Raw genomic sequence first — 110,267 nt, 5'->3', positions numbered from 1 at the left:
GGTGCTGCTGACCCTGCGCGACCGCTGGCTGCCCGGGGTGCGCGGATGAGCGGGGGCGTGGGCGGCGCGCTCACAGCGGACCTCGTGGTGCACCGCGGTGACACCGTCATCCGCGCGGCCTTCGAGGCGGAGGCGGGCCGGCCGCTCGCGCTGGTGGGGCCGAACGGCGCGGGCAAGTCCAGCATCCTGAGCGCGATCGCGGGACTGCTGCCGGCGCACGGGACGATCGAGGTCGGGGGCACGACCTCGTACCGCTGCCGCCGGAGCGCCGGGGGTCGGGCTGCTGTTCCAGGACCTCGTGCTGTTCCGCCACCTGACCGTGCGCGACAACGTCGCCTTCGCGAGACGGCTCGAGCTCGGACGGCGCCGGGGCCGCGCGGCCGCCGAGGCCTGGCTCGACCGCTACGACCTCGCCGGCCTCGCCGACCGCTACCCGCGCGAGCTCTCGGGCGGTCAGGCGCAGCGCGTCGCGCTCGCCCGCGCGCTCGCCGCCGAACCGGCGGTCCTGCTGCTCGACGAGCCGATGGCCGCCCTCGACGTGGAGTTGCGGGCCGGGTTGCGCGCCGAGCTGGCCGGGCGGCTGCGGGGCTCGGCATCCCGGTCGTCGTCGTCACGCACAGCGTCGCCGACGTGGCGGCGCTCGCCGACGACGTCGTCGTGCTGGAGCGCGGCGCCGTCACCCAGCGCGGCGCGCTCGCCGAGCTGCGCGCCGCCCCCGCGACCCCGTACGTCGAGCGCCTCGTCGCCGAAGGCGGTCAGCGGCGATGAACGCATCCGATCGATGGTTCGCCATCCGATGCAGCCCGCGCGCACCCGGACGGATGGCGAAGTGCCGATCGGATCCGGAGGAGGGCGCGCCGGCGCCGGCGAGCGATCAGTCGTAGTGGCGGTGGATGAGGTGGGACAGCACGATCGCGCTGCGCGTGTGGTCGACGCTGGGCGCGATCCGCACCCGTTCGAGCGCGTCCTCCAGGCTCGGGATGTCGCGCGAGCGGATGTGCACGACCGCGTCGGCCGAACCGGTCACCGTGTACGCGTCGACGACCTCCGGCACGCCGGTCAGGATCCGCTTCAGCTCGTCGGGCGCGACGGTGCCGCGGCAGAACAGCTCGACATACGCCTCGGTGGTGTTGCCGTCGACGGCGGGGTCGACCTGCACCGTGAACGAGCGGATGACTCCTCCGCCACGAGCCGGTCCACCCGGCGTTTGACGGCGGACGCCGACAGCCCCACGCGATCGCCGATGTCGGCGTATCCGGCGCGGGAGTTCTGCCGAAGGAGGTCGATGATCCCGTAGTCGAGGCTGTCCACGACGTCGAGCGTACGCGGGTTCCTTGCGTCTGACCCCGGAACCACGCGCGAGCATTGCGCCGTCTGCCGGGAATCGCCGGATGGGTGCGTGCGAGCATCGAACCATGACGATGACGTCCCCGGCCTCCACGCGCCACGAGCGCATCGCGACCCGGCGCACCGTGCTCATGTGCCGCCCCGAGTTCTACACGGTGAGCTACCGGATCAACCCGTGGATGCATCCCGAGGACCCGACCGACACGAGCCTCGCGCTCACCCAGTGGCAGACGCTCCACGACCTGTACGCGTCGCTCGGCTACCGGATCGAGCTCATCGATCCGCTGCCCGGCCTGCCCGACATGGTCTACGCGGCCAACGGCGGCTTCACGCTCGACGGCATGGCCTACGGCGCCCGGTTCCAGTACCCGGAGCGCGGGCCGGAGGGGCCGGCGTACATGGACTGGTTCCGCGAGCACGGCTTCGAGGTCGCGGAGCCCGTGTCGGTCAACGAGGGGAGGGCGACTTCCTGCTCGTCGGCGACGCGATCCTGGCGGGCACCGGCTTCCGCTCCGACGCCGGCAGCCACGACGAGCTGCGGCGCATCTTCGGCCGCGAGGTCGTGACGTTGAGGCTCGTGAACCCGTCGTTCTACCACCTCGACACCGCGCTCTCGGTGCTGGACCCCGACCCCGAGCACCCCGGCATCGCCTATCTGCCGTCCGCGTTCGATCGCGCATCGCTCGAGATCCTCGAGGAGCGCTACCCCGACTCGGTGCTGGTCGGCGACGACGATGCCGCGGTGCTCGGACTCAACTCGTTCAGCGACGGCCGCAACGTCGTCATCGCGTCCCGGGCGGCGGGGTTCGAGGCGTCGCTGCGCGAGCGCGGTTACGTGCCGCACGGCATCGACCTCAGCGAGCTGCTGCTCGGCGGCGGCGGGGTGAAGTGCTGCACGCTCGAGTTGCGCTGGTGAGGGTGCGCTGGTGAGGCGGCGCGGCTGACGCCGTGCTGGTGGGCCGCACCCGGCGCCCGCTAGCGTCGATCGCGTGAGCGCCGGCCTCCCCTGGGACTTCGAGCCCCTCCGCACGGACCGCCTGCGACTGCGCACCATGACGCCGGCCGACCTGGATGACGTGCTCGACTACCAGGGCAGGGACGACGTGAGTGAGTTCCTGCTGCACCCCGCGCGCACCCGCGAGCAGGTCGCCGAGGCGATCACGCTGTGCACGGCGCATACCCGGCTCGAGCAGGACGGCGACTGGATCGAGCCGGCGGTCGAGCTCGACGGTCGCGTCGTGGGGCACATGTACCTGCACCTGCACAGTGTCGAGAACCTCGGCGCGGAGATCGGATGGACGCTGCATCCGGATGCGCAGGGGCGCGGCTACGCACGGGAGGCGGCGACGGCCCTGCTCGATCTCGCCTTCGGCCGGCTCGGGATGCACCGCGTGCGCGCCGAGCTCGATCCCCGCAACGACGCGTCCATCGCGCTCTGCCGACGTCTCGGCATGCGCGAGGAGGCGCGCTTCGTGCGCGACCTGCGCGAGCCGCGCGCACCCGGAGGCTGGGCCGACACGGGCGTGTGGGCGATCCTCGACGACGAGTGGGCAGCGCGTCGGGCCGACGAGAAGGGGCTCGGGAGCGCCCGTAGGCTGCCGGCATGACCGCCCCCGCCATCCCCGCCGCATCGTCGGCCCGGGCTCCGTTCGGGATCCTGTCGATCGTGCTCGCCGGCATCGTGCTGCTCGCTGGCCGGCCGGATCGTCGCCGTCGCGCTGCCGACCCTGGCGCAGACGGCGCACCTGTCACCCGCCTCGATCGCGGGCGCGCTCAACGCGATGGACGTCGTCGGACTCGTGCTGGCCCTCGCCGCGGCCGCGATCGGCATCATCGGGGTCACGCGGCCGGGATCGCCGCACGGCCTCGCCGCGGCCGGCATGGCGGTCGGCATCACCTCGGCCGCGACCACCGTGCTCGTCTTCGCGCTCGATTCGAGCGTCGCGAATGCGCTGGTGCCGCGATGAGCGAGGTGGCCGCGCTGGCGGCACCGCGACCGGCATCCAACACCCTGGGCGTCGTGGCGCTCGTCCTGGCGATCGTGGCCGCGGTCGCCGGCGTGGCCGCCGCTCCGATCCAGCTCCTGATGCAGGTGCGGGGCGGCACGCCGTTCGCCGCCGTCGTCATCGGGGTGGCCGTGCCCATCGGGCTGCTGTCGATCGCGGCGCTCGTCATCGGCGTCGTCGCCGCGCTGCGCCCGGGCGTCTCGAAGGCGTCGCCGGGCGCGGCGATCGGGATCGCCGTGTTCCTGCTCGCCGGCCAGCTGACCGGTCTGATCGCGACGATCGTGGCCGTGGCGCTCTGAGCTCTAGGCTCACCGCATGATCCGGCGCGGGCCCGTGCACATCCGGATGCGGGCGCGCGACACGACCGAGGCGTTCCGGGCATCCAGCCCCTCGAGGCCCTCTACGACCTCGTCTTCGTCGTCGCGGTCGGCTCGCTCGTCGCCGTGCTCGCTCCGTCGATCGAGCACGGCACGGTGGCGCCGCGGATCATCCCGTTCCTGCTCGTGTTCTTCGCGATCTGGTGGGCCTGGATCAATTTCACCTGGTTCGCCTCGGCGTACGACACCGACGACGTCGTGTACCGCCTGCTCGCGGTGCTGCAGATGGCCGGCGTGCTCGTGCTCGCGGCCGGCGTGCCGAACGCGTTCGCGCACGACGACTTCGCGGTCGTCACACTCGGCTACGTCATCATGCGCCTGGGTCAGATCGCGCTCTGGGTGCGGGCGGCGATCGAGCATCCCGAGGGGCGGCCGGTCGCCCTCCGCTACGGCGGCGGCGTTCTCGTGGTGCAGATCCTGTGGTGCGCTCGGCTGCTGCTGCCGGACGTCGGGTGGCTGTTCCTGCCGACGTTCCTCGTGCTCGTCGTGCTCGAGTTCGCGACGCCGCTGTGGGCGGAGCGGGGGCGCGGGCTGGCGTGGCATCCGCACCACATCGCCGAGCGGTACGCACTGTTCGTGCTGATCCTGCTCGGCGAGACCGTGCTCGCCGCGGTCAACGGATTGCATGCGGCGCTCGCCGCCCACGGCGTCACCGCGCCGCTCGTCACGATCGCGATCGCCGGATTCGTGCTGCTCGTCGCGCTCTGGTGGGCCTACTTCCTGCAGCCCGCCGGGGAGGGGCTCGCGCGTCGGCGGCAGCGTTCGTTCGTCTGGGGCTACGGCCACTACCTGCTGTTCGCCGCGCTCGCGGCGGTGGGTGCGGCGCTCGATGCCGCCGTGCAGGTGGGGGCGCGGCCCGCCCCGGGCGAGCAGCTCGTGGTCGGCCTGTCGCTCGCCGTGCCGGCGGGAGCCGCCCTCCTGCTGATCTGGGCGCTGCACGCGCCGCTGCTGGATCGCCCGGGGTTCCCGGCGGCGGTCGCGATCCCGGCCGCCGTGCTCGTGCTCGGGGGCGGCGCGCTGGCCCCCGTGCTCGGGATCGCCGGCTCGGTCGTCGCGATCGCCCTGGTGGCCGCCGCGTCGGTCGCCACCGCGATCGCGGCCGGAACCCGCGCGGCACCGGCGCCCGTTGACTAGCCTGGGCGCGTGGCGACCCAGGAATCCCGCGCGCTGACCCCGGAGCTGCTCGACGGCATCCGGTCGCGCGCCGCCGGCTACGACCGCGACAACGCGTTCTTCACCGAGGATCTCGATGCGCTCCGGGAGGCCGGCTATCTCGCGCCGCGCCCGCTGCTGGAGACCGCGCGCGACCAGCGGCTGCTCGCCGCGTACGCTCCGGCGACCGCGCTCGGCATCAACATGCACCTGGTCTGGACCGGGGTCGCGCGGGTGCTGCACGAGCGCGGCGACGGCTCCCTGGACTGGGTGCTGCGGGATGCCGAGGCCGGCGAGCTGTTCGCGTTCGGCAACAGCGAGCCGGGCAACGACCTCGTGCTGTGGGACTCGCGCACCCGCGTCGACGCGGTCGAGGGCGGCTTCGCGTTCACGGGCACCAAGATCTTCACCTCGCTCGCCCCGGCGTGGACCCGCCTCGGCGTGTTCGGGCGGCAGGAGGACGGCCCGGACGGGCCGCGGCTCGTGCACGGGTTCCTGACCCGCGACGCGGCGGGGTCCGACGCCCCCGGCGTCACGACGCTCGACGACTGGGACACCCTCGGCATGCGCGCGACGCAGTCGAACACGACGCGGCTCGAGGGGGCGTTCGTCCCCGACGAGCGGATCTCGCGGTTCCTGCCGATCGGACCGAACGCCGACCCGTTCGTGTTCGCGATCTTCGCGAACTTCCTCCTGCTGATCGGATCGGTCTACGCCGGGATCGCCGACCGGGCGCTCGTGCTCGGCGTCGAGGCGACGAGGCGGCGCACCTCGATGCGCACCGGGCTCTCCTACGCGCAGGACCCCGACCTGCGCTGGCGGGTCGCGGATGCCGCGCTCGCCCTCGACGCGCTCGCCCCCGACCTCGAGACCCTCGCCGCCGACGTCGACGGCCTCGTGAACCACGGCGGGGACTGGTTCCGCAAGCTCACCGGCGCCAAGCACCGCGCGACCGAGACGGCGCGCTACGTCGTCGACCAGGCGATGCGGCTCGCGGGCGGCGGCGGGTACGGCGCCGGCAGCGAGCTCGCCCGCCTGCAGCGCGACGTGCTCGCGGGCATCTACCACCCCTCCGACACGGAGTCGGTGCACTCCACCGTCGCGACGAACCTCCTCGGCGCGCTGGAGCTATGAGCGGAGGCCATTTCTGGCCTCCGCCGCGACGCCAGCGCCGACGGCCGTCTCGGCCGTCGGTCGATCAGATCTAGCGCGGCGTCAGGTGGAAGATCGGGAACGCCCGGTCGGTCTTCTCCTCGTACGACGCGAACCCGGGTGACGCGGCCAGGAACCGCTTCCACAGCTCGGAGCGCTCGGGCTCCGCCACCTCGGTCGCATGCACGGCGTGCTTCTCGATCCCGGCGTCGGGCAGGGCGACCTCGACGTCGATATCCGGGTGCGCCCGCAGGTTGTGCGCCCAGGCCGGATCCACCGGCTGGCCCGCGAAGGTGGCGGCCACGATCCAGCCGTCGCCCTCCGGCAGCCCCATCACCGGGTTCTCCCGCGGCGCGCCCGACCTCGCCCCGATCGTGTGCAGTACGACGAGCCGGCGGCCGAACCGCTCGACGAACCCGCCGTTGTCGTGGAACTGCTGCAGCACGGTGTCGTTCCAGTTGCTCATGTGACCCATCCTCCGCGCTCGAGCCAGTCGGCGCAGAGCCGCGGCCACGCGTTCGCTCCGGGCACATCCGCGCCGAACCCGATGCCGTGCACCCCGTCGGGGAACACGTGCAGTTCATGCGGCACCCCGGCCGCCGCGAGGGCCGAGCCGAGCAGGTACGAATGCTCGACCGGCACCGCCCGATCGGCGACGGTGTGCCACACGAAGAACGGCGGCGCCTGCGGCGTGACGAGCCGGTCGAGCGAGGTCGCGGCGCGCTCGGAGTCCGTCGGGGCGTCCCCCAGCAGGTTCTGGCGCGACCCCGCGTGGGTGGCCAGCTGCATCGACACGACCGGGTAGCACAGGATCGCGGCGTCGACGCGCTCGTCGGGCGCCGCCGTGGGGGCGAGGGCCGCCATCCCGGCCGCATGTCCGCCCGCCGAGAACCCGAGCAGCGCCACTCGCGTCGCGCCGGCTGCTCGTGCCCGGCGCACCTCGGCGCGCACCGCGTTCAGCGGACCCGGGTGCCGGGTCGCGACCGGGTAGCGGAACACGCTCGCCGCGACGCCCAGGCCCTCCAACCACTCGGCGACCGGCTCGGCCTCGTGCGGCGCGTGCGTGCCGTAGCCCCCGCCCGGCAGCACGATGACGAGGTCGCCGGCGCTCATCCGGCGGCCTGCGTCGCCTCGACGAGCAGCTCGAGCTGCTCGAGATCGGTGGGGTCGAGCAGCTGCAGGTAGACGCGTCCGGCGCCGAGCCCGGCCAGGTCGGCGATACGGTCGGCGACCTGCGCGGGCGTGCCGTGCAGGCCGTGCGTGCGCTGCCGGGCCGGGTCGAGCCCGATCGCGCGGGCCCGCGCATCCGCGTCGGCGGGGGTCGCGCCGATCGTGGCCGTGAGGGCGACCGACAGGCCGAGCGTCTCCGGGTCGCGGTCGGCCGCCTCGCACGCGGCGACGACGCGGGCGAAGCGCTCGGCGATCACGGCATCCGGCTCCCATCCGGTGTTGTACTCGGTCGCGAACCGGGCGGTCAGCGCCGGGGTGCGGGTGGCGCCGCCCCCGCCGATGATGAGCGGGATCGCGTCCTGCACGGGGCGCTGCACCCCGAGGGCGCGGTCGAGGCGGAGGTGCTCGCCCTCGAACGAGAACGTCTCGCCGGGCGCGGTCGCCCACAGCCCGGTCATGACCTCGAGCGCCTCCGTGAGCAGGCCGAAGCGCTTGCCGGGGAACGGGATGCCGTAGGCCGCGTGCTCCGGAGCGTTCCAGCCCGCGCCGAACCCGAGCTCCACGCGCCCGCCCGACATGGCATCCACGTTCGCCACCTGCACCGCGAGCGCGCCCGGATGCCGGAAGGTCACCGGCGTCACGAGCGTGCCGAGCCGCACGCGCTCCGTCGCGACCGCGAGGCCGGCCAGCGTCGTCCAGGCGTCGGAGATCGCGGGGGCGCCGCGCAGCGCGCGATCGGGGGCGATGTAGTGGTCGGAGCGGAAGAAGCCGTCGAAACCGAGGCGCTCCGTCTCCCGCGCGATCGTGGCGAGCTGCTCCCAGGTCAGCCCCTCCTGCGGCTCGACGAAGATGCAGAATTCCACGGGTCCATCCTCGCCTGCCCCGCGACCTAGGCTGACCACATGGCGCGGCCCCTGGTGTTCATCGGCGACAGCATCACCGACGCGGGGCGCCGCGAGGATCCCGAGGGTCTCGGCCACGGCTGGGTGCGGATGGTCGCGACCGAGCTCGCCCAGCGCGGCGACGAGCGGCCGATCGTCAACACCGGGATCGGCGGCAACCGGGTGCGCGACCTGCGGGCGCGCTGGAAGGCGGACGCGCTCGACCACGATCCCGAGATCCTGACCGTGTACGTCGGCATCAACGACACCTGGCGCCGCTACGACAGCGGCGACCCCACGACGGCCGAGGCGTTCGAGGACGACTACCGCACCATCCTGAAGCGCGCGCACGAGACGATCGCGCCGCGGGTCATCCTGGTCGAGCCGTTCGTCGCGCCGGTCACGTCGGCCCAGAAGCACTGGGCCGAGGAGGACCTGGATGCCAAGCGCGCCGTGGTCCGCCGGCTGGCCGACGAGTTCGGCGCCGGCTTCGTGCCGCTCGCCCAGGTGATGGCGGATGCCGCCCGGCAGTACGGCGAGGAGGCGCTCGCCGCCGACGGCGTGCACCCCACCGAGCTCGGCGCGACGCTCATCGCGGGCGCGTGGCTCGGGGCGGAGTCGCAGGCGTCGTCCTAGCGCGGGATGGCGACGCGTGCCGGTGTGCGACCGGGCGGCGGCGACCACCACAGCGCCGCCGCCCGGAGGTCGGGGTGCAGCGGTCAGGGCGCGGCGACCGGCACCAGGCGCTGCAGCTGGGTCACCATCGCGGGCGTCAGCTCGTCGAGCGAGGCGGCGCCCAGCAGCTTCATCGTGCGTCGCAGCTGGTCGGCGAGGATCGCGATCGTGCGGTCGACGCCGGCGCGGCCGCCGGCCATGAGGCCGTAGAGGTAGGCGCGGCCGATCATCGTGAAGTCGGCGCCGAGCGCGATCGCCGCGACGATGTCGGCGCCCGACATGATGCCGGTGTCGACGCCGATCTCGACGTCGTCGCCGACCTCGCGCACGACGTGCGGCAGCAGCCGGAACGGGATCGGCGCCCGGTCGAGCTGGCGGCCGCCGTGGTTCGACAGGATGATCGCGTCGACCCCGAGGTCGGCGAGCTTCTTCGCGTCCTCGAGCGACTGCACGCCCTTGATCGCGATCTTGCCCGACCACATGCCCCGGATGACGTCGAGGTCGGCGAACGAGATCGACGGGTCCATGGCGGCGTCGAGCAGCTCGCCCACCGTGCCGCCGGTGGAGGAGAGCGACGCGAACTCGAGCTTGGGGGTCGTCAGGAAGTCGACCCACCACCATGGGCGCGGGATCGCGTTGACGATCGTGCCGAGCGTGAGCTGAGGCGGGATCGAGAACCCGTTGCGCTTGTCGCGCAGCCGCGCGCCGGCGACCGGGGTGTCGACGGTGAACTGCAGGGTGTCGAAGCCGGCCTTCGCCGCGCGCTCGACGAGGCCGTACGAGATCTCGCGCTGGCGCATGACGTAGAGCTGGAACCAGTTGCGGCCGCCGGGGTTGGCGGCCTTGACGTTCTCGATCGACGTCGTGCCGAGCGTCGACAGCGTGAACGGGATGCCGGCCGCCCCCGCCGCTGCGGCCCCCGCGGTCTCTCCTCGGTCTGCATGAGGCGCGTGAAGCCGGTCGGCGCGATCGCGAACGGGAGAGCGGAGGGGCCCCCGAGGATCGTGCGGGTCGTGTCGACGTCGTCCGACATCCCGCGCAGGATGCCGGGCGTGAACTCGATGTCCTGGAAGGCCTGGCGCGCACGGGTGAGCGAGATCTCGTCGTCGGCGGAGCCGTCGGTGTAGTCGAACGCGGCCCTCGGTGTGCGCCGCTTCGCGATCAGGCGGAGGTCGTCGATCGTGAGCGCGGCGCTGAGCCGGCGCTCCTTCGCGCTCCAGACCGGCTTCTTGAACTTCATGAGCTCGAAGACCTGGGCGGGCTTCGGGAACTGGCGCTGGACCATGGATCAGTCCTCCGGTCGGTGGGTGGTGTCGAAGTGGGCGAGGAGCGCGTCCCGGGCGCTCATCACGTGCTCGCGGGCGAGGCGTTCCGCGCGTTCGCCGTCGCCGGCGATGACCGCGGCGAGCACGTACTCGTGCTGCTCGGCGATCGTCATCGCCGACATCAGGCCGTGCGCCTGCACCTGCCCGATGCCGAGCTCGATCTCGCCCATGAGCTGGTCGTGCACGCGGGCGAGCCGCGGGGAACGCTGGCCGGCGACCAGCGCGCGGTGGAAGGCGATGTCCTGGGCCGCGAACGCGCCGCCGTCCTTCGCGGCCGCCCGGATGCCGCGGTGCGCCGCGAGGGCGTCCGCCGGAACGGCGCCCTGCTCGGCCAGCCAGCGCATGGCGGCGCCCTCCACGACCGCGCGCGTCGCGTACAGGTCGACGATGTCGTCGCGTGAGAGCTCGGGCACCCGCGCGGCGTGATGCACCTCGCGGCGCAGCATCCCCTCGGCCACGAGCTTCTCGATCGCGATCCTCGCGGTCGAGCGGGCGACGCCGAATCGCAGCGCGACGGCCGCCTCGGTCACGGTCTCGCCGGGGGCGAGGCGCGTCTCGACGACGTCGGCGCGCAGGGCGTCGGCGATCGTGCCGGGCAGCACGCTGGCGGGAGCGGACATTGCTCGACAAGGTAGCAGATTGTCGAACAATGTCGCGCGGCGCCGAGGCCTCGATACGCGCCGACGGCGCTACCCGACCGGCGGGTGGGGCACGGTGAGTTCCTCCAGCGCGGCGAGTGTCATCGCGAAGCTCGGATCGGCGGGGTCGATGACGACGTCGTGGTCGCCCGCGACGGCGTCGAGCCGCGCGTCCTGACCGGCCGCGGTCGCCTCGGCGACGTACGCGTGCGCCTGCGAAATCGGCACCACGTCGTCGGTGTCGCCGTGCACGATCCGCACCCGGGCGTCCGGCACGATGCGCGCGGCCGGGTCCGCCGCGGCGTAGCGCTCCGGATGCTCGGCCGATGTGCCGCCGAGGAACCCCACGACCGCCCCGGTGCCGATGCCCTCGCGCTCGCCGAGCGCCAGGTCGAGCACCCCCGCGAGACTGATCGCGGCGCGCACCGGTACGCGCGGCTCGTCGCGGGTGGTCGCCCAGACGGCGAGATGGCCCCCGCGCTGTGGCCGACCGTGACGGGTGCGTCGGCGGCGATGCCGTGCGACGCGTGCAGCTCGGCGAGGTGGTCGATCGCGGCCGCCACGTCGTCGAGGGTGGCGGGCCAGCCGCCGCCGGCGCCGAGGGCGCGGTACTCGGGCTCCCAGACATCCCAGCCGCGCTCGGCGAACGCCGCGCCGAGCGGCACGGGGCCGTCCATGTATTCGGGCCGGAACCGCCAGAATCCGCCGTGGATCAGCACCACGGTGCCCCGGGAGGGGCCGGTCGCGCGATGGAGGAGCCCGTAGTTCAGCTCGAGGGGTCCGTAGGCGATGCGCTCTGGGTCGGTCACGCTCGCCAGGCTAGTGAGACGACCGCGGGCGATAGGTCGTCACGGGGAAGGCGCGCACGACGAGCGCGCGCAGCGCCTCCAGATCACCGGACGCGAAGCCGAGCGCGCGCGCCTGCACGAGCACGTTGCCGATCGCCGTCGCCTCGACCGGTCCCGCGAGCACCGGGAGCCCGGTCGCGTCGGCGGTGAGCTGGCAGAGCAGTGCGTTCTGCGATCCGCCGCCGACGATGTGCACGACGCCCACGTCACGGCCGCTCAGCCGGGCGGCGCTGCGCACCGCGCCGGCGTAGGCGTTCGCGAGGCTCTGCAGGATCGAGCGCACGAGCTCGGCGCGGGATGCCGGCACCGGCCGGTCGTGCGCCGTGAGCCACGCGGCGATCCGGGCCGGCATGTCTCCCGGCGCGAGGAAGGCCTCGTCGTCGGCGTCGAAGACCGGCACGTCCGCGGTCACCGCGCCGGCCTGCTCGAGCAGGGCCGCGAGCGAGACCGTCTCCCCCGACCGCTCCCAGTCGCGGATGCACTCGGTCAGCAGCCACAGGCCCATGACGTTGTGCAGGTAGCGCACTCGCCCGTCGACGCCGCCCTCGTTGGTGAAGCCGGCCTCCCGCGACGCGTCGCTCAGCACCGGGCGCTCCAGCTCGACGCCGACGAGCGACCAGGTGCCGCTCGAGATGTAGGCGAAGTCGGGTCCGGTCGCCGGGATCGCGACCACGGCCGAGGCGGTGTCGTGCGATCCGACGGCGCTCACCCGCGCACGCGTCGCGCCCACCCCGCGCACCGCGGTCGGCGCGAGCCCGCCGAGGTCGGTCCCCGCGTCGACGAGCGGGCGGAAGATCTCCGGTCGCAGCGCCAGCCGCTCGATGAGGTCGGCGTCCCACGCGCCGCTCTCGACGCCGACGAGCCCGGTCGTCGAGGCGTTGGTGCGCTCGGCGACGCTGCTCCCGGTGAGCCAGTAGCCGAGCAGGTCGGGCAGCAGCAGGAACGCGTCGGCGAGGTCGAGCACGCCGGCGGTCCGGTCGGCGGTGAGCTGGAAGAGCGAGTTGAAGGGCAGGTGCTGCAGGCCGTTGCGCCGATAGAGCTCGTCGGCGCCGATCGTCCCGTGCACGATGTCGACGGCGGCGGCGTTGCGCTCGTCGCGGTAGGCGTAGGGATCGCCGAGCAGCCGCCCTCCGCGCAGCAGGCCGTAGTCGACGGCCCAGGAGTCGATGCCGATGCTCGCGAGCTGCGGCTCCTGGCGCGTGGCCGCCGCGAGCCCCTCGACGACGTCGCGGTAGAGCTCGAGCACGCTCCAGTGCAGGCCGTCGAGCGTGCGCACGGGCTGGTTCGCGAACCGGGCGACGTCGGTCAGCCGCAGCTCCCCGCCGCCGACGTGGCCGAGCACCACCCGGCCGCTCGTCGCGCCGAGGTCGACCGCGGCGACGCTGCCGGAGAGGCGGGCGGGGGTCATCGAGCACCGCTTCTCGGCTCGTAGCGGCGCAGCGACGTGGACCGCGCGACCGTCGCGCGCAGCGTGTCGAGACCGCCGGTGACGAGTCCCGCCGTGCGGGCCTGCGACATGACGTTGCCGAGCGCGGTCGCCTCGACGGGTCCCGCGACGACGGGGAGTCCGCTGCGGTCGGCCGTCAACCGGCAGAGCAGGGCGTTCTGCGAGCCGCCACCGACCACGTGGATCACCTTCACATCCTTGCCCGACAGGTCGGCCGCCGTGCGCACCGCCACCGCGAACGCCTCGGCGAGGCTCTGGTTGATCGCCCGCACGAACTCCGCGGGGTTCTGCGGCACCGGTTGCCCGGCCTCGCGGCAGCACTGCGCGATCCGGGCGGGCATGTCGCCCGGCGGAAGCAAGCGCGGGTCGTTCGCATCGAACAGCGATCCCGTGCCGAGCGCCTCGGCGGCCTCGAGGAGCGCGGTCAGGTCGATGTCGCGGCCGTCGCGCTCCCAGGTGCGGATGCTCTCGGACTGCAGCCAGAGGCCGGTGATGTTCTGCAGGAACCGGATGCGGCCGTCGAGGCCCGCCTCGTTCGTGAAGTTGGCGACACGAGCCGCGTCGTCGAGCACCGGGCCGTCGAGCTCGACCCCCACGAGGGCCCACGTGCCGCACGAGATGTAGGCGTAGTCGTCGTCGAGGGCGGGAACGCCGACGACCGCGGAGGCCGTGTCGTGCGAGCCCACCGTGACGACGGGCACCGAGGCCCCGACCTCGACCTCGACGGGCCGGAGCAGGGTCCCGACCTCCGTGCCAGGGTCGACGATCGGAGGCAGCAGGCCGGCGGAGAGCCCGAGGCGGTCGGCCAGGCTCGCCGACCAGGTGCGCGCGCGCACGTCGAGCAGCCCGGTGGTCGATGCGTTGGTCCGCTCGGCGATCACCTCGCCGGTGAGCCAGTACCCGATCAGATCGGGGATGAGGAGGGCCGTGTCACCGGGCTGGAGGCGACCGGCGAGACGGTCGGCGGTGAACTGGTAGATCGAGTTGATCGGCATGAACTGGAGCCCGCTGATCGCGTACAGCTCCTCGGGCGCGATCAGCTCGTGCGTCGCCCGCACGCCGCCGGCGGTGCGCTCGTCGCGGTAGGAGTACGGGTTGCCGAGCAGGGCCCCGTCGCGCAGGATGCCGTAGTCGAGCCCCCACGAATCGATGCCGATGCTGCGCAGCCCGGGCTCGGCGGCGACCGCCCGGCGAAGCCCCTGCAGGATCGGCCGGTACAGCTCGAGCAGGTTCCAGTGCAGTCCGGAGCCCGAGCCCTCCCACACGCGCACCGGCGTGTTCGCGAAGCGCTCCAGGATGTCCAGCCGCACGATGCCGTCGTCGATCCGCCCCAGCACCACGCGCCCGCTGCTCGCGCCGAGGTCGATGGCGGCGACGGCCCCTCCGGTCACGGGGCGCTCAGCGAAGGAAGGCGGCGGCGACGCCGGAGTCGACCGGGATGTGCAGCCCGGTGGTGCGGCTCAGCTCGGGACCGGTCAGCACGTACACGGCGTCGGCCACGTTCTCCGGCACGACCTCGCGCTTGAGGATGGTGCGGTTGGCGTAGAACTGCCCCAGGTCCTCCTCCTTGACCCCGTAGGTCTTCGCGCGGTTGGCTCCCCAGCCGGACGCGAAGATCCCCGAGCCGCGCACGACGCCGTCGGGGTTGATCCCGTTGACCCGGATGCCGTGGCCGCCGAGCTCCGCGGCCAGCAGGCGCACCTGGTGCGACTGGTCGGCCTTGGTCGCCGAGTACGCCAGGTTGTCGGGTCCGGCGAAGACGGAGTTCTTCGACGAGATGTAGACGATGTCGCCGCCCATCCCCTGCTCGATGAGCGGGGTCGCCGCGGCCTGCGACACCAGGAACGATCCCTTCGACATGACGTCGTGGAGCAGGTCCCACTCCGCCTCGCTCGTCTGCAGGAGGGAGCGGGCGATGGACAGCCCCGCGTTGTTCACGACCAGGTCCAGCCCCCGAAGGCCAGCAGCGCCGCGTCGACGGCCGCCTTCACGGCCGCCGCGTCCGAGACGTCGACGGCGACACCGACGGCCACGTCGGTCGAGCCGAGCTCCGCGGCGGCGGCGCTCGCCTTCGCGGCGTCGAGGTCCGCCACGACGACGCACGCGCCCTCCGCGGCGAGGCGGGTGGCGATGGCCTTGCCGATGCCGGATGCGGCGCCGGTGACCAGCGCGATCCTGCCCTGATGCGAGCGCGGCTTCGGCATCCGCTGCAGCTTCGCCTCCTCGAGCGCCCAGTACTCGATCCGGAACTTCTCCTCATCCGAGATCGGCGTGTAGGTCGAGAGCGCCTCGGCGCCGCGCATCACGTTGATCGCGTTGAGGTAGAACTCGCCGGCCACCCGAGCGGTCTGCTTGGTGGCGCCGTAGCTGAACATCCCGACGCCGGGCACGAGCACGATCGCCGGGTCGGCGCCGCGCATCGCGGGGCTGTCGGGTGCGGCGTACGCCTCGTAGTAGGAGGTGTAGTCGGCCCGGTACGCGTCGTGCAGCTCCGTGAGCCGCGCGATCGACTGGTCGACGGGGGCACCGGCCGGGAGGTCGAGCAGCATCGGCTTGATCTTGGTGCGGAGGAAGTGGTCGGGGCAGCTGGTGCCCGCCTCGGCCAGCTGCGCCGCCTTGGCGCCGGCGAGGAACTCGAGGACGCGCGGGTCGTCGGTGAAGTGACCGACCATCGGCCGGTCCTGGGATGCGATGCCGCGGATCGTGGCGGCGAGGGCGGCGGCCTTGGCGCGGCGCTCCGGCTCCGGCAGCGGGGCGTTGTCGGGGACGGCGTCGCCGAAGGGGTTCGCCGAGCCGTGCGCGTCGATGTACGCCTGCGCGGTGTCGATGATCCAGCGGCTGTTCGCCTCGCACTGCTCGGAGCTGTCGCCCCACGCGGTGATGCCGTGGCCGCCGAGGATGCAGCCCACGGCATCCGGGTTCTGCTCCTTGATGGCGGCGATGTCGAGCCCGAGCTGGAAGCCGGGGCGGCGCCAGGGCACCCAGACGACCCGGCCGCCGTAGATCGTCGCCGTGAGCTCCTCGCCGTCGGCGGAGGTCGCGATCGCGATGCCGGCGTCCGGATGCAGATGGTCGACGTGCGCGGCGTCGACGAGGGCGTGCATCGCGGTGTCGATCGAGGGCGTGGCGCCGCCCTTGCCGTGGAGGCAGTAGTCGAAGGCGGCCACCATCTCGTCCTCGCGGTCGACGCCCGGGTAGACGTCGCGCAGTCCGCGGAAGCGGTCCAGGCGCAGCACCGACAGCCCGGCGGGGGTCAGCGTGCCGAGGTCGCCGCCGGACCCCTTGACCCACAGCAGCTCGACGGGCTCGCCCGTGACGGGGTCGATCTCGGTCCCCTTGGCCGACGTGTTGCCGCCCGCGTAGTTGGTGATCCGGGGGTCGCTGCCGAGCCGGTTGCTGCGTGCGACCAGCTCGGCCGCCGTGGGGTTGGTCATGGTGCTGGTGCTCCTGCATCCGTGGAGGGTCTGACCGCGATGATAGGGCGGAATGTGCGCAGGTGTGAAATGTAACAAGACTTCACACGAAAAGTCACACGGCGCCCGGCCCGGGTCAGCGCAGCTCGACCAGGTCGCGGAACTCCTCGAGCCGCTGGTCGTCCGGGGCGAGCTCGGTGATGAGCACGGCCACCTTGGAGAGCTCGAGACCGGCGGCGATGGACTCCTGGCGCAGCTTCGAGGAGTCCATGCAGAGCACGACCTCCTTCGAGACCTGCGCGAACGCCTGCTTCATCTGCGCCTCGGCGAGCGAGACCTCGGTGGTGCCGAACGAGGCGTCGACGGCGCTCGCCGAGGCGAAGAACCGCACGTAGCGCAGCGACTGCGCCGCCTGCACCGCGAGCGGGCCGACGAAGGTGTCGGTCGCCTCCTCGGTCTCGCCGCCGACGAGGATCGGTGTCACTCCCACGGTGCCCTTGAGCATCGCGTAGGTCGGATGCGAGTTCGTGGTGACCATGAGCCCCGACCGCGGTCCCAGCCTGCTCGCCATCGTGCCGACGGTGGTGGAGGCGTCGAGGGCGATCGAGCCGAATCGCGGCACGAGCCCCATCGCCTTCTCGGCGATGACCTCCTTCGCGCGGGACCGGACGGCCCGTCGCTCCTCGAACGGCCGCGGGCCGATGACGGAGATCGCGCCGCCGCGCACCCGCCTCAGGAGGCCCTCGCTCTCGAGGTCGTCGAGGTCGCGGCGGATGGTCATCGCCGAGACGCCGAGCGTGTCGGCGGCCTCGGTCAGCCGGATGACGTTCTCGCGTTCCAGCGAGGCGAGCAGCAGCTTGCGGCGGGCCTCCGACTCCGTGCTGCCGGTGGTGGCCATGGTTGCCCCTTCGCGTGTGAGTCTGATGTTAACTTCACCTCCAATTGTAACAGGAGAGGGCCCCGATGCCTGATTCTGGCGGGGAACGAACGTGTGTCGATCCGGAATATTGACGCAGCCGGGACGCGGTGTTACTGTCCCCGGACGTGGTTCATTGAACCCAATCGATCGGCAGCGTCGCCACGACGGCGACGCCTGAACCAGGAAGAGCGTCATCGATGAGCTCAGAGGCCTACGACAACGTCGTGACATCCGCCAGTGCCTACGACCGCGCACTGGAGGCCGGCGACGGCATCGTCCGTCTCGCTCCGGCCTGGGTGCCGCGCGCGTTCTGCACGCCGGGCAAGCGCATCCGCCTGCACCCCGACGACTACTTCCCGCTGGGTCAGGGGCGCGGCGGCATCGACGAGCGCTGGCTCGCCTCCGCGATCCGCGCCGACAACGGACCGCTGACCGGTGCTCATGAGGGGCTCAGCCTCGTCGTCGACCCCGACGGCGGCCTGCTCCCGTTCGACGAGTTCGTCGCGCACCACCGCGCCGACGTGATCGGCTCCCGGCTCTGGGACGCCTTCGGCGCCTGGACGATGTACTCGAAGTTCTTCGACAACCTGATGCCGCTGCCGCTGCACGTGCACCACACGGACGAGATGGCGGCGCAGCTCGGCAAGGTCGGCAAGCCCGAGGCGTATTACTACTCGCCGCATATGAACGACAACCTCGGCACTCAGCCGATCTCGTTCCTCGGCCTGCAGCCGGGCGTCACGCGCGAGCAGTTCATCGAGCGCCTGCGCCGCTTCGCCGACGGCGGCGACAACCGGATCACCGACCTCTCGCTCGGATACCGCACGCAACTTGGCACGGGGTGGGACATCCCGGCCGGCGTGCTGCACGCGCCCGCGAGCATCTGCACCTACGAGCCGCAGGCCGCGAACGACCTGTTCGCGATGTGCGAATCGTGGAGCAACAACCAGGAGGTGCCGGAGGCACTGCTCTGGAAGGACGTTCCCGAGGATCACCACGGCGACTACGAGTTCGTGACCGACCTGCTCGACTGGGACAAGAACGTCGACGTGGATTTCGTGCCCAACCGCTTCATGCGGCCGTACGCCACCGCGACCTCGGAGGCCGACGGCGGCAGCGCGTACGTGGAGAACTGGATCGTCTTCCGCTCGAACTCGTTCAGCGCGAAGGAGCTCACGGTGCGCCCCGGCCAGACCGTGACCGTCACCGACCAGGACGCGTACGGCGCCCTCCTCGTGCAGGGCTCCGGCACCTTCGGCGTGCACGACGCGCAGGCCGCCACCCTGATCCGCTACGGCCAGCTCAGCCAGGACGAGTTCTTCGTCTCGGAGGCGGCAGCGCGCGCCGGCGTGACGATCAGCAATCGCAGCGCGACCGACGACATCGTCATCCTCAAGCACTTCGGTCCCGGCAACCGGGAGCTTGGTCCCGTTGGCTGACATCTTCGGTGCCCCGGTCGAGTCGGCCCTCCTCCGGGTCGGTTCGCTCGATCAGGTCGCCCGCGTCGATCGATTCGTGGAGGATGACGGTCCGGCGCGCGGCGCCCGCCGCCTCCGGGTCGTCAACGGCGGCGGCCTCGAGTTCGACGTGCACCCGGACCGGGCGCTCGACATCGGGGCGGCCACGATCAACGGCCTGCCGCTCGCATGGCTCTCCGCGTCGGGCATCACCCGCCCCGACGCCTACGAGCCGGAGGGCCGCGGCTGGTTGCGCACCTTCGGCGGCGGACTCGTCACGACCTGCGGGCTGGACAGCTTCGGCCCGCCCGCCGACGACGAGGACGGCGTCGCCGGGATGCACGGCCGCATCGGCCACGTGCCCGCCCGCGTCACGGAGGTCGTCGCCACCCGCGAGCTGATCACGGTCGCCGGCGAGGTGCGCCAGACCGGCGTCTTCCAGGAGAACCTGCTGCTGCGACGCCGGATCACCTCCCGCGTGGGCTCCACCTCGTTCCGGATCGACGACACCGTGACCAATGAGGGCGAGCGCTCCCATCCGCACATGGTCCTGTACCACGTGAACCTCGGGTGGCCGCTGCTCGACGCCGGGACCGTCGTCGACATCCCCGCCCGATCGGTCGCCCCGCGCGACCCCGACGCCGCCGCGGGGTTCGATCGCCGGGCCGAGATCGGCGAGCCGGTGGTCGGCACCCGCGAGCAGGTGTACGTCCACGTCGCCGGCGACGACCGCGTCGCCCGCGTGACGAACGAGGCCCGCGGGCTGACGTTGACGCTGCGGTATTCGGAGGCCCTCCCGGCGATCTTCCAGTGGAAGCTCACCGCGACCAAGCACTACGTGCTCGGCCTGGAGCCCGCCAACACCGCGCAGATCCAGGGCCGGGCGGCCGCTCGGGCCGCCGGCGAGCTGCCGCGGCTCGAGCCCGGCGAGAGCAGGTCGTACGCGATCGAGATCGAGGTGGAAGCCGCATGACCGACACACCGCTGCTTCAACTGCACGGCGTCACCAAGTCGTTCGGCGCGGTGGCCGCGCTGGCCGGCGCGGACCTGACGCTGCGGGCGGGCTCCATCCACGCCCTCATCGGCGAGAACGGCGCCGGCAAGTCGACGCTGGTCAAGATCATCGGCGGCCTGTACCGCCGCGACGCCGGCGAGTTCCTGCTCGACGGCGAGAGCGTCGACTTCCACAACACCCGCGAGGCGAAGGATGCCGGCATCGCGGTCATCTATCAGGAGCCGACGCTCTTCCCCGACCTGACGGTCGCCGAGAACCTGTTCGTCGGGCGCCAGCCGTACACGCGCTTCGGCACCCTCGACCGGGCCCGGATGCGGCGCGAGACCCGCGAGCTGACCCAGCGACTCGGCGTGCCGATCGACCCGGACCGCGACGCGCGCGGACTCTCGATCGCCGACCAGCAGGTCGTCGAGATCGCCAAGTCGATCTCGGTCGGCGCGAGGGTCATCATCATGGACGAGCCGACCGCCGCGTTGTCCGGCGTCGAGGTCGAGCGCCTGATGGGCATCGCCCGTCAGCTGCGCGACGAGGGCCGCGGCATCATCTTCATCTCGCACCGCTTCGACGAGGTGTTCGCCCTGTGCGACGTCGTGACGGTCATGCGCGATGGCAGCTACGTGGCGACCAACGAGACGTCGACCACCACGGAGGACGAGATCATCCGGCAGATGGTCGGCCGCAGCGTCGACAACCTCTTCCCGAAGCAGGAGGCGCAGATCGGCGACCCGGTGCTCGAGGTGGAGCACCTCACGAGCGCCGGCGTGTTCGACGACGTCAGCTTCACGGTGCGCTCCGGCGAGATCGTGTGCCTGGCGGGGCTCGTCGGCGCCGGCCGCAGCGAGATCGCCCGCGCCGTCTTCGGCGTCGACCCGTACGACTCCGGATCGGTGCGGATCGCCGGCAGGGCGGTGCCGGGCAGGAACCCGGCGGTCGCGATGCGGCTGGGCATCGGCTTCGTGCCCGAGGACCGGCGCAAGCAGGGCCTGGCCATGACCGCCGGCGTGCAGAGCAACATCACGCTCGCCATCCGCGACAAGCTCGCGCGGCTCGGCTTCATCACCTCCGCGCGCGAGGAGCCGAGCGCCCGAACCTGGGCCGCACGCCTGCAGGTGAAGACCTTCGCACTCGACGCCGAGGCGCAGATGCTCTCCGGCGGCAATCAGCAGAAGGTCGTGCTCGGCAAATGGCTGGCCACCCAGCCGAAGCTGCTGATCGTCGACGAGCCGACGCGCGGCATCGACGTGGGCACCAAGGCGGAGGTGCACCGCCTCCTCTCGGAGCTGGCGGGCACCGGCGTCGCGGTGCTGATGATCTCGTCCGAGCTGCCGGAGGTGCTGGGCATGGCGGATCGCGTGCTCGTCGTGCGCGAGGGCCGGATCACCGCGGAGCTGACCCGGGAGGCGGCGACGCCGGAGAAGGTCATGTTCGCCGCCACGCACGCAGCGGAGGCCGCAGCATGAGCGTCGCGCACACCCTCCCGCCGGTCGGCGGCCAGCGGTCGTTCCTCGGCAAGCTGGTCCGTGCCCGCGAGCTCGGCCTGGTCGTCCTCATCGTCGCGCTCGTGGCGCTGACCAGCATCTCGCAGCCGGGCTTCCTCTTCAGCGACGGCGGCTGGCGCGAGCTCCTGCGCCAGCCGACCATCCTGATCCTCATCAGCCTGGGTGAGGCGATCGTCATCATCACCCGGAACATCGACCTGTCGGTCGGGTCGGTGCTGTGCCTGTCGACCTACACGGCGGGCACCCTCTTCGCCAACGTGCCCGGCATCCCGATCGTGCTGGTGATCCTCATCGGGATCGCGCTCGGGGCGGTGCTCGGACTCGTCAACGGCCTGCTGGTCGCCTTCCTGCGGGTGCCGTCCCTGGTGATCACGCTGGGCACGCTGTACGCCTACCGCGGCATCGCGATCCTGTGGATCGGGCCGCACTTCATCCGCTCCAGCTGGCTTCCCGCGCAGTACCGCTCGTTCGGCACGCTGCAGTTCTTCGGCATCCCGGTGCTGCTGCTCGTCGTGCTCGTGGTCGTGCTGCTGATCGGATGGTTCATGACCAGCCGGCGGTCGGGGCGCGACCTGTACGCGCTCGGCTCCAACCCGGAGGCCGCCACCCTGTTCGGTCTCGGGGAGCGCCGGCTGACCCTGGCGGCGTTCGTCACGAGCGGCGCCCTGGCCGGCCTCGGCGGGCTCGTCTATCTCGCGATCTTCGCCACCGGCGACGCGCAGGTGGGCACCGGGTATGAGCTGCAGGCCGTCGCCGCCGCCGTCGTGGGCGGCGTCGCGATCGTCGGCGGCTCGGGCACCATCTGGGGCGTCGCGCTGGGCGGCTTCTTCCTCGCGACCATCAGCAACGCGCTCCCCGTGCTCGGTGTGCCGAGCCTCTGGCAGCAGGCCATCGTCGGCATCCTCATCGTCGGCGCGATCCTGCTCGACCGCATCCTGTTCATCACCCGAACCCGCCGGGCCAAGAGAAGGGGAGTGCGGCATGAGCGACACCACCGCCGCCACCGCGACGGCCGCCGTGGACTCGGCCGCCGTCGAGAAGGCCGCCGCCTCGTACCGGACGCACGGCCGGCCGCTCTGGCGCCGCCTCCTGCTGCGCACCGAGGCGGCCATCATCGCCGCCATCGTGCTGCTGCTGATCGTCGCGACCACGACCGTGCCGTACTTCGCGCAGCCGTACACGTACCTGACGATGATCCTGAACTCGGCGCCGATCCTGCTCATGCTCCTGCCGGTGACGCTGATCATCATCACCGGCGACATCGACCTGTCGGTGGGCAGCATCCTCGGGTTCTCGAGCGCGATCTTCGGCCTGATGTTCCAGGCGGGCGTGCCCTGCCCCTCGCCGGCATCGTCTCCGTCGTCGCCGGGGGACTCGTCGGGGCGCTGAACGGCGTCCTCGTCACCTTCGTCGGGCTGCCGAGCCTCGCCGTCACGATCGGCACGCTGGCGCTGTTCCGCGGCATCGCCGTCGGCCTGCTGGGCACCACGGCGATCACGAAGTTCCCGATCGACGTCACCTCGTTCGTCGGCTCGCCGCTGTTCACCGGGGCGCCGATCCCGATCATCACCGTCGCGGTCGTGGTGCTCGCCATCGCCTTCGCGGTGCTCCTGCACTTCACTCCGTTCGGGCGCGGCGTCTTCGCGATCGGGCTGAGCCCCGAGACCGCCGCCTTCTCGGGCGTGCGGGTCAACCGCACCCGACTGACCCTGTTCATCCTGAGCGGGCTCGTCGCGTCGGCGACGGGCGTGTACTACACGCTGCAGTACAGCAACGCGATCGGCACCAACGGTCTCGGCCTCGAGCTGCAGGTGGTCACGGCCATCGTGCTCGGCGGCGTCTCGATCTGGGGCGGCCGCGGCACCCTGCTCGGAGCGATCGCCGGCGGCGTGCTCATCGCGGCGCTGAACAAAACGCTGCAGCTCGCCGGCGTCGGCTCCGACACCATCAGCGTCGTCACCGGCGCCGCCCTCATCTTCTCCGTCGTCGTCGCCAGTGTCGCGGGGTTCATCTCGCGACGGCGCCGGGCGAAGGCCTCCGTCATCACGGCAGGCGCATGACCGCACCATCTCGACCCCGACTGCACCAAGTGACCTATAGGAAGGCAGGACAATGAGGTTCACGTTCAGAACGACCTCGACCCGGCGCATCGCGCTGGGAGCGGTCGCCATCGCTGCCGCGGCGGCGCTCCTCTCCGGATGCGCGGCGGCCACCGGCGGCTCCGGCGGCGGCGGAGGCGACTCCTCCGGCGGCAGCATCACCGTCATCCCGAAGAGCCTCGGCAACAAGTACTTCGAGGCGTCGGACAAGGGCGCCAAGACGGCGGCCGACGCCCTCGGCCTGAAGTTCAAGGAGGTCGGACCGACCGCCACCGGGTCGGCCGACCAGGTGCCGTTCATCCAGACCGCGATCCAGACCGGGCAGAAGGCGATCGCCATCGCGGCGAACGACCCGAGCGCGGTCTGCAACGACCTGAAGGCCGCCCAGAAGGCCGGCGTGAAGGTCGTCGCCTTCGACACCGACACCGACTGCCGCGACGTCTTCATCAACCAGGCGACCGTCGACGGCATCGCCAAGGGTCTCGTCGACCTCATGGCGAAGCACCTCGGCCCGGCCGGCGGCACGATCGCGATCGAGTCCGGCGGCGCCAACGCCGCGAACCTGAACGCGTGGGTGGACGCCATGACGGCCCTCATCAAGAAGGACCACCCGGAGATCAAGATCGCCAAGGTCGCGTATGGCGAGGACGACGACCAGAAGTCGTACCAGGCGGCGCAGGGCCTCATGCAGAGCATCCCCGACCTCAAGGGCATCATCGCGCCCGACACGGTCGCGGTGAAGGAGGCCGCGCACTACCTCTCCGACACCCCGCAGTTCCAGGGCAAGGTGTGGGTCACGGGCCTCGGGCTGCCGAGCGAGATGGCGACCTACGTGAACAGCGGCGTCGTCGAGCAGTTCGGCCTCTGGAACCCCGAGGACCTCGGATACCTCGCCTCGTACGCGGCGGACGCCCTGATCAAGGGCACCATCACGGGCAAGGAGGGCGACACCTTCAAGGCGGGCAAGCTCGGCAAGTTCACGGTCGGCAAGGGCGGTGAGGTCGTTCTCGGACCCATGTTCGTGTTCGACAAGTCGAACGTCGGCAAGTTCTCCTTCTAGCAGGACACCATGCCGGGGCCTGCGGCGTTCTGCGTCGCGGGCCCCGGCCATCCGGGCTGAGCGAAGGACGGACATGGCCACGATCCACGATGTCGCCCGCCACGCGGGCGTCTCGGCCGGCACCGTCAGCAACGTGCTGAACCGCCCCGGATACGTCTCCGCTCCCACGCGGGAGCGGGTGCTCGCGGCGATCGCCGAGCTCGGCTTCACGCCCATCCAGCACGCCCGCAAGTTCCCCGCCGGCCGCCAGCGCACCCTCGGGCTCGCCCTGGCGGATCTGGCCAACCCGTTCTTCGTCGACGTCGCACTGGGCGCCGAGGCCGAGGCCAAGGAGCTCGGCGTCGGCGTCGTCATGATCCACAACGGCGACGACGCGGAGCGTGAGCAGGACAACCTCGAGGTGCTCGTGCGCCAGCGGGTGCACGGCATCATGATCGCCCCGGTGCGCGCGTCGGCGGAGGACCTGGAGCGCCTCGACTCGCGCGGCATCCCGCTCGTCTACGTCGACCGCGTCGACGACAGCTCCACCCGCTGCTGGGTCAAGACCGACGACGTCGCCGGCGGGCGGCTCGCCGGCGAGCACCTCATCGCGCTCGGCCATCGCCGGATCGCGTTCGTCGGCAACCTCGGCAGCAGCCTGCAGGTCGATCGGCGGTTCGCGGGATTCGCGGGGGCGCTGGCCGAGGCGGGCATCGTCGCGGAGCGGATCGTCACCGACTCGTGGCGGATCACCGACGGCCGGGCGGCGGGCGCGCAGCTCGCGGCGCGGGCATCCGGCGACCTGCCCACCGCGATCATGTGCGGCAACGACCTCATCGCGCTCGGCCTGCTGCTCGAGTTCGCGGGTGCCGGCATCCGGGTGCCCGACGACGTCTCGATCGTCGGCTTCGACGACCTCTCGTGGTCGGAGGCCGCGACCGTGCCGCTGACCACCGTGCGGCAGCCCCGCGAGCGGCTCGGCCGCCGAGCCGTGCGTCTGCTCCTCGATGAGATCGATCGCGGTGCCGTGCACGTGCACCGCCACGAGCTGCTCATCCCCGAGCTGGTGGTCCGCGCGTCGAGCGGCCGCCCCGATCCCGCGCGCGCTCGCCCGAGCGCACGACGCCCGACCCTGAAGGAAGAACCATGGCCACCGCCTGGCAGCCCGGCCTCGTGCCCGACGAGCTCCTCGCCCTCACGCACCGCCTCGGCGATCCCGCCAAGGACTTCGTGGTCCTCGCGGAGGGCAACACCTCGATGCGCCTGGACGACGGCCGCATGCTCGTGAAGGCCTCCGGATCGTTCATGGCGGGAGCCGCCCGCGAGGACTTCGTCGTCACCGAGGTGCCGCCGCTGGTCGATCTCATGGAGGACGCGTCCGCCACGCAGGAGGACCTCACCGCGATGCTCGACGCCGGCGAGCACGACGGCATCCGGCGCCGCGGCTCGATCGAGACGCTCGTGCACGCCGCTGTGCAGTCGGTGCGGCCGACCGCGTATGTGGCGCACACCCATCCGACGGCGGTGCTCGGGCTCCTGGCGAGCGTGCACGCGGAGACGGCCTTCGCCCAATGGGTGTACTCGGATGAGGCCGTGGTCATCGGCGTGCCGCTCTTCGTGCCGTACGCGGCACCCGGCATCGCCCTCGGCCGTCTGTTCCTCGATCGCCTGCGCGGCTACGCGGCGGAGCACGGCGAGCTGCCGTCGGTCGTGCTGCTGGGCAATCACGGGATCGTCGCGATCGGCGGGAGCGCGGATGCCATCGAGGCGATCACGCTCATGACCGTCAAGGGGGCCAGGGCCCGGGTGCAGGCGCTGTCGATCGGCGGGATCAGCGGCCTGGGCGAGGACGCCGTGTCGCACTACTTCGAGCGCACCGACATGGCCGAGCGGCGCAAGAACCTCGCGGGCACGGCCTGATGGCGGGGCTCGCCGCCGTCTTCTGCGATGTCGGGGGCCGATCTACGACGACGAGAACTTCGTGGTCGCGGTTCTCACGGCCCTCGACGAGCTCCGCGCCGCCGACGGCGTCGCGCCGGCCGATCGCGACCGCTTCCGCGAGCTGTACGACGCGCAGCGCGCGGCGCAGGCCGGGTCGTTGCGCGCGACGCTCGCGGAGGAGTTCCTCGGCGGCCGGGAGCGCCGCGCGGAGCTGCACGAGCGCACCCGGGCGCACTGGGTGCATCCGGCGGGCACCATGTACGACGACGTGCTGCCGTTCCTGCGCGCCCTCGATCGCCGCGTGCGGTTCGGCGTCCTCGCCAACCAGGAGGAGGACGTCGTCCGGGCGCTCGAGCGCGACGGCGTCGCGCCGTTCGTCGATGTCTGGGGCGTCTCGGCGATCGTCGGGTTCGAGAAGCCGTCGCCCGAGCTGTTCGCGTGGTGTCTCGACCAGGCCGGGGTGCGGCCGGAGCAGGCCGTCCACATCGGCAACCGGCTCGACACCGACGTGCGCCCGGCCCGCGCGCTCGGCCTGCGCACCGTGTGGCTGCTGCGGGGCGAGGCGCCCGACCACCCCACCGCCGAGCAGCTCGCCGAGCCCGACATCGTGGTGCGCAGCCTCGAGGGCCTCGCCACCCGGCTTCTCGACCGGATCGGGTCGCCCGGGTGAGCATCGTCCTCGGGATCGACCTCGCGACCGCCGGTGCCCGCGTCCGCGCGGTGGATGCCGCATCCGGCCACACCCTCGGCGAACGTCGCGCCCCGATGGCGGTCACGGGTGCGCACGGGGAGCGCACCCAGCCCGCCGTCTACGCGGGCGTCGTGCGCGACCTGGTCCGCGGCGTGGCGGCGGACCTCGGCGGGCGGGCGGGCGAGGTGCGCGCGCTCAGCATCACGGGCACCTCGGGCACGGTGGTGCCGGTCGACGCCCACGGGGTGCCGGTCGGCGACGCCGTGCTGTACGACGACCCGCGCGGTGCCGGGCACCTGCGCGCCCTCGCCGAGGCGGGTCTCGGTGCGAGGCCGTCCGCCGCCCTGGCCCGAGCCGCGTGGATGCACGGCGCGGCAGCCGGTGGGGTGGCGCGCTACGTGTTCTCTCCCGACGTCGTGATCGCGGCACTGGCCGGGCGGCTGCTGCCCTCCGACACCTCGCACGCGCTGAAGAGCGGGATCGATCCGGTCACCGCCGCCTGGGACGCCGCGGCGCTCGCCGTCGTGGGGATGCCCCGCGACCACCTGCCCGACCTGGTCGGACCGGGACGCGTGATCGGGGAGGTGTCGCGCCCCGCTGACTGGGGCCTGCCCACCGGCGTCGTGATCGTGTCCGGGATGACCGACGGGGCGACCGGGCAGATCGCGACCGGCGCCGTCCGCGAGGGCGACACGGTCGGCGTGCTCGGAACCACGCTCGTGATCAAGGCGGTGGCGCCCCGCGACGTCGTCGACGCGGCGACGGGCGTGTACTCGCACGTCGCCCCCGATGGCCTGTTCTGGCCGGGAGGCGCCTCCAACAGCGGCGCCGGCGTCCTGGCGAGCGGCATCACCGCCGGCCTCGATCCGGCGGGTCACGCCGAACGGATCGCCGCGGTCGGGCCGTCGGCCGTCGTCGCGTATCCGCTCGCGCGGATCGGCGAGCGCTTCCCGATCGCCGATCCGCGATTCGCCGGGTTCTCGGTGAGCGTGCCGGGCGCGGCCGCTCCCGCCGACGACCCCGCGGCTCGGTTCCGCACGGTCTACGAGGGCGTCGCCTTCGTCGAGCGGTTCGGCCTGGAACGCCTGGCCGGGCTCGGCGTCGAGCGGCGACGCCACCATCTCGCCGGCGGGGCGGCGGCGAGCGGGGTGTGGAACCGCATCCGGGCGACGGTGCTCGCGCGCACGGTGATCGTCTCGGAGGGGCGGGCAGCGCCGCGGGCGCGGCGGTGCTGGCGGCGGCGGCCCTGGGCGGGGAGACGATCGGCGTCGTCGCCGAGCGTTTCGCGGGGCGTCGATCGACCGTCGACCCCGACGAGGCCCTGCGCGATCCCCTCGAGGAGCGCTACCACCTCTTCTGCGCGGCCCTCGGTCGCGACGGAGGCGAGAACCCGGTCTGAGCGCCGCTCAGGCGCCCCAGCCGGCCTGGTTGCCGCCGACCCGGTCGGCGACGATGCTCGCGCCGTACCCGGATGCCGCATAGGCCGCCATCGGATCCTCCGGCAGCCCGCGCGCGGCGCGCCACTCGGCGAGCGCCGGCCGCACGTCGGTGTAGAAGGCGTCCATCAGGATGCCGTTGGCGCTCAGCACGTCGCCCGCCGCCTGCGCGGTCGCGAGCGCCGCGGTGTCGACGAGCAGCGCCCGCGCCGTCATCTCCTGCACGTTGAGCACGCTGCGGATCTGGCCGGGGATCTTGTCCTCGATGTTGTGGCACTGGTCGAGCATGAAGGCCGTGTCGCCGTCGTCGCCGTAGCCGCCGCCGCGCACGACCTCGACGAGGATCCGGAACAGCTGGAACGGGTCGGCCGCCCCGACGATCAGGTCGTCGTCGGCGTAGAAGCGCGAGTTGAAGTCGAACGAGCCGAGCTTGCCGAGGCGCAGCAGCTGCATGACGATGAACTCGATGTTGGTGCCTGGCGCGTGGTGGCCGGTGTCGAGGCACACCACGGCGCGCTCGCCGAGGGCGCTGACCTGGGCGTAGCTGGTGCCCCAGTCCGGCACGTCGGTGTGGTAGAACGCCGGCTCGAAGAACTTGTACTCGAGCACGAGGCGCTGGTTCTCGCCGATCCGCTCGTAGATCTTCGACAGCGAGTCGTGCAGCCGGTCCTGGCGGCCGCGCATGTCGTCCTGTCCCGGATAGTTGGTGCCGTCGGCGAGCCAGATCTTGAGGTCGCGCGACCCGGTCTGGTTCATGACGTCGATGCACGCGAAGTGGTGGTCGATCGCCTTCTGGCGGATGCGGTCGTCGCGGTGCGTGACGGAGCCGAGCTTGTAGTCGTCGTCCTGGAACGTGTTCGAGTTGACGGTGCCGAGTGCGACACCGTTGTCCTCGGCGTGCTTCGCGAGGTCGTCGTAGCTGTCGACCTTGTCCCACGGGATGTGCAGGGCGACGGTCGGCGCGAGGCCGGTGTGCTTGTGCACCTGGGCGGCGTCGGAGATCTTCTCGAACGGATCGCGCGGCACACCGGGCTGGGCGAACACCTTGAAGCGCGTGCCCGAGTTGCCGAACGCCCACGAGGGCAGTTCGATCCGCTGCTCGGCGAGACGGGACGAGATGGGCGCGAGATCGACCATGGGCGGCTCTTTCATCCGGGCGGCGACGGCCGCGATTGAATCGTTTTAACGATACGGCATCCCGACCTGTCGCGAAACGGTCAGCCCGTCGACGGCGGTGAGGTTCACCACGCGGGGTCGGGATCGAGGAGCGCGCGGCTGAGAGAGCCGGCAGGGTCGAGCGCGGCGATGAGCTGCTCGACCGCCGGGTCGAATGCCGCATCCCGCGTACTCGAGAGGACGCGTGCGAGGCGCTCGGGCGTGCGGCTCGCGACGATCGGCACGATGCTGCGGGTGCGCGTCGCCGTCCACCGGGCGAGCAGGTCGTCCGAACGCACACCCGCGGCCGCGGCCACTCGGTCGAGCACCCCCGGCGGCGCACGTTCTCGCGACCGTCGAAGAGCGATCTCTCGCGGCCGACGAAATAGCCGCCCGACTGCGACGACCAGGCGAGGTTCGGGATGCGGTGCGCCTGCGCCCACGCGAGCGTCGCCGCGTCGAGGCTGCGCACGCCCGCGAGCTCCGGCGTGCCGCTGGCAGCCGCGAGTCCCGCGTAGTTGCTGAGGGCCGCCAACCGGAGTCCGCGCTCGCGCAGGGCATCATCGAGTGCGCGGGTCCGATCGAGCGCCCAGTTCGAGACCCCGACCTCCGAGGCCAGACCCTCGTCGACCACGACCCGCAGTGTGTCGGCCAGGTCCTCGACGGGAGCCGCCGGGTCGTCGCGGTGCAACAGGTAGAGATCGACAGGCCTCCCCAGCTTGTCCGCGCTCGTGCGCGCGTCGGCGAGCACCGCGTGGCGCGACAGGCGCGGAAGCCAGTCGGTGAGATCCGGGTGGCCCCCTTCGTGACGAGTCGCACCCCCGGCACGTCGCCGTGCGCGCGGAACCAGTCGCCGATCGCGTCCTCGCTGCGACCGTAGACGCGTCCGGTGTCGAGCACCCGTCCACCGGCGTCCAGGTAGGTCGCGATGGAGGCGTCCACGGCACCGGCGACGTCGGGGTCGAACCAGCCCGTCCCGAGGACCACCGGAAGGGAGAGGTCGAGCGCGCTCACCCTCAGATTGTGCCGGGTGCGTCGTGAATGGATTCATTCCGGGCGCGCGCTGGCAGGATCGGGCCATGGCGTCGATCGGCATCCGCGGCGTCGCCGAGCGGGCGGGGGTCTCGGTCGGCACGGTGTCGAACGCCCTCAACCATCCGGAGAAGGTGTCGGCGGCGTCGCTCGGTCGCATCCGGGAGGCCATCGCCGAGCTCGGCTACGTGCGCAACGACGCCGCACGGATGCTGAGGGCCGGCCAGAGTCAGACCATCGGCCTCGTCGTGCTCGATGTGCGCAACCCGTTCTTCACCGATCTCGCCCGCGGGGCCGAGGACGAGGCGGTGCGGCACGGGATGTCGGTGATCCTCGGCAACAGCGCCGAGGACTCCGCGCGCGAGGCCGGCTACCTCGACCTGTTCGAGGAGCAGCGGGTGCGCGGCGTGCTGATCTCGCCGTACGGCCGCATCGACGAGCGGCTGCGACTTCTGCGCGAGCGCGGGATTCCGGCCGTGCTGGTCGACCGGGCGAGCAGCGACCGGCGCGTCAGCTCGGTGTCGGTCGACGACGTCGCAGGCGGCCGGATGGCGGCGGCGCACCTGCTGCAGATCGGCCGGCGTCGGATCGCGTTCGTCGGCGGCCCGGTCGGCATCCGGCAGGTCGCGGATCGGCTCACCGGCGCGCGGGAGGCGGTCGCCTCGATCGACGGCGCGACGCTCGAGGTCGTGCCGACGGCGGCGCTCACGGTGACCGAGGGCCGGCGCGCCGGACGCGCTCTCCTCGCATCGGCGCGAATGCCGGATGCCGTGCTCGCCGCGAACGACCTGGTCGCCCTCGGCGTGCTCGAGACGCTCGTGGTCGAGGGATCGGTCCGTGTGCCGGGCGACGTCGCGCTGATCGGCTACGACGACATCGACGTCGCGAGCGCGGCGATGGTGCCGCTCAGCTCGGTGCGGCAGCCGACCGAGCTCATCGGGCGCACGGCGGTCGGCATCCTGCTCGAGGAGGCCGCCGCCGCGCAGCCGCGGCCGCGGCAGGTCGTCTTCCAGCCCGAGCTCGTCGTGCGGGCGTCGTCCGGAGGGTGATCGAGCGCGAGAGCGAGAGCGAGAAAGCGCTTTCTTGCTAAGGTGGCCGGGTGTCCGCCGTCGACTGTGCACCGCCCCGGCGACGCTGGTTCCTCGATGTGGCGCCCCTTCGCGAGAGCCCCGCGTACCGCCGGTTCTGGATGAGCGGGGTGGCCGGGGGCATCGGGACTCAGTTGACCGCGGTCGCCATCGGCATCCAGGTGTACGACCTGAGCGGAACGACCGCCGCCGTGGCTCTCGTGGGTGGATTCGCGCTCGCGCCCATGATCGTCATGGGGATCTTCGGCGGCGCCATCGTCGACGCGTTCGACCGGCGCAAGGTGCTCATCGTCGCCTCGTCGATCTCGTTCGTGGCCCCTCTCGGGATCGCCGGCCTCTCCTGGCTGTCGGTGACCGAGCTCTGGCCCTACTACGTCTTCACGACGCTGTCGTCGACCGTCGGCGCCCTCGTCGGCGCCGCCCGCTTCGCCATCCATCCGCGCCTCGTCGAGCGCCGGCTGCTGCCGGCGGTCGCGGCCCTGAGCGGGATCAGCGCCGGCCTCCAGTCGGCGGTCGGCCCCGCCCTCGGCGGACTGCTGGTCGCCGCCGTCGGATTCGCCTGGACCTACACGATCGACCTCGGGCTGTTCCTCGTCGGGTTCTGGGGCATCGCGTCGCTGCCGGCCATCGTGCCGGCCGTGCGCGCGCGTGTCGGCCCGGCGGCGATCGCCGAGGGACTGCGCTTCCTGCGGTCGGCCCGCAACCTGCGGACGGCGATCGGCATCCAGATCGCCACCTTCGCGTTCGGTCGGGCGTACGCGTTGCTGCCCGCCGTCGGCGCGGTCCTGCTCGGGGGCGGCGCGACCACCGTCGGCATCCTCGTCGCCGCGAGCGCGGTCGGCGTGATCGTGAGCGGCGTGCTCTCCGGACCCCTCGGACGGGTGCGGCGGCAGGGGCGCGCGATGCTCATCGCGGCCGGCTGCATGGCGAGCGGCGTCGCGGTCTTCGGTGCACTCGTGCTCACCCTGTCGCTCCTGCCGCATGACGCGGACGCGCACCACGTCGACCTGCCCTGGCTGATCGGGCTGGCCACGGCCCTGGTGCTGGTCGGGGCCGCGGACAACATCGCGGGCATCTTCCGCACGACGATGATGCAGTCCGCCGCGCCGGACGAGATGCGCGGCCGACTGCAGGGCTTGTACACGCTCGTGCTGACCGCGGGGCCGCGGGTGGGCGACGTCTTCGCGGGCTTCGTGGCCGCGGCGGGCGCGCTGTGGTGGCCTCCGCTGCTGGGTGCCGTGGTCATCGGGATCGTCCTCGTCGCGATCGCGCGGCTGCGGCCCGCCTTCCGGCAGTACGACGCGCGGGAGCCGGTGCCGTGAACCGGCCGACCGATCGGGTCCGGAAGCTCGCGCGACTGCGCGCGATCATCGACGCGCGCGGAGCCGAGGGCCTGCTGCTCACGAGTGCGGAGTCCCTCGCCTGGCTCTTCGACGGAGCCCGCGTCTCGGTCCCGCTCGGCGGACCGGCGGTGCTCACCGCGGCCGTCGACGCGGACGGATCGATCTTCGTGCACGCGCCGGCCAACGAGGTCGATCGCCTGCGCGAGGAGGAGTTGGGAGGCGGGGTCCGGATCCAGGAGTTGCCGTGGTTCGAACCGCTCCCCGTCGCCGCGGACGGGTGGCTCACGGAGGGCGACGTCGTGCCGGAGCTCCGGGCGGCGCGGGCTTCCTCCTGCCCGCCGAGCTCGAGCGCTATCGCGCGCTCGGCACCGAGGTGGCCGCGCTGACGACCGACGTGCTCGCCGCGACCCGCCCCGACCGCACGGAGCGAGCGGTGGCCGCAGATCTCGCGGCCCGCCTCGTCGCCGCGGGCGCCGAGCCCGTCGTGCTGCTCGTCGCAGGCGAGGCGCGCACCGGCGTGCCGCATCCGCTCCCGACCGCGGCGCGGCTCGGGGCGCGGGCGATGGCCGTCGTCGGCGCCCGGCGCGACGGTCTTATCGTCAACCTCACCCGGTGGGTCGGGGCGGATCCGGGCGACGGGACGCGGGAAGCGGCGCTGCGCGAGGTGGAGGCGGATGCCCTCGCCGCCACCGAGCCCGGGCGCGTGCTCTCGGACGTGCTCGGCGACATCGCCCGGTCGTACGAGCGGCACGGCTTCGGCGCCGACGCCTGGCTGCGTCATCATCAGGGCGGCCCGACCGGATATCTGGGGCGCGACCCGAAGGCGACCCCGGCGGCCGCGGACCGGATCGTCGCCGGACAGGCGTTCGCCTGGAACCCCTGGGCGCCCGGTCTCAAGCTCGAGGACACCGTGGTCGTGCACGCCGACGGGATCGAGGAACTGACCACCGACCCCCGCTGGCCGGTCGTGGACGCACGGGGGCGGCAGCGGCCGCGCACCCTCGGCTACGGAGAGGAACTGCCATGACACGACTCGACTGGCTGGCGGTGCGGGGGCCGATCTCGTCGACGAGGGCGAGCGGCCCGTGCACCTGCACGGGGTGAGCCTCGGCGGGTGGATGAACATGGAGAACTTCATCTCCGGCTACCCCGGCAACGAGGAGGGCATCCGCCGCATCCTGCTCGACCGCATGGGACGCGAGGCCTACGACGCGTTCTTCGACGCCTACCTCGGCGACTTCATCCAGGATGAGGATGCGGCCTATCTCGCCGCCATCGGCATCGACTCGATGCGCATCGCCGTGAACTACCGGCATTTCGAGGACGACGCGCGGCCGTTCGAGCTCAAGGAGTCGGGCTTCGCGCAGCTCGATCGCGCGGTCACCGTGCTCGCCCGGCACGGCATCCGGTCGATCATCGACCTGCACGCCCTGCCCGGGCGGCAGAACCAGCACTGGCACAGCGACAACCCGACCCACATCGCCGAGTTCTGGCAGCACCGGCACTTCCAGGACCGCGTCGTGCATCTGTGGGAGGCGCTCGCCGACCGCTTCAAGGACCGGCCGGAGGTCGCCGGTTACAACCCGATCAACGAACCGTCGGACGCGAGCGGCGAGGTGCTGCCGGCGTTCTACGAGCGGCTGGAGCGGGCGATCCGGGCGATCGATCGGCGCCACGTGCTCTTCCTCGACGGCAACAAGTACTCCACCGACTTCTCGTTCCTCGACGGCCGCGCGGAGCCGATGGAGAACACGGTCTACACGGCGCATGACTACGCGCTGCCCGGCATCACGAGCGCCACCGAGTACCCCGGTACCACTCGCGGCGAATTCTTCGACCGGACGGTGGTCGAGCAGACATTCCTCCGCCGCACCGAGTACATGCGCCGCACCGGCACGCCGATCTGGATCGGCGAGTTCGGCCCGATGTACCCGCCGGGGCGCGGCGTCGAGGAGTGGCGCTACCGGCTGCTGCGCGATCAGCTCGAGATCTACCGGGAGCACGGCGCGAGCTGGGCGCTCTGGACGTACAAGGACATCAGGCTGCAGGGGCTGCGCACGGTCGCGCCCGACAGCGAGTACCTGCAGCTCATCGGCGCGCTCGTCGAGAAGAAGCGCCGGCTCGGCATCGACTCGTGGGGCGGGTCGGATGCCGGAGTGCGCGACATCCTCGATCCCCTCGATGCGCTGTTCGACCGGGAGTTCCCGGGCTACGCGCCGTGGCCGTGGGGACGGCAGCCGCATATCGCCGTGCTCGTGCGGCACATCCTGCTCGCCGAGCCCCTCGCCGAGCAGTTCGGCGACCTCTTCCGCGGCGTGACGCCCGACCAGGCGCGCGAGCTCGCGTCGGGGTTCCGCTTCGACCGCACCCGGGAGCGGTCGCCCCTCGTCGAACTCCTCCGGGAGCACCTCGCGCGCGACTGACCAAAATCGACCAGTACGTCGCTCCCGCACTGGGATTAATCGGTCATTCGCGAGTTACGAGTGCGGCGGGATGAAGCCGATCGAGGTGCGGGCGCCGTCGGCCAGGGCGAGGCGCTCGTTCGGGGCGAGTGCCAGGTCGAGCGCGCCGCCCGGCCACGTGAACGTGCCCGCGACGGGGCCGCCCGCGACGCCGACGACCGCGACGGGCGCGCCCGCGGCATCCGCCTCGACGTGCCAGCCCCGCGCGAACTCGAGGTGCGGGGAGCCGTCGCGCCGAACGACGACCCGTTCGTCGTCGCCCGCGAGCTCGTATCGGATCCCGCCGATCGTGCGCGCGTAGGCGGTGGCCGTCGCGGCGGCGCCGTGCTCGAGCCGGGTCGGCACGAGACCGCCGAAGTCGATGCCGCCGTCGTGCCGGGTCCGGATGCCCGCGGCGCGCTCCACGGCATCCAGGAACCACAGGATCGCCGGGGAGTACACCGACGTGAATCCCGGGGTGCCGCTCCACGGATCGAGGCACTGCGGAAACCGGTCGGCGATCGTCAGGGCCGCGAGCACCGGCTGCTCGATCACCGCGAGCTCGGCGAGCCGGCCGTGCGGCTCGAACGCGTCGGGGGCGCGGATCATGCTCAGGAAGTTGCTCGGGCCGCCCCAGGAGTTGCGGCTCGCGTCGTGATCGAAGCGCGGATCGTCGAGCGCGAGCGACGTCAGCCCGTAGTGGCCGAGGAAGCGGCGGGTGCTCAGGAGGTGGCGCTCGAGCGCCACGGCGGCGAACGCGTCGTCGCCGACGCCGCACGCGAGCACCCGAAGCAGCACGTCGGAGTCGACGCGCACGAACCCGCCGGAGGCGTCCCGGTCGTAGAACATGCCCGCGTTCTCGTCGAAGCACTGCTCCCACAGGGCTGCGAGCGACACGGCCGCCCGTTCGCGCCAGGGGTCCGCGTCGTCGCCGAGCTCGGCCGCGATGTCGGCGAGTGCGAGCCGTTGTGCGACGACGTTGGCCGTGAGGTCGGGGGCGATGAACGGGAGCCCCGGCGAGGCCGGATCGAAGCGCGCCGCGTCGCCGTGGAAGCAGCGGTCGGGCACGTGCCAGAAGCGGGGCGAGAGGTCGTGGCCGGTGTCGAAGGTGCAGAACGCCTCGACCGCGCCCGTCCGACGGGTGTCGCGGTGCGCGGCGAGCCAGGCGTCGTTCGCGGTGAGCACGCCGAGCATCCGGCGAAGGTGCGCGAGGTCGCGGCGGCCGGTGGCAAGGTGGTGCCGCCACACCGACCGGGCGAACGGCGTGACGATCTGGATCTGCGAGAAGGCCGGACCGTCTGCGGTCACCTTGTAGGGGATCAGCCCGTCGGCTCGGGCATGGTCGGCGAAGAGGAGATGGGTCGACCGCGTGACCGCGGGCGCGAAGCGGTCGAGCACCTCGGCGTTGATCGTGCCCGTGCTCTCGATCCACGCGCCGTGGTAGACCCCGCCCTCGCTGAGCACGGGGTCCTCGCCCGGGGCGAGCGGCCCGACGCAGGCGTCGAGCTCGCGCAGCGCCTGGATCCACCGGTCGCCGAGCGGGCCGCCGATCGAGGCGAACCGGATGCCGGCCTCGGCGATCCCCTCCGCGAGGGCCCCCGAGAGCCCGGCCTCGCGCACGGGGTCGGACCTGCGCAGCCGCGCGAGCGCGTCGTCGATCCCCGTCATGCCGACATCCTTCCCCGAGACGACGGTGGGCGGTCCCCGATCGGAGACCGCCCACCGAAGGTGATGCGACTACTGGGCCGTGGCCAGCGCCGCCGTCAACTGCTGGACGAACGACGTGCCGCCGTCGGCCGCCGAGGTCTTGCCGAACAGCACGTCGGACTCGATGCGCTGCGACAGGTCGTTCATGACGGAGCCGCCGTTGGGCTGCGGCGGCGCCTCGACGCCGACCTTGAGCACCTTCTGCAGGTATCCCGCGGCCTCCGCGTCCGCCGGGGCGAGAAGCGGCTGCACGACCTTGAGCGTGTTCGGGTTGAAGGGCAGACCGCGGTCGGCCAGGATCACCTTCGCCGCCTGGGGCTGGTTGAGCAGCCAGTCGACGAGCAGCGCCGACGCCGCCGGCTGGGCGGTGTGCGCGTTGATCGCCCAGAACTGCGAGGGCAGCACCGAGAGGCCGGAGAGCTTCGTCGAGGTGGGCGGGGTGACGATCTCGACCTTCGCGCCTCCCGTGCCCGCCGAGTACGCGGCGATCTGGTTGCTGTAGGAGAACGCCATGGCCGCCTTGCCGGTGCCGAACAGGGTCTGGTCGGGGGTCAGGTTGTGGTTCTCGACGACGACCGACGGGTCGGGCATGCCGCCCCCTTGACGAGCTTCTGCTCGATCTCGAGCCAGCTCTGGATCTGCTTCGGGGTCGCGGCGACCTTGCCCTTGAAGTCGTAGACGCCGGTCTTGTTCAGCTGCGCGATGTAGGTGCCCAGGATGTCCTGGATCCGCAGGTCGACACCGGCGACCCCGGTGTGGCTCTTGCCGATCTCGTCCGCCGCCTTGATGAAGTCGTCCCAGGTCCAGTTCGCCTTGGGCAGGTCGACGCCGGCCTTCTTGAACAGGTCCTCGTTGACCAGCACGCCGATCGCGTTGCCGCCGGTCGGCAGCCCGTAGAGCTTGCCCTTGACCGTCGCGCTGACCGTGGCGGTCGCCGCGTAGTCCTGGATGTCGACGTACTTGCTCACCGTGCCGAGGTCGAGCAGCTGCCCGGAGCCGCCGTACTGCTGCGGCAGCGCGCCGCCGAGAGCGAAGACGTCGGGCGCGGTGGTGCCGCCCGCGGCGAAGTCGGTGGTCAGGCGGTTGAACAGGTCGTTCGGAGCCCCGACGCTCTCGGCCTTCACCGTGATGTTCGGGTACTTCTTCTCGAACAGGTCGATCGCCTTGGACATGAGCGCTGCGCGCCCGTCGTTGCCCCACCACGAGATGTGGAGGGTGATCTTCTGCTTCGGGTTGAAGGTCGGCCCGGCGTCGCTCGGCGCGGCGGCCGGCGAGCCGGCGCAGCCCGCGAGGATGAGTGCTGCCGCGACGGTCGCGCCGAGAGCGGCTACGCGGGCAAGGGGCGTGCTGTACGCGTCATTGCGCCTCTTTCGTTGTTCTCAGTTCGACGGCCCGCCGTGTCGGCGGAACCGGGCGGTTTCGGGATCGCAAAGCTGAGAAACCGCTTTCACGGGGAAGCTAGCACCGCGGCCGAACGGTGTCAACGAGCGCCGGCGGGCCCGGCCCGGCTCAGGCCCGCGGCGCCGCGGTCGACTTGCGCAGCTCGAGACGGGGCTGGAACAGAACGTTGTGCTCGGGCGTCTCGTGGCGCACGAGGGAACGCATCCGGCTCCATGCCTGGACACCGAGCTCCTCGTGCGGCACCGACGCGGTGGTCAGCGGCGGGGAGATATACCGCGCGAACGGGATGTCGTCGAACCCCGTCACGGAGAGATCCTCGGGCACCCGGACGCCGCGTTCCACGAGCCCGCCGATCAGCCCGACGGCCACGAGGTCGTTGAAGGCGAGCGCGGCGGTCGCGCCGGTGGCGATGACGTCGCCCGCCGCGAGCAGGCCGTCCTCCGATCCGGCTCCCACGGGCAACCGGTCCAGGCGAACATCCGGCGTCGAGCGCTCGAAGTCCTCGAGGCCGAGCAGTCGCGCCCGGTTCGAGACACTGCCCTCCGGCCCCTCGAGGAAGACGAGGTGGCGGTGACCGAGGTCGTAGAGGTGGCGGGCGAGGCTCTCGACCCCCGACCGGTAGTCGATCGACAGCGTCGGGGCGCTCACGCGCGACGTCTGACGGTTGATGACGACGACCGGACGCAGCGCATCCGCCGCGACGACGAGATCGTCCTCGGACATGCGCGGCGCGCACAGCACGATCGCATCGCACCGCCGGCGGGCCTCGGCGGCCAGGAGCGGCTCCTCCGTCGGCGACTCGCCGGAGTCGACGACGAGCACCCGGTAGCCGTCTTTCGCCGCCGTCTTGCTGAGGCTCGAGAGCACGGCCTGGAACGCGGGGTTCGACAGGTCGGGCACGAGGAAGGCGATCGCCTTGGTCTCGCCGAGGGCGAGGCTGCGCGCGAGATGGTTCGGGGAGTAATCCAGCTCGGCCGCCGCCTGCCGAACCCGCTCGGCGACCTGCGGCTCTCCGACGAAGCGCCCGTTCATCACGCGCGAGACCGTGGCGGGCGACACCCCGGCGCGCTGCGCCACCTCGGCGATGGTCGCTGCGCCCGATCGGCTCGCCACGGTGGTCCGCCCTTCCCGCACGGCCACTGGCGACCGCCCCGCGATAGGTGTCACCATAACGAATCGCCGGGGCCGAGCCGTTTGACCTCGCGGGCATCCCGCCGCATAATCGAGAAACCGCTTTCACGGGCCCCGGCGCGACCGCCGGGCGGACGACGGACGAGGAGGTCATCGTGAGCAGTCTCGGAGAGCTGCGCTCGCTCACCGTGTCACGCCGGCGCAGCGGGGCCCGGAGCCCGAAGCCACGAGCCCGCGACAACATCACCGGCTACCTGTTCCTGGCGCCGTGGCTCATCGGCCTGGTGGTGTTCACGATCGGCCCGATGGTGGCGTCGCTCGTCCTCTCGTTCACCCACTACGACCTGCTCACCCCGCCGCGCTGGGCCGGATTCGGCAACATCGTGCGGATGGCGCAGGACGAGCGCCTGTGGCACTCCTTCGGGATCACGGTGCTCTACGTCGTCGTGTCCGTCCCGCTGCAGCTGATCCTCGCTCTCGCTCTCGCCCTGGTGCTCGATCGGGGGATGCGCGGCCTGTCGTTCTACCGATCGGTCTTCTACCTGCCGAGCCTCATGGGCGGCTCGGTCGCGATCGCGATCCTCTGGCGGCAGGTGTTCGGCAAGGACGGGCTCGTCAACGGCTTCCTGGCCGTGTTCGGGATCGACGGCCCCGGGTGGATCTCGCACCCCGACTTCGCCCTGTGGACCCTCGTGCTCCTGCACGTCTGGACCTTCGGCTCGCCCATGGTGATCTTCCTGGCCGGCCTTCGCCAGATCCCGGAGATGTACCACGAGGCCGCCGCCGTCGACGGAGCGGGCAAGGTGCGGCGCTTCTTCTCGATCACCTTCCCGCTGCTGACGCCGATCATCTTCTTCAACCTCGTGCTGCAGATGATCTTCGCGTTCCAGTCGTTCACCCAGGCCTACATCGTGTCGGGGGGCACGGGCGGACCGAGCGACTCGACGCTCTTCTACACGCTGTACCTGTACCAGAACGCCTTCACGGCGCCCATCGACATGGGCTACGCGTCGACGATGGCCTGGTTCCTGCTCCTCGTGATCGCCGGATTCACCGGCATCAACTTCTGGCTGTCGCGGTACTGGGTCTTCTATGACGACTGACCGACCCCGACCGAGCACGCTTCGAAAGGCCCGACCATGACCGCTCTCGACGCCGAGACGCCGATCGTCCTCGCGCCGCGACGACGACGACGTCGCGGTCGGCGGCCGATCTGGCAGTCGATCCTCCGGCACGCCGCCCTGCTCGCGCTCTGCGTGATCATGCTCTACCCGCTCATCTGGCTCGTCGTGTCGTCGCTCAAGCCGAACGCGGACATCTTCCGCGACCTGAGCATCTTCCCGAGCCACCTGACGCTCGAGAACTACATGAAGGGGTGGACGGCCCAGGAGTTCCCGTTCGGGCAGTTCCTGCTCAACTCGGCCGTCGTCGCGGTGGGCGCCATCATCGGCAACCTGGTCTCGTGCTCGCTGGCCGCCTACGCGTTCGCCCGCCTGCGCTTCCGTGGCCGGTCGCTGTTCTTCGCCATCATGCTCGGCACGATCATGCTGCCGTTCCAAGTGGTGCTCGTGCCCCAGTTCGTGATCTTCAAGGACCTCGGCTGGCTCAACACCTTCCTGCCCCTCATCGTGCCCAAGTTCCTGGCGACCGACGCGTTCTTCGTCTTCCTCATGGTGCAGTTCATCCGCGCCCTGCCCGACGAGATCTTCGAGGCGGCCCGCATCGACGGTGCCGGCCACCTGCGCATCTACGCCGGGATCACCCTCCCGCTCATGACGCCGGCTCTTGCCACCACCGCGATCTTCACCTTCATCTGGACCTGGGCGGACTTCTTCGGGCCCCTCATCTACCTGCGCTCGCCGAACGAGTTCACCGCGTCGATCGCGCTCAAGGGGTTCGTCGATGCGCAGTCCAGCTCGGACTACGGGTCGATGTTCGCGATGTCGGTGGTCTCTCTCGTGCCCCTGTTCATCGCGTTCCTGATCGGACAGCGCTACCTGGTGCGCGGGATCGCCACCACCGGAATCAAGTGAGGAAAGTCGTGACACGCCGCCGATACGCACTCGTCGGCTCGGGCTCGCGTTCGCAGATGTATCTCGACGCGATCGCGGGCGACCATGCCGACGTCGCCGAGCTCGTGGCCTGGGCGGACCGCAATCCGGGCCGCCTCGACTACAGCGCCTCCCTGCCCGGCCGGGAGACGCTCGGGCGCCCGGCGCGATTCGACCCGGCGGATCTGGGGGCCGCCATCCGGGAGCACCGGGTGGATCGCGTCATCGTGACGACGCCGGACCTCACCCACGCCGACTACGTCGTCGCGGCCCTCGACGCGGGCGCGGACGTGGTCGTCGAGAAGCCGCTCACGACGACCGAAGAGGGTGCGCCGGATCGCCGAGGCCGCCGATCGTTCGGGGCGCGATGTCACGATCACCTTCAACTACCGCTACGCCCCGCGCAACACGGCGCTGCGCGAGGTGGTCGCCTCCGGGCGCATCGGCGAGGTCACGTCGGTGCACTTCGAATGGGTGCTCGACACCGCGCACGGCGCGGACTACTTCCGGCGCTGGCACCGCGACAAGCGCAACTCCGGCGGCCTGCTCATCCACAAGGCGTCCCACCACTTCGATCTCGTGAACTGGTGGATCGCGGACGTCCCGTCCCGGGTGTTCGCCAGTGGCGGCCTGCGCTTCTACGGAGCCGACAACGCGGCAAGGCGGGGCCTGGGACCGCGTGCCGAGCGCGGGTCGATCGACTCGCCGCTGCGCGACGCGTTCAGCCTCGACCTGCGCGCCGACCCCGAGCTGCGCGGTCTCTACTACGACCAGGAGCGCTACGACGGCTACCTGCGCGACCGCGACGTGTTCGACCCGGGCATCACCATCGAAGACAACCTGTCGCTCGTCGTGGACTACGCCGGCGGGCCGAGCATGTCGTACTCGCTCAACGCCCACTCGCCGTGGGAGGGCTACTCGATCGCCATCAACGGCACCGCGGGTCGTGCCGAGCTCGCGGTCGTCGAGCGCGGGGCGGTGCTGATCGGCGAGGACGGGCGGGTCACGGTCGACCCGAGCGCGCATCCTGAGGGCGTGCGGGCCGACCGTACCCGCGGTGTCAGCGAGCGTCTCGTGGTGCAGGAGCACTTCGCGCCGGCCGAGGAGGTGCCGATCCCGATGGGCGCCGGAGGTCACGGAGGCGGCGACCGGATCCTGCTCCGCGACGTCTTCCGCGGTCCGGACGAGGATGCCCTCGGCCGGGTCGCCGGCTGGCCGGACGGGGTGCGCGCGGTCGCCGTCGGACTGGCGGGCAACAGGTCGCTCGAGACGGGTCAGGCGGTGCGCGTGTCGGAGATCGAACTCGGGGCCGGCGCCCGCGCGCTCGGAATGGCGATCGCGTGAGCCGGTACCTCGTGACCGGTGGCTCCGGCCGGCTCGGTCGCAGCGTCGTGGACGTGCTCGCCGAGGCGGGGCACGATGTGGTCTCGGTCGACCGGTCCCCGGTGGCCGGGCTGCGCGCGGAGCAGCGGCAGGTCGACCTGCTCGTCCCCGGCGCCGCGCTCGACGCGGTCGCCGACATCCGTCCCGACGGGATCGTCCACCTGGCCGCGATCGCGGTGCCGTTCAGCCTGCCCGACCCGCAGATCTTCGCCGTCAACACGACCCTCGCCTGGGTCATGCGCGAGGCGGCGCTCGAGATCGGCGTGCCGTCCCTGCTGCTCGCGAGCAGCCCGACCGTGATCGGGTACGGAAGCCCGACGGGATGGGTGCCGAGCGTGCTGCCGATCGATGAACGGCATCCGGTCGCGCCCTGGAACGGCTACGCGCTGTCGAAGGCCGCCATCGAGTCGCTGGTCGCGATGACGGTGCGCCAGCACGGCGACCGGCTGCGGATCGCCGCATTCCGCCCGTGCTACGTGATCGCGCCGGAGGAGTGGGCGGGGACGCCCACCCAGCAGGGGCACACGATCGCCGAGCGGCTCGCCGATCCGGAGCTGGCGGCGGTGTCGCTGTTCAACTATCTCGACGCGCGCGACGGCGGGGACTTCGTGCTGTCCTGGCTGCGCCAGGCGGCGTCGGTGCCGAACGGCGGCGTGTTCTTCGTCGGCGCTCCGGATTCGCTCGTCCGTGAGCCCGTCGGGCAGGCGCTGGCGCGCCTGGTGCCGGAGGTCGCCGATCAGGCACGCCACCTCGGAGACGCCGATGCGGTGTTCAGCAGCCGGCTGGCCGAAGAGGTGCTCGGCTGGCGTGCGACGCGCCTCTGGCGGGACCAGCTCGCCGAGCGGGAGACGGAGGCCGGCGTTGCGTGAGCTGAGTTTCGGTGAAGGGGTGCTGTTCTTCCCCGTCACCCCCTTCGACGAGGCGGACCGGGTCGTGCCCTCGCTCGCCGAGGACCTGGTGCGGGAGGGGTGGACCACGGCGCCGCCGGCGTGTTCGCCGGATGCGGCACCGGCGAGTTCCATGCCCTCGGACTCACGGAGTACGCGGCCGTCGTCCGGGCGGCGCGCGCGGGGATCGCCGGCCGGGCACCTCTCATCGCGGGGGTCGGCGGCCCCCTCGGTCACGCGCTCGACGTCGCACGCACGGCCGAGGAGCTCGGAGCCGACGGTCTTCTCGTCATGCCCCCGTATCTCGTGCAGGGGCCGCAGGCCGGCCTCATCGCCTATGTGGCCGCGATCGCGCGCGCGACGGCGTTGCCCCTCATCGTCTATCACCGCGGCGCCGCGCAGTTCACGCCGGTCTCGCTGCGCGCCCTGCTCGAGCTGCCGACCGTGGTCGGTCTCAAGGACGGCGTCGGCGACGTCGCGCTCATGCAGCGGATGGTGCTCGAGGCGCGTGCCGCGGGTCGGGAGCTGCTGTTCTTCAACGGCCTCCTGACGGCCGAGATGAGCCAGTCCGCATACGCGGCGATCGGCGTTCCCCGTTACTCCTCGGCGGTGTTCGCGATGGCGCCCGACATCGCGACGGCCTACTTCCGGGCGGATCGCGCGGGCGACACCGCCGCGCGCGACCGGCTGCTCGACGGCTTCTACTCGCCCCTGGTCGCGCTGCGCGACGAGACGCCGGGCTTCGCCGTCTCGCTCATCAAGGCGGGGCTTCGCCTGCAGGGCCGACCGGTGGGATCCGTGCGGCCCCCCTCGTCGATCCGGCACCGCCGCAGCTCGATCGGCTCGGCGCGCTCCTGCGTCGGGGGCGGGAGCTCGCGGCGTGATCCGGAGTCCCGCGGATCCGCTCGCGGGGGCGAGCCCGGCCCCCTCCTGCGGGAGGTGCGCACCCGCGTGGTCCGCATCCCGCTGACCCGTCCGTGGGGCGACGACGTGCGCGAGGTCGGTGTCGTCGTGGTCGACGTGCGGGACGAGCACGGCGCGGTCGGTCACGGCTTCTCGTGGACGCCCACGATCGGGCTGCGCGCCGTGCAGGCGCTGCTGGAGGACGACGTCGCGCCCTTCGCCGTCGGCCGGCCGATCGATGCGGCGCTCTGGCGCTCGTGCTGGGAGCGCGTGCACGAGGCGGGCGGCGCAGGAGTCACCACGATCGCCCTCGCAGGACTCGATCTCGCCGTCTGGGATCTGCGCGCGCGACGGGCGGGCGTCGGGCTTCCCGAGCTGCTCGGCCGCCGGCACGACAGGCTGCCCGCCTACGGGAGCGGGGTGAATCTGCACTACCCGCTCGAGGACCTCGTCGCGCAGGCGCGGCGCTGGGTCGGCCAGGGGTTCCGGGCGGTGAAGATCAAGATCGGCAAGCCGGACCTCGCGGAGGACGTGGACCGCATCGCCGCCGTGCGCGAGGTGCTGGGACCGGATCGCGCCCTCATGGTGGACGCGAATCAGCGATGGGATCTCGCCCGGGCGACCGACGCGGCCGCGGCGATCGAGCGCTTCGGCATCCGGTGGCTCGAGGAGCCCCTGCGAGCCGACGACACGAGCGGCTACGCGGAGCTCGCGCGGCGCACCTCGATCCCGATCGCCCAGGGCGAGAACCTGCACACGCTGTACCGGTTCCGCGACGTGCTCGACGCCGGCGCCGCCGCGATCGTGCAGCCGAACGTCGTGCGCGTGGGCGGCATCACGCCGTTCCTCGAGATCGCCGAGCTCGCCCGGGAGCGCGGGGTCGAGCTCGCGCCGCACCTGCTGCCGGAGCTCTCGGCGCAGCTCGCGTTCGCCCTGCCAGGCACGGCGTGGGTCGAGGACGTCGAGGAGGCGCGATTCGCCGACCTGGGAGCCCTCACCGCGCCGACGGGCGTCCTTGTCGAGGACGGCTGGGTCTCGGGCGGTCCGTCGCTCGGCCTCGGCCTCCGCTTCGCCTGACTCAGCGCAGCCCGAGCCGCCGCAGCGCGGGGCCGGCGAACACGCCGTCGGGATCCAGGCGCTCGAACACCCGCCGGGCGTCCGCTGCGCGCGGCACCACGCGTGCGATCGCGGCGGCGTCGAAGTGGTGCACCTTGCCCCAGTGCGGGCGGGCGCCGAACGGCGCGATGGCCTCCTCGACCACGTCGACCGCGCGCGCGACGCCCTCCGCGTCGTCGGCCCAGGTGAAGTGCAGGGCGACGCTGTCGCGCTGGTACGCCTCGCTCAGCCAGAGCTCGTCGGCGGCGATGGTGCGGATCTCGCTCACCTGCAGCACCGGTGCGATGCGGCCCGCGACCGCCTGCACCGCCTCGATCGCCGCCGGGGCGTCGCCGCGGCCGACGAACCATTCGCTCTGGATCTCGGCGCCCGCGCTCGGTGTCGAATCGACGCGGAAATGCGGCAGGCCCTCATACCAGGGTCCGAGCCGGCCCTGCAGCGTGACGTTGGGGTCCGGGAGGTCGAAGATCGGAACCTGCTCGGCGCGGCGATGGGCGCCGAGCCAGGCGTCGGGCACGCCATCCACATCGAGGCGGCGCTTGACCCACGCCATCGGCACGGTCTCGCCGGCCCAGTCGCGGGTGAACAGGCTCACGCTGTAGCCGGCCCCGGTCACGGAATCGAGGTCGGACAGGACGGTGCTCCACGGCAGGCCCGCGTACACGTCCTGCCGCACGAGGTAGCCGGGCTGGAGGTCGAGGGTGAGCCGCACGACGATGCCGTAGGCGCCCAGGCCCACCGGCAGGGCCTCGAAGTCCGGATCGCCGCGGCGGGCCGTGACGAGCTCGCCGCGGTGATCGACGTACTCGATCGCGCGGATGGCGGTCGACAGGTTGCCGTTGCGGTCGCCGGAGCCGTGGGTGCCGGTCGCGGTCGCGCCGCCGATCGAGATGTGCGGCAGCGATCCCAGGTTGTGCAGCGCCCAGCCGGCCTCGCCCACCGCGGCCGCGACCTCGGCGTACCGGATGCCGGCGCCGGCCGTGACGGTGCCCGCGTCGGCGTCGATCCGGATGTCGGGGTCGATCCCCGTGACCGTGACGAGGGTGCCCTCCGTGTCGGCGAGATCGTTGAACGAGTGCCGGGTGCCGAGCGCGCGCATCGGCCCGCCGGCGGCGACGACCCGCTGCACCTCCTCGATCGATCGGGCCTCGACGAGGCGCGGCGCGGCGAAACGATGGGTGCCCGACCAGGTCGAGCCGGCGATGGAGCTCACGAGTCCACGCTAGGGGTTCCTCCAACGGGGCGACGACGCACAGCGGGTCGGCGACGAGCGCGCAAAGGCGCGGGGTGCTCAGCCCTTCTGGGCCTCGGCCTCCTCGATCGCGATCGACTCGGTCGCGACCTCCACGTCGATGCCGCGCCGCAGCACGAGCGGCCAGCGACGGCCGGCATCCCACCCGAGCCGCACGTTGCGCCGCCGGATCCACCACGCGGCGGCGATCGCGGCGGGGATGAGCCCGCCGAACGCGCCGGCGACGAGGCTCCAGCGCGGGCCGAACGCGTTCGCGATGGCGCCGATGAGCGGCGCGCCGATCGGCGTGCCGCCCATGACGATCGCCATGTAGAGCGACATGACGCGACCGCGCAGCGCCGGGTCCGTCGTCGTCTGCACATAGGCGTTCGCGTTGTTCATCATGGTGATCGCGGAGACCCCCACGAGCGGCAGGACGAGGGCGAACGACCAGTACGTGGGCATGCACGCGGCGGCGATGAGGGCGAAGCCGAAGCCGGCGCCCCCGAGGGTGATCGAGCGCAGCCGCGGGCGTTCGCGCCGGGCTGCGAAGAGCGACCCGATCACCGACCCGACGGCGAAGGCCGAGGAGAGCAGGCCGAACGTCTCGGCCCCCTGGTGGAACGCGACGCTCGCCATCGTCGACGAGTAGATCGCGAAATTCATGCCGATCGTGCCCATCAGGAACACCATCGTGAACACCAGCAGCAGGTCGCTTCGCCGTCGCACGTAGCCCAGCCCCTCGCGGACCTGGCCTCGGGCGCGCGCGACGCGTCGATGCGGGAGCAGCTCGCTGCGACGGAACAGGAAGAGCGCGCCGACCGTCGCCGCGAACGTGATCGCGTTGATCAGGAACACCCAGCCGGCGCCCACCGCCGCGGTGAGCAGGCCCGCCGCCGCGGGGCCGATGAGCCGCGCGCTGTTGAACGACATCGAGTTGAGGCCGACCGCGTTGGAGAGCAGCCTCGGCGGCACGAGACTCGAGACGAAGGTCTGCCGCACCGGTGCGTCGAACGCGGATGCGCATCCCAGTAGGAGGGCGAAGGCGTAGACCATCCACAGCTGCACCGTGCCGGTGACGGTGAGGATGCCGAGCGCGAGCCCCAGCGCCCCCATCGTCCCCTGCGTGGCCATCATCAGCCTCCGCCGGTCGAGGCGGTCGGCCGCGAGGCCGGTGATGGGGGTCAGCAGCAGCTGCGGGGCGAACTGCAGGGCCATCGTGAAGCCCACGGCCGTCGCGTCGTTCTTGGTCAGCATCGTCAGGACGATCCAGTCCTGGGCCGTGCGCTGCATCCAGGTGCCGATGTTGGAGACGGTCGCGCCGGCGAACCAGACGCGGTAGTTGAAGACGCCCAGGGAGCGGAATGCCGAACTCATCGCCGTACCGTCGCGATCCGGGCGCTCATGCGTCCGCGATCCTGCGCAGGATCGGGACCACCGCCTCCAGCGCCGCCCGCTCCTCACGGCTCAGCGCGGAGACCTGCCGGCTGAACCACGCGGTGCGCAGCCGACGCGTCTCACGGATGAGCTCGCGGCCCGCGTCGGTGATCGACACGACGACCTTGCGCGCGTCGTCGGCGGACGGCTCGCGTCGCACCAGCCCGCGGCCCTCAAGCCCGTTGAGGGTGCGGTTCATCGAGGGCGGTGAGACCCGCTCGTGGTCGGCGAGGGCGCTCGGCGACGCGTCGCCGCCCCTCTCGAGCCGGAACAGCACGCCGAGCTGCGAGTCGCTCATGCCCTCGTCCTGGCGGTTGTTGCGGATGCGCCGGGCCACCCGCTGCACGACGAGGCGCAGCTCGTCGTCATCCAGTCGCGCAGCCACAACCGTTAGCCTAGCTCATTAGCGACGCTAACGCTCGGTCGTGGAGGCCCGCGCGCTCCTAGGATTCGGGCATGTCCCAGAGCGGGAAAGCACAGACGACCGCGGTCGAGGCGACGTTCACCGACGCCGAGGGCGTGCAGATCCACACCTGGCGCTGGGATGCGGCGCAGCCGCGCGGGATCGTCGAGCTGCTGCACGGCCTCGGCGAGTACGCGACGCGGTACGAACCGCTCGCGCGCGACCTGGTCGCGGCCGGCTACACCGTGCGCGCACTCGACTACCGCGGGCACGGGGCGACGGGGCTGGGGCAGTGGGGCGGCGACGTCTCGAAGCTCGGCCGGCTCGGACCGGGCGGCGTGCGCGCGACGATCGCGGGCATCCGGAGCTTCACGGCCGACGTGCGGGCGGAGCACGGGGCGCTGCCACTCGTGCTGCTCGGGCACAGCATGGGGTCGCTGTTCGCGCAGATGCTGCTGAACGACGACGCGACCCCGTGGGACGGCGCGGTGCTGAGCGGCACCGCGTACCGCACGTTCCGTCACATGAACTCGGGCGACCTGAACAAGCGGTTCCGGATGCCGGGCGGCACCGGCGCGGAATGGCTGAGCCGCGACCCCGCGGTCGCCACCCGGTTCCGCGACGACCCGCTCACGTTCGAGGCGCGCACCATTCAGCTCTACGGCCTGCTCGACGCGCTGCGGCTGCTCGGCACCCCGCGCAGGCTCGCCCGGGACCTGCCGCTGCTCATCCAGGTCGGCACCGACGACGCGCTCGGCGGCCCGCGCAGCGCGACCCTGCTCGCTCAGGCCTACCGCCGTCGCGGCGGTCTCACCGACGTCACCCTCGAGCTCTACGAGGGTGCCCGCCACGAGGTCTACAACGAGACGACCCGAGCCGAGGTCATCGCCGACCTCGTCGAGTGGCTCCGCCCGCTTGGCCAAAAACGCCCACTGAGTCGGCGAATCACTGGGCGTTTTTGGCCAGGCGCGGGCTCATAGGCTGAACGCATGCACGGTGAGTACAAGGTGCCCGGCGGCAAGCTCGTGGTGGTCGATCTCGATGTCGACGGGGGCGTGATCCGGAACTTCCGGCTCGCCGGCGACTTCTTCCTCGAGCCCGACGAGGCGCTCGCCGCGATCGACGGCGCGGTCAACGGGATGCCGGCCGAGACCGACGGACGCACTCTCGCCGCGACGATCCAGCGTGCGCTCCCGGAGGGCGCGGTGCTGCTCGGCTTCTCCCCCGACGCCGTCGCGACCGCGGTGCGCCGAGCCCTGCAGCGCGCCACGTCGTGGGAGGACTACGAATGGCAGCTGCTGCACCCGGGGCCGCTCAGCCCGATGATGCACCTCGCCCTCGACGAGGTGCTCACCGAGGAGGTCGGGGCCGGCACCCGCAAGCCGACGCTGCGGATCTGGGAGTGGGCGTCGCCCGCCGTCGTGATCGGCAGCTTCCAGTCGGTGCGAAACGAGGTCGATCAGGACAACGCCGACCGCTACGGGTTCGAGGTCGTCCGGCGGATCAGCGGCGGCGGCGCGATGTTCATCGAGCCGGGGTCGGCCGTCACCTATTCGCTCTACGCGCCCATCGAGCTCGTGCAGGGCATGACGTTCGCCGACAGCTATGCGTTCCTCGACGAGTGGACCATCGAAGCACTCAAGTCGCTCGGGATCGATGCGACGTACCAGCCGCTGAACGACATCGCGAGCCCCAGCGGCAAGATCGGCGGCGCCGCGCAGAAGCGGCTCGGCAACGGCGGCGTGCTGCACCACGTGACCATGAGCTACGACATGGACGGCGACAAGATGGTGCAGGTGCTGCGCATCGGCCGCGAGAAGATGAGCGACAAAGGCACCAAGTCGGCGAACAAGAGGGTCGACCCGCTGCGCAGTCAGACCGGCCTGCCGCGCGAGGCGGTCATCGAGCGGATGGTCGACACGTTCCGCGCCCTGCACGGGTTGCACGACGACGAGCTGCGCCCGGAGGAGCTCGCGGCGGCCGAGGAGCTCGTCCGCACGAAGTTCGCGACGCCGGGCTGGATCACCCGCGTGCCGTGAGCGGGTCGAGCAGCGGCGTAGGGAGGCCTCAGAGCTCGATCTTGACGTTGCCCTTGTACACGTCGCGGTCGCCGTCGCCCGCAACCGGAGCCGGCGCCGGCATCGAGGTCTGCCGGTCCTGATCGAGCCGGGCCTCGTACGCGGTCGGGTGGAAGACCTCGTCGACGGCCATCATGCCCGCGCCGCCCATCGCGCGGCCCTTGCCGGAGTTCTTGGCGGAGAGGTCGATCCAGCCCTTGTACTGCGCGAGCACGCCCAGCAGCACCAGAACGACGACGATGCCGCCGAAGATCAGCCAGTCCACGGCGACAGCATAGGTCGGCATCCTGCGCGCCGGGTCAGCGCGACATCAGGTCGCGGTACTCCGCGTGACGCGCGAGATAGCCGCGCACGAACGGGCACACCGGCACCAGCCGGCGGTCGCTGTGGCTCCGGATGTCGTCGAGCATCCCCTTGACGAGTGCCGAGCCGAGGCCGTGCTCCTGCAGGCTCTCGTCGACCTCGGTGTGCAGGACCCGGATCATGCCGTCGCCGAGTTCGTAGATCGATGTGCCGATCTCGGCGCCGTCGCGTTCGAGCACGTACCGGTCGTGGGCTTCGTCGTGGACGACGGTGTCTGTCATCGTTCCGACGCTACCCTGGGCGGGTGCCGGAGACCTCCCCGCCTCCCCGCGTCATGTCGCGCAAGGGATTCCTGTCCGCGATGATCGCCGCGGTCGTCGTGCTGCTCATCGTGGTCATCGGGCTCGTGACGCTGCTGCTGGTGCCGGCCACGGCGAAGCCGAAACCGACGCGCTCCGCGTCGCCGACCCGCTCGCCGTCCGCGACGCCCACGCCGACCCCGACCCCGACGTTCGACAAGAACCAGTTCTCGACCACCGATGCGACGAGCCTCTGGGTCATGGTCGACAAGCAGCACCCGCTGAACCCGCGCGACTACGCACCCGCGCTCGCCCCCTCAACCTGCCGGGCTACAAGGGACTGATGCGCCCGGAGGCGGTGGCGGCCATGCAGAAGATGTTCGCCGACTACCACGCGCAGTCACCGACCGGCGACGGCCTGACGGTCGTGAGCCCGTACCGCAGCTACCCGGATCAGGTCTCCGTCTACAACGGCTGGGTGCGTCGGCTGGGGCAGGCGCAGGCCGACCGGCAGAGCGCGCGCCCCGGGTACAGCGAGCACCAGACCGGCCTCGCCGTCGACATCGACACCGCGACCAACCAGGGCTTCGGCACCACGGCGGCCGGCCAGTGGCTGGCGCAGAACTCGTGGCGGTACGGCTTCGTCGTGCGCTATCAGCAGGGGCAGGAGCCGATCACCGGGTACGAGTACGAGCCGTGGCATTTCCGCTACGTCGGCGTCGAGCTCGCCACCGAGCTGCAGAAGCAGGGCTTCCCGTCGCTCGAGACCTTCTTCGGGTACGCGCCGGCGCCGAGCTACTGAGGTCGAGCGCTCAGCCGGCGAGAGCACCGTCGACGATGCGCTTCGCCTCCGCCTGAACCTGCGCGAGGTGCTCCGGGCCGCGGAACGACTCCGCGTAGATCTTGTAGACGTCCTCGGTGCCGCTCGGCCGCGCCGCGAACCACGCGTTCTCGGTCACCACCTTGACGCCGCCGATCGCGGCCCCGTTGCCGGGTGCGGTGGTCAGCTTGGCCGTGATGGCATCCCCGGCGAGCTGGGCATCGTGGATGTCGGTGCCCGACAGCTTCGCCAGCCGCCCCTTCTGCGCCGTGTTCGCGGGCGCGTCGATGCGGGCGTACGCGGGCGCGCCGAACTCGGCCGTCAGCTCCGCGTAGAGCTGCGACGGCGTCCTGCCGGTCACGGCGAGGATCTCGCTCGCGAGCAGGGCGAGCACGATGCCGTCCTTGTCGGTCGTCCACGCCTGGCCGTCGAGCTGCAGGAACGACGCTCCCGCGCTCTCCTCGCCGCCGAAGCCGACCGACCCGTCGATGAGCCCCGGAACGAACCACTTGAACCCGACCGGCACCTCCCACAGCCGCCGCCCGAGCGACGCCGCGACCCGGTCGATCATGGAGCTCGAGACGAGCGTCTTGCCGATGGCGGCATCCGGTCGCCACCCGGGCCGGTTGGCGTAGAGGTACTGGATGCAGACGGCCAGGTAGTGGTTCGGGTTCAGGAGGCCGCCGTCCGGGGTCACGATCCCGTGCCGGTCGGCGTCGGCGTCGTTGCCGGTCAGCAGTTGGAAGTCGCCGAGCCGGGCGACGGTGCCGGCCATGACCGAGGGGCTCGAGGGATCCATCCGGATCCTGCCGTCCCAGTCGAGCGTCATGAAGCCCCACTGCGGGTCGACGACCGGGTTCACGACGGTGAGGTCGAGCCTGTACTTCTCGGCGATGAGCGCCCAGTAGTGCACGCTCGCGCCGCCGAGCGGGTCGGCTCCGACGTGCAGCCCCGCCTTCTGCAGCGCGGGGATGTCGATGGCCTCGGCCAGCTGGGTCACGTACGCGTCGCGGTAGTCGTACTGGTCGACAGCGCTCGGCTCGGAGCGCGTGACGTCGCGGAGGCCGCCTCGGATGAGGTCGTTCGCCCGCGCCGCGATCCAGCTCGTCGCCTCGGTGTCGGCCGGGCCGCCGTGCGGCGGGTTGTACTTGAAGCCGCCGTCGCGCGGCGGGTTGTGGCTCGGCGTGATGACGATGCCGTCGGCGTGCTCCGCTTCGCGCCCGGGTCGCAGCTGCCGGTTGTGGTGGATGATCGCCCGCGACAACGCCGGCGTCGGCACGTAGTCGTCGAACTCGTCCACGATCGCGTGCACCCCGTTGGCCTCGAGCACCTCGAGCGCGGTGGTCTGCGCCGGCCGGGACAGCGCGTGGGTGTCGGCGCCGATGAACAGCGGCCCCCGATGCCCTGCTCGGCGCGGTACTCGACGATCGCCTGCGTGATCGCGGCGATGTGCGTCTCGTTGAACGCGCGATCGAAGCTCGACCCGCGGTGCCCGCTCGTGCCGAATACGACCCGCTGCGCCGGATCGTCGGCATCGGGCACGAGCGCGTAATACGACCCGACGAGCTCGTGGATGTCGGTCAGGTCGGAGGGCGAAGCGGGCTGCCCCGCGCGAGGATCCACCCGCCCAGTCTGCCGCGCTCAATAGACTCCTCACCATGCCGGAGCCGATCTACAGCTACCTCGGCCCGGCGGGCACGTTCACCTGGACGGCGCTGGATCAGGTGCCGGGAGCCGTCCCCAAGCGCCGCAGGGCCGTCACCAACGTGGGCGAGGCGCTCGACGATGTCGTGAGCGGACGCGCGACGGCCGCGATGATCGCGATCGAGAACAGCATCGAGGGCGGCGTGACGGCCGCGCAGGACGCGCTCGCCGGCATCCCGGGGCTGCGGATCGTGGGCGAGCACCTCGTGCCCGTGGACTTCGTGCTCGCGGTGCGCCCGGGGACGGCGCTGCACGACGTGCGGGTCATCGCGGCGCATCCGGTGGCGTACGCGCAATCGCATCGCCGCCTCGACCGCGAGCTGCCCGGCCACGAGCACCTCATCGCGACTTCGAACATCGCAGCCCCGCAGCTGCTCGTCGACGGCAAGGTCGATGCCGCGATCGCCCCGCCCGGCATCGAGACCCTGCTGCCGGTCGAGATCCTCGCGACGCAGCTCGCCGACAACCGCGACGCGGTCACCCGGTTCGTGCTCGTCTCGGCGTCGCGCGCGATCCCGGAGCGCACGGGCGCCGACAAGACGAGCGTCGTCGTCGAGCTGCCGCACGATCATCCGGGGGCCTTGTCGAGATGCTCGAGCAGTTCGCGACCCGCGGTGTGAACCTGTCGCTGCTGACGTCGCGGCCGATCGGCGACGCCCTCGGCCGGTACCGGTTCGTCATCGACTTCGAGGGCCACATCCACGACGAGCGGGTCGCCGATGCCCTGCTCGGGCTCAAGCGGTTCAGTCCGAATGTCACCTTCCTGGGGAGTTACCCCGCCGCCGATCGCCGGCATATCGAGGCCGCGCCGCGTTACGACGATGCCGTGTTCATCGACGCGCGCGACTGGCTGCGCGGACTCCTCGCCGGGGAGCCGGAGGCCGGATCGCGATGACCGACCCGCGGTACGACCCCCGGTTCCAGCGCGGCTGGGACGGGGATCCCGCGGCACGGGTCGTCAACCCTCCCGACCCACCGGATCCCGCCCCCGCCAAGGCCTCTCCGGCGGTCGCGGAGTCCGTTCCCGCCGACTCCGTTCCCGCGGAGCCGGCGGCGCCCGATGACGACGCGTGGATCGAGCAGCCGCGGTACAACCCCTTCCGCATCGCACTCGCGGTGACCGGTGTCGCGCTGCTGGCGGTCGGCGGCTGGCTGACGTGGGTGATGGTGCAGGGTCAGCAGAACATGTCGACTCCGGATGGCGCCGTGTTCGGCCAGTTGCCGTACCTGCTGATGCCGCCCGTGGTGCTGGCGGGGCTCGTCGCCGTCATCGCCGCGATCGCCGTCGGGGGTCGCTCACGGTGAGGGGCGGGCTGTCGGTCTCGCCGTGGTGGGCGTGCTGTGCGCCGCCGGCGCGATCGCTGCCGTATCGACCGCGGTGGCGGTGCTCGATTCGAGCGGCATGTTCTCGGCGGTGAATGGCCAGCCGAGCGAGATGGATCGCCGGTTCGCGGTCGCGCAGGCCGGCTACGCCATCCTGGCGCTCGCCCCGCCCCTGGCGGGCGGCTTCCTGGTCGCGGGGATCGCCATCCTCGCCCTGCTCGCCCGGCGGTGGCGGACCGAACATCCGGAACCGCTCACGCGGGCACGCGCACGATGAGCGACCCCGGATCGACCCGCAGGCGGAACCCGATGACCTCGCCGAACGGATCGCCGTCGAGCTCGAACTCCTCCGGCCGCTCCAGCCGCACGTCCAACTCCCGCGCGCGGTAGTAGCGCAGCGCCCGCACCTCCCGCGCCATGCCGGCGAGCTTGCGCCCGACCGAGCCGCCCCGGCGCAGGACGCCGTTCTCCCAGGTGATCTTGCCCCAGATCTGCACCCAGCCGAGCAGGCCCTCGGGTCGCAGGGTCACGACGTCGAACAGGCCGTCGTCGATCTCGGCGTCGGGCAGCAGCAGCACGTTGCCGGGCAGCGCTCCGCAGTTGCCGGCGATGAGGGTGTGCACGCTCGCGGTGCGCTCCTCGCCGCCGTCGACGCGCACCCGCATGCGCACCCGGTCGGTGTCGCGCAGCGCACGGGCGATCGCGTCGACGTAGGCGAGCCAGCCGACGCGCTTCTTCAGCTCCGGCCGTGCGTTGGCGATCATCTTCGCGTCGAGCCCGAAGCCGGCCATGACGAGGAACGCGTGCTCCTCGGCGGACCCGTCCGGGCGGTCGAGCTCGATCACGCCCATGTCGATCCGGCGGTCGGTGCCGCCGAAGGCGAGATCGACGGAGTCGGCCAGGTGGGTCAGGATCATGTCGAGGTTGCGCGCGAGCAGGTTGCCCGTGCCGGCCGGCAGCAGCGCGATGGCGACGTCGCTGCCCCGCAGCGCCTCGGCCACCGCGCGCACGGTGCCGTCGCCGCCGGCGGCGAGCACGACATCCACCCCGTCGGCGATCGCCCGGCGCGCCTGCTCGCCCCCGGCTGCTCGGGCGTCGTCTCGAGCCAGCGGCTCTTGCGCCAGCCCTCGCGGCTCTCCGCGGCGGCCACGGCATCGCGCAGACGGTCGAGGTCGACCTTGATCGGGTTGTAGACGACGGCCGCCTGGCGGGTCCGAGACGGGGCGGGGGCGGCCATGCCGGTCAGGATATCCGCCGCCTCCTCGTCCGTAGGATGGGCAGGTGATCGACCCGCAGCTGATTCGCGAGTCGCCGGATGCCGTCAAGGCCTCGCAGCGGCTGCGCGGCGAGTCCGAGCGGCTGGTCGACGACGCCGTCGCCGCCGACGCCGAGCGGCGCGCCGCGATCGCCTCGTTCGAGGCGGACCGGGCCGAGCAGAACGCGTTCGGCAAGGTCGTGGCGAAGGCGCCGAAGGACGAGAAGGCCGCGCTGGTCGCGCAGGCGCAGGGTCTCGCCGCGCGCGTGAAGGCCGGCCAGCAGCGGGTGTCGGATGCCGAGGCCCAGTTCGCGCGGGTCGCCGGCGCGATCGGCAACATCGTGCTCGAGGGCGTGCCGGCCGGCGGCGAGGACGACTTCGTCACGCTCAAGACCGTCGGCGAGGTCCCGTCGTTCGAGTTCGAGCCCCGCGACCATCTCGCCCTCGGCGAGCTGCTCGACGCGATCGACATGGAACGCGGCGCGAAGGTCTCGGGCGCGCGGTTCTCGTTCCTCAAGGGCGTCGGCGCCCGGCTCGAGCTCGCGATCATGCAGCTCGGCCTGCAGCGCGCGCTCGACGCGGGCTTCACGCCGCTCATCACGCCGACCCTGGTGCGCCCCGAGATCATGGCGGGCACCGGCTTCCTCGGTGCGCATGCCGACGAGATCTACCGGCTGGAGGCCGATGACCTCTACCTGACGGGCACGAGCGAGGTCGCGCTCGCCGGCTACCACAAGGACGAGATCCTCGACCTGTCGAACGGTCCGCTGCGGTACGCCGGATGGTCGACCTGCTACCGGCGCGAGGCGGGCTCTGCCGGCAAGGACACCCGCGGCATCATCCGGGTGCACCAGTTCCAGAAGCTCGAGATGTTCACCTACATCGAGCCCGCGGGCGCCGAGGCCGAGCATGCTCGCCTGCTCGCGCTGCAGGAGGGCATGCTGCAGTCGCTCGGGCTGACCTACCGCGTCATCGACACCGCGGCGGGCGATCTCGGCTCGAGCGCCGCCCGCAAGTACGACGTCGAGGCGTGGGTCCCGACGCAGGGCACCTACCGCGAGCTCACCTCGACCTCGAACTGCACCACGTTCCAGGCGCGCCGGCTCGACATCCGGTATCGCACCGAGAGCGGCAGGACGGCGCCGGTCGCGACGCTCAACGGCACGCTCGCGACGACGCGCTGGATCGTCGCGATCCTCGAGACCCACCAGCGGGCCGACGGCTCGGTCGCCGTGCCCGAGGCCCTGCGCCCGTACCTCGGCGGCCTCGAGGTGCTGGAGCCCGTCGCGAAGTGACTCTGCCCAACAGCGCGCGCTGGATCGTCGCCCTCGACATCGACGGAACCGTGCTCCACGAGGACGGCACCCTCACGGACGCGACCGTCGAGGCCGTCCAGCGCGTGGCTGCGGCGGGGCACGAGGTGATGCTCGCAACCGGTCGCTCGGTGTCGATGACGCTGCCCGTGCTCGAACGGCTCGGCATCGTCTCGCAGTTCGTGGTGTGCGCGAACGGCGCGATCGTGCTCGGCCGGGATGCCGCGGCGCCGCTCGGCTATGCACGCGTGCACGTCGAGACGTTCGATCCCTCGGAGGTGCTCGGCACGATCCGGCACCACCTCGAGAGCGCGAGCTTCGCGGTCGAGGACGCCGACGGCCTGTTCCGCTACACCGGCCACTTCCCCGACGGCTCGCTCGCCGCGGCGAGCGAGCGGGTCGACTTCGACGAGCTCGCCCACGTCGCCGCGACCCGCCTCGTCGTCATCTCCCCGACCATCAGATCGACGACTTCCTGGAGATCGTCGACCGGATGGGCCTGCACAAGGTCACCTACAACGTCGGCTGGACCGCGTGGCTCGACATCGCTCCCGAGGGCGTCAACAAGGCGACCGGCCTGGAGTTCGTGGCGGGCGAGCTCGGCATCCCCCGCTCCCGTGTGCTGGCGATCGGCGACGGACGCAACGACATCGACATGCTCGAGTGGGTCGGCATCGGTGTCGCGATGGGCCAGGCGCCGGACGAGGTGCTCGCGGTCGCGGACGAGACGACCGGCAGCGACCTCGAGGACGGCGTCGCCGCAGTGCTCGCGCGGCGGTTCCCCGCCTAGCCCGGGCCGGCTCCGTTATGCTCGGGCCGTTCCGGGAGGGCTGTCCGAGCGGCCGATGGAGCCAGTCTTGAAAACTGGTGATGCGCAAGCATTCGTGGGTTCGAATCCCACGCCCTCCGCCAGTCAGTCGCCGACGACGCGTCCCCCGAGGATTACGGTGCGGGGTCGGCTCTCGTCCCAGACGACGGAGAGGTCCTCCACCGGATTCCCGTCCCACACGACGAGGTCGGCCTCCGCTCCGACGGCGGTCGGCCCGCCCTCCGGCCAGGTGCCGAACAGCTCCGCGTTCGTGCGGATCATCGCGCGCAGCGTGCCGAGCGCCCCCATGACCTCGGCCTGCAGCCGCACGCCCACGAGCTGGTCGTCGGCGAGATCGCCCATGAGGTCGGAGCCCCAGCCGACGGCGACTCCGGCGTCGAGCGCGTGCCGGATGGCGTGCTTGCCCGCATCGAGCACCTCACGGTTCTTGGCCTGCGACACGGCGGCGAGCCCCATCGCGGCGCCGCGCCGATCCATCGCGTCGTAGGCCGCGAGGGTCGGAATGAGCACGGCGCCCGCGCCTGCCATCCGCCGCGCGGTGGCCGCGTCGAGCAGGTTGCCGTGCTCGATCGAGCGCACGCCGTTGTCGATCGAGTGCACGATCGCCTCGGGCGAGTAGGCGTGCGCGGCCACGTACCTGCCACGCCGGGCGGCCTCGTCGGTCACGGCCCGCACCTCCTCGGGCGAGTACTGCGGAACCCGGAGCGGATCGGTGTACGACACCACGCCGCCCGAGGTCATGATCTTGATCGCGTGGGCGCCCATCCGGAACCGCTCCCGGACCGCGCGGCGTAGCGCGTCGACCCCGTCGACGACCTCCTCGGTGTAGCCGCCGGGGCGCGGCGCCCAGGGCTCGGTGATCGTGCGCGGGTCGCCGTGACCGCCGGTCTGGCTGAGGGCCGGCCCGGTATAGAGGTAGCGCGGCGCGACGAGGTGGCCGCGCTCGAGCGCGAGCGCGAGCCCGGCGTCGCCGCCCGCGACGTCGCGCACGCGCGTGAAGCCGCGCGCGAGCGCCTGCCGCAGGCGGGTCGCACCGGCGAGCGCCACGTAGCTCAGGGGCATCGCCTCGATCTCGTCGCTGTGCAACCCGACCGCGTAGGCGTGGAAGTGCGCGTCGGTCAGGCCGGGGCCGACGACGCGGCCCGCAGCGGCGATCGTCGGCACATCGGCCCGGATGCCGCGACCCAGCTCCGCGATGCGGCCGTCGGCGATCCGGATGTCGGTCTCGACCAGCTCCGCCGACTCGCCGTCGAAGAGCAGGGCGTCGGTGATCAGCAGGCCGTTCGGCACGTGACACATTAGATACCACGGGAACGCCGGCCGCCTACGCTCGGTGGCATGCGCTTCGGGATCGTCATCCTGCCGCAGGCCCCGTGGCCGATCGCCCGGGAGCGCTGGCGCGCAGCCGAGGAGCTCGGCTTCGACAACGCCTGGATCTACGACCACCTCTCCTGGTTGAGCCTCGCCGATCAGCCCTGGGGCGCGACGATCCCGACGCTCACGGCGGCCGCGACCGTCACCGAGCGGATCCGCCTCGGCACCTTCGTCAGCGGACCCAACTTCCGGCATCCGGTGCCGTTCGCGAAGGAGCTCGCGACTCTCGACGACATCAGCGGCGGTCGCGTGCTGCTCGGCGTCGGCTCGGGCGCCGCGGTCGCGCACGACAACGAGGTGCTCGGCGAGCGGCCCTACACCGCCGGCGAGCGGCACGAGCGCTTCACCGAGTTCGTCGACCTGCTCGACGCGCTGCTGCGCTTCGAGACGCCGGGCAGCGGGGGCGTCGACGCCGACGGCACGTGGTACCGCGCCGTGGGTGCCCGCATGGTGGGCCGTCCGGTGCAGACTCCCCGTCTCCCGTTCGCGATCGCGGCCAACGGACCGCGCGCGCTCGACCTCGTCGCCCGGCTCGGCCAGGCCTGGATCACCAACGGACCGCGCGGAGTCGCCGACGACGCCTGGTGGGACGAGATCGCCGCGCTCGCCGGCCGCCTCGACGAGGCGATGGAGCGGCGCGGCCGCGACCCGCGTTCGCTCGAGCGGCACCTGTCGGTCGACGCGACGTCGGGCGACCGCTTCGCGTTGCGCTCGATCGACGAGTTCGAGGAGGCCGTCGGCCGCGCCGGCGCACTCGGCTTCACGCACCTGGTGGTCCACTGGCCGCGTGCCGAGGGCGTGTACGCCGGATCGGAGGCGGTGCTCGCCGAGGCCGCCTCCCGTTCGATCGCTACCGCTGAGGCCGCCGCTACCGTGGGACGCACCATGAGCACCGCGTCGGGCATCACGAGGATCGAGCAGGGCGCCAGTCTGCGCGACACGGTGGAGACGGCCGTCGCGAGCGCGATCATCTCGGGGCAGATGGAGGCCGGGCTGGTCGTCTCGGTGCCGGCGCTGGCCGCGCGCTTCGACGTGTCGGCGACGCCGGTGCGGGAGGCGATGCTGAACCTCGCCAAGCGCGGACTGGTCGTGCCGCTGCGCAACAAGGGGTTCCGGGTCACGGAGGTCGACGAGTCCCTCCTCGAGCAGCTCGCGCAGGTGCGGCACCTGCTCGAGCCGGAGGCCATGGCGGAGCTGGCGGCGGTCTTCACACCCGAGATGGAGAAGGCGGGACGCCGGCTGGCCGACGCGATCGTGAAGGGAGCGGCTCGCCGGGATCTCCCGGCGTACCTGCTCGCCGATCACGACTTCCACCTCGGCCTGCTCCGGCACCTCGGCAACCCCGTGCTCGAGTCGATCGTCTCGGATCTGCGGCAGCGCACCCGCCTCGGCGGCCTCACGCGGCTCCTGCAGAGCGACCTCCTCGCCGCGTCGGCCGCGGAGCATCACGAGCTGCTCGACCTGCTCGCGGCCCACGACGCCGCCGGCGCCCGCGCCCTCATGCACCGCCACATCGGTCACGTGGTGGGCTGGTGGGCCGGCAACGACGAGCGGCCGTCGCGGGCGACGGTCCACCCGAATAGCATGTGACATATTACTGGCGAGGAGGGCCATGCGCGCGGACGTCGTCGTCGTCGGAGCCGGCATCGTCGGTGCGGCCTGCGCACGTGTGCTGGCCGGCGCGGGCCTCGCCGTGACCGTGATCGATCGATCGGGCGCCGCGAGCGGCACGAGCGCGCAGGGCGAGGGCAACATCCTGGTCTCCGACAAGGACGCCGGCCCGGAGCTCGCGCTCGTGCAGCGCTCGCTCCGGTTGTGGGACGAGCTGCAGGCCGAGCTCGCCGACGAGCTGACGGCCGCCGTTCCCGCGATCGAATACGAGCGCAAGGGTGGCCTCGTGGTCGCGACGACCGAGACCGGTGCGGCGCCGCTGCTCGCCTTCGCGGCGCGTCAGCGGGCGGCCGGAGTCGACGCGCGGGAGCTCGATGACGCGGTCGCCCACGTGCTGGAGCCCGACCTCGCCCCCGGCGTCCACGCCGCGGTGCACTACCCCGAGGACGCGCAGGTGCAGCCGGTGATCGCCGCCGAGGCCCTGCTCGCCTCGGCGCGTTCCCGCGGGGCCCGCACCGCGTACGGCGAGCGGGTCGTCGGCGCGCTGCGCGACGGCGATGGTCGCATCACCGGCGTGCGCACCGACCGGGGCGAGCATCCGGCGGGCGCCGTGGTGCTCGCCGCCGGACCCTGGTCGGGCGAGGTGGCCACCGTGCTCGGCGCCTCCTCCCCGTGCGGCCGCGCCGCGGTGTCGTGCTCGTGACCACCCGGATGCCGCACCGCGTCTTCCACAAGGTCTACGACGCCGACTACGTGGGCGCGGTCGGCTCGGACGATGCGGCGTTGCAGACCTCGAGCGTCATCGAGTCGACCGCCGGCGGCACGGTGCTGGTCGGATCCTCGCGCCGCCAGGCCGGGTTCGACGCGGCGCTCGATCTGGATGCCGTGCGCGAGATCGCGCGCAAGGCCACCCGCGTGTTCCCCTTCCTCGCCGATGCCGCGGTCATGCGCGTGTACGGCGGCTTCCGGCCCTTCATGCCCGACCATCTCCCCGTGATCGGAGCGGACCCGCGGGTCGCCGGCCTGTGGCACGCGACGGGTCACGAGGGCGCCGGCGTCGGCCTGGCGCTCGGCACTGCCGAGCTGCTGCGCGACGTCATGACGGGGCGGCCCCCGCACTCGACCCCGAGCCCTTCTCGCCCGCTCGCGCCTCGCTCGGCCTCGGAGCGGCGGCGTGACCGCGCGCGCGATGCCGCCGGGGGCGACCCGGTGCGGCCGGGAGCGGCCGAGGCCGTGACGATCGTCGTCGACGGCGAGCCGGTCACCGGTGTCCGGGGCCAGTCGATCGCGGGGGTGCTGCTGGCCGCCGATCGCACCGCCTGGCGCACGACCGCAGCGGGTCGGCGGCCGCGTGGGATCTTCTGCGGGATCGGCGTCTGCTTCGACTGCCTCGTGGCGGTCGGCGGGGTGCGCGACATCCGGGCGTGTCAGCGTCCGGCGACCGACGGAGACCTCGTCACGACCCAGGACGAGACGCTGCCGGAGACGACGTCGTGAACGTCGTCGTGGTCGGCGCAGGGCCGGCCGGTCTGGCCGCGGCCGGGGCCGCTCTGGCGGCGGGCGCCGAGGTGACGCTGGTCGACGCCACGACCCAGCTCGGCGGGCAGTTCTGGCGGCACATGCCGGATGCCCGTCCGGCCGCCGCCGAGTCCGCGCTGCATCACCGCTGGTCGCGTTTCACGACGCTGCGCGACCGGCTCGAACGGCATCCCCGGTGCCGGATCCGCACCGGCGCGCAGGTGTGGGCGCTCGACCACGTCGACGGCCGTCCGCGGCTCCAGCTCGCGATCGGCGCCGTCGACGGACCCGACCGCACGATGGAGATCCTCGTGCCGGATGCGCTGGTGCTCGCCACCGGAGCGCACGACCTCACGCTGCCGTTCCCGGGCTGGGACCTGCCGGGCGTCGTCACCGGCGGCGCGGCGCAGGCGCTCGCCAAGGCCGAGCGGGTGGCGATCGGCCGCCGGGTCGTCGTCGCCGGCGCCGGGCCGTTCCTGCTGCCGGTCGCGGCGTCGCTCGCCGCCACGGGCGCGACCGTGCTGAGCGTGCACGAGGCCGCCGGCCGTCGACAGCTCGCCGCCGGCTGGGCGGGCGCTCTGCCCGTGCTCCCCGCGATGGCGGGCAAGCTCGGCGAGCTCGCCGGGTACGCGCGTGGGCAGCTGCGCGGCCGCATCCCGTACCGCGTGGGCAGCGGCGTCATCGCCGCGCACGGCGACGATCGGGTCGAGGCCGTGACGATCGCGCGGCTCGACGCGCAGTGGCGCCCCGTGCCGGGCACGCAGCGCACCGTCGAGGCCGACGCGCTCGCGGTGTCGCACGGCTTCACGCCGCGGCTCGAGCTCGCGCTCGCCGCCGGATGCCGCCTCGATGCCGGCCGTTTCGTCGCGGTCGACGCCGACCAGCGCACGAGCGCGCCGGGCGTGCTCGCCGCCGGCGAGGTGACCGGCATCGGCGGGGCGGACGCCGCCCTCGCCGAGGGCGCGGTTGCGGGGTGGATCGCGGCCGGCGGGGCCGCCCACGATCCCCGCGTCGCGCGTGCCCGGGCCGCGGTGCGCCGGTACCGCCGGTTCGCGCGGGCGCTCGCCGCCGCGCACGGCCCACGGCCCGGCTGGCGCGACGGGCTCACCGACGACACGATCGTCTGCCGCTGCGAGGAGGTGCCGTACGGCCGGCTGCGCGCGACCGCGACCGCGACGCGGACGCAGAGCCTGCGCTCGCTCCGCCTCACGACGCGCGCGGGGCTCGGACCCTGCCAGGCGCGCATCTGCGGTCGCGTGGTCGAGGAGCTGCTCGCGCGCTCCACCGGCGCGATCCTCGACGACGCGGTCTCCGACTGGCGCCCGATCGTCACCCCGCTGCGCTTCGGCGAGCTCGCACGGACTCCCGAGACCATCCCCACGAAAGGCGAGAGCACATGAGCACCCCCACCACCGACCTGGGCGGCGTCGTCGTCGCGACCGCGCTGCCGTACCGGCCCGACCCCGCCGCGCCCGGCGGTCTCGCCGTCGACCACGATGCCTACGCGGCGCACTGCGACTGGCTCATCGAGAACGGCTGCCGCGGCGTCGGTCCCAACGGATCGCTCGGCGAGTACTCGTCGCTCACCGACGACGAGCGCCGACGCGTCGTGCAGACCGCGGTCTCGGCGGTCGCCGGGCGCGGCATCGTCATCGCCGGAGTCCACGCCCCGGGCTCGCATCTCGCCAGGCGCTGGGCCGAGCTCGCGGCGGAGGACGGTGCCGACGCGGTGCTGTGCCTGCCGCCGACGATGTACCGGGCGTCACGGTCGCAGATCGTCGCCCACTACACCGAGGTGGCCTCGGTCGGCCTGCCCGTCATGCTCTACAACAACCCGATCGACACGAAGGTCGACCTGACGCCCGACGTCGTCGCCGAGCTGGCCGCCATCGACAACGTCGTGGCCGTCAAGGAGTTCTCCGGCGACGTGCGGCGCGCGTTCGAGATCGCGGAGCGCTGCGACATCGACGTGATCGCCGGTGCCGACGACCTGCTGTTCGAGCTCCTCGTCGACGGCGCGGTCGGGTGGTTCGCGGGATTCCCGAACGCGTTCCCCGCGGAGTCGGTCGAGATCTACGAGCTCGCCCGCTCCGGGCGCATCGACGAGGCGCGCGCGCTCTACCGGCACCTCGTGCCGGTCTTCCGCTGGGACTCCCGCACCGAGTTCGTGCAGGCGATCAAGCTGAGCATGGACATGGTCGGCCGATACGGCGGACCGTGCCGCCCGCCGCGCGGGCCGCTCACCGCCGAGCACGAGGCGCTCGTGCGTGCGCAGACCGAGCACGCGCTCGCCGCGCTTGCCGAGCACAAGAGCCGAACGGCGGCGTGATGCACAGCTCCCGCGTCATCTCGGCGATCGACACCCACACCGAGGGCATGCCGACGCGCGTCGTCACGGGCGGCGTCCCGGTCATCCCGGGCGCGACCGGCAACGAGCGCCGCCTGTACGCGATGGAGCACCTCGACGGCCTGCGGCGGTTCCTCATGACCGAGCCGCGCGGACACGCGGCGATGAGCGGCGCGATCCTGCAGCCCTCGACCCGCCCGGATGCCGACTGGGGCGTCGTCTTCATCGAGGTCTCCGGTTTCCTGCCGATGTGCGGGCACGGCACGATCGGCGTCGCGACCGCGCTCGTCGAGGCGGGCATGGTCGAGGTCGTCGAACCGGTCACGACGATCCGGCTCGACACCCCGGCCGGGCTGGTGGTCGCGCGGGTCGCCGTGTCGGGCGGACACGCCGACGCCGTGACGATCGAGAACGTGCCGTCGTACGTCGAGCGGCTCGACGCGCACGTCGAGGTGCCCGGCCTCGGGTCGGTGCCGTACTCGCTCGCGTTCGGCGGCAACTTCTATGCGATGGTCGACCTGGATGCCGTCGGCCTGCCCTTCGATCGCACGCGGCAGCGCGACATCTCGGATGCGGGACTCGCGATCATGCAGGCGATCAACGAGGCCGACCGGCCGCGGCATCCGGAGATCGACGGCGTCGACCACTGCCACCACGTCGAGTTCATCGCACCGGGGTCGACGGCGCGGTACTCCCGGCACGCGATGGCGATCCATCCGGGGTGGTTCGACCGATCGCCGTGCGGCACCGGCACGAGCGCCCGGATGGCCGAGCTGTGGGCGCGCGGCGAGCTGCCGCTCGACACCGACTTCGTCAACGAGTCGTTCATCGGCAGCCGGTTCGTCGGTCGCCTCATCTCGCAGACGACGGTCGGCGACCGGGCGGCCGTCATCCCGACGATCACGGGCCGGGCCTGGGTCACCGGGCTCGGGCAGTACCTGCTCGACCCCTCGGACCCGTACCCGGAGGGATTCGAGTTCTGACCGATTCGCCGCCAATGGTCAGGCGCGACAGGCGAGGATAGGGTCCTGTGTCGCGCGCCGCCCGTCGCGCGGCGCGTGTCCGTCCCGACTGCGACCGCCGAGAGAAGGTGCCGCCGTGAGCGAGTTCCGCGATCGATCCTCCCGTCAGCCCGCCGGCGCCACCGTCGCGCGGCACGGGCGACTGACCCGCTCCGCCGCGTGGAGGACCGTCCTCGCCGTGCTCGGCGGCGCGGTCGCGGTCGCGCTCGTCGCCGTCGGATCCGTCGCGGCGATCGCGGTGAACAACCTGCACGCGAACATCAAGACCGTCTCGATCGGCGCGGACAAGGCCGGGCCACCGCCCAGCATCGGGGCGATGAAGGGCGGGTTCAACATCCTGCTCGCCGGCTCCGACACCCGTGACGGCCAGGGGGCATCGGTGATCCGAGGCACGACAGCGGGAGCGCCCTCAACGACGTCACGATGCTCATGCACGTCGCGCACGACCAGAAGAGCGCCACGGTCGTCAGCATCCCGCGTGACATGGTCGTGCCCATCCCGCGGTGCGACAAGGGCGGTCCGGCGACCGGTCTGCCGATCAACACGACGCTCTCCTACGGCGGCCTGCCGTGCACTGTCGCCACGGTCGAGAACCTGACCGGCCTCAAGATCCAGTTCGCCGGCCTCATCACCTTCCAGGGCGTCATCGCGATGTCGGACGCGGTCGGCGGCGTCGACGTCTGCGTCAACGCGCCCATCCACGATCCGTACACGGGGCTGAACCTGCCCAAGGCGGGCACGTACACGCTCCAGGGGGCCGACGCGCTCGCGTTCCTGCGCTCGCGGCACGGCGTCGGCGACGGCAGCGACCTCGGCCGCATCACCTCGCAGCAGGTGTACCTCTCGTCGCTGGTGCGCACGATCAAGAGCAGCGGCACGCTCACCGACTTCGGCAAGCTGTACGGGATCGCCGAGGCCGCCACGAAGAACATCACGCTCAGCGAGAACTTCACCCGCCTCGACACCCTCGTGTCGGTCGCCCTCGTGCTCAAGAACATCCCGCTGCAGAACATCGTCTTCGTGCAGTACCCCGGCACGACCGGTGGCACCGGCATCTTCTCCGGCAAGGTGCAGCCCACCAGGTACATCGCCGATCAGCTGTTCGCAGCACTCAAGGCCGACAAGCCGATCGGGCTCGACGACCGCTCGGTGGGCGGCGATCACTCCGGCTCGACCCTCGACCCGAACGCGCCCCAGCCCACCGGCACGAGCACGCCCAGCCCGTCCGGCACCCCCTCGGACGCCCAGGTGATCTCGGGTCTGCAGGGCCAGACGGCCGAGCAGCGCACCTGCTCCGTCGCCTACCACTTCTGAGTCGGGGCGGGCGTTGACGCTCGTCAGGGCCAGGTGGTAGCTTCCGAGAAAGCGGTTTCACAGAGCCGCTGATCCGCCGCCCCATGCACTCGACGGGAACGGCATCGGGCGGATGTCGCACCTCACGAAGCGGTGGGCGGCGACGAACGGAGGGGCGGTTCCCGTAGTCGAGTGCGCTCACGCGCGCCCGGCGTCGATGGTGACGAACAACGGAGATCTCAGTGAGAAGACTGACCAGGTCCCTGGCGGTGCTCGTGCCCGCGGCCCTGCTCATCGGCGCGGTGGCGCCGGCGGCGGCAGCGGCGGCGAGCCCGGGGACGCCTACCCCTACACCCAGCCCGGCGACAAGAAGTACGTGACGAACACCGACGTTCTCGAGCGCTTCTCGCCCGACGGCGGCGACAACCAGAGCTACAAGGTCACGGCCGACCGCGCGCAGGCCGACGCGTCGTTCACGACGCAGGCCCCCGCCGTCGACGGCGTCAAGGACGCCGCATGGAATGGCGCGAAGAGCTATCCGATCGGCCACACGTTCGACGCCGGCATGACCGGCGACGACCCGGATGCCACGACCGACGGCACCCTGCGCCTCCTGTGGGACGGCCCCGTGCTCTACGGCCTCGTGCAGGTGAGCGGCGACAGCACGGAGTCCGACACCGCGACCCCGAACTGGAACACCCCGAGCTACGCCGCGAACACCGACGGCATCTACGTGTCGATGGACGTGTACAACGACCAGTGGGGTTTCGAGACCGACACGCAGGGCACCTTCTTCCTGAGCGCCAACCCGAACCTCACGTCGGTGACGTCGTACAACAACGCCGGCATCCCGTCGCTCGGGTCGTTCTTCAACCCCGCCAATCAGGACTACTCGACGCGGCTGGCGGCGTTCAAGTCGTCGGGGTACACGCCTGGCTCGGGGGTGAACTACACGTACGAGTTCGCGCTGCAGCTGGAGGGCTGGGGCGACCAGCCGGATCGGCAGCTGAGGAACGGCACGAAGGTCGGCCTCGAGGTGGGCGCCTATGATCAGGGTCACTCCTTCACCTACTGGAGCAAGAGCCAGTACTTCACGGGGTTGGAGGACGGCTCGAACCTGCCCGACTCGCAGCGCATCCCGAACCGCGACTGGGGGTCGTGACCCTCGCAGGCTGGAACGGGAAGACCCCGTTCGCGTACAGCGGCTGGAGCGCCGACGAGGACATCCGGTTCTGGGACTCGAAGTCCAACCCGGGCGGTTCCGGCAACGGGACGGCGCCGACCGACGACGGCGACGACAGCGCGGTGTGGACCCCGGCATCCCGCGACCGGATGATCGCCGCGAAGTCCGCCTATCTGGCGGTGAAGGACAGCCCGACGGCCACGCGTGCCCAGAAGGAGGCCGCCGTCACGAGGGTGACGACCGCGTTCGCGGGACTGCGCTGGGGCGACACCACCTATCCCGACCCGCACGACCTGCCCGCGACGCAGATCGTGCCGAGCCCCTTCACCTTCTTCGACCCGAGCAAGGGCACGAACGGCCAGGTGACGACGTCGGCGCAGTGGCAGCAGCGCAAGCAGGAGCTGCTCTCGCTCGCGCAGTTCTACGAGTACGGGTACAAGCCGCAGCTCGGCGTCGATTACACCGTGAAGGTCACCGGCAACGCGTACGCGGGCACCGGCAATCCGGTCGTCACGGCGCAGGTGATCCCGACCAACCGCAACTTCGACGGCGGCGTGCCGGTGAACATCTCGATCCCGATCACGCTGCCGACGTCGGTGCCCGGCGGCGGCAAGGCGGCGGTGGGGTTCAGCACGAACTTCACGGCCAACGGGATCGCGAACGTCACGTTCCCGTCCTGGGCCTTCGATGTGCGGACGGATGCCGGTGCGTGGGGCAACCCGAACCGGATCGGCACCTTCTACACGCTGTTCCCGTACCAGCGGAACAGCACGTCGGCCGACTCGAGCATCCTCATCGCGCACGCGACGGCGGTCTCCGTCTACCTCGACGCGCTGCAGGCCGCCGTGTCGCAGAACGCGGCGCTCGCCGCGAAGATCGACCCGGGTCGCGCCGTGACGAAGGGCTTCTCGATCAACGGCAAGGAGGCGTTCGTCGCCGCGCTCTTCGACGACCGCGTCAAGGCGGTCGTCGCGGGCGGCGCGGGGGCGACCGGCCCGGCGAACTGGCGTTACAACGCCCAGGGCCAGGAGTTCGACTTCGCCGGTACGGCGTACGACAACCCGGGCGCCGACACGGTCGTGTCGCACGGCACCGAGGGCCCGGCAATTCGTACCGGCACAACCGGGTGCGCGAGACCGAGCTGTTCCGGCACTTCCTGCCGTACGGCCACGAGTACACGCACGAGGACGGCTCGTACGGCTACGGCGACTACATTCGGCTGCCGTTCGATCAGGCCGACCTGGTGGCGACGCTCGCGCCCGACCGCGCGATCATCATCGACACCAACCTGAACGACTACAACGACGGCGCGGACACCGACAACATGAGCCTCGAGATCGCCAAGAGCGTCTACGACAACCTCGGGGTGAACGGGTCGGACTACGTCAAGTTCAACATCGGCAAGTACGTGTCGGCGGGCGACCCCCACGGTGCGGCTCCGGCCGCGCCCGAGGGTCGCTACCTGAGTGACTTCCTCTACGGCACGTCGACGGTCACGGCCGCCGACGCGACGCAACTGAACACCGACCCGTACGCGCTCAAGGTCTCGAACGGTCAGACCGAGAGCCCGTACGACTATTACTGGGGCGGCTACAACGGGATCACGGGCGGCACCGACGGCATCGCCGGCGCGAGCGGCTGGTACTTCGCCGGCTTCGACTCGGAGCTCGCGGGCCTGAAGAGCGCGGTCGCGGGGGCGCACCTGAACGGCGGTCTCACGAACGCCCTGACGGTGAAGCTGGACCACGCCGCGAAGCAGCTCGACAAGGGCAAGAAGGCCCAGGCGGTCGACCAGCTCGAGGCCTTCGTGTCGCAGGTGCGCGACCTCGCAGCGGCCGGCAAGCTCGGTGCCGCGCCGTCGCGTGCCCTGGTCGCGGCCGCGGAGCAGCTGGTGCTGAACATCAACGCCGGCAGCTGAGATCCGGGTCCGGATGGCGCCCCCTCCCACGACGGGGCGCCATCCGGCAGCCGCTATAGTTGCTGACGCAACCGGGAGACGTCGCATAGTCCGGTCGAGTGCACCACCCTGCTAAGGTGGAGACCCCTCCTGGGGGTCCGAGGGTTCAAATCCCTCCGTCTCCGCAAGAAAATCCCCGGTCGGTGGGATGTGCGGGTCCGTGGCGTCGGTCTCGTCGGGCTACGATGCGCGGGCACTCAGCGCGCGAGCCAGCCGCCGTCGACGGGGATGATGACGCCCGAGACCTAGTCCGATGCCGCGGACGCGAGGAACGCCGTCACGCGGCGAGGTCATCCGGCCGGCCCCGGCGTCCGGCGGGGATCCGGCACGTTGATGCCGCCCTGGAATCTGAGCGTGCTCGTGCCGGCGTCGTTCTACTTCTTGAGGCTCGCCTCGAGCTTGGCCTGCAGCGTGGTCAGCGACTCCTTCGGGGTCTCCTTCAGCGACAGCAGCGACTGCGCCCAGTCCGTCATCGCGGGTGTGCTGTCGACGATCGTCACGTTCGCGAACAGGGCGTCGCCGCCGGGAGCGGCCCAGGTCTTGCAGATCGGCTGCCACACCGAGATGAGCTTGGCCGCGTTGGCGTCGGACGAGAACTCCGGCGTCTCGGCGATCGACTTCAGCACAGGCAGGCCGATGCCCGTGTGCTTGGTCCACAGCGGCGCCATGTTCTCGTAGTAGTAGGTCAGGAAGTCCTCGGAGTCCTTCTGACTCGGGGTGTGCTTGTACATCATGATGTTATTCGGGAAGTACAGCGCGCCCTTCTTGCCGGTCGCCCCCACCAGCGGGTCCCCGATCACGACGTCGCTGGCGAACCTGCCGCCCAGGTTGGATGCGAGGCCCGGCCCTCGTAGCCCATCGCGAAGCGGTCGGCCTTCCACTGCGCCTGCGCGTTGTCGGTCGAGTATCCCGCGCTGCCCGGGTCGACGTAGCCCTTCCGGATCATCTCGACGACGAACTCGAGGGCCTGGATGTTCTCCGGCGTCACGCAGCGCGGCTTCTGCTCCTCGTCGAAGAGCCCGCCCCCGTTGTTGATGAGCAGCCCCACGAGGATCTGGAAGCCGTTCCCGTTCTTGCCCGACGCGATCCCGAACCCGTATGCGCCGATCTTCTTGAGCGCCTCGCACGCGTCGAGGTAGGTCTGCCAGTCCTTGGGCGGCTCGACCCCGGCCTTCTCGAGCAGCGGCTTGCTGTACCAGAGGGCGCGCATGTCGAGGTTGTACGGGATCGCGACGTAGCCCTGCGACGTCTTCATGGTGCCGAGCAGACCCGGCAGGAAGTCGTCGTACAGTCCGTTCTTCTTCCACGAGTCGAGCAGGTCGTCGGCCGGGGCGATCTTGTCCTCGGTCGCGAACTGGAACGCCTGGGTGCCGCTGCCGCTGCTGACGGCCGGCCCCGTGTTGGCGGCGATCGCCGAGGCGAACGTGGTGACGAAGTCCGCCCACTGCACCGTCTGGTAGGTCACACGGGGCAGCCCCTTCTTCGGACTGAACGCCTCGGAGATCTTCTTGTCGAGCGGATTGAACGCCGTGCCGCCCCAGGGCATGTTCCAGAACTTGAGGGCCTGGCCTCCGCCCGATCCGGGAGCGCACGCGGCGAGTGCGGCCGTCAGGCCGACCGCGGCCGATCCGAGCAGCAGCGATCGGCGGGTCAGCCGGGGGTGGTGGTCATGATGTCCCTTCGTCGTCGAAGGGGCCCGCATTGCGCAATCATCCGGCGCTCTCGGCGGGCCCTGTGCTCAGGATGCTGCCAGCAGAACCCGCCCGATCGACCGGGGCGGCCGACACTTTGCGCAAACTCGATAGCATCGCGCGATGGCCTCCACCGAACGCCGGGTGACCCTCGCCGACGTCGCGGCACTCGCATCGACGTCGGTGCCGACCGCGTCGAAGGTCATGCGCGGCCGCACCGACGTCTCGACCGCGATGCGCCGTCGCGTGCTGGACGCTGCGCACCAGCTGGGCTATGGCGGCGCCGACCAGCGCCCGGCCCGGCTGACCCCTCTGCCGCCGCTGGTCGACCTGGTGATCAGCGACGTCGAGGGCACCTGGGCCAACGGCGTGCTGACCGGTGTGGAGGATGCGGCGACGGCCGCGGGCACCGACGTGGTCATCACGATCGCCCGGTCGGGGAGGGATTGGGTGACCCGGCTGCTGCGCCGCCCGTCCGAGGGTGCCGTCATCATGCTCGTCGACCCCGCGCCCTCGGAGCTCGCCGCCCTGCGGCGGGCGCGCATCCCGATCGTGCTCATCGACCCGATGAGCCCCCGCCGCGGGATGTGCCGACGGTCGGCGTCACGAACTGGGAGGGCGGGCGGTCCGCGGCCGAGCACCTCGCGGGGCTCGGCCATTCCGCCCTCGCCGTCATCGGCGGCCACCGCCACCATCGCTACAGCAAGGCACGGATCGACGGCTTCCGCTCCGTGGTCCCGGATGCCTCGATCCGCATCGGCTTCGCCGACTGGCGCCGCGCCGACGCGCACCGCCAGGCGCTCGGAATCCTGCGCGGTCCGGGCCGTCCGACCGCCGTCTTCGCGTGCTCGGACCTCATGGCGCTCGGCGTCTACGACGCGGCGAAGGATCTGGGGCTGCGGATCCCCGACGACCTCAGCGTGATCGGCTTCGACGACGTGCCCGAGGCCGGATGGGCGACACCGACCCTGACCACGGTGCGCCAGCCCCTCACGGAGATGGGCTCCGCGGCCATGCGGCTGCTTCTGGCCAATCGCGGCGGCCGCCCGCCGGTGGGGTCCGTCGTGCGGTTCGAGCTCGCGACGTCTCTGGTCGTGCGATCGTCAACCGCTGCTCGCGGATGAGGGCGGCGCCGTGTCGACGACGGAGCTGCGTTCGATCAGCGGCATCGGCACGAGGTACTCGCCCGGCTCCGGGGCGGCGGCGAGCAGGAGACGCACCGCCTCCCGCCCCATCTCCTCGTGCGGCAGCGACACGGTCGTGAGACCGGGTCGCAGGTAGGCCGCGAGCTCGTCGTTGTCGAAGGAGACGACCGACACGTCGGAGCCGGCCCGCAGGCCGTGCTCGCTCAGGGCCTGGTAGGCGCCGAAGGCCAACCGGTCGTTCATGCAGAGCAGGGCCCGCACGTCGTCGCGCCGCTCCAGCAGCCGCGAGGTCACGTCGTAGCCGTTGTCGGGCTCCCACTCCCAGCAGGACTCCTCCGCGACGAACGCGAGGCCCAGCTCGTCCATGCGGCCGCGGATGCCGCGAACCCGGCGCTCGACGGTCGCCGACCGGAAGAGGTCGCGCTCGACAACCTGGTTCTGCCCGATGAGGGCGATGCCCGTGCGGTGACCCGCTCCCGCGAGAGCGTCGACCGCGGCGCGCCCCCGCGCTCCTCGTCGGGCAGCACCGCGATCGGATAGCGGTCGTTCGTCGCGTTCAGCATGACCACGGAGGTCGAGCGCGGCACCTCGGGCACGTAGAGCTCGCGCGCGCGCATCGTGGCGAAGATGACCCCGTCGACCTGCCGGTCGAGGACCGCCTCGATCGCCTCGGTCTCGCGGGCGGGCTCGCCCCCGTCTCGAGCACGAGCACGACGTGGCCGGCGCTCTCCGCCTCCTCGAGCGCACCCTTGATGAGTCCGCTCGCGAATCGTGTTGTGGCGACGACGTCGGAGATGAAGCCGATCGTGTAGGTGCGGTCGGTGCGCAGGGCGCGCGCGCCGATGTTCGGCCGGTAGCCCAGGTCCCGCGCCGCGGCATTCACCCGCGCGTGCGCGTCGGCCGAGAGGCGGGTGTCCGGCTTGCCGTTGAGGATCATGGATGCGGCCGTGGGCGAGACTCCGGCTCGACGGGCGACATCCGCCAGAGTGACCCGCTTGACCGTCATCCCGAGTCCTCCGATTCGCAGCGTAGTTGGTGCGGGGCAGCCGCCGGCGCCGGCGACCCGCCTTGACATGGCCTCGTCCGCCCCGCACACTACCTAGTGCTAAAACCATTTAGCAGCATATCGGACAGGCGAAACCGGTCCGGGCCGAGAGTTGTTCCGACGATTCGACGAAGGAGTCCACCATGAGGCATTCCCCAGCGGCGACCCGCGCCACGACCATTGCGGTCGGCGCGGTCGTCGCGTTGTTGGCGCTCGCCGGCTGCGCCCCGGGCAGCAGCGGCGGCGGCGCCGCGCAGACCGGCAAGGTCAGCACGACGCTCACCACGAAGAAGGTGACGCTCAAGATCCAGGACGAGACCGGGTTCCCCGTCACCTCGAAGCTGGCCGCCGAGTTCACCAAGCAGCACCCCAACGTGAAGTTCAAGATCGTGCGCGACAGCTTCCAGAACCTGCTCGCCAACGCGCCGCGGCTCATGGCGAGCGCCGACGCTCCCGACCTCATCCGTCTGGCCACCCTCGGGTCCAACGTCAAGGACGGGCTGCTGACCAACCTGGATCCCTACTTCGACGCCTACGGCTGGAACAAGTTCTCCGCCGGGCAGCTCGCTCCCGCGCGGATGACCAAGGCCGGCGTGCGCGGTGAGGGCTCGCTCTGGCAGTTCGGCATCGGCTACAGCGTCACCGGCATCTACATGAACCAGAAGCTCGCCGACAAGGTCGGGATCACCGCGGTCCCGCAGACGCTCGACGAGCTCGAGGCCGACCTGCAGAAGGCCAAGGACGCCGGGGTGCTGCCGGTCCAGACGGGCATGCAGGACGGCGTCGGCACCTTCACGCTGCAGGCTCTCATCAACCAGTACGGCGACAAGCAGAAGCTCATCGACTGGATGTTCAACAAGCCGGGGGCCACCTTCGACACGCCGGCCGTGGTCAAGGGCGCGACGGTCTTCCAGGACTGGGCCAAGAAGGGCTACCTGCCGCCCGACGTGAACGCCATCAACTACACGACGATGGTCGCGAACTTCTCGGCGGGCCAGGGGCTGTTCATGTGGGACGGCAACTGGGACGCGGCGAACGTCCAGAAGGCCCTCGGCAAGGACGGCGCGCAGTTCTTCCTCGCGCCGCCGGTCAAGAAGGGCGACAAGTACGTCGCGATGGGAACCGGCAACACGTTCGCCGTCCCCGCGAAGTCCACGCACCACGACACGACGCTCTACTTCCTGAACTGGATCGCCACCAACGCGAAGGCGCGCCAGATCGTCGTCGACGTGACGGGCGCCTCGCCCGGGGCGACCCCGCCCAGAAGCTCCCGAGCGTCGAGAAGGGGAGCCTGATCGAGAAGGCGCTGGAGCTGTCGGCGACCGTCGGCAAGGACGACGGATTCACCGACTTCATCGCCAACACCACGTCGGGCATCTACCAGGGCGCCTTGCAGCCGGATGAGCAGCTGCTGCTGACCGACAAGATGACGCCGGCCGATTTCGCCAAGGCGATCCAGGCCTTCTACCTGAAGGACCTCGCCGGCTCGTGAGCACCACCACCCAGCGCCGCGCTCCCCGGAGGACCTCCCGGGGAGCGCGGCGCGCGCTCGCGGTCGGCTGGCTGTTCCTGCTGCCGGCCGTGATCGCCTACCTGTTGTTCGTGCTGTACCCGCTCGTGACGGCGATCCAGTACTCCTTCTACAAGTGGAACGGCATCGGCGCCTCCACCTGGATCGGCTTCGGGAACTACGCCGAGATCTTCACGGAGCCGACGCTGCTCGCGCCGATCGTCAACGCGCTCGTGCTGATCGTCTTCTTCACGATCATCCCGATCATCAGCGGCCTGGTGCTGGCCACGCTGATCCGGGACATGAAGCAGGGCCCGTTCGCGGCGACGGCGCGCACCGTCCTCTTCCTCCCCAGATCGTGCCGCTCGTCGCGGCGGGCATCGCCTGGTCGTGGATGTACGCGCAGACCGGCACGATCAATCAGATCCTCCACGCCGTCGGGCTGGGATTCCTCTCCCGCTCGTGGCTCGCCGACTTCGGCACCGCGCTGCCCGCCGTCGGCCTCATCGGATCGTGGGTCCTCACCGGGCTGTGCACCGTGCTCCTGCTCACCGGCATGGGCAAGATCGACCCGTCGCTGTACGAGGCGGCCCGCATCGACGGCGCCGGCTGGTTCCGGCTCTTCGGGTCGGTCACGTTGCCCGGCGTCCGCCAGGAGATCGTCGTGCTCGTCACGATCACGGTGATCTCGGCGCTCAGCAGCTTCGACATCATCTACACGACCACCAAGGGCGGCCCCGGCACCACGACCCTCGTCCCCGGCATCTCGATCTTCCGCCTCGCCTTCGTGCAGGGGCAGGTCGGGCTCGCGTCGGCACTCGGCGTCGTCCTGCTCATCCTCGTGCTCGCCGTCGTGCTGCCGGTGCAGCGATTCTCCCGGGAGGCCGACTGATGGTCATGACGCGAAGCGAGATCATCGTGGGGCGAATCGTCCTGGTCGTGATCCTCGTCCTGACGGTGCTGCCGCTGCTCAGCATGCTGTCGGCCGCGCTGCAGTCGCCGGACCGGATCCCGACCGGCCTGGCGTGGCCCACCCATCCGCACTGGGAGAACTTCGTCACGGCGTTCACGGTGGGGCACGTCTGGGTGCTGCTGGGGTCGAGCCTGCTGATCGTCGTCGTCGTGGTGCCCGTCAGCTTGCTGTTCGCGACCCTCGCGGGGTACGCGCTCGGCAATCTCCGGGTGCGGGGCGGCCGCATCGTGCTCGTCGCGATGGTGCTGGGCCTGACGATCCCGTTCGAGGCGATCGTGATCCCGCTCTACTACCAGATCACCTCGTACGGGCTGCTGAACACCCAATGGGCGATCATCCTGCCGCTGATCGGGCTCTACATGCCGTTCGGCGTGTTCTGGATGCGCGCCCACTTCCTCGGCGTGCCGCGGGAGCTCTCCGAGGCCGCCCGGGTCGACGGGGCCGGCGTGCTGCAGGAGTTCGCCCGCATCCAGATCCCGCTGGCGCGGCCGGCGCTCTCGGCGCTCGGCATCCTGATCTTCCTCTGGACCTGGAACCAGTTCCTGCTGCCGCTCGTGCTCGTCGACGACCCCGACAAGCGCACGATGGCGGGAGCCCTCGGAGCGTTCCAGGGGCAGTACATCGACGCGCTCCCGCTGCTGTTCGCCGCCGCGCTCATCGTCATGCTGCCCACGATCGTGATCTACATCGTCTTCCAGCGTCAGTTCATCCGGGCCCTGCTGCAGGGCGCGGTCAAGGGGTGACCGGATGACGTTCGCCCTCCCGGATCACTGGGTCTGGGACTTCTGGATCGCCGACGACGGAACGATCTTCCACCTCTATTACCTGCACGCGCCGCGATCGCTCGGCGACCCGCACCTGCGGCACCGCAACGCGGCGATCGGCCACGCGACGTCCGACGATCTCATCACCTGGACGGATCACGGACCGGTGATCGGGCCGGGCCGGGCGGGGAGGCCGACGCGAGCGCCGCGTGGACCGGCAGCGTCATCCGGGACGACGCGGCGGGACTGTGGCGCATGTTCTACACCGGATCGCGCTTCCCGTCGCCGAGCGACGACGCCAACATCGAGTCGATCGTCGCCGCGAGCTCGCGCGACCTCCACGACTGGGACACGGCGTCCGGCGCCGCGCTCGAGGCGGACCCGCGCTGGTACGAGCTGCTGGGATCCGGCACCTGGCACGAGCAGGCCTGGCGCGATCCGTGGGTGGTCGCCGATCCGCGTGGCGGCTGGCACATGCTGCTGACGGCCCGCGCGGCGGAGGGCGCGGACGAACGGGATCGCGGAGTCATCGGCCATGCCGTCTCCGAGGATCTGCTCCGCTGGGAGGCGCGTCCGCCGCTCAGCCGGCCGGGCAGCGGGTTCGCCCACCTGGAGGTCGTCCAGTGGGTCCTCGTCGAGGGTCGTCCCGTCGTCGTCTTCTCGTGCGACGCCGAGCACCTGGCGGGCGAACGTGCGGCGGATGGCGCCCGCGGGGGCGTCTGGGCCGTGCCGGCCGGCGAGATCGGCACCGAGATCGGGGTCGAGTCGGCGACGCTGCTGACCGATGAGTCGATCTATGCCGGTCGCATCGCCCGGTCGCGCTCCGGGGAGTGGGTGCTGCTCGGGTTCGAGAACGTGGGTGAGCGGGGAGTTCGTCGGCCGGCTGTCCGATCCGCTCCCGTTGCGATGGACGACCCAGGGTCAGCTGGTGTGCCGAGTGGATGAGGTGGTGCGATGACACGACGCGAGGGGCACGTCGCCGAGGGCTTCGAGCCCGTGGCCCGGGCGTTCGAGGCATCGTTCGAGGGTCGCCCGGGGATGGGCGCGGCGCTCGCCGTGCTGCACCGCGGGGAGCTCGTCGTCGACCTGCACGGCGGTTCCGCCGACCGGCACGGTCGCACGCCGTGGACCGATCGCACCCTGAGCGTGATCTTCTCCTGCACCAAGGGCGTGCTGTCGATCCTCGTGGCGCGGCTGGTGCAGGAGGGCCGGCTCGACTACGACGCGCCGGCGATCCGGTACTGGCCGGAGTTCGGGGAGGCGGGCAAGTCCGACCTCACCGTCGGCGACCTTCTCGCCCACCGGGCCGGGCTCTCGGCGCCCCGTCAGGACCTGTCGGTCGACGACATCGTCGACTGGGATCGCATGGTCTCGATCCTCGCCCGGCAGGAGCCGCTCTGGGCCCCGGGCACGGGATGGGCCTATCACGCGATCACGCACGGGTGGCTCGGCGGCGAGCTCGTGCGGCGCGTGACCGGGCGCAGCGTCGGTGACCGGTTCCGCGAGGCGGTGGCCGAGCCGCTCGGCGTGGACATGTGGATCGGGCTGCCGGCCGACCGGCATGATCGGGTCGCGACCATGTGGTCCGGTCCCTCGCTCGACGAGCTCACCGCGACCCAGCAGCGCGAACGCGGATTCCCCGGACACGAGTGGCTTTGGCGGGCGATGACCCTCGGCGGTGCCCTGCCGCCCGAGCTGGTGGGTGACGGCGTCGGGTTCAACGACCCCCGGATCCACAGCGCGGAGATCCCCGGCGCGGGGGGATCGCCGACGCGCGCGCCCTCGCCACGGTCTGGTCAGCCACCGTCACGCCGACCCACGGGGTGCGCCTGCTCGACGACGCGACCCTGGACATCGCGCTCGTCCCCCGCGCGACGGGAGCCCCGGTGTTCGATGCGGCGCCCCCGTGGCCGCGTTGGGGCGCAGGATTCCAGCTGGACTCCGAGGCGCGCCGGTATCTCTCCGACGCGAGCTTCGGCCATGACGGGGCCGGGGGTCAGGTGGCCTTCGCCGACCGCGAGCACGAGATCGGATTCGCGTTCCTCACGAATCAGATGGAGGCCGACGACGACCGCGGGACGCGCATCGTCGATGCCCTGCGGGAGTGCGTGACGCGCTAGCGGAGCCGGTCGTCGAGCACCGAGTCCCCGCGGGGATCAGGCATCTCCTCGACCACGTCCTCCGGGCGGGGCCCGAGCCGGCCGTCGTGCTGCGGTCGTACCACCTGACGCATCTCGTCCTCGCTCAGCGAGAAGTCGGCCAGACGCAGGTTCTGCGCGAGACGAACGTGGTTGGTCGACTTGGGGAAGACGACCCGCCCCGCCTGCAGATGCCACCGCAGCACGATCTGGGAGACCGTTCGCCCGCGTTCGCTCGCGAGATCCTCGAGCACCGGATCGTCGAAAACCCGGCCCTGGGCGAGGGGCGCCCAGGCCTCCGTCACGATTCCATGCCGCGCGTGATACTCGGTCAGCTCCGTCTGGACGAAGTACGGATGAAGCTCCACCTGGTTGACGGCCGGGGTCGGGAGGCCCGAAGCGGCGAGGACCTCGAGCTGGGGGATTCCGAAGTTCGAGACGCCCACGGCGCGCACACGACCATCGTCGCGCAACCGGCAGAGCGCTCTCCAGGTCTCGACGTAATCGGCGACGCCCGGCAACGGCCAGTGAATGAGGTACAGGTCGATGCGTCCGGCGCCGAGTCGGCTGTCGGAGACGTCGAACCCGCGCAGCACGTCGTCGTACCGGTGGCGGCCCGTGGTCACCTTGGACGTGATGAAGACCGACGAAGGATCGACCCCCGAGTCCTCGACGCCGCGCCGCACCTCTTCCTCGTTGCCGTACATCTGCGCGGTATCGACGTGCCGATAGCCCATGCTGACGGCCAGTGCCACCACAGCGCCGGTGCGCTCGGGTTCCAGTCCCCCGACACCGAGGCCCATCCGGGGAAGCCGGACGCCGAGGCCGAGGTCGACACCCTGATCCGGTTCGTTCATCCCGTCCGCCTCGCTCCGACCGACAGCGGCGCGACGGAGCCGCGTCGGATCGACGGCATCGCCACCAGGACCTCCTCGGCCGGAGAACCCCGGTACAGCCGTTCGACCGCCAGCCGGCCCATCGCCTCGTGCGGCAGTGCCACCGTCGTGAGCCCCGGGCGCAGGTAGCTCGAGATGTCGTCATCATCGAAGCTGACCACCGAGATGTCGTCGGGAATCGTCAGACCGGCCTCCGCGATCGCCTGATAGGCGCCGAACGCCAGTCGGTCGTTGAGGCAAAGGAATGCGCGGACCGGCCCTGCGCGCAGCTGCGCGCGGGCGATCCGGTAGCCCTCCTCGGGCTCCCACCGCCGGGAGCCGCCCTGCGCGATGAACCTCGCGCGGTCAGCCGCCATCTGCTCACGGATGCCGTGCATGCGCCGCTCCAGGGTCACCGACGGCGACGATCCACCGATTCCGCTCTCGAAGTCGTACCCCACCAGCCCGATGTCACGGTGCCCCGCCGCGGTCAGCTCGCGCACCGCGGTGCGGCCGCCCTGGAGCTCGTCCGGCAGGATCGCATGCGGATGCGCATCATTCATCGCGTTCAGCATGATCACGTTCACGGAGTCGGGAAAGTCGGGGATGTCGACAGCGCGAGCACGCTCTGCGGCCAGGATGATCCCGTCCACCTGGCGGTCGAGCACTGTATGCATCGCCCGGGCCTCCCGCTCGACGTCGCCCTCAGTCTCGACCACGATCAGCACCTGCCCGAGCTCGTCGGCGGCCTTCATGGCCCCGCGGATCATGCGTGCTGCAAAGCGTGTGGTGGAGACGAAGTCCGACACGAACGCGACCGTGTGGCTCTTGTCGGTGCGCAGGCTCTGTGCCGCGATGTTCGGCCGGTACCCCAGCTCGCGGGCTGCCGTCCGAACGCGTTCCTGCGTCTCCGAGGAGATCCTCGTCCCTGCTCGTCGGTTGAGGATCAGCGAAGCCGAGGCGGACGACACGCCCGCCATGCGCGCGACGTCGGCCAGGGTCACCCGCCTTCTCTCCGCACTCATCCCCACACGATGTCACAGGGTCAGCGCCCCGGTCCCCCGTATTGTCGCGGCGAGCCTTGACAGATCCGCCTCGTGGTGTGATCGTACTGCTAAATCGATTATGCATCCCGCGATCGAACCGCACGAAGAAGGGATTCACCGTGGAATCACCTCCCGGAAGCTCGTTCGGCAATGCCGCAACGAGCGTCCTGTCTCACAGCATCTCGCGCCGGCGACTCCTGCAGGCGGCGATCGCCACGGCAGGGGTCGGCCTGCTCGCCGCGTGCGCTCCGACCGCCGCAGCGGGCAAGAAGAAGCTCAGTTTCCTCTACTTCGGGAGCGCGAGCCTCAACAAGGCGGTCGAGGCCGAGTACGCCCCGTTCGTCAAGGCCAACAAGGACATCGACTTCGCCGCGCAAGGTGTCTCCGCCAACAACTGGGCTGATTTCGCCAACACCGTCTCGACGCGCATCGCCGGCGGGTCGTCTCCCGATGTGATCGACATCGCGACGGAAGGCGTCGGCATCTTCCGCTCGAAGAAGCTCGTCGTCGCGCTCGACGACTACATCGCCAAGGACAAGTCGTCCATCGACGCGTATTACTCCGACATGAACCCCGCGCTCAAGGCGATGAGCGACAAGTTCGGCAACCCGGACGGCAGGACGTACTACCTCCCGGGCGGCTTCAACACCAACCTCCTGTACTGCAACATCGAGGTCTTCCAGAAGGCCGGCGTCGACCTCCCCGGAGACGAGGACTGGACGTGGGAGGACTTCACCGACGCAGCCAAGAAGATCAAGGCGAAGACCGGCGCGTACATCGCGCCGTTCACCAACCAGCAGTTCCAGGAGATCCTGCCCTGGTTGCTGACGAATGGCGCGAGCACGCTCAACGCGGACTGGACGAAGCCGGCGATCAACACACCCGAGGGCGTGGAGGCGGCGGAGTACTGCAAGATGATGCACGACGCGGGGTTCGCGCCCGCGGCCGGGGAACCTATGACCAGCCGACACTGCTCGCGCAGGGCAAGCTGGCGTGCCTGCCGGGAGGACGCTCGCCCACAGTCGACATGGTCCGGCTGGGCATCGTCGACAAGGTCCAGATCGTGAAGTGGCCCAAGAAGAAGCAGAACGGCTCACCGGTCGGCTGGGACAACTTCCCGATTCTCGCCTCGTCGCAGAACAAGGACGATGCGTGGAAGTTCGTCCACTACCTCTCGTCCAAGGAGGCGGCCCTGTCGCTTCTCAAGCTCGGCGGCACCAACGTGCCGGCGCGCCGGTCGATCGTCGAGAGCGACGCCTTCCTGCGCAACGCTCCGAAGGGCAGCGAACTGCTGTACTCGGCTCTGGACTACGCGACTCCGATCCCTGGCCCGGCTCGCGGGGCGGACGTTCAGAACGCGATCGAGCAGGCATGGCTGCAGATCCTTCAGGGCAACGTGACCGCGAGCGCCGGTCTGTCACAGCTGAGCGACAAGATCGAGTCGTTGCTTTGAGGAATCGGTGACCATCTCCTCCTCGGCCCCTCGGCCGCCCGCGTGAGCGGGCGACCGAGGGCTACCGCCAGCCCGCCTGGCTGGGGTACGCCTTCATCAGCCCGGCGATGCTGCTCTTCCTCGTCTTCATCGTCGCGCCGTTCGTCGCGGCCATCGCGCTCAGCTTCTTCAACTGGGACCTGCTGACTCCGGCACAGCCGGCGGGGCTCGCCAACTACGCGCAGCTGTTCGGCGATCGTCAACTGGTTCACGTGCTCGCCAACACCTTCGTCTTCGCGCTGGGGTCGGTTGTGACCCACGTGGCCGGCGGCCTGCTCCTGGCGCTCGCGCTCAACCACGTCATGAACCGGATCCTCGCCTCCGTCGTGAAGGCGACCCTCTTCTTCCCTCTGCTCATCTCCTGGGCGGCGGTGGCCCTGCTGTGGAAGTACGTGCTCGATCCGACGTTCGGGTACATCGGCTACTACCTCCGGCAGATCGGCATCCCGACACCGTCGTTCTTCGCCGACCCGCACTGGGCCCTCGCCGCCATCATCGGCGTCGACTTCTGGCACACCATCGGCTACACGCTGATCATCATGCTGGCAGGGCTGCAGACCGTACCCCGTGAGCTCGTCGAGGCGGCGCAGACCGACGGGGCGAGCAGTCGCCAGGTGTTCTTCAACGTGACTCTGCCGCTGATGTCCCCGACGATCTTCTTCGCCACCGTCATCACCTTCATCGGGGCGTTCCAGATCTTCGATCCGATGCAGATCATCACGCAGGGAGGGCCGAACGAGTCGACCATGTCGGTGGTGCAGTACCTCTACCTGACGGCGTTCCAGTCATTCAACGTCGGGTACGCGTCGACCATCGCACTCGTCGTCTTCGTGATCGTCATGGGCGTCACGGCCGTACAGTTCTGGGCTTCTCGCAGATGGGTGTATCAATCATGAGCGCGCGCCCCGCAACGCAGGCCCGCGACAGCACGGCGACCGTTCCCCGGACGCGGCGCCGTCGCAGATTCAGCACAGGGTCCCTCGTCATCGATCTGGTGCTCCTCGTGCTCGCGGTCATCATGGCGTCGCCCATCGTGTGGCTGATCTCCCAGAGCCTCACCGTGGAGCGCTTCGCCTTCCAGTTGCCGCCCGGATGGATACCGGTGCCGTTCACGCTCGACAACTTCGAGCAGATCTTCCCGCTCGTGCCGTTCGGGCAGATGGCGCTCAACAGCGTGATCGTGGCCACTCTGAGCACCGGCGGCGCCCTGCTCACCAGCGTCCTGGCCGCCTACGCCTTCTCGCGACTCGCGTTTCGCGGGCGCGAGTTCATCTTCATCACCATGCTGACCGCCCTGATGGTGCCGGTGCAGCTCACGGTCATCCCGGTGTTCATCATGATGCGCAACCTGCATCTCGTCGATACGTTGGCCGCACTGATCCTGCCGGCGCTCGTCAACGTCTTCGCGATCTTCTTCCTCCGCCAGTACTTCAACTCGATCCCGCGGGAGCTCGATGAAGCCGCGAGGATCGACGGCGCCGGGCATCTGTGGATCCTGTTCCGGATGCTCGTCCCGCTCTCGAGCCCCGCCATCTCGGCGGTCATCATCATCCTGTTCCAGCTGTCCTGGAACGACTACTTCGATCCCCTCATCTTCATCAACAGTCCGCAGAACATGACCCTCCCGATCGGATTGGTCTCGCTCCAAGGCGGCGCCGCGCCGGGCCCGGTCGTCGTCGTCTTCGCCGCCGTCACCCTGGTGGTCGTCCCTGTGCTGGTGCTCTTCCTGGTCTTCCAGCGTCAGTTCGTCGCGAGCGTCGCCGCGAGTGGGATCCGCGGATGAGTCACGCGCTCAAGGGACATTCCGAATCCGGCGCGCTCCCCGAGACGCTGCGGGTGATCTGGCGCGGGCTGCCGACCCTGCTGGTCGGAGGCATCGTGATCTCCGCCGCCTCCGTGGTGGCCGAGCTCCTCGCACCCGGGGTGACACCCGTCTCCGTGCTGGTGTGGTCGGTCGTGGTCGCGCCCTGCTTCGGGGCTCTCGTCGGGCAGGTGAACGACCTCGTCCACGGCGAGGAGGTGAGAGCCTGGTCCTTCGCGCGCTACCTCCGGATTCTCGGGCCGATGAGCCTCGCTGCGTGGATGGTGCCCGGCGCATCGGCGGCGATCGGCCTGCTCGCACTCCAGTGGTGGACGCTGTCGGCCAGCCCGTTCTCGCTCCTGCCCCTGGCCACCGCATCCGTCTGCACGGTGCTCGGGGTGCTGGGCGCGATCGTCTCGGTGCCGCTGGGCATCGCGGACCGTTCGCTCGGGTTCACGGCACGGCTGCTGCTGGGCCTGCACGTCGCGGCGCGGCGGCCGATCCCCATCGTCTCGGTCGTCGCCTTCGCGGCGCTCGGGGTCTGGGCCGCTACGACCTGGACGGCGTCGATCGCGCTGCTCGTCCCCGCGCCCCTCGCACTGCTCAGCTACGCCGCGGTGTGGACCTCTGCCGCCGGCATCGAGCGGCACGCCGGCCCATCCGAGGTCGCGGGGACCGGGAGCCCGACGGTGCGGCGAAACCGAACAGAAGGAGATCGTGCGTGGCGTTCGAATTGACCGGTCGATGGATCTGGGACTCGTGGTACATCGACGACGGCTCGAACTTCCACATGTTCTTTCTCAACGCCCCGCGCGACCCCGGCGACCCGGAGGCTCGGCACCGTCACGCTCGGATCGGCCATGCGGTCTCGCAGGACCTCGTCGACTGGACCGACCTCGGTCCGGCCATCGAGCCCGGAGACAGCGGCGCCTTCGATGAGACGGCGACGTGGACCGGCAGCGTTGTCGAGGACCCCGCCGGTGGCTGGGTGCTCTTCTACACCGGTGCCCGCTTGGCCGACCCTGGTTCGCGTGTCAGCGTCCAGTCCATCGGGACGGCTCGCTCGGACGACCTCGTGACCTGGACCAAGGCGGACGAGCCGCACGTGGAAGCCGACTCGAGATGGTACGAGACCGCCTCGACGTCGGCTGATGGCGGCGAGGCCTGGCGCGACCCGTGGGTCTTTCGGCGGGACGGCGCATGGCACATGCTCATCACCGCCACCGCGCGTGAGGGGGCGGACCCGCTGCAGCGCGGCGTGATCGGGCACGCGACCTCATCCGATCTGCACGCGTGGCAGGTGCAACCGCCGCTCACGAGGCCCGGAGGGTTCTCCCAGCTCGAGGTCGCCAACCTCGCGAGCCTCGACGACCGCATGGTGCTCCTCTTCTCGAGCTTCGCCACCGACCTCCATGGGGACCGCGCGGGAAGCGAGGGCGGCATCTGGGCCATCGATCTGGACCACGGTGTCGCCGACATCGACCTGACGGCGGCGTACCTCGTGCTCCCGGAGCGCTACTACTGCGGTCATCTCGTCCACGACCGCACGGGTCGGCCGGTCATGATGGCGTTCGAGGGGACGGGGGCCGATGGGCGGTTCCGGGGTCGCATCGCGGATCCGATACCCCTCCGGCGGGGCGGAAGCGGCCGGATCGAGGCGGTGGAGTCACCATGGCGATGAAGATCCTCGTGATCGGCGGGACCGGCATCATCGGCCGAGCCTGCGTCGAGCTCGCGGTCAGCAGAGGGCTCGAGGTCGACGTGCTCACCCGCGGTCGACGGCCGGTCCCCGATGGGGCTCGACCGCTCGGTCTCGATATCTCCGACGTGGACGCGGCCCGCCGGCAGCTCCGCGACCGCGAGTACGGCGCCGTGATCGACTGGCTGGCCTTCACCCCCGAGGACATCGCTCGCCACCTGGAGCTGCTGCGCGGGCGCATCGGACAATACGTCTTCATCAGCTCCGCGTCGGCCTATCAGACTCCGCCGCTCACGATCCCCGTGACCGAGAAGACCCCGCTGAGCAATCCCTATTGGCGGTACTCGCGCGACAAGATCGCCTGCGAGGAGATGCTGGCAGGCGAGCGATCCGTGCCGATCACCGTGGTACGCCCCTCTCACACCTATGACCGGACCATGGTGCCCTTCGACGGGGGTGGACCGCTATCCAGCGCATGCGCGACCGGAAGCCGGTCATCGTGCCCGGTGATGGCACGTCGCTGTGGACGATGACGCACAGTGCCGACTTCGCGGTCGGAATCGTCGGCCTCCTCGGGCGCTCGGAGGCGCGGGGGAGACCTTCCACATCACATCCGAGACGCCGATGACCTGGAACAGCATCTATCACGCGATGGCGGCGGCGGCCGGCGTCGAACCGGATCTCGTGCACGTCGCGTCTGACGCCATCGCCGCGGCGGAACCGGAGTGGGGTGCCGCTCTGCTCGGCGACAAATCCCATTCGATGCTGTTCGACAACTCCAAGATCCGCTCGGTCGTCCCCGAGTTCGCCCCGCGGATCTCGTTCGAGGAGCAGGGCGCACGCGAGATCGTCGATTGGCACGACGCGGATCCGGCGCGACGGACCATCGACCCCGTGATCGACGACGCGATGGACCGTCTCGCCGTCGCATACCGTCCTCGGGCCCTCTGACCTCTTCACGAAAGGCACCATGAAGTACCGCACTCTCGGCCGCAGCGGCGCCGTGGTCTCCACCTACAGCCTCGGCACCATGACCTTCGGCGCCGAGACGCCGGAGCCGGAGGCCGGGCGCCAGCTCGAGGCCTACGCCGAGTCGGGCGGGACCGTGATCGAGATGGCCGATGTCTATGCCGGGGGCGAGGCGGAACGCATCGTCGGTCGCTGGCTGAGCCGGCGCAGCGATCGGGACCGTTCGGACCTGTTCCTCGCGAGCAAGGGCCGTTTCCCGGTCGATGTGACGCCACGAGATGCCGGTCTCTCGCGCCGCCACCTCCGTCGCGCGCTCGAGGCATCCTTGAAGCGGCTCGGCGTCGAGCACATCGACCTCTACCAACTGCATGCCTGGGATCCGCTCACGCCGCTCGAGGAGAGTCTCGGGTTCCTCGACGATGCCGTGGCGCAGGGCAAGATCTCGTACGGGGGCTCTCCAACTTCACGGGATGGCAGGTCGCCGAAGCCGCAGCGTGGGCGCGCGGCCGCTTCCCGCTCGTCTCGATGCAGCCCCAGTACAACCTCCTCGTCCGCGAGGTCGAGTGGGAGATCGTGCCCGCGTGCATCTCGGCCGGGCTCGGCATCCTGCCGTGGTCGCCGCTCGGCGGTGGTTGGCTCAGCGGCAAGTACCGCCGTGACGTCGCCCCGGTCGGCTCGACCAGATTGGGCGAGGACCCGCACCGGGGGTGGAGGCCTACGCAGGGCGCAACGCCCGCGAGACGACCTGGCGAGTCCTCGATGCGGTCGAGACGATCGCCGACGCGCGTGGAGCGAGCATGTCGCAGGTCTCCCTGGCCTGGCTGGCCGCGCAGCCGGGAGTCGCGTCCGTGATCCTGGGGTCCCGGACCGCGGCTCAGTTGACCGAGAATCTGGGCGCCGTCGACCTGGAACTCACGCCGGCCGAGCTCGGGTCGCTCGACGACGCGAGTGCGCCGGTGACGGCGGACTATCCGTACGGCGCACCCGGAATCGACCAGCGTTCGCGGCCGATCATCGACTGAGGGCGTTCCGGCGGACGGCGCCGTTATGGGTACGGTCGCAGGTATCGAATCTCCACCCGCGTCCGCTCCGCTTGCGGTCATCACCTACAACCTGTGGCAGGGCCGCGCGCAGCACGAGCTGCCGTCACTCGTCCAGGCGCACGACCCCGATGTGCTCTGCGTGCAGGAGGCGCGTGCGTCGGCGCTGCCGCATCGGCTCGGCGGGATGCGGCTGGCCGTCGCGACCTCGCGGAACCGGCTGGGCGTGGCGCTCTACGTCCGCTCCGACCGCCTCGACATCGAGGAGTCGCGCACGGTGCAGCTGACCACGTCCCGGCACGATCGGCTGGTCGGCGGCACCGACCACCGGCTCGCGGCCACCCGGGTGCGGGATTCCGCGACGGGGCGCGGGCTCGTGCTCGGATCCTTCCACGCCACGCCGTTCACCGACTCGAACGCCGCCCGCCGCCGCCAGGTCGACGACGCGCACGCCGCGTTGAAGCAGCTGGGCTCGGGCGCGCCGTCGATCATGGCGGGCGATTACAACCACCCGATCCTGCTCTCGATGCTCCGCCATCACCTCGGGCGGCAGGGGTTCACGATGGCCCGCACCGCCGGGAGCACGTATCGCAAGGAGGGCAACATCATGCGGGGCAAGTTCGACGTCGCCTCGGTGCTGGGCTTCGAGGTGACGGAGGCGATGACCCTCCCGCAGGGCGGGTCGGATCACCTGCCGGTGCTGTTCCGGATGCGGTACGCGGGCTGATCGGGGCGCTGGACGTCCGCTGGCATCCGGGCTCGGGTCCGGCAGCCCGGCTCATACTGGTCGCGTGACACGCGCCCACAGCATCGGCGGCTCCGTCGTGAGCATGGTGCGGCTCGGCGTCGCGTTGCACGACCTCGCCGATCCTGCGGCCCGGGTCCGTCTTCGGTCCGCCGATGCGGGACCCTCCGCCGGCGGCATGCTCGCGCTGGCCCGGGAGATCGCCCAGGGGCCGCGCTGCTCGGCGCGGGACGCACCGCCCACCGCGTCGGCGGTGCCGTCGATGCGGCGCACGCGCTCTCGATGGTGGGTTACGCGGCGATCCGGCCGGAGCGGGGCGGCCTGGCGGAGGCGGCTCGCGCGGCCGCATTCGCGGTCGCGGAGTGGGTGCTCGCCTGAGACCGGCTCGGCGGCTCAGAGATCGTCGAGGAAGCTGCCGCCGATCGGATCCGGCCGCCACGTGAGCTCGCCGATGCGCTGCTCGACATCGGCGATGAAGTCCTCGGCGGGGGAGGTCGAACTCGTCGTCGACCGGTTCGACGATCACCTGGCTGGCGGGGCCCACCAGGAGGACGAACTCCGCGACCTCGCCGCCTTCGCTGCGTCCGTTGACCGTCAGGGTCGCGGCCCTGTCGACGTTGGCCAGCGCCGCCGCGTACCGCATGACCGCGTCCGCCTCCGCGTCACCGGTCAGGAAGCTGCCCCCGCGTACCTGATGCGCCTCATACCACCTCAGCATCCGGCAGAGGTCGCGCTTCGCCAACCGGTTTCCAGGCGGCGCCCAAGAACGGGGCGATCACGCCGGGTCGGCGGCCGACTCGCGCCGGTATCCCGGGCGCAGCCGCACCTCGCGGCTGTCGATGCGCAGCACGTCCGACCACGGCACGAGGAAGGAGCCGCGGTGCATCCAGCGCAGCAGCCCGGCCAGCAGCACGGGGCGGGTGAGGTCGCTGCGCTCGTATCCGAGGAACGACGCCGCGGATCGCGGGCTCACCACGAGACCGACGACGCGCGCCACCGAGGGGTCCTGCACGCCCTCGAGCCGCAGCCGGATATCGATGACCCGGCCGATCCGGTCGCCGGACGGGTCGAGCACGTCGTTGCGCATGAGGTCACTCAGGATCATGCCGGCCTCCCGGGATGACGCCGATGATGCGGTCGCGCACCCAGCGCTCCGTCCAGCTCACCTCGTACGAGTCGGCTGGTCGCGCGACCGCGATGGCCGTGCCGATCTCCCGGATGTCGCCCCACGCGATCCGGATCCATCGCGACGAGGAAGCCGTCCTCCGAACACGCGCGTGCCGAGCACCGGTCCCGTGAGCAGCGCGGTCACGACCGGTGCCTCGGCGTCCGCGGGCAGGTCCTCGCCCCAGGGCACGTCGGAGAGCTCGAGGCCCGCGACCGCGGTGACCGGCATCCCATCCGGATCGAGCACCTGCCGGTCGAGGAGCTGGAGCCGGGCGTCGAACACGCGTCCCGCGCGCACGGAGGGCGACTTGCTCATTGCCCCGCCCCGCTGATGATCATGAGCGGGATCGCCGCGATCGACGCGACGAGGATCACGACGAGGAACACGATCCCGAGCGCGTTGCTCACGCGCCCGTTGACGAATCGGCCCATGTAGCCGCGGTCGTTGGACACGATCAGGATCGGGATGTAGGTCAGCGGCAGCGCGATCGCCGAGAACACGACGGAGAATTCGGTCACGGCAATCGGGTCGACCCCGGTCATCAGCACGATCACCGCGATGATGAGGCCCGCGAGCATGACGAGGTGGAAGCGCGCGGCCTTCGCGGGGCGCCGGAACTTGCCCCATGACCATCCGAAGTACTGGGCGATCGTGTAGCCGCTGGAGAGCGTCGTCTCGAGCGCCGCCCCGAACACGGCCGCCGCCATCCCGACCACGAGGAAGGCGAACGCGATCGTGCCGCCCGCCTGGATCACGGGCAGGGCGACCTGCGACAGGGAGGTGACGGCGATCGCCTGCGGCAACAGCACGATCGTCGCGCACACGGCGATCGAGATCGACAGGATGCCTCCGAGCGGGAAGCCGACGAAGACGTTGGCGCGCATCGTGCCGATGCTCTTCGCCGTCCACTTCTCCTCGATCCCGCCCGAGGAGAAGAAGAACACCTCGTACGGCGTCATCGCGGCGCCGAACAGCCCCACCGCGTAGTACCAGTAGGTCGACGGGTCCTCGGTCACCGGGATCCGCGGGATGAGCTGCTCGCCCAGCTGCCCCCAATTCGGATGCAGCAGGAAGATCGCGACCGAGAAGGCGATCAGGCCGAGCCCGAGCAGACCGGTCGCGTTCTCGAGTGCCGAGAACTTGGCACGCCACACCACGATCCACACCCCGAAGCCCGCGAGCGGGATCCACAGGAGCGGGCTGATGCCGGTGACGAGCTGGAAGACGAGGGCGACGCCGCCGATCTCGGCGCACATCGTCAAGAGGTTGATGAGGAACGACGCGACGAGATTCGCCATGCCCGCCCGGGCGCCGAGCCGTTCGCGGATGATCTCGAACGTCGCGCGCCCGCTGACCGCCGCCACCCGGCCCGCCATGTTGGCGTAGACGCAGATGCCGACGACGCCGAGGATCGTCACCCACACCAGGCCCAGGCCGAACCGCGATCCGACGACGGCATTGGTGACCAGGTCGCCGATGTCGACGAACCCGCCGATGGCCGTCAGAATGCCGAGCGCGAGGGCGAACAGCTTGCTCATCGGCGCTCCAGCTGCCGCAGCGCGGCCGCCGCGTCCCGAAGTCGCTCGACGGAGGCGGAGGACACCTCGCCCGCCTGCAGCTCCCGCTGCGCGGCCAGGAGCACGTCGATCGCCTTCCGCACCGCGGTGAGCCCGCGGTGCTGCAGGGTCGCGCCGCTCCCGGTGGCCTGCAGCTGCGCGAGCGACTGATCGGCGGAGGTCAGCTCCTTCATGGCGTCCTGGAACAGGGTCGAGGTCTCCGGTCCGAGCGCCTTGCCCTCGCGGTGCAGCCGCCCCCGACGGCGGCGGACTGCTCGGCGGCCGAGGCCTGCTTCACGTACTGCGTCACCTCGTCCGGGGTCGAGGAGCACCCGGCCAGCGACGCGACGATGAGGACCGCCGTCGCCAACGCGATCCCGCCGAGCCGCTTCACGTGCCTATCGTTGCGTCGTGCAACGGCCACGCGGGGAGTCTTTATGGTCACGTTCAGGTGCGCGGCCGGCTCACGATGAGCCGTGACGCCTCTCGCGCCTAGAAGTCGAGATCCTCGGGGTCGAACGGACCCGGGGACTGTGCCGCATCCTCATGCGGTTCGTCGGGGATCGGGTGCTCCTCAACGAGGAGCGCGAGGTGCGGCGTGACGAGGAGCGAGACCCGGATGCCGCCCGCGAGCATCAGGTCGACGAGGCGCCCCCGGCCTGAGCGGCACGCTCGATGGCTTGCCGGAGGGCCGGGATGTCCTGGGTCTCGGCGAGCCGGAACGCCATCCCGTTGAGCGTGACCGTGGTCTGCTGCATGCGGCGCCTCCGACGGTCACCGTAGGCAGGTGCGGTCGATCGGCCTAGGGGTTGCGCTTGCGCAGGTGCTTCATACCGCACGCGCTCGTCGCGCGCGACCCCGTTCCCTTCCGCGGTATCGGCGCGGAGACTGGAAGCCCAGCACTCGGAGGGCCGGAGCATCTCAGACGCACTCGACGCAGCCGCGGACCGTGCCGGCACCAGCCGGGCGGCGGTGGTCTACAACCCGCTCAAGGTCGACCTCGACGCGCTCCGCGCGGCCGTGGCGGCCGAGGTGCCGGGCGATTGGGCGAGCACCATGTGGTTCGGGACCACCGAGGACGATCCCGGACCCGGTCAGGTCAGGAGGCGCTGAAAGGCGGCGCCACCGTGGTCATCGCGGCCGGCGGCGACGGCACGATCCGCGCCGCAGCGGAGACGATCGCCGGCAGCGGGGTGCCGCTCGCCCTCGTCGCCGCCGGCACCGGCAACCTGCTCGCGCGCAATCTCGACCTGCTCGCCGACGACATCCCGAACGCCATCCGCACCGCCGTCCGAGGGGTCGATGCCGGGATCGACCTCGCGCGGCTCGAGATCCACCGGCCCGGCGGCGTGCGCGAGAACGCCGCGTTCGTCGTCATGGCGGGGTTCGGTCTCGACGCCAAGATGCTCGCCAACACGGATGACGAGCTCAAGCGGCGGATCGGCTGGCTGGCATACGTCGACGCGATCCGCAAGGCGCTGCGCGACGAGAACCGACTGCGCATGGCCTACCGCACCGAGCGGGGCACGAGTCGCACGGTGTCGGCGCACACGCTGATCGTCGGCAACTGCGGTGCCCTGCCCGCGAACATCCTGCTGCTGCCCAACGCGGTCGTCGACGACGGTCGCTACGAAGCGGTGTTCCTGCGACCGGAGAGCGTGCGGGGCTGGCTGCAGATCGTGTTCAAGATCTTCTGGGAGAACGGCGTCGTGCGTCGCACCCCGCTCGGTCGCCGGCTGCTCACCCCGGATGTCGCGGCGCTGCGCTATGTCGTCGGCCGGGAACTGCAGGTGCGGCTCAGCCGCCCCGAGGAGCTCGAGCTCGACGGCGACAGCTTCGGGCTCGCGACCGGCTTCGACCTGCGGATCGACGCGGGCGGGCTCACGGTGCGTGTCCCCGAGGGCAGCCGCCCGCCCGCCGTCCGGGCAGGGGAGGAGTCTGATCCCCGCCCGACCGCCCTCCTCGCCGCGATCGCCATCCTTGCTCTCGCAGCGGGCGCCACCGTCGGCATCAACCGGATCCTCCGGCGGCGATCCCGCAGGCGCTGAAGCGGATGGATCTGCTCGCTCTCCGGGTCGTCGCCGCGATCGACGCGGCGAATGTCCTCACGCTGACCGCGATCTCTCCGCGGCACGCCCTGGCCGGAGCGGCGGGATTCGCGCCCGCTGCGGCCGGGGTCGCCCTGGTGCATCTGTTCCCGCGCCGTCGACGGCTGGCCCGGGCGCTCTGCGCGGCGGGCCTCATCCCGAACACGGCGCTCTCGCTGTCGGCCGCGGGAGGAACGCGGCGCTCCCGGTGCCTCGCGCTGTACGTCGGGGTCGGTGGGGCGCTGCTCGGTGCGGGATATCTCGCGGCGCTGCGGCGTCAGAGGGAGTAGTCCGTCAGCTCGTGACGTCGTCGCGACCGCCCGAGAGGTGCCGGCTGCTCTCCCAGCCCGCGCGATCGACGCGGCGGTGGAAGCTCATCCCCGCGATCCCGCCGAGGATCGCGCCGACCAGGGTCACGATCAGCAGGACGATCGCGCTCACGATGCCGACGACGGTCGCGTTCTGGCCGCTGAAGGGCAGCCGCGGGAAGCTCTGCAGATTGGCCAGGATGTCCCACTGGGTGCCGACGATCGCCGCGATCACGCCGACGACGATCGCGACGACGACCGCCCAGATCCAGACGGCCACGCCCTGCCGCGCGCCGCTGAACCGGGCCATCCGACCGGCGACGTAGCCGCCCGCGAGGTAGGCGATGAACAGCACGACGACCGCGAGGATCACGTCGACCCAGCTCGCGCTGGTCGCGGCGGCGCCCTCACGCCCGGTGATGCCGAAGCGGATCGCCGTGACGATGCCGCCGAGGATCGCGGCGGTGCCGGTCGCGGTCAGCCAGCCGAAGAACGCCGATCCGAACTTCATGCCCCCGTACCGGGCCTTCTCGCGGGCCACGACGTCCTCGCGGGTCGGGATCGGCTCGTCCACGACGGGTTCGTCCGCCGGGCGGACCTCGGTCACGGGGCGCTGGTCGGTCACGGGGCGCTGGTCGGTCACGGACCGCTCGTCGCTGACGCGTTCCCCGGTCACCGGACGCTCCTTGGCCACCGGACGCTCGAGGACAGCGTCCCGGTCGTCCTCGACGGCGGCACGGCTGCGTGCGCGGTCTGGTCCCTCGGTCGTGCTCATGCCCTCAGCGTGGATGCTCGCGGCCCTCGCACGCCGGGCCCCAAGGCGGCTCCCAGCATCGGCCGTGCTGGGCCGCCCGGCGATGCGCAGCGCCTGGGAGCCCGATCCTCGGCCTGCGCCTCTCGCCGTCGAGCGCGTAAGACCGAAGCATGACCGACTACACCGTCACCGCCACGCTCCACGTCGAGACCTCCGCCGACCACGCCCAGGTGCAGTCCCTGCTGGACCAGGGCCTGCGCGAGCTGTCGTCGATCGCCGGCCGCTACGGCGTCACGATCACCGACAGCTCGGCGACCGTCGAGGAGGGTTCGGCCGGGTAGCCGCGCTCAGGCGGGGTCCTCGGGCTCCGGATGCCGGTCCGCCAGGTCGAACCGGTCGCCCGCCGAGAGCACGGGCCATCGGCCGGGACGTCCGCGAACGCCCGCTGCTGATCGCACCTCTGGTCTCCCGCGAACCCGAGGAGTATCGCGCTAACTCGTTTGCGCCATGCGCGCAAGCCCTCTCGGGAATCGGAGCCCGCGGGTGAGAGTGACGGGATGAAGTTCCCCGTGCCCGCGGCGACGCGTCCGGTGCGCTGCTCCGCGTCCTCCCCGGCGACCCGACGACATCGAGGCGTCGGAGTTGTTCGACCTGCAACAGGCGATCGCGCGTGCCGTCGCCGGGAGCGACGACCTCCTCCACGACGACGACGTCCAGCTCGCCCTCGACATGCTCTACGAGCTCCACTACACAGGGTTCGACGAGGCCGACGACGGCTGGGAGTGGTCTCCGGCCCTCCTCGCCGGGCGGTCGCTCATCGAGGCGGCGTTCGAGCGCGCGCTCCGGGCGAGCGTGCCGATGCCGGAGCTTCCCGAACCGCGCGCCGATGCCGTGGCGGCCGCGCTGTTCGAGCTGACCGCACCCACGCCCGGTCCGGGTCTGGCACGGACGATCGAGCGGGAGGCGACCGACGAGCAGGCGCGTGAGTTCATCATCCAGCGCTCGATCTACACGCTCAAGGAGGCCGATCCGCACACCTGGGCGATCCCGCGGCTGCGCGGGCGGGCGAAGGCCGCACTCGTCGAGATCCAGTCCGACGAGTACGGCGGCGGTCGTGCGGAGCGCATCCACGCGGCGCTGTTCGCCGGCACCATGCGCGCGCTCGGCCTCGACGACACCTACGGCGCCTACATCGACGCGGTGCCGGCGATCACCCTCGCCTCGCTCAACATGTCGACCATGTTCGGGCTGCATCGCCGGCTGCGCGGATCCGCCGTGGGTCACCTCGCCGCGTTCGAGATGACGTCCTCGCTGCCCTGCCGGATGATCGGCGACGGCTTCCGGCGTTTGGGGTACGGCGTCGACGTGACCTTCTACTACGACGAGCACGTCGAGGCGGACTCGGTGCACGAGCAGATCGCGGGGCGCGACCTGGCCGGCGGGCTCGTCGACGCGCATCCGGAGCTGCTCGCCGACGTCATGTTCGGGGCGGCGGCGTGCCTCGTGGTCGATGGGATGGCGGCGGATGACGTCCGCTCGGCCTGGGAGGCCGGCGAGAGCTCGCTGCTGGGCAGCGCGGTGAGATCGTGACCGACGAGGACCGCCCCGCGGCGACCCCGGCGATCGTCGCGTGCCCGGATGGCCCGCTCCTCGTGCGCGGCGACGTCGACCTCGTCGACCCCCAGGGCCGGCCGCTGGAGCGCCATCGGCGCACCGTCGCCCTGTGCCGGTGCGGGTCATCGGCGATCAAGCCCTACTGCGACGGGACGCACAAGCTCAAGCACTTCACCACGGGCGGTGCGTGAGCCCGGATCGGAGACGCGCTCTCGTGCTATTTTCGAACATGTTCGGAAATAAGGAGAGAGGAATCGTGAACACGTCCTTGAGCTCACGGGCGCCGATGGTCACCATGACATCCGGCCTGGTGCTGACCGTCGTCGCCACCGTGGTCCCCTTCGTGGGTCGCCCTCCGGGGTCGCTGATCGCGGAGCACCTCCGCGCCGGCTACCCCGGCTACAGCGAATCGCAGATCGCGGCCGCCGTCGGGATCTACCTGATCGCGCTGACAGTGGTCGGCGCCCTGGGCGTCGTCACTTGGATCGTGTCGATGCTCGTCGCGCGCCGGTACGTGGGCGCCGCCCGCTGGGTCTGCGCGGCGGCATTCGTCGTCGGCACCGGCATCGCCCTGTTCGATGCGTCGATCCGCGACACGTCCGGTGACACAGGGCTCCCGCTGCCCGTCGGGGTACTGGGGTTGCTCCCGTCCATCGCGGGGGCCGTCGCCCTGGTGCTGGTCTGGCGCCGTGCGGGCAACCGCGCCCCCGGACGCTCTAGCGCGCCGTCGCCGTCGCCTTCGCCGCGCCGATCGCCGCGTCGACGAGGGCGGCGACGGCTGTGCCGTAGGTGTCCTGCGCGGCGAGTTCCGGCCATCGCCCGCCCACCGCCGCGAGCGCGGGGAACGCCCTCGAGTCGATGTCGCCGAAGTACCGGCTGGGCGTACCGGGATCGGCGGGGGCCGTGGCGGGAGCGCGTCTGGGGCGCGCGCGCACCAGGATCTCGCCCACCGTCAGGTACCAGATGTCGCGGAAGAGGTGGACCGCCTCATCCGGCGCGCATCCCGCCTCGACGGCACCACCCACGATGGCCTCGACCAGGCCTCGCGCGGAGTCGCCGAGCTCTCCCAGGAATCCGTCCGAGGTCAGCACCTCGGCCGCCCACGGCCAGTCGGCCAGCGAGGAGCGCATGGTGGTCGCCGCGGCGATGATGCGCTCCCGCGGTGGACCGTCGAGGCTCACGGCGAGGGTCTCGTCGACGTGCTGGTTGATCAGCAGGATCAACAGCTCCTCGCGATCGCGCACGTGGTGGTAGAGGGTCGGCGCCCCGACCCCGAGCGCCTGCGCGAGCCGTCGCACGGTGAGCCGCTCCCACCCGTCGTCGTCGATGATGCGGCGTGCGGCGGCGAGGATCTGCGCGCGGGAGGTCACCGGCGGACGTCCGATGCGGCGCGGGGCGGGGACGTGCTCACGACGCACATCCTATTTTCGGAACGCGTTCGCATCGCGTGTTTGACGTGACGCAACGGTCGCGCTATTTTCGAACATGTTCCATAACGCACCGGAGGAGACGGACCATGACGACCGTGCGCACCGCAGGGCCGACCCCGAGCGGCGGCCTTCAGGGCTTCGACGGGGAGGTGCTGGAGCCGGGCGATGCCTCATACGAGGCGGCGAGGTCCGCGACTCTGCGGCCGGATGATCCGCAGCTCATCCTCCGGCCGCGCCACGGACACGACGTCCAGCGTGCGGTCCGGTACGCCGCGGCGTCCGATGCCGAGCTCGCCGTGCGCGGGGTGGACACAGCTTCGCCGGGCTGAGCAGCGGCCGCGGCATCGTCATCGACCTGGCGGAGCTCCGCGACGTCGAGATCCTCGACGAGTCCGGCGGCATCGTGCGGGTGGGCGGCGGGGCGACCTGGGGCGACGTCGTCGACGTGCTCCAGCCGCGCGGCCTGGCGATCTCCGCGGGCGACACCAAGAGCGTCGGTGTCGGCGGCCTCACGTTGAGCGGCGGCATCGGCTGGAAGGTGCGCCGCTACGGCCTGGCTCTGGACAGCCTGCTCGCCGTGGAGATCGTGACCGCCGACGGCCGGCTCGTGCGGGCCGATACCGCCGAGCTGCCCGACCTGTTCTGGGCCGTCCGCGGCGGCGGGGGCAACTTCGGCGTCGTCACGGCGTTCGAGTTCCGCGCGCATCGGACGACCCGCGTGCACTTCGGGCGCATCGCGTTCGCGCCGGCGGGGAGGCGCCAGGTCTTGCGCGGCTGGGCGGCGCACCTGCGCGACGCCCCGGATGCGCTGACCTCCATCGCCAACCTCGCCAACCCCGTGGCAGGCGGCCCGGACGCGCCGGTCGAGGTGTTCGTGGCCTTCGACGGCGACGATCCCGCCGAGGCCGGTCGCGCCATCGATCCGCTCCGCCGTCTCGGCACGGTGGTCGCCGACGAGGTCGCGATCATGCCGTACGACCAGATCCTCGAGCCCGGAGGCACCCCGCCTCCCGGGATCGCGTTCCTCACCCGATCCGGCTTCGTGGATGCCGCATCGACCGCGGCCATGCTCGACCTGCTGAGCGACACCAGCGGGTCTGCCGGGTCGCCGTTCATCTCCTCCGCGCCCTCGGCGGAGCCGTCGCCCGCGTGCCCGGGACGGCCACGGCCTTCGCGCATCGTTCGGCCGACCTCCTGGTGACGACCATCAGCGCGGGGCCGGCCGCCGCCGTGGAGGCAGCCCGCCCGGCGATCGGCGCGTTGTGGGCGCGGCTGGCGCCGCATGTGACGGGCGCGTATGCGAACTTCCTCGACTCGGCGACGCCTCGCGACGTGGGCGCCATCTATCCGCGCGACACGTACGACCGACTGGCGGCTGTCAAGGAACGGGTCGACCCGCTGAACGTCTTCCGCCGCAACCACAACGTCCCGCCGGGCGCTTCGCGCTGAGAGGACCCGGGTCGAGCAGCCCCGGTCACGCTGCGCTCGCACCGAGGTGCGCCCGACGGCATTTCGGGGGCGTATCGAAAACCGCATACGGTCTCGCAACGCCCGACGGCGTTGGCTGGCATCCATGATGGTGCGCGCGTGATCCCGATGAGCCTCGCCGACGTGGCCCGGGTCGTCGGCGGCGTGGTGGAGGGCGATGCGACGACGGTCGTGACCGCCCCCGCCGTCCTGGACGGTCGACAGGCCGTGCCCGGGGCCTCTTCGTCGCCTTCGCGGGGAGCGCGCCGATGGGCACGACTTCGCGGCGCAGGCCTCCGGCTTCGGTGCTGTCGCCGTCATCGGCTCGCGCCCCACCGCTCTGCCGACGGTCGTGGTCGACGACGCCGCCACGGCGTTGCAGGCCCTGGCCGCGCACGTCGTGAGCGCGCTGCGCCACGACCTCACGGTCGTCGGCATCACCGGGTCGCAGGGCAAGACGAGCACCAAGGACCTGGTCACGGCGATGCTCGCGAGCGCGGGCCCGACCATCGGGACCCTCGGCAACCTCAACAACGCCCTGGGCGCGCCGGTGACGATGCTGCGCGCCGAGTCCGCGACGCGGTTCCTCGTGCTGGAGATGGGCGCCCGGAACGTCGGCGACATCGCCCGGCTCACGGCGCTCGCCGCTCCGGATGTGGCGATCGTGCTGAACGTCGGCAAGGCCCATCTCGGCGAGTTCGGATCGCGTAAGGCGATCGCGACCGGCAAGAGCGAGCTGGTGCGGGGGATGGCGGCCGGCGGGACGGCCGTGCTGAATGCGGACGATCCGCGGGTTGTCGCGATGGGCGCGCTCACCGACGGCCGGGTGCTGACGTTCGGGCGGGCCGCGGATGCCGACGTGCGGGTCGTCGACCTCGTCCTCGACCGGCTGGGCCGACCCTCCTTCGAGCTGCGCACCGCCGGCCGGCCGGTGCGGGTGACGCTGCCGCTCGTGGGCGCGCACCAGGCCCTCAACGCCGCGGCCGCGACAGCGGCCGGCTGGGCGCTCGGTGTCGAGCCGGAGACGGCTGCCGCGGCCTTCGCCGCCGCCTCGCTCTCGCCGTGGCGCATGGAGGTGCGCGAGCTCGCCGACGGTGCGCTGCTGCTCGACGACTCCTACAACTCCAGCCCCGGCTCGGCTCGCACGTCGCTCGACGCCCTCGCGACCGTCGAGGCGGCGCGGCGGATCGCGGTGCTCGGCCCGATCCTCGAGCTCGGCGATCAGAGTCCCCGGGAGCACCGGAAGGTGGGGCGGTACGCCGCATCGCGGGTGGATGCGGTTGTCGCGGTCGGCGAGATCGCGCGACCCATCGCCGAGGGTGCGGGAGCGAAGGGGGTCGCGGTCGCCGACAACGCCGCTGCCGTCGACTGGCTGCGCCAGCACCTCGGCGCCGGCGATGTGGTGCTGGTCAAGGCGTCTCGCGGCGCGCGCATCGACGAGGTGGCGGGAGCGCTGACCTAGTGGACGTCACGATCTTCGGCTGCGAGCAGGACGAGGCGGCGCTGTTCCGCGACCGTGCCCCGTTCTTCGGCATCACGCCGATCATCACGAGCGCTCCCGTGCCGGAGGATCCGCGAGCGCTCGCCGTCACGGGCCGCTGCATCAGCGTCGGCCACAAGAGCCCTCTGGGCCAGCCCCAGCTGACCGCGCTGAGGGCCGCGGGCGTCGAGTACATATCGACCCGCAGCGTCGGCATCGACCACATCGACATCGGCCAGGCGAACAGCCTGGGCATCACCGTCGAGAACGTCGTGTACTCGCCCGACAGCGTGGCCGACCACACGCTCACGCTCATGCTCATGGCGGTGCGCCAGGTGGTTCCGGTGCTCCGCCGCGTTGAAGCACAGGACTACCGTCTCGCCCCGGTCCGAGGACGCGAGCTGCGCGATCTCACGGTCGGCGTGGTGGGCACGGGACGCATCGGCGCCGCCGTCCTCCGGCGTCTGACGGGGTTCGGCTGCCGCGTCCTGGCCGCCGACAGCCGCCGCAGCACCTCGGCGGAATACGTGCCGCTCCCGGAGCTGCTGGAACGCAGCGACATCGTGACGCTGCACACACCGCTCGATGACGGCACCCGCCACCTCCTCGACCGCACCGCCTTCGAACGCATGAAGCACGGGGCCTACGTCGTCAACACCGGGCGGGGAGGCCTGCTCGACACGGCGGCGCTCGTCGACGCCCTCGAGAGCGGGCGGCTGTCCGGGGCGGCGCTCGACGTCGTCGAGGGGAGGACGGCGTCTTCTACCTGGATCGCCGCCGGCGACCGGTCGACGACCCGGTGCTCGTGCGGCTGCTCCGGCGCTCGGACGTCGTGCTCACCCCGCACATCGGGTTCTACACCGACCACGCGCTGATCGACACCGTCGTCAACAGCCTCATCAACTGCCTCAGGTTCGAGAAGGGACTGCGCGAATGACCAAAACGCGGATCGGGATCCTCTACGGGGGCCGATCGGAGGAGCACGCCATCTCCGTGAAGTCGGCGCGCGAGGTCGCCGCGAGCCTCGATCCGGAGCGGTACGAGCCCTTCTGGATCGGCATCTCGACGCAGGGGACGTGGCGGCTCTGCGATGGCCCGGAGCAGGATCCGGACGAGGGCAACGGACGGCCCGTCGCGATCTCGCCCGACCCGGCGGTCGGCGGCGTGCTCCTCCTCGACGGCGACCGCGAGGTCGTCGGCCTCGACATCGTCTTCCCGGTGCTGCACGGGCGATGGGGGAGGACGGCGCGGTGCAGGGTCTGCTGGAATTGTCCGGCGTGCCGTACATCGGATGCGACATCGCCGGCTCGGCGCTCGCGATGGACAAGGCGCTCGCCTACACCGTCGTGCGGGAGGCCGGAGTCGGCACGCCCCGGTTCCGGACGGTTGCGGCAGGCGAGGTCGTGGCGCCGGGAGAGCTCGACTATCCGGTCTTCGTGAAGCCGGCGAGATCGGGCTCGTCGTTCGGCGTCACGAAGGTGACCGAGCCGGACGGGCTGGCCGAGGCGCTCGCCACTGCTCGGGCGTTCGACAGCAAGGTGCTGATCGAGCAGGCCGTCGTCGCGCGTGAGGTCGGGTGCGCGATCCTCGGCAACGAGGGCGAGCTGGTGCTCGGCGAACTCGACCGCGTGGCGCTCTCGCACGGCTTCTTCCGGATCCACCAGGAGAGCGACCCGGAGGCCGGCTCGGAGAACGCCTCGTTCATCGTGCCCGCCGACATCCCGGCAGACGCGCGCGAGCGGGTGCGGGAGACCGCGCGGACCGTCTACCGCGCGCTGGGATGCCGCGGGCTCGCCCGCGTCGACCTCTTCCTGCGCGACGACGGCACCGTGCTCCTCAACGAGGTCAACACCCTGCCGGGTCTGACCTCGTACAGCCGCTACCCGCGCATGATGGCCGCCGCCGGCCTGTCGCTCGGCGACGTCGTCGACGCCCTGGTGAACCTGGCCCTGGAGGGCCCTGGCCGATGATCGACGACTTCGTCGTGATCGACGAGGTCGTGCCGGGGGTGCGGTGGGATGCCAAGTACGCGACCTGGGACAACTTCACCGGGCGGCCGGTCGACGGCTACGACGCGAACCGGGTCGTCGGCACGACGGCGCTCGGCCGTGCCCTGGCGCGCGCACAGGAGAGGGCCGGCTCGCTCGGCTACGGGCTGCTCCTCTGGGACGGCTACCGACCGCAGCGGGCGACGGAGCAGTTCCGGCGCTGGTCGGCGCAGCCGGAGGACCGCCTCACGAAGGCGCGGCACTACCCCCGCATCGACCGCGCCGAGATGTTCGAGCGCGGGTACATCCATGCGCGGTCCGGCCACAGCCGCGGCAGCGCGATCGACCTCACGCTCTTCGAGCTCGACGGCCGCGACCTCGTGCCGATGGGGGCGGCCACGATCTGATGGATGCGCTCTCGCACCACGGATCGACCGGCGTCTCGCCCCTCGAGCGGGCGGGCCGCCGGAGCCTGCGCACGATCATGGAGCTCAGCGGCTTCCGCCCGTATGAGCGCGAGTGGTGGCACTACTCGCTGCTCGAGGAGCCCTACCCCGACACCTACTTCGACTTCACGGTGGCCGCCGTGGTCTCGGCCAGCACTCCGGTCATGTACGCGGCCTCGGTGTCGTAGACGTGCGCCGACTTGATGACGAATGTCAGGTCGCCGACCGGCAGGCCGAGCGCCGCGGCGACCGTCTCCTGCAGGAACGCGAGCTCGACGAGGTTGCCGTAGCCCTTCGCGCCGAAGTCGATCGAATGCGCGTAGACCACCTGGCAGAGCGCGCCGTCGCGGATCCAGAAGTCGAGCAGGCTCACGCAGGGGATATAGGAGTCGTCGAGCAGCGGCTCGAACGTCGTGATCGTGGCCGACCGGGATGCCGGATCGCGCCGCAGACGCTCGATCACCCAGCGCACCTGATCGCGGTCGGTCTCGCCGTACGCGTAGAGCCGGCTCGCGTAGCTGCGGGCGTCGCCGAGCGCGGGCACCCGCGCGAAGTCGGTGAAGTTCGCGTGCATCCAGGCGAGCCGCTCGGGGTCGCCGAGCTCGGCGACGATGGCGTCGTCGGCGCGCGGGGCCGCCACGCGGATCGTCACGTTCTCGAGCTCGACGATCGGGAGGCCGTCGTAAGCGTCCACCCCACCGTCGCGCAGGATCCGGTCGGCGATCCCGAGCCAGGCCTCGCCGATCGTGGCGGCATCCACATCGGGTGCGGTCATGTCCGGAAGCTAGCAGAGTGAGTCAGGCGGCGAGGGCGACGTCGATGAGCGTGACCGCGGCGGCGCGGGCGTGGCTCGCGGCATCCGGGCGACCGCTGATCGCGGCGGTGGTCTGCGCGCCCTCGGCCAGCAGCGCGAGCTGGTCGCCCAGCTGCTCGGGCGCGCCGAGCTCGCGCACCAGTCGGCCGACGTAACGCTGGAAGCGCTCCTTCTGCGCGCGCGCGATCTCGGCCACCGCGGGCGACCCGGCGCCCAGCTCGCCGAACGCGTTGATGAAGCCGCAGCCCCGGAAGTCGTCGGTGCGGAACCAGCCGTCGAGGAAGTCGTAGATCGCGAGCAGCCGCTCGCGCGGCGTGGCGGCGGAGGCAGCGGCGGCCGCGATGCCCGCGTCCCAGATCTCGGTGCGCCGCCGCAGCACCTCGGCGATGAGCTCGTCCTTCGACGCGAATTCGCCGTATAGGCGCTTGAGCGAGACGCCCGCCTCGGTGCGGATGGCGTCCATGCCCACCGCGTGGATGCCGCGCTCGTAGAAGAGCCGGGCCGCTGCATCCACGATGCGGTTGTGCTCGGTCGCGACCTCCGACATGCGCGGCACCTCCTGGACTTGCGCTGAGAACGATCGTTCTCTACAGTAGCTCACGACACCTGAGAACGCACGTTCTCCACCGCGATAGGAGCAGAAACCATGGGCTACATCACCGTCGGCCAAGAGAACTCGACGCCGATCGAGCTGTACTACGAGGACCACGGATCGGGTCAGCCGGTCGTGCTCATCCACGGTTACCCCCTCGACGGATCGTCATGGGAGCGCCAGTCCCGCGAGCTCCGTGCCGCCGGCCACCGGGTGATCACCTACGACCGCCGCGGGTTCGGTCGGTCCTCGAAGGTCGAGACCGGTTACGACTACGACACCTTCGCCGCCGACCTCGACGCGGTGCTGACGACGCTCGACCTGACCGACGTGACCCTCGTCGGCTTCTCGATGGGCACGGGCGAGCTCGGCCGCTACGCGAAGCTGTTCGGCACCGAGCGGGTCGCCAAGTTCGCGTTCCTCGCCTCGGTCGAGCCCGGCATGCTCGGACAGGGCGTGCCGCGCGAGACGTTCGACGGCATCGCCGCGACCGCGAAGGCCGATCGGTTCGCGTGGTTCACCGCCTTCTACGACAACTTCTACAACCTCGACGAGAACCTCGGTTCGCGCATCTCCCAGGAGGCCGTGACGGCGAGCTGGAACGTCGCCGTCGGCAGCGCCCCGGTCGCCGCCTACGCGGTCGTGCCGAGCTGGATCGAGGACTTCACGGCCGACGTCGCGGCGGTCCGCTCGAGCGGCAAGCCCGCGCTCATCGGGCACGGCACCGCCGACCGCATCCTGCCGATCGACCCCACGGGCCGCGCCTTCCACGCCGCCTTCCCCGAGGCCGAGTACCACGAGATCGAGGGCGCCCCGCACGGGATGCTGTGGACGCACGCCGACGAGGTCAACGCCGTGCTGCTCCCCTTCATCGCGAGGTAGTCGTCCGGATATCGTGCTCCCGTGCCCCTGACCCGTGCCCAGCTCGACGCGGTCCGGGGCACGGGGCTCGCCGAGACCGTGGCGCCCGGCACCCGACTGCTCTTCGTCGGCGTCAACCCCGGGCTCCGGTCGGCGGCCGTACAGGCGCCGTTCGCGCTGCGCAGCAACCGCTTCTGGCCGGCGCTCTTCCGCTCGGGCATCCTCGACCGCGACATCGTGACGACGAACGGCTGGCGCTCGGAGGACCGCGCCCACGTGCTCGCCCGCGGGATCGGCATCACGAGTCTCGTGGCCGGCGCGACGGCGCGGGCGGCGGAGCTGACCGCGGCCGAGCTGATCGCCGGCGCCGAGGCGTTCACGGCCCGGATGGCGCGACAGCCGCCGCGGAAGATCGCAATGCTCGGCGTCACCGCCTACCGGATCGCCTTCCGACGCCCCCGCGCCGTGCTCGGCGAGCAGCCCGACCGGATCGCCGACGTCCCCGTGTGGATCGTTCCGAATCCGAGCGGGCTCAACGCGCACGCGACGCTCGCCTCGATCACCGCGGCGTACCGCGAGGTCGCGATCGCAGCGGGCATCGATGTGCTCGAGCCGCAGGTCGGCGGAGTGAACCTGGACGCTGCCGGTGAGAACGCTGGCGCGGCAGGAGGATGATCGAGATGGGCGCCCCTCGTGCGGCCCCGCCTCATCCCCATCGCGAAAGGCATCACCATGCACTACCGCCACCTCGGCGCGTCCGGCGTAAAGGTCTCGGAGATCATCTACGGCAACTGGCTGACCCACGGCTCGCAGATCGAGAACGAGACAGCGACGGCCTGCGTGCATGCGGCGCTCGACGCCGGCATCAGCAGCTTCGACACGGCCGACGTCTACGCCAACACGGCTGCCGAGACGGTGCTGGGCGAGGCCCTCAAGGGCCAGCGACGGGAGTCGCTGGAGATCCTCACCAAGGTGTTCGGGCCGATCGGGCCCAAAGGCCACAACGACACGGGCCTCTCGCGCAAGCACATCCGCGAGGGCATCGACGGGTCGCTGCGCCGCCTGCAGACCGACTACGTCGACCTCTATCAGGCCCACCGCTACGACTACGCGACTCCGCTCGAGGAGACGATGCTCGCGTTCGCCGACGTCGTGCGCGCCGGCAAGGTGCTCTACGTCGGCGTGAGCGAGTGGACCGCGGCGCAGATCGCCGACGCGGCGAGGCTTGCGAAGGAGCTGCACGTGCCGCTGGTCTCGAACCAGCCGCAGTACTCGGCGCTGTGGCGGGTCATCGAGGCGGAGGTCGTGCCGGCGTCGAAGGAGGCCGGGATCTCGCAGATCGTCTGGTCGCCCATCGCGCAGGGCGTGCTCACCGGCAAGTACAAGCCGGGCGCCGGTGTGCCCGAGGGCAGCCGTGCCGCCGACGACAAGGGCGGCGCCAACATGATCAAGCGCTGGATGCGCGACGACGTGCTCGAGCGCGTGCAGCAGTTGCTGCCGATCGCCGCGGATGCCGGGCTCACGCCGGCGCAGCTCGCCGTCGCGTGGGTGCTGCAGAACGACAACGTGGCCGGCGCGATCATCGGCGCCTCGCGTCCGGAGCAGGTCACCGAGGCCGCCGCGGCGGCAGGAGTCACGCTCGAGCCCTCCGTGCTGGCGCAGATCGACGAGGTGCTGGGCGACGTGGTCGAGCGTGACCCCGCTCGCACGCACGAGTCGTCGCCGAAGCAGCGCGAGGCCTAGCCGGGATCGCGCGCAGCGGTCGTCTCACCGGCCGTGCGCCCAGAGGGCGCCGGCCTCCCGCTGCGCGCGATCGATCCTCCTGCAGGTCGACGCTCACCACCAGCGTCTCGGGCGCCGGGGGCCGCGCGTCGTCGCCGAGCCGCGGCAGTTCCGCGAGGATCGACCCGTCCGGCGCGATCACCCGGCTCGCGCCGAGCAGGTCGCCGCCGCGCTGGTTCGCCATGATCCACCACTGCCCGTTGGCGAGGGCGTTGGCCGGGTACAGCAGGTCCCACCACGACTCGGCGCCGACCTCGTACGCGCAGGGCGAGACGACGATCCGCGCGCCGCGGTCGTGCAGCGTGCGGGCGAAATCCGGATGGTCGCCGTCGAAGCAGGTGCTGAGGCCCACCGTGCCGAGGCCGTCGATCTCGAGCACCGTGGGGCCGTCACCGGCGGCGAACACCGTGTCCTCGCCGAGCGGGAAGTAGAGGTGCGTCTTGCGGTGCGTCGCCCGGAGGGCGCCGTCGGGGCCGTAGACGAGGGCGGTGTTGTAAAGACGGTTGCCGTCGAGCTCGGGCACGGTGCCCGCGAACAGCCAGACCTCGTGCGCGAGCGCGGCCGCCGCGAGCGCCCGGCCGCGCGGCCCATCGAGCGGCTCGGCGGCATCCCGGGCATCGCGCGCCAGGGTCGCCGGGTCGTAGCCGCACGGCCACAGCTCGGGCAGGACGATGAGGTCGCACCCACGCCGGGCGAGCTCGTCGACGAGCGTCAGGGCGTCGCGCAGGTTGCGGTCCGGTTCGCCGACCGCGGCGAGCCACTGCGCGATGCCGATCGTCGTCATTCGGCGCGGTTCTGCGCTGTCTGTGCGTGCGGAGTCGTCTCCGCCGCGGCGACCCGCCGCCGCACGCCGCCGGCCGCCGCGTAGCCGATGAGCCCGATGATCACGACGACCGCGATGGTGCCGACCGTGAAGAGCTCGTAGTTCAGCTGGGAGACGCCCCACTCGTCCTCGAACGAGTAGGTGAACCCGAGCAGGTGCTCGATCACGCCCGGGAAGACGGCGCCGATGCTGCCCACGAGCACGAAGAACAGCTGGATGCTGGCGAGCACGATGAACCCTGCCGTACCGCCCGGCACGCGATACGGCCGCGGCACGTCGGGCCGGGTCACCTTCAGCCGGATCAGCGCCGGCACGATGATGAGGTAGCTCAGCAGCAGCGTCGACACGGCGCAGGTCAGCACGACCTGGAAGATGTTGCCGGCCGTGCCCTTCACGAGCGTCATCGCGGCGACGAAGAAGATCGTCGAGATCACGCCGGAGAGGATGTTCATGCGCACCGGGGTGCCGAGGCGCTCGCTGAACTTGCCGAAGAATCCGTTGAAGAAGGTGCCGTCGGCCGAGGCGACCGCCTGGATGCGGTCGGTCGCGACCATCCATCCGGCGCCCTGCGCGAGCAGGCCGATCGTGAAGAAGATCGCGAGGATCGCCACCAGCGGCCCCGCCGCCGGCCCGAAGATGTCGAACGCCGACTTGATCGTCGGCAGCACGCCCGCGTTCTCGAGCTGCTTCGTCGGCGTC

General features: G+C 71.4%; 113 protein-coding genes, 2 tRNA genes and 22 pseudogenes (2 of these 137 only partly in view). 88 read left to right on the top strand and 49 right to left on the bottom strand.

Annotated elements, in window-relative coordinates; genetic code table 11:
• From QQK35_RS09105 to QQK35_RS20410, 3 pseudogenes are all read left to right on the top strand, one after another.
• Positions 1-49: pseudogene (locus QQK35_RS09105) on the top strand (ABC transporter permease) (it extends 793 nt beyond the left edge of the window).
• Positions 46-243, top strand: a pseudogene (locus tag QQK35_RS20415) (ATP-binding cassette domain-containing protein); the annotation flags it as partial. The pseudogenes QQK35_RS09105 and QQK35_RS20415, both read left to right, overlap by 4 nt.
• 55 nt (positions 244-298) lie before the next feature.
• A pseudogene (locus QQK35_RS20410) lies at positions 299-469 on the top strand (ABC transporter ATP-binding protein); the annotation flags it as partial.
• On the opposite strand, the gene QQK35_RS09100 reads toward QQK35_RS20410, so the two are convergent.
• Positions 454-774: a hypothetical protein gene (locus QQK35_RS09100; RefSeq protein WP_284253892.1), complete on the bottom strand. Its 321-nt coding sequence runs from the start codon at positions 772-774 to the stop codon at positions 454-456. The pseudogene QQK35_RS20410 and the gene QQK35_RS09100 sit on opposite strands and share 16 nt — an antisense overlap.
• Positions 775-874: 100 nt before the next feature.
• Positions 875-1,311 (bottom strand): annotated as a pseudogene (locus QQK35_RS09095) (Lrp/AsnC family transcriptional regulator).
• A gap of 104 nt (positions 1,312-1,415) precedes the next feature.
• On the opposite strand from QQK35_RS09095, the pseudogene ddaH reads away from it, so the two are divergent.
• From ddaH to QQK35_RS09060, 6 genes and pseudogenes are all read left to right on the top strand, one after another.
• A pseudogene (gene ddaH, locus QQK35_RS09085) lies at positions 1,416-2,263 on the top strand (dimethylargininase).
• A gap of 73 nt (positions 2,264-2,336) precedes the next feature.
• Complete coding sequence (locus QQK35_RS09080) at positions 2,337-2,954, top strand: GNAT family N-acetyltransferase (RefSeq protein WP_284253889.1); 618 nt, start codon at positions 2,337-2,339, stop codon at positions 2,952-2,954.
• A 174-nt stretch (positions 2,955-3,128) separates the two neighbouring features.
• Positions 3,129-3,314, top strand: coding sequence for a hypothetical protein (locus QQK35_RS09075; RefSeq protein WP_284253888.1), 186 nt, complete (start codon positions 3,129-3,131; stop codon positions 3,312-3,314).
• Positions 3,311-3,652 (top strand): hypothetical protein, encoded by a 342-nt coding sequence (locus QQK35_RS09070; RefSeq protein ID WP_284253887.1) that lies wholly within the window; start codon positions 3,311-3,313, stop codon positions 3,650-3,652. The genes QQK35_RS09075 and QQK35_RS09070 overlap by 4 nt, the downstream gene beginning before the upstream one ends.
• A gap of 144 nt (positions 3,653-3,796) precedes the next feature.
• Entirely contained in the window at positions 3,797-4,864 is a 1,068-nt protein-coding gene (locus QQK35_RS09065) for a low temperature requirement protein A (RefSeq protein WP_431311803.1), read from the top strand.
• Positions 4,865-4,873: 9 nt separating this feature from the next.
• Positions 4,874-6,016: an acyl-CoA dehydrogenase family protein gene (locus QQK35_RS09060; RefSeq protein WP_284253886.1), complete on the top strand. Its 1,143-nt coding sequence runs from the start codon at positions 4,874-4,876 to the stop codon at positions 6,014-6,016.
• Positions 6,017-6,086: 70 nt separating this feature from the next.
• Here the strand turns inward: QQK35_RS09060 and QQK35_RS09055 are convergent, their stop codons facing one another.
• The 3 genes from QQK35_RS09055 to QQK35_RS09045 are packed head-to-tail and all read right to left on the bottom strand — an operon-like array spanning position 6,087 to position 8,067.
• On the bottom strand, positions 6,087-6,500 hold the full coding sequence (locus tag QQK35_RS09055; RefSeq protein ID WP_284253884.1) for a nitroreductase/quinone reductase family protein: 414 nt from the start codon (positions 6,498-6,500) through the stop codon (positions 6,087-6,089).
• Positions 6,497-7,147, bottom strand: coding sequence for an alpha/beta hydrolase (locus tag QQK35_RS09050; protein WP_284253883.1), 651 nt, complete (start codon positions 7,145-7,147; stop codon positions 6,497-6,499). The genes QQK35_RS09055 and QQK35_RS09050 overlap by 4 nt, the downstream gene beginning before the upstream one ends.
• Entirely contained in the window at positions 7,144-8,067 is a 924-nt protein-coding gene (locus QQK35_RS09045) for a TIGR03560 family F420-dependent LLM class oxidoreductase (RefSeq protein WP_284253882.1), read from the bottom strand. The genes QQK35_RS09050 and QQK35_RS09045 overlap by 4 nt, the downstream gene beginning before the upstream one ends.
• A 39-nt stretch (positions 8,068-8,106) precedes the next feature.
• On the opposite strand from QQK35_RS09045, the gene QQK35_RS09040 reads away from it, so the two are divergent.
• Positions 8,107-8,721 (top strand): SGNH/GDSL hydrolase family protein, encoded by a 615-nt coding sequence (locus QQK35_RS09040; protein ID WP_284253881.1) that lies wholly within the window; start codon positions 8,107-8,109, stop codon positions 8,719-8,721.
• An 83-nt stretch (positions 8,722-8,804) separates the two neighbouring features.
• Here the strand turns inward: QQK35_RS09040 and QQK35_RS09035 are convergent.
• The 7 genes and pseudogenes from QQK35_RS09035 to QQK35_RS09005 form a co-directional block, all read right to left on the bottom strand.
• A pseudogene (locus tag QQK35_RS09035) lies at positions 8,805-10,045 on the bottom strand (alpha-hydroxy acid oxidase).
• A gap of 3 nt (positions 10,046-10,048) precedes the next feature.
• Complete coding sequence (locus QQK35_RS09030; protein WP_284253880.1) at positions 10,049-10,705, bottom strand: GntR family transcriptional regulator; 657 nt, start codon at positions 10,703-10,705, stop codon at positions 10,049-10,051.
• A gap of 119 nt (positions 10,706-10,824) precedes the next feature.
• Positions 10,825-11,442, bottom strand: a complete 618-nt coding sequence (locus tag QQK35_RS20405; RefSeq protein WP_431311841.1) for an alpha/beta hydrolase — start codon at positions 11,440-11,442, stop codon at positions 10,825-10,827.
• A 100-nt stretch (positions 11,443-11,542) separates the two neighbouring features.
• Positions 11,543-12,979 (bottom strand): rhamnulokinase, encoded by a 1,437-nt coding sequence (locus QQK35_RS09020; RefSeq protein ID WP_284253878.1) that lies wholly within the window; start codon positions 12,977-12,979, stop codon positions 11,543-11,545.
• A complete protein-coding gene (locus QQK35_RS09015; RefSeq protein ID WP_284253877.1) occupies positions 12,976-14,409 on the bottom strand; it encodes a rhamnulokinase in 1,434 nt (477 codons plus the stop codon). The genes QQK35_RS09020 and QQK35_RS09015 overlap by 4 nt, the downstream gene beginning before the upstream one ends.
• A gap of 7 nt (positions 14,410-14,416) precedes the next feature.
• Positions 14,417-16,452: pseudogene (locus QQK35_RS09010) on the bottom strand (bifunctional aldolase/short-chain dehydrogenase).
• Between the two features lie 115 nt (positions 16,453-16,567).
• Positions 16,568-17,329 (bottom strand): DeoR/GlpR family DNA-binding transcription regulator, encoded by a 762-nt coding sequence (locus tag QQK35_RS09005; RefSeq protein ID WP_284253876.1) that lies wholly within the window; start codon positions 17,327-17,329, stop codon positions 16,568-16,570.
• A gap of 218 nt (positions 17,330-17,547) precedes the next feature.
• Between QQK35_RS09005 and QQK35_RS09000 the strand changes: the two genes are divergently transcribed.
• The 10 genes and pseudogenes from QQK35_RS09000 to QQK35_RS08950 all read left to right on the top strand — a co-directional run bounded on the left by QQK35_RS09000 (position 17,548) and on the right by QQK35_RS08950 (position 28,490).
• The gene (locus QQK35_RS09000) at positions 17,548-18,789 is read left to right on the top strand and encodes a cupin domain-containing protein (RefSeq protein ID WP_284253875.1); all 1,242 of its coding nucleotides are present in this window, start codon (positions 17,548-17,550) and stop codon (positions 18,787-18,789) included.
• A complete protein-coding gene (locus tag QQK35_RS08995) occupies positions 18,782-19,780 on the top strand; it encodes an aldose 1-epimerase family protein (protein ID WP_284253874.1) in 999 nt (332 codons plus the stop codon). Before QQK35_RS09000 ends, QQK35_RS08995 begins: the two co-directional genes overlap by 8 nt.
• A complete protein-coding gene (locus QQK35_RS08990) occupies positions 19,777-21,282 on the top strand; it encodes a sugar ABC transporter ATP-binding protein (RefSeq protein ID WP_284253873.1) in 1,506 nt (501 codons plus the stop codon). Before QQK35_RS08995 ends, QQK35_RS08990 begins: the two co-directional genes overlap by 4 nt.
• A complete protein-coding gene (locus tag QQK35_RS19760; RefSeq protein WP_348534917.1) occupies positions 21,279-23,381 on the top strand; it encodes an ABC transporter permease in 2,103 nt (700 codons plus the stop codon). The genes QQK35_RS08990 and QQK35_RS19760 overlap by 4 nt, the downstream gene beginning before the upstream one ends.
• Positions 23,382-23,433: 52 nt before the next feature.
• Complete coding sequence (locus QQK35_RS08975) at positions 23,434-24,480, top strand: rhamnose ABC transporter substrate-binding protein (RefSeq protein WP_284253872.1); 1,047 nt, start codon at positions 23,434-23,436, stop codon at positions 24,478-24,480.
• A gap of 73 nt (positions 24,481-24,553) precedes the next feature.
• On the top strand, positions 24,554-25,747 hold the full coding sequence (locus QQK35_RS08970; RefSeq protein WP_284253871.1) for a LacI family DNA-binding transcriptional regulator: 1,194 nt from the start codon (positions 24,554-24,556) through the stop codon (positions 25,745-25,747).
• Positions 25,633-26,379, top strand: a complete 747-nt coding sequence (locus QQK35_RS08965) for a class II aldolase/adducin family protein (protein ID WP_284253870.1) — start codon at positions 25,633-25,635, stop codon at positions 26,377-26,379. The genes QQK35_RS08970 and QQK35_RS08965 overlap by 115 nt, the downstream gene beginning before the upstream one ends.
• A 22-nt stretch (positions 26,380-26,401) precedes the next feature.
• Positions 26,402-27,070 carry an HAD family hydrolase gene (locus tag QQK35_RS08960; protein WP_348535007.1) on the top strand — a complete coding sequence of 223 codons (669 nt, stop codon included), beginning with the start codon at positions 26,402-26,404 and terminating at the stop codon, positions 27,068-27,070.
• A pseudogene (locus QQK35_RS20400) lies at positions 27,067-28,236 on the top strand (FGGY family carbohydrate kinase); the annotation flags it as partial. The gene QQK35_RS08960 and the pseudogene QQK35_RS20400, both read left to right, overlap by 4 nt.
• A 5-nt stretch (positions 28,237-28,241) precedes the next feature.
• Entirely contained in the window at positions 28,242-28,490 is a 249-nt protein-coding gene (locus QQK35_RS08950) for a hypothetical protein (RefSeq protein WP_284253866.1), read from the top strand.
• Between the two features lie 7 nt (positions 28,491-28,497).
• On the opposite strand, the gene rhaI is transcribed toward QQK35_RS08950, so the two are convergent.
• From rhaI to QQK35_RS20390, 4 genes and pseudogenes are all read right to left on the bottom strand, one after another.
• Positions 28,498-29,664 carry an L-rhamnose isomerase gene (rhaI, locus tag QQK35_RS08945; protein WP_284253865.1) on the bottom strand — a complete coding sequence of 389 codons (1,167 nt, stop codon included), beginning with the start codon at positions 29,662-29,664 and terminating at the stop codon, positions 28,498-28,500.
• A 104-nt stretch (positions 29,665-29,768) separates the two neighbouring features.
• The gene (locus QQK35_RS08940; RefSeq protein ID WP_284253864.1) at positions 29,769-30,011 is read right to left on the bottom strand and encodes a hypothetical protein; all 243 of its coding nucleotides are present in this window, start codon (positions 30,009-30,011) and stop codon (positions 29,769-29,771) included.
• 32 nt (positions 30,012-30,043) lie between these two features.
• A pseudogene (locus tag QQK35_RS20395) lies at positions 30,044-30,532 on the bottom strand (aldo/keto reductase); the annotation flags it as partial.
• Positions 30,478-30,624 (bottom strand): annotated as a pseudogene (locus QQK35_RS20390) (aldo/keto reductase); the annotation flags it as partial. The pseudogenes QQK35_RS20395 and QQK35_RS20390, both read right to left, overlap by 55 nt.
• 137 nt (positions 30,625-30,761) lie before the next feature.
• On the opposite strand from QQK35_RS20390, the gene QQK35_RS08935 reads away from it, so the two are divergent.
• From QQK35_RS08935 to QQK35_RS08915, 5 genes are read left to right on the top strand one after another with little or no spacing between them, the layout of a single operon-like run.
• A complete protein-coding gene (locus tag QQK35_RS08935; RefSeq protein WP_284253863.1) occupies positions 30,762-31,763 on the top strand; it encodes a LacI family DNA-binding transcriptional regulator in 1,002 nt (333 codons plus the stop codon).
• A gap of 50 nt (positions 31,764-31,813) precedes the next feature.
• Positions 31,814-33,124 carry an MFS transporter gene (locus tag QQK35_RS08930; RefSeq protein ID WP_284253862.1) on the top strand — a complete coding sequence of 437 codons (1,311 nt, stop codon included), beginning with the start codon at positions 31,814-31,816 and terminating at the stop codon, positions 33,122-33,124.
• Positions 33,121-33,531 (top strand): hypothetical protein, encoded by a 411-nt coding sequence (locus QQK35_RS08925; protein WP_284253861.1) that lies wholly within the window; start codon positions 33,121-33,123, stop codon positions 33,529-33,531. Before QQK35_RS08930 ends, QQK35_RS08925 begins: the two co-directional genes overlap by 4 nt.
• Positions 33,519-34,172, top strand: coding sequence for a M24 family metallopeptidase (locus QQK35_RS08920; RefSeq protein WP_284253860.1), 654 nt, complete (start codon positions 33,519-33,521; stop codon positions 34,170-34,172). Before QQK35_RS08925 ends, QQK35_RS08920 begins: the two co-directional genes overlap by 13 nt.
• Positions 34,173-34,230: 58 nt before the next feature.
• Positions 34,231-35,568 (top strand): glycoside hydrolase family 5 protein, encoded by a 1,338-nt coding sequence (locus QQK35_RS08915; protein ID WP_284253859.1) that lies wholly within the window; start codon positions 34,231-34,233, stop codon positions 35,566-35,568.
• A 54-nt stretch (positions 35,569-35,622) separates the two neighbouring features.
• Here the strand turns inward: QQK35_RS08915 and QQK35_RS08910 are convergent, their stop codons facing one another.
• The 4 genes from QQK35_RS08910 to QQK35_RS08895 form a co-directional block, all read right to left on the bottom strand.
• On the bottom strand, positions 35,623-37,254 hold the full coding sequence (locus QQK35_RS08910) for an MGH1-like glycoside hydrolase domain-containing protein (RefSeq protein WP_284253858.1): 1,632 nt from the start codon (positions 37,252-37,254) through the stop codon (positions 35,623-35,625).
• Positions 37,255-37,323: 69 nt separating this feature from the next.
• A complete protein-coding gene (locus QQK35_RS08905; RefSeq protein WP_284253857.1) occupies positions 37,324-37,884 on the bottom strand; it encodes an extracellular solute-binding protein in 561 nt (186 codons plus the stop codon).
• Positions 37,845-38,465 (bottom strand): ABC transporter substrate-binding protein, encoded by a 621-nt coding sequence (locus QQK35_RS08900; protein ID WP_284253856.1) that lies wholly within the window; start codon positions 38,463-38,465, stop codon positions 37,845-37,847. The genes QQK35_RS08905 and QQK35_RS08900 overlap by 40 nt, the downstream gene beginning before the upstream one ends.
• Positions 38,466-38,802: 337 nt before the next feature.
• A complete protein-coding gene (locus QQK35_RS08895; protein WP_431311802.1) occupies positions 38,803-39,771 on the bottom strand; it encodes a LacI family DNA-binding transcriptional regulator in 969 nt (322 codons plus the stop codon).
• 209 nt (positions 39,772-39,980) lie between these two features.
• Between QQK35_RS08895 and QQK35_RS08890 the strand changes: the two genes are divergently transcribed.
• From QQK35_RS08890 to QQK35_RS08865, 6 genes and pseudogenes are all read left to right on the top strand, one after another.
• Positions 39,981-40,928 (top strand): carbohydrate ABC transporter permease, encoded by a 948-nt coding sequence (locus tag QQK35_RS08890; protein WP_284253855.1) that lies wholly within the window; start codon positions 39,981-39,983, stop codon positions 40,926-40,928.
• A 36-nt stretch (positions 40,929-40,964) separates the two neighbouring features.
• Positions 40,965-41,858, top strand: a complete 894-nt coding sequence (locus QQK35_RS08885; protein WP_284253854.1) for a carbohydrate ABC transporter permease — start codon at positions 40,965-40,967, stop codon at positions 41,856-41,858.
• A 56-nt stretch (positions 41,859-41,914) separates the two neighbouring features.
• Positions 41,915-43,220: pseudogene (locus QQK35_RS08880) on the top strand (Gfo/Idh/MocA family protein).
• A complete protein-coding gene (locus QQK35_RS08875; RefSeq protein ID WP_284253853.1) occupies positions 43,217-44,128 on the top strand; it encodes an NAD-dependent epimerase/dehydratase family protein in 912 nt (303 codons plus the stop codon). The pseudogene QQK35_RS08880 and the gene QQK35_RS08875 overlap by 4 nt, the downstream one beginning before the upstream one ends.
• 1 nt (position 44,129) lies before the next feature.
• Positions 44,130-45,030 (top strand): annotated as a pseudogene (locus QQK35_RS08870) (5-dehydro-4-deoxyglucarate dehydratase).
• Positions 45,031-45,085: 55 nt separating this feature from the next.
• Positions 45,086-46,126: a mandelate racemase/muconate lactonizing enzyme family protein gene (locus QQK35_RS08865; protein WP_284253852.1), complete on the top strand. Its 1,041-nt coding sequence runs from the start codon at positions 45,086-45,088 to the stop codon at positions 46,124-46,126.
• A 1-nt stretch (position 46,127) separates the two neighbouring features.
• Here the strand turns inward: QQK35_RS08865 and QQK35_RS08860 are convergent, their stop codons facing one another.
• The 3 genes from QQK35_RS08860 to QQK35_RS08850 form a co-directional block, all read right to left on the bottom strand.
• Positions 46,128-47,378 carry an FAD-binding protein gene (locus tag QQK35_RS08860; protein ID WP_284253851.1) on the bottom strand — a complete coding sequence of 417 codons (1,251 nt, stop codon included), beginning with the start codon at positions 47,376-47,378 and terminating at the stop codon, positions 46,128-46,130.
• A 78-nt stretch (positions 47,379-47,456) separates the two neighbouring features.
• The gene (locus QQK35_RS08855) at positions 47,457-48,773 is read right to left on the bottom strand and encodes an MFS transporter (protein ID WP_284253850.1); all 1,317 of its coding nucleotides are present in this window, start codon (positions 48,771-48,773) and stop codon (positions 47,457-47,459) included.
• Positions 48,774-48,798: 25 nt separating this feature from the next.
• Entirely contained in the window at positions 48,799-49,218 is a 420-nt protein-coding gene (locus QQK35_RS08850; RefSeq protein WP_284253849.1) for a MarR family winged helix-turn-helix transcriptional regulator, read from the bottom strand.
• Positions 49,219-49,289: 71 nt separating this feature from the next.
• Between QQK35_RS08850 and QQK35_RS08845 the strand changes: the two genes are divergently transcribed.
• Together QQK35_RS08845 and lplAB are read left to right on the top strand one after the other, a co-directional pair.
• A complete protein-coding gene (locus tag QQK35_RS08845; protein ID WP_284253848.1) occupies positions 49,290-50,216 on the top strand; it encodes an alpha/beta fold hydrolase in 927 nt (308 codons plus the stop codon).
• 9 nt (positions 50,217-50,225) lie between these two features.
• Positions 50,226-51,275, top strand: coding sequence for a lipoate-protein ligase LplAB (gene lplAB, locus QQK35_RS08840; RefSeq protein WP_284253847.1), 1,050 nt, complete (start codon positions 50,226-50,228; stop codon positions 51,273-51,275).
• A 28-nt stretch (positions 51,276-51,303) separates the two neighbouring features.
• On the opposite strand, the gene QQK35_RS08835 is transcribed toward lplAB, so the two are convergent.
• Complete coding sequence (locus QQK35_RS08835) at positions 51,304-51,579, bottom strand: hypothetical protein (RefSeq protein WP_284253846.1); 276 nt, start codon at positions 51,577-51,579, stop codon at positions 51,304-51,306.
• Between the two features lie 34 nt (positions 51,580-51,613).
• Positions 51,614-51,898: a GNAT family N-acetyltransferase gene (locus QQK35_RS08830; protein WP_284253845.1), complete on the bottom strand. Its 285-nt coding sequence runs from the start codon at positions 51,896-51,898 to the stop codon at positions 51,614-51,616.
• Positions 51,899-51,921: 23 nt separating this feature from the next.
• Between QQK35_RS08830 and QQK35_RS08825 the strand changes: the two genes are divergently transcribed.
• Both QQK35_RS08825 and QQK35_RS08820 read left to right on the top strand, forming a co-directional pair.
• On the top strand, positions 51,922-52,260 hold the full coding sequence (locus tag QQK35_RS08825) for a hypothetical protein (RefSeq protein ID WP_284253844.1): 339 nt from the start codon (positions 51,922-51,924) through the stop codon (positions 52,258-52,260).
• Complete coding sequence (locus QQK35_RS08820; RefSeq protein ID WP_284253842.1) at positions 52,260-52,718, top strand: M15 family metallopeptidase; 459 nt, start codon at positions 52,260-52,262, stop codon at positions 52,716-52,718. The genes QQK35_RS08825 and QQK35_RS08820 overlap by 1 nt, the downstream gene beginning before the upstream one ends.
• Positions 52,719-52,728: 10 nt before the next feature.
• On the opposite strand, the pseudogene pgm reads toward QQK35_RS08820, so the two are convergent.
• Positions 52,729-54,359 (bottom strand): annotated as a pseudogene (gene pgm, locus QQK35_RS08815) (phosphoglucomutase (alpha-D-glucose-1,6-bisphosphate-dependent)).
• Between the two features lie 35 nt (positions 54,360-54,394).
• Here pgm and pheA point away from each other — a divergent pair.
• From pheA to QQK35_RS08800, 3 genes and pseudogenes are all read left to right on the top strand, one after another.
• Positions 54,395-55,335, top strand: a pseudogene (gene pheA, locus QQK35_RS08810) (prephenate dehydratase).
• Positions 55,332-55,745, top strand: a complete 414-nt coding sequence (locus QQK35_RS08805) for a hypothetical protein (RefSeq protein ID WP_284253841.1) — start codon at positions 55,332-55,334, stop codon at positions 55,743-55,745. Before pheA ends, QQK35_RS08805 begins: the two are co-directional and overlap by 4 nt.
• Before the next feature lie 22 nt (positions 55,746-55,767).
• Positions 55,768-56,040, top strand: a complete 273-nt coding sequence (locus QQK35_RS08800) for a hypothetical protein (RefSeq protein WP_284253840.1) — start codon at positions 55,768-55,770, stop codon at positions 56,038-56,040.
• Here the strand turns inward: QQK35_RS08800 and QQK35_RS08795 are convergent.
• On the bottom strand, positions 56,018-56,809 hold the full coding sequence (locus tag QQK35_RS08795) for a diacylglycerol/lipid kinase family protein (RefSeq protein ID WP_348534916.1): 792 nt from the start codon (positions 56,807-56,809) through the stop codon (positions 56,018-56,020). The two genes, QQK35_RS08800 and QQK35_RS08795, sit on opposite strands and share 23 nt — an antisense overlap.
• A gap of 235 nt (positions 56,810-57,044) precedes the next feature.
• On the opposite strand from QQK35_RS08795, the gene serS reads away from it, so the two are divergent.
• From serS to QQK35_RS08775, 4 genes and pseudogenes are all read left to right on the top strand, one after another.
• Positions 57,045-58,313, top strand: a complete 1,269-nt coding sequence (serS, locus tag QQK35_RS08790; protein ID WP_284253839.1) for a serine--tRNA ligase — start codon at positions 57,045-57,047, stop codon at positions 58,311-58,313.
• Positions 58,310-58,489 (top strand): annotated as a pseudogene (locus QQK35_RS08785) (HAD hydrolase family protein); the annotation flags it as partial. The gene serS and the pseudogene QQK35_RS08785, both read left to right, overlap by 4 nt.
• A gap of 335 nt (positions 58,490-58,824) precedes the next feature.
• On the top strand, positions 58,825-59,121 hold the full coding sequence (locus QQK35_RS08780) for an HAD family hydrolase (RefSeq protein ID WP_284253838.1): 297 nt from the start codon (positions 58,825-58,827) through the stop codon (positions 59,119-59,121).
• Between the two features lie 34 nt (positions 59,122-59,155).
• Positions 59,156-59,243: transfer RNA gene (locus QQK35_RS08775), tRNA-Ser, on the top strand.
• A gap of 1 nt (position 59,244) precedes the next feature.
• Here QQK35_RS08775 and QQK35_RS08770 read toward each other — a convergent pair.
• On the bottom strand, positions 59,245-60,450 hold the full coding sequence (locus QQK35_RS08770; RefSeq protein WP_284253837.1) for a metal-dependent hydrolase family protein: 1,206 nt from the start codon (positions 60,448-60,450) through the stop codon (positions 59,245-59,247).
• Between the two features lie 48 nt (positions 60,451-60,498).
• On the opposite strand from QQK35_RS08770, the gene QQK35_RS08765 reads away from it, so the two are divergent.
• The 12 genes from QQK35_RS08765 (at position 60,499) to QQK35_RS08710 (ending at position 71,590) form a co-directional block, all read left to right on the top strand.
• Positions 60,499-62,124: an LLM class flavin-dependent oxidoreductase gene (locus QQK35_RS08765; protein ID WP_284253836.1), complete on the top strand. Its 1,626-nt coding sequence runs from the start codon at positions 60,499-60,501 to the stop codon at positions 62,122-62,124.
• A 22-nt stretch (positions 62,125-62,146) separates the two neighbouring features.
• Positions 62,147-62,848 carry an NAD(P)/FAD-dependent oxidoreductase gene (locus QQK35_RS08760; RefSeq protein WP_284253835.1) on the top strand — a complete coding sequence of 234 codons (702 nt, stop codon included), beginning with the start codon at positions 62,147-62,149 and terminating at the stop codon, positions 62,846-62,848.
• On the top strand, positions 62,818-63,642 hold the full coding sequence (locus QQK35_RS08755) for an FAD-dependent oxidoreductase (protein WP_284253834.1): 825 nt from the start codon (positions 62,818-62,820) through the stop codon (positions 63,640-63,642). The genes QQK35_RS08760 and QQK35_RS08755 overlap by 31 nt, the downstream gene beginning before the upstream one ends.
• Positions 63,639-65,063: an FAD/NAD(P)-dependent oxidoreductase gene (locus tag QQK35_RS08750; protein WP_284253833.1), complete on the top strand. Its 1,425-nt coding sequence runs from the start codon at positions 63,639-63,641 to the stop codon at positions 65,061-65,063. The genes QQK35_RS08755 and QQK35_RS08750 overlap by 4 nt, the downstream gene beginning before the upstream one ends.
• Positions 65,060-65,992, top strand: a complete 933-nt coding sequence (locus tag QQK35_RS08745) for a dihydrodipicolinate synthase family protein (protein ID WP_284253832.1) — start codon at positions 65,060-65,062, stop codon at positions 65,990-65,992. Before QQK35_RS08750 ends, QQK35_RS08745 begins: the two co-directional genes overlap by 4 nt.
• Positions 65,992-66,993: a proline racemase family protein gene (locus QQK35_RS08740; protein WP_284255655.1), complete on the top strand. Its 1,002-nt coding sequence runs from the start codon at positions 65,992-65,994 to the stop codon at positions 66,991-66,993. The genes QQK35_RS08745 and QQK35_RS08740 overlap by 1 nt, the downstream gene beginning before the upstream one ends.
• 462 nt (positions 66,994-67,455) lie before the next feature.
• A complete protein-coding gene (locus QQK35_RS08735) occupies positions 67,456-68,346 on the top strand; it encodes an LCP family protein (protein WP_284253831.1) in 891 nt (296 codons plus the stop codon).
• 221 nt (positions 68,347-68,567) lie between these two features.
• Positions 68,568-68,705, top strand: coding sequence for a hypothetical protein (locus tag QQK35_RS08730; RefSeq protein ID WP_284253830.1), 138 nt, complete (start codon positions 68,568-68,570; stop codon positions 68,703-68,705).
• On the top strand, positions 68,702-69,487 hold the full coding sequence (locus QQK35_RS08725) for a sugar-binding protein (protein ID WP_284253829.1): 786 nt from the start codon (positions 68,702-68,704) through the stop codon (positions 69,485-69,487). The genes QQK35_RS08730 and QQK35_RS08725 overlap by 4 nt, the downstream gene beginning before the upstream one ends.
• A complete protein-coding gene (locus tag QQK35_RS08720; protein ID WP_284253828.1) occupies positions 69,484-70,800 on the top strand; it encodes a glucuronyl esterase domain-containing protein in 1,317 nt (438 codons plus the stop codon). Before QQK35_RS08725 ends, QQK35_RS08720 begins: the two co-directional genes overlap by 4 nt.
• Positions 70,752-71,426 carry an FIMAH domain-containing protein gene (locus tag QQK35_RS08715; RefSeq protein WP_284253827.1) on the top strand — a complete coding sequence of 225 codons (675 nt, stop codon included), beginning with the start codon at positions 70,752-70,754 and terminating at the stop codon, positions 71,424-71,426. The genes QQK35_RS08720 and QQK35_RS08715 overlap by 49 nt, the downstream gene beginning before the upstream one ends.
• A gap of 74 nt (positions 71,427-71,500) precedes the next feature.
• Positions 71,501-71,590 (top strand) — tRNA-Ser (locus tag QQK35_RS08710).
• A gap of 249 nt (positions 71,591-71,839) precedes the next feature.
• On the opposite strand, the gene QQK35_RS08705 is transcribed toward QQK35_RS08710, so the two are convergent.
• Both QQK35_RS08705 and QQK35_RS08700 read right to left on the bottom strand, forming a co-directional pair.
• Entirely contained in the window at positions 71,840-72,265 is a 426-nt protein-coding gene (locus tag QQK35_RS08705) for a hypothetical protein (protein WP_284253826.1), read from the bottom strand.
• On the bottom strand, positions 72,262-73,167 hold the full coding sequence (locus QQK35_RS08700) for an ABC transporter substrate-binding protein (protein ID WP_284253825.1): 906 nt from the start codon (positions 73,165-73,167) through the stop codon (positions 72,262-72,264). Before QQK35_RS08700 ends, QQK35_RS08705 begins: the two co-directional genes overlap by 4 nt.
• Before the next feature lie 112 nt (positions 73,168-73,279).
• Between QQK35_RS08700 and QQK35_RS20385 the strand changes: the two are divergent.
• Positions 73,280-73,372: pseudogene (locus QQK35_RS20385) on the top strand (hypothetical protein); the annotation flags it as partial.
• A 56-nt stretch (positions 73,373-73,428) separates the two neighbouring features.
• Here the strand turns inward: QQK35_RS20385 and QQK35_RS08695 are convergent.
• Complete coding sequence (locus QQK35_RS08695; protein WP_284255782.1) at positions 73,429-73,716, bottom strand: hypothetical protein; 288 nt, start codon at positions 73,714-73,716, stop codon at positions 73,429-73,431.
• Here QQK35_RS08695 and QQK35_RS08690 point away from each other — a divergent pair.
• Positions 73,603-74,280, top strand: a complete 678-nt coding sequence (locus QQK35_RS08690) for a substrate-binding domain-containing protein (RefSeq protein ID WP_284253824.1) — start codon at positions 73,603-73,605, stop codon at positions 74,278-74,280. The genes QQK35_RS08695 and QQK35_RS08690 overlap by 114 nt on opposite strands.
• Here QQK35_RS08690 and QQK35_RS08685 read toward each other — a convergent pair.
• Positions 74,260-74,748 carry a substrate-binding domain-containing protein gene (locus QQK35_RS08685; RefSeq protein ID WP_284255654.1) on the bottom strand — a complete coding sequence of 163 codons (489 nt, stop codon included), beginning with the start codon at positions 74,746-74,748 and terminating at the stop codon, positions 74,260-74,262. The two genes, QQK35_RS08690 and QQK35_RS08685, sit on opposite strands and share 21 nt — an antisense overlap.
• 109 nt (positions 74,749-74,857) lie before the next feature.
• Positions 74,858-75,307 carry a LacI family DNA-binding transcriptional regulator gene (locus QQK35_RS08680; RefSeq protein ID WP_284253823.1) on the bottom strand — a complete coding sequence of 150 codons (450 nt, stop codon included), beginning with the start codon at positions 75,305-75,307 and terminating at the stop codon, positions 74,858-74,860.
• 182 nt (positions 75,308-75,489) lie between these two features.
• Between QQK35_RS08680 and QQK35_RS08675 the strand changes: the two genes are divergently transcribed.
• Positions 75,490-76,641 (top strand): ABC transporter substrate-binding protein, encoded by a 1,152-nt coding sequence (locus tag QQK35_RS08675; protein WP_284253822.1) that lies wholly within the window; start codon positions 75,490-75,492, stop codon positions 76,639-76,641.
• Between the two features lie 393 nt (positions 76,642-77,034).
• Here the strand turns inward: QQK35_RS08675 and QQK35_RS08670 are convergent, their stop codons facing one another.
• Positions 77,035-77,193 (bottom strand): hypothetical protein, encoded by a 159-nt coding sequence (locus tag QQK35_RS08670; RefSeq protein ID WP_284253821.1) that lies wholly within the window; start codon positions 77,191-77,193, stop codon positions 77,035-77,037.
• Positions 77,194-77,214: 21 nt separating this feature from the next.
• Here QQK35_RS08670 and QQK35_RS08665 point away from each other — a divergent pair, with 21 nt between their 5' ends.
• The 5 genes and pseudogenes from QQK35_RS08665 (at position 77,215) to QQK35_RS08645 (ending at position 80,713) form a co-directional block, all read left to right on the top strand.
• Complete coding sequence (locus tag QQK35_RS08665; protein ID WP_284253820.1) at positions 77,215-77,748, top strand: carbohydrate ABC transporter permease; 534 nt, start codon at positions 77,215-77,217, stop codon at positions 77,746-77,748.
• A complete protein-coding gene (locus QQK35_RS08660) occupies positions 77,748-78,572 on the top strand; it encodes a carbohydrate ABC transporter permease (RefSeq protein ID WP_284253819.1) in 825 nt (274 codons plus the stop codon). Before QQK35_RS08665 ends, QQK35_RS08660 begins: the two co-directional genes overlap by 1 nt.
• A gap of 27 nt (positions 78,573-78,599) precedes the next feature.
• Positions 78,600-79,538 (top strand): glycoside hydrolase family protein, encoded by a 939-nt coding sequence (locus QQK35_RS08655; RefSeq protein WP_348535006.1) that lies wholly within the window; start codon positions 78,600-78,602, stop codon positions 79,536-79,538.
• A 9-nt stretch (positions 79,539-79,547) separates the two neighbouring features.
• Positions 79,548-80,168 (top strand): annotated as a pseudogene (locus tag QQK35_RS08650) (serine hydrolase domain-containing protein); the annotation flags it as partial.
• 188 nt (positions 80,169-80,356) lie between these two features.
• Positions 80,357-80,713 (top strand): serine hydrolase, encoded by a 357-nt coding sequence (locus tag QQK35_RS08645; protein ID WP_284255653.1) that lies wholly within the window; start codon positions 80,357-80,359, stop codon positions 80,711-80,713.
• Here QQK35_RS08645 and QQK35_RS08640 read toward each other — a convergent pair.
• Both QQK35_RS08640 and QQK35_RS08635 read right to left on the bottom strand, forming a co-directional pair.
• On the bottom strand, positions 80,710-81,588 hold the full coding sequence (locus tag QQK35_RS08640) for an aldo/keto reductase (protein WP_284253818.1): 879 nt from the start codon (positions 81,586-81,588) through the stop codon (positions 80,710-80,712). The genes QQK35_RS08645 and QQK35_RS08640 overlap by 4 nt on opposite strands.
• Positions 81,585-82,631 carry a LacI family DNA-binding transcriptional regulator gene (locus tag QQK35_RS08635; protein WP_284253817.1) on the bottom strand — a complete coding sequence of 349 codons (1,047 nt, stop codon included), beginning with the start codon at positions 82,629-82,631 and terminating at the stop codon, positions 81,585-81,587. The genes QQK35_RS08640 and QQK35_RS08635 overlap by 4 nt, the downstream gene beginning before the upstream one ends.
• A gap of 140 nt (positions 82,632-82,771) precedes the next feature.
• On the opposite strand from QQK35_RS08635, the gene QQK35_RS08630 reads away from it, so the two are divergent.
• The 10 genes and pseudogenes from QQK35_RS08630 to QQK35_RS08590 all read left to right on the top strand — a co-directional run bounded on the left by QQK35_RS08630 (position 82,772) and on the right by QQK35_RS08590 (position 90,380).
• Positions 82,772-83,719 (top strand): ABC transporter substrate-binding protein, encoded by a 948-nt coding sequence (locus QQK35_RS08630; protein ID WP_284253816.1) that lies wholly within the window; start codon positions 82,772-82,774, stop codon positions 83,717-83,719.
• Positions 83,680-84,105: a type 2 periplasmic-binding domain-containing protein gene (locus tag QQK35_RS08625; protein WP_284253815.1), complete on the top strand. Its 426-nt coding sequence runs from the start codon at positions 83,680-83,682 to the stop codon at positions 84,103-84,105. Before QQK35_RS08630 ends, QQK35_RS08625 begins: the two co-directional genes overlap by 40 nt.
• Positions 84,106-84,212: 107 nt before the next feature.
• On the top strand, positions 84,213-85,040 hold the full coding sequence (locus tag QQK35_RS08620) for a carbohydrate ABC transporter permease (RefSeq protein WP_284253813.1): 828 nt from the start codon (positions 84,213-84,215) through the stop codon (positions 85,038-85,040).
• A gap of 98 nt (positions 85,041-85,138) precedes the next feature.
• Positions 85,139-85,927: a carbohydrate ABC transporter permease gene (locus QQK35_RS08615; RefSeq protein WP_284253812.1), complete on the top strand. Its 789-nt coding sequence runs from the start codon at positions 85,139-85,141 to the stop codon at positions 85,925-85,927.
• Positions 85,924-86,682, top strand: coding sequence for a hypothetical protein (locus QQK35_RS08610; protein WP_284253811.1), 759 nt, complete (start codon positions 85,924-85,926; stop codon positions 86,680-86,682). Before QQK35_RS08615 ends, QQK35_RS08610 begins: the two co-directional genes overlap by 4 nt.
• Positions 86,667-87,626, top strand: a complete 960-nt coding sequence (locus QQK35_RS08605; RefSeq protein ID WP_284253810.1) for a glycoside hydrolase family 68 protein — start codon at positions 86,667-86,669, stop codon at positions 87,624-87,626. Before QQK35_RS08610 ends, QQK35_RS08605 begins: the two co-directional genes overlap by 16 nt.
• Complete coding sequence (locus QQK35_RS19755; protein WP_348534915.1) at positions 87,617-88,177, top strand: NAD-dependent epimerase/dehydratase family protein; 561 nt, start codon at positions 87,617-87,619, stop codon at positions 88,175-88,177. Before QQK35_RS08605 ends, QQK35_RS19755 begins: the two co-directional genes overlap by 10 nt.
• 91 nt (positions 88,178-88,268) lie before the next feature.
• The gene (locus tag QQK35_RS19750) at positions 88,269-88,595 is read left to right on the top strand and encodes a hypothetical protein (RefSeq protein ID WP_348534914.1); all 327 of its coding nucleotides are present in this window, start codon (positions 88,269-88,271) and stop codon (positions 88,593-88,595) included.
• Between the two features lie 19 nt (positions 88,596-88,614).
• Positions 88,615-89,635: pseudogene (locus QQK35_RS08595) on the top strand (aldo/keto reductase).
• Positions 89,636-89,660: 25 nt separating this feature from the next.
• Positions 89,661-90,380 carry an endonuclease/exonuclease/phosphatase family protein gene (locus QQK35_RS08590; protein WP_284253809.1) on the top strand — a complete coding sequence of 240 codons (720 nt, stop codon included), beginning with the start codon at positions 89,661-89,663 and terminating at the stop codon, positions 90,378-90,380.
• A 793-nt stretch (positions 90,381-91,173) separates the two neighbouring features.
• Here the strand turns inward: QQK35_RS08590 and QQK35_RS08585 are convergent.
• From QQK35_RS08585 to QQK35_RS08555, 7 genes are all read right to left on the bottom strand, one after another.
• Positions 91,174-91,503, bottom strand: coding sequence for a PRC-barrel domain-containing protein (locus QQK35_RS08585; protein WP_284253808.1), 330 nt, complete (start codon positions 91,501-91,503; stop codon positions 91,174-91,176).
• A gap of 57 nt (positions 91,504-91,560) precedes the next feature.
• Positions 91,561-91,881, bottom strand: a complete 321-nt coding sequence (locus tag QQK35_RS08580) for a hypothetical protein (protein WP_284253807.1) — start codon at positions 91,879-91,881, stop codon at positions 91,561-91,563.
• Complete coding sequence (locus tag QQK35_RS08575) at positions 91,878-93,104, bottom strand: NRAMP family divalent metal transporter (RefSeq protein WP_284253806.1); 1,227 nt, start codon at positions 93,102-93,104, stop codon at positions 91,878-91,880. The genes QQK35_RS08580 and QQK35_RS08575 overlap by 4 nt, the downstream gene beginning before the upstream one ends.
• Positions 93,101-93,316: a hypothetical protein gene (locus QQK35_RS08570; RefSeq protein ID WP_284253805.1), complete on the bottom strand. Its 216-nt coding sequence runs from the start codon at positions 93,314-93,316 to the stop codon at positions 93,101-93,103. The genes QQK35_RS08575 and QQK35_RS08570 overlap by 4 nt, the downstream gene beginning before the upstream one ends.
• A complete protein-coding gene (locus QQK35_RS08565) occupies positions 93,313-93,516 on the bottom strand; it encodes a hypothetical protein (protein WP_284253804.1) in 204 nt (67 codons plus the stop codon). The genes QQK35_RS08570 and QQK35_RS08565 overlap by 4 nt, the downstream gene beginning before the upstream one ends.
• A 98-nt stretch (positions 93,517-93,614) precedes the next feature.
• Complete coding sequence (locus tag QQK35_RS08560; RefSeq protein WP_284253803.1) at positions 93,615-93,758, bottom strand: hypothetical protein; 144 nt, start codon at positions 93,756-93,758, stop codon at positions 93,615-93,617.
• The gene (locus QQK35_RS08555; protein ID WP_284253802.1) at positions 93,758-93,880 is read right to left on the bottom strand and encodes a hypothetical protein; all 123 of its coding nucleotides are present in this window, start codon (positions 93,878-93,880) and stop codon (positions 93,758-93,760) included. Before QQK35_RS08555 ends, QQK35_RS08560 begins: the two co-directional genes overlap by 1 nt.
• Before the next feature lie 214 nt (positions 93,881-94,094).
• Between QQK35_RS08555 and QQK35_RS08550 the strand changes: the two genes are divergently transcribed.
• Genes QQK35_RS08550 through QQK35_RS08540 form a run of 3 tightly spaced genes read left to right on the top strand, consistent with a single transcriptional unit; the run spans position 94,095 to position 95,499 of the window.
• Positions 94,095-94,235: a hypothetical protein gene (locus QQK35_RS08550; RefSeq protein WP_284253801.1), complete on the top strand. Its 141-nt coding sequence runs from the start codon at positions 94,095-94,097 to the stop codon at positions 94,233-94,235.
• 14 nt (positions 94,236-94,249) lie between these two features.
• Entirely contained in the window at positions 94,250-95,170 is a 921-nt protein-coding gene (locus tag QQK35_RS08545) for a diacylglycerol/lipid kinase family protein (protein ID WP_284253800.1), read from the top strand.
• Between the two features lie 5 nt (positions 95,171-95,175).
• Entirely contained in the window at positions 95,176-95,499 is a 324-nt protein-coding gene (locus QQK35_RS08540; RefSeq protein ID WP_284253799.1) for a hypothetical protein, read from the top strand.
• A gap of 4 nt (positions 95,500-95,503) precedes the next feature.
• Here the strand turns inward: QQK35_RS08540 and QQK35_RS08535 are convergent, their stop codons facing one another.
• Positions 95,504-96,292 carry a hypothetical protein gene (locus QQK35_RS08535; RefSeq protein ID WP_284253798.1) on the bottom strand — a complete coding sequence of 263 codons (789 nt, stop codon included), beginning with the start codon at positions 96,290-96,292 and terminating at the stop codon, positions 95,504-95,506.
• 149 nt (positions 96,293-96,441) lie between these two features.
• Here QQK35_RS08535 and QQK35_RS08530 point away from each other — a divergent pair, with 149 nt between their 5' ends.
• The 3 genes from QQK35_RS08530 to QQK35_RS08520 all read left to right on the top strand — a co-directional run bounded on the left by QQK35_RS08530 (position 96,442) and on the right by QQK35_RS08520 (position 98,076).
• Complete coding sequence (locus QQK35_RS08530) at positions 96,442-96,612, top strand: hypothetical protein (RefSeq protein ID WP_284253797.1); 171 nt, start codon at positions 96,442-96,444, stop codon at positions 96,610-96,612.
• A 301-nt stretch (positions 96,613-96,913) separates the two neighbouring features.
• Positions 96,914-97,861 carry an iron-containing redox enzyme family protein gene (locus QQK35_RS08525; protein WP_284253796.1) on the top strand — a complete coding sequence of 316 codons (948 nt, stop codon included), beginning with the start codon at positions 96,914-96,916 and terminating at the stop codon, positions 97,859-97,861.
• Positions 97,858-98,076 (top strand): CDGSH iron-sulfur domain-containing protein, encoded by a 219-nt coding sequence (locus tag QQK35_RS08520; protein WP_284253795.1) that lies wholly within the window; start codon positions 97,858-97,860, stop codon positions 98,074-98,076. The genes QQK35_RS08525 and QQK35_RS08520 overlap by 4 nt, the downstream gene beginning before the upstream one ends.
• 525 nt (positions 98,077-98,601) lie before the next feature.
• Here QQK35_RS08520 and QQK35_RS08515 read toward each other — a convergent pair.
• A complete protein-coding gene (locus QQK35_RS08515) occupies positions 98,602-99,255 on the bottom strand; it encodes a TetR/AcrR family transcriptional regulator (RefSeq protein ID WP_284253794.1) in 654 nt (217 codons plus the stop codon).
• Positions 99,256-99,401: 146 nt separating this feature from the next.
• On the opposite strand from QQK35_RS08515, the gene QQK35_RS08510 reads away from it, so the two are divergent.
• The 7 genes and pseudogenes from QQK35_RS08510 to vanX all read left to right on the top strand — a co-directional run bounded on the left by QQK35_RS08510 (position 99,402) and on the right by vanX (position 104,884).
• Positions 99,402-99,644 (top strand): hypothetical protein, encoded by a 243-nt coding sequence (locus tag QQK35_RS08510; RefSeq protein ID WP_284253793.1) that lies wholly within the window; start codon positions 99,402-99,404, stop codon positions 99,642-99,644.
• Positions 99,641-100,516, top strand: coding sequence for an FAD-binding oxidoreductase (locus QQK35_RS08505; protein WP_348535004.1), 876 nt, complete (start codon positions 99,641-99,643; stop codon positions 100,514-100,516). The genes QQK35_RS08510 and QQK35_RS08505 overlap by 4 nt, the downstream gene beginning before the upstream one ends.
• The gene (locus QQK35_RS08500; RefSeq protein ID WP_284253792.1) at positions 100,513-100,764 is read left to right on the top strand and encodes a BBE domain-containing protein; all 252 of its coding nucleotides are present in this window, start codon (positions 100,513-100,515) and stop codon (positions 100,762-100,764) included. Before QQK35_RS08505 ends, QQK35_RS08500 begins: the two co-directional genes overlap by 4 nt.
• Before the next feature lie 280 nt (positions 100,765-101,044).
• Positions 101,045-102,244, top strand: a pseudogene (locus QQK35_RS08495) (UDP-N-acetylmuramoyl-tripeptide--D-alanyl-D-alanine ligase); the annotation flags it as partial.
• Positions 102,244-103,199, top strand: a pseudogene (locus QQK35_RS08490) (NAD(P)-dependent oxidoreductase). The pseudogenes QQK35_RS08495 and QQK35_RS08490, both read left to right, overlap by 1 nt.
• Positions 103,196-104,232, top strand: a pseudogene (locus QQK35_RS08485) (D-alanine--D-alanine ligase family protein). Before QQK35_RS08490 ends, QQK35_RS08485 begins: the two co-directional pseudogenes overlap by 4 nt.
• Positions 104,229-104,884 (top strand): annotated as a pseudogene (gene vanX, locus QQK35_RS08480) (D-Ala-D-Ala dipeptidase VanX). Before QQK35_RS08485 ends, vanX begins: the two co-directional pseudogenes overlap by 4 nt.
• Here vanX and QQK35_RS08475 read toward each other — a convergent pair.
• Both QQK35_RS08475 and QQK35_RS08470 read right to left on the bottom strand, forming a co-directional pair.
• Positions 104,812-105,471, bottom strand: a complete 660-nt coding sequence (locus QQK35_RS08475; RefSeq protein WP_284253791.1) for a thymidylate synthase — start codon at positions 105,469-105,471, stop codon at positions 104,812-104,814. The pseudogene vanX and the gene QQK35_RS08475 overlap by 73 nt on opposite strands.
• Positions 105,472-105,493: 22 nt before the next feature.
• Positions 105,494-106,057: a TetR/AcrR family transcriptional regulator gene (locus QQK35_RS08470; protein ID WP_284253790.1), complete on the bottom strand. Its 564-nt coding sequence runs from the start codon at positions 106,055-106,057 to the stop codon at positions 105,494-105,496.
• 99 nt (positions 106,058-106,156) lie between these two features.
• Between QQK35_RS08470 and QQK35_RS08465 the strand changes: the two genes are divergently transcribed.
• From QQK35_RS08465 to QQK35_RS08455, 3 genes are read left to right on the top strand one after another with little or no spacing between them, the layout of a single operon-like run.
• Positions 106,157-106,984 (top strand): alpha/beta fold hydrolase, encoded by an 828-nt coding sequence (locus QQK35_RS08465; protein WP_284253789.1) that lies wholly within the window; start codon positions 106,157-106,159, stop codon positions 106,982-106,984.
• 21 nt (positions 106,985-107,005) lie between these two features.
• Complete coding sequence (locus QQK35_RS08460) at positions 107,006-107,638, top strand: mismatch-specific DNA-glycosylase (protein WP_284253788.1); 633 nt, start codon at positions 107,006-107,008, stop codon at positions 107,636-107,638.
• 57 nt (positions 107,639-107,695) lie between these two features.
• Positions 107,696-108,706 (top strand): aldo/keto reductase family protein, encoded by a 1,011-nt coding sequence (locus QQK35_RS08455; RefSeq protein WP_284255651.1) that lies wholly within the window; start codon positions 107,696-107,698, stop codon positions 108,704-108,706.
• Here the strand turns inward: QQK35_RS08455 and QQK35_RS08450 are convergent.
• Together QQK35_RS08450 and QQK35_RS08445 are read right to left on the bottom strand one after the other, a co-directional pair.
• On the bottom strand, positions 108,597-109,529 hold the full coding sequence (locus QQK35_RS08450) for a carbon-nitrogen hydrolase family protein (protein WP_284253787.1): 933 nt from the start codon (positions 109,527-109,529) through the stop codon (positions 108,597-108,599). The two genes, QQK35_RS08455 and QQK35_RS08450, sit on opposite strands and share 110 nt — an antisense overlap.
• Positions 109,526-110,267, bottom strand: the end of a protein-coding gene (locus QQK35_RS08445) for an APC family permease (RefSeq protein WP_284253786.1). 791 nt of this gene lie beyond the right edge of the window; 742 of the gene's 1,533 nt are visible here — the last part of the coding sequence; its start codon lies beyond the right edge, outside the window; the stop codon is at positions 109,526-109,528. Before QQK35_RS08445 ends, QQK35_RS08450 begins: the two co-directional genes overlap by 4 nt.

It is taken from the genome of Pseudolysinimonas kribbensis, from assembly GCF_030161895.1.
Lineage (GTDB): Bacteria > Actinomycetota > Actinomycetes > Actinomycetales > Microbacteriaceae > Pseudolysinimonas > Pseudolysinimonas kribbensis.
The sequence above is the reverse complement of the archived record's forward strand: the minus strand, read 5'-3'. Positions and strand labels throughout refer to the sequence as shown.

What these genes read in the sequence shown, in the direction of transcription:
- QQK35_RS09055 (WP_284253884.1), bottom strand. Translation starts at nt 6,500, where the DNA reads ATGAGCAACTGGAACGACACCGTGCTGCAGCAGTTCCACGACAACGGC.
- QQK35_RS09100 (WP_284253892.1), bottom strand. Translation starts at nt 774, where the DNA reads ATGCGTTCATCGCCGCTGACCGCCTTCGGCGACGAGGCGCTCGACGTA.
- QQK35_RS09075 (WP_284253888.1), top strand. Translation starts at nt 3,129, where the DNA reads ATGGACGTCGTCGGACTCGTGCTGGCCCTCGCCGCGGCCGCGATCGGC.
- QQK35_RS09000 (WP_284253875.1), top strand. Translation starts at nt 17,548, where the DNA reads ATGAGCTCAGAGGCCTACGACAACGTCGTGACATCCGCCAGTGCCTAC.
- QQK35_RS08745 (WP_284253832.1), top strand. Translation starts at nt 65,060, where the DNA reads ATGAGCACCCCCACCACCGACCTGGGCGGCGTCGTCGTCGCGACCGCG.
- QQK35_RS08695 (WP_284255782.1), bottom strand. Translation starts at nt 73,716, where the DNA reads ATGAGCACGATCGGGATGCGCGCCCGCCGCAGGGCGGCGAGCTCCGAG.
- QQK35_RS08905 (WP_284253857.1), bottom strand. Translation starts at nt 37,884, where the DNA reads ATGCCCGACCCGTCGGTCGTCGTCGAGAACCACAACCTGACCCCCGAC.
- QQK35_RS09040 (WP_284253881.1), top strand. Translation starts at nt 8,107, where the DNA reads ATGGCGCGGCCCCTGGTGTTCATCGGCGACAGCATCACCGACGCGGGG.
- QQK35_RS09020 (WP_284253878.1), bottom strand. Translation starts at nt 12,979, where the DNA reads ATGACCCCCGCCCGCCTCTCCGGCAGCGTCGCCGCGGTCGACCTCGGC.
- QQK35_RS08450 (WP_284253787.1), bottom strand. Translation starts at nt 109,529, where the DNA reads ATGACGACGATCGGCATCGCGCAGTGGCTCGCCGCGGTCGGCGAACCG.
- QQK35_RS08610 (WP_284253811.1), top strand. Translation starts at nt 85,924, where the DNA reads ATGAGTCACGCGCTCAAGGGACATTCCGAATCCGGCGCGCTCCCCGAG.
- QQK35_RS08475 (WP_284253791.1), bottom strand. Translation starts at nt 105,471, where the DNA reads ATGACCGCACCCGATGTGGATGCCGCCACGATCGGCGAGGCCTGGCTC.
- QQK35_RS08830 (WP_284253845.1), bottom strand. Translation starts at nt 51,898, where the DNA reads ATGACAGACACCGTCGTCCACGACGAAGCCCACGACCGGTACGTGCTC.
- QQK35_RS08635 (WP_284253817.1), bottom strand. Translation starts at nt 82,631, where the DNA reads ATGAGTGCGGAGAGAAGGCGGGTGACCCTGGCCGACGTCGCGCGCATG.
- QQK35_RS08570 (WP_284253805.1), bottom strand. Translation starts at nt 93,316, where the DNA reads ATGAAGGAGCTGACCTCCGCCGATCAGTCGCTCGCGCAGCTGCAGGCC.
- QQK35_RS09050 (WP_284253883.1), bottom strand. Translation starts at nt 7,147, where the DNA reads ATGAGCGCCGGCGACCTCGTCATCGTGCTGCCGGGCGGGGGCTACGGC.
- rhaI (WP_284253865.1), bottom strand. Translation starts at nt 29,664, where the DNA reads ATGGTCGATCTCGCGCCCATCTCGTCCCGTCTCGCCGAGCAGCGGATC.
- QQK35_RS08640 (WP_284253818.1), bottom strand. Translation starts at nt 81,588, where the DNA reads ATGAACGAACCGGATCAGGGTGTCGACCTCGGCCTCGGCGTCCGGCTT.
- QQK35_RS08975 (WP_284253872.1), top strand. Translation starts at nt 23,434, where the DNA reads ATGAGGTTCACGTTCAGAACGACCTCGACCCGGCGCATCGCGCTGGGA.
- QQK35_RS08845 (WP_284253848.1), top strand. Translation starts at nt 49,290, where the DNA reads ATGTCCCAGAGCGGGAAAGCACAGACGACCGCGGTCGAGGCGACGTTC.
- QQK35_RS09005 (WP_284253876.1), bottom strand. Translation starts at nt 17,329, where the DNA reads ATGGCCACCACCGGCAGCACGGAGTCGGAGGCCCGCCGCAAGCTGCTG.
- QQK35_RS08580 (WP_284253807.1), bottom strand. Translation starts at nt 91,881, where the DNA reads ATGAGCAAGTCGCCCTCCGTGCGCGCGGGACGCGTGTTCGACGCCCGG.
- QQK35_RS08675 (WP_284253822.1), top strand. Translation starts at nt 75,490, where the DNA reads ATGAGGCATTCCCCAGCGGCGACCCGCGCCACGACCATTGCGGTCGGC.
- QQK35_RS08555 (WP_284253802.1), bottom strand. Translation starts at nt 93,880, where the DNA reads ATGCAGCAGACCACGGTCACGCTCAACGGGATGGCGTTCCGGCTCGCC.
- QQK35_RS08470 (WP_284253790.1), bottom strand. Translation starts at nt 106,057, where the DNA reads ATGTCGGAGGTCGCGACCGAGCACAACCGCATCGTGGATGCAGCGGCC.
- QQK35_RS08855 (WP_284253850.1), bottom strand. Translation starts at nt 48,773, where the DNA reads ATGAGTTCGGCATTCCGCTCCCTGGGCGTCTTCAACTACCGCGTCTGG.
- QQK35_RS08700 (WP_284253825.1), bottom strand. Translation starts at nt 73,167, where the DNA reads ATGCGGGCCCCTTCGACGACGAAGGGACATCATGACCACCACCCCCGG.
- QQK35_RS08735 (WP_284253831.1), top strand. Translation starts at nt 67,456, where the DNA reads ATGCTCATGCACGTCGCGCACGACCAGAAGAGCGCCACGGTCGTCAGC.
- QQK35_RS08625 (WP_284253815.1), top strand. Translation starts at nt 83,680, where the DNA reads ATGGTCCGGCTGGGCATCGTCGACAAGGTCCAGATCGTGAAGTGGCCC.
- QQK35_RS08765 (WP_284253836.1), top strand. Translation starts at nt 60,499, where the DNA reads ATGCGCTTCGGGATCGTCATCCTGCCGCAGGCCCCGTGGCCGATCGCC.
- QQK35_RS08530 (WP_284253797.1), top strand. Translation starts at nt 96,442, where the DNA reads ATGACCGACTACACCGTCACCGCCACGCTCCACGTCGAGACCTCCGCC.
- QQK35_RS08680 (WP_284253823.1), bottom strand. Translation starts at nt 75,307, where the DNA reads ATGACGGTCAAGCGGGTCACTCTGGCGGATGTCGCCCGTCGAGCCGGA.
- QQK35_RS08455 (WP_284255651.1), top strand. Translation starts at nt 107,696, where the DNA reads ATGCACTACCGCCACCTCGGCGCGTCCGGCGTAAAGGTCTCGGAGATC.
- QQK35_RS08780 (WP_284253838.1), top strand. Translation starts at nt 58,825, where the DNA reads ATGGGCCTGCACAAGGTCACCTACAACGTCGGCTGGACCGCGTGGCTC.
- QQK35_RS19750 (WP_348534914.1), top strand. Translation starts at nt 88,269, where the DNA reads ATGACCTGGAACAGCATCTATCACGCGATGGCGGCGGCGGCCGGCGTC.
- QQK35_RS08465 (WP_284253789.1), top strand. Translation starts at nt 106,157, where the DNA reads ATGGGCTACATCACCGTCGGCCAAGAGAACTCGACGCCGATCGAGCTG.
- QQK35_RS08560 (WP_284253803.1), bottom strand. Translation starts at nt 93,758, where the DNA reads ATGCTCGCGGGCGGCATCCGGGTCTCGCTCCTCGTCACGCCGCACCTC.
- QQK35_RS08575 (WP_284253806.1), bottom strand. Translation starts at nt 93,104, where the DNA reads ATGAGCAAGCTGTTCGCCCTCGCGCTCGGCATTCTGACGGCCATCGGC.
- QQK35_RS19760 (WP_348534917.1), top strand. Translation starts at nt 21,279, where the DNA reads ATGAGCGTCGCGCACACCCTCCCGCCGGTCGGCGGCCAGCGGTCGTTC.
- QQK35_RS08805 (WP_284253841.1), top strand. Translation starts at nt 55,332, where the DNA reads ATGACCGACCCGCGGTACGACCCCCGGTTCCAGCGCGGCTGGGACGGG.
- QQK35_RS09030 (WP_284253880.1), bottom strand. Translation starts at nt 10,705, where the DNA reads ATGTCCGCTCCCGCCAGCGTGCTGCCCGGCACGATCGCCGACGCCCTG.
- QQK35_RS19755 (WP_348534915.1), top strand. Translation starts at nt 87,617, where the DNA reads ATGGCGATGAAGATCCTCGTGATCGGCGGGACCGGCATCATCGGCCGA.
- QQK35_RS08620 (WP_284253813.1), top strand. Translation starts at nt 84,213, where the DNA reads ATGCTGCTCTTCCTCGTCTTCATCGTCGCGCCGTTCGTCGCGGCCATC.
- QQK35_RS08585 (WP_284253808.1), bottom strand. Translation starts at nt 91,503, where the DNA reads ATGATCCTGAGTGACCTCATGCGCAACGACGTGCTCGACCCGTCCGGC.
- QQK35_RS08970 (WP_284253871.1), top strand. Translation starts at nt 24,554, where the DNA reads ATGGCCACGATCCACGATGTCGCCCGCCACGCGGGCGTCTCGGCCGGC.
- QQK35_RS08740 (WP_284255655.1), top strand. Translation starts at nt 65,992, where the DNA reads ATGCACAGCTCCCGCGTCATCTCGGCGATCGACACCCACACCGAGGGC.
- QQK35_RS09070 (WP_284253887.1), top strand. Translation starts at nt 3,311, where the DNA reads ATGAGCGAGGTGGCCGCGCTGGCGGCACCGCGACCGGCATCCAACACC.
- QQK35_RS08510 (WP_284253793.1), top strand. Translation starts at nt 99,402, where the DNA reads ATGACGACCGTGCGCACCGCAGGGCCGACCCCGAGCGGCGGCCTTCAG.
- QQK35_RS08885 (WP_284253854.1), top strand. Translation starts at nt 40,965, where the DNA reads ATGACCGCTCTCGACGCCGAGACGCCGATCGTCCTCGCGCCGCGACGA.
- QQK35_RS08990 (WP_284253873.1), top strand. Translation starts at nt 19,777, where the DNA reads ATGACCGACACACCGCTGCTTCAACTGCACGGCGTCACCAAGTCGTTC.
- QQK35_RS08660 (WP_284253819.1), top strand. Translation starts at nt 77,748, where the DNA reads ATGGTCATGACGCGAAGCGAGATCATCGTGGGGCGAATCGTCCTGGTC.
- lplAB (WP_284253847.1), top strand. Translation starts at nt 50,226, where the DNA reads ATGCACGGTGAGTACAAGGTGCCCGGCGGCAAGCTCGTGGTGGTCGAT.
- QQK35_RS08820 (WP_284253842.1), top strand. Translation starts at nt 52,260, where the DNA reads ATGCGCCCGGAGGCGGTGGCGGCCATGCAGAAGATGTTCGCCGACTAC.
- QQK35_RS08590 (WP_284253809.1), top strand. Translation starts at nt 89,661, where the DNA reads ATGGGTACGGTCGCAGGTATCGAATCTCCACCCGCGTCCGCTCCGCTT.
- QQK35_RS08540 (WP_284253799.1), top strand. Translation starts at nt 95,176, where the DNA reads ATGGATCTGCTCGCTCTCCGGGTCGTCGCCGCGATCGACGCGGCGAAT.
- QQK35_RS08935 (WP_284253863.1), top strand. Translation starts at nt 30,762, where the DNA reads ATGGCGTCGATCGGCATCCGCGGCGTCGCCGAGCGGGCGGGGGTCTCG.
- QQK35_RS08910 (WP_284253858.1), bottom strand. Translation starts at nt 37,254, where the DNA reads ATGACGGGGATCGACGACGCGCTCGCGCGGCTGCGCAGGTCCGACCCC.
- QQK35_RS08535 (WP_284253798.1), bottom strand. Translation starts at nt 96,292, where the DNA reads ATGAGCACGACCGAGGGACCAGACCGCGCACGCAGCCGTGCCGCCGTC.
- QQK35_RS08760 (WP_284253835.1), top strand. Translation starts at nt 62,147, where the DNA reads ATGCGCGCGGACGTCGTCGTCGTCGGAGCCGGCATCGTCGGTGCGGCC.
- QQK35_RS08900 (WP_284253856.1), bottom strand. Translation starts at nt 38,465, where the DNA reads ATGTCCAAGGCGATCGACCTGTTCGAGAAGAAGTACCCGAACATCACG.